Source organism: Brevinematales bacterium, from assembly GCA_026415355.1.
Lineage (GTDB): Bacteria > Spirochaetota > Brevinematia > DTOW01 > DTOW01 > SKYB106.
This window is the reverse complement of the sequence record JAOAHF010000003.1, coordinates 1-115,343: the sequence shown is the minus strand read 5'-3', so window position 1 is coordinate 115,343 and position 115,343 is coordinate 1. Positions and strand designations below refer to the sequence as shown.

Here is a 115,343-nt window from a genome sequence, read left to right as displayed (position 1 = left end):
CAGGACGCAAGAAAAAGTAAAGATTTAATCTTTATTATGGCGAGCTTTCTAATTTTATTAGATTCAATTTAGAGAATTGTTTATGTTTTTTCAATAACTTAAGTAATAGATTATTCTCCTATTAATTGAATTATCACTTTTCTGCTTCTGGCCCTTATGTCAAACTCAATTAGTACAACTTGTTGCCAAGTACCTCTAAGGAGATTTCCGTTGACTATTGGAAATACATAGAATGGTTTGAAAATACTACTTAGTATGTGTGAGCTACCGTTGTCGTCTCCCCAAGTTTCGTTATGGTAGTAATACGTTTCTCTAGGAGCTACCTTGTCAAACAGAATATTTAAGTCCTTTTTTAGCCCAGGTTCATATTCCATAGTAGTTATTCCAACCGTCGATCCGGGTGAGAATATGTTGACAATACCGCTTTTTATATTATTTCTCTTGACAAAACTTTCAACAATTGTGGTTAAGTCTACTATGTCACCTCTACCTTTTGTGTTTATTGAAATTTCCTCAAACAATATCTTCATGATAACACCTCCGGATGAATAATGTATTTTTATTGATCGTTTTAATGAAGTTTAAATATTTGATTTTAAGAATTTCATATCTTAGTTTTGTTAAAAGTGGGCTAGTTTGAAAAATATTTTTAACTTATTTCATCATAGTTCGATGAGAAAGGTTTTGCTAATAGCTGTATTTGTCTTAATTATTTTGTTTAATTCTTTTCCTTATGAATTCAAGTTAGGTATAGTTAAGTACAGAGGTGGAGATTGGTATAATAATATAGAAGGAGTTAAAAACTTATTAAGTGAGGTCTCAAAACGTACTACTATGAAAATTAGATTGGATCCAGGAATTGTTGATTTATCTTCTAGGGAAATATTTGAGTATGACTTTTTGTATATTAGTGGTCATACTCCTATATATTTCAGTGACAGAGAGATTAAGAATTTAAGGGAATATATACTCTTGAACAATGGTTTTGTGTTTGTAAATGATGATTATGGGATGGATGAAAGCTTTCGAAAGGAGATAAAGAGAGTTTTTCCTGAAAATGAACTTCAGTTAGTGCCTTATGATCATCCTATATATAGGGGTTTCTACAAGTTTTCTAATGGACTTCCAAAAATTCATGAACATGATGGAGGATCTCCTGAAGGTTGGGGTATATTCATAAATGGTGAATTGAGACTTTTCTATGCCTATAATACTGATATAGGAGATGGTTGGGATAAACCAGAGGTCCATAATAATCCTCCAGAGGTTATAGAGAGTGCTATTAGGATGGGTATAAACATCATTGTTTATTCAATTACAAGGAGTGTTGTGTATTAACGGGACGAGAATAGAGTTTTCAAAAAATTTGATAGTAGAAAAGAATTTTATTAAAATTCTTCCTATAATTTTTATAGGAGGTGAGAAGAAGAGATGGAAAAAGTAAATTCTCTTGGTAGGCATTTGCTGGTTGAGTATTACGATTGCGATGTTGATGTTCTTGACAGTGTTGAAGAAATAAGAAATGCCATGGTTAGAGCGGCAGAACTATCTGGAGCAACGATTATTAACGATACTTTCCATCACTTCAGTCCACACGGTGTAAGTGGAGTTGTAGTAATAGCAGAATCGCATCTCGCTATTCACACCTGGCCTGAACACAAATTTGCGGCTGTCGATCTTTTTACTTGTGGAGACGATGTTGATCCTTGGATAGGTTTTAACTACCTTAAGGATGTTCTTAAGTCAAAATACTTTACAGTTATGGAGATGAGAAGAGGCCTTATTGATACCAAGGATGGTAAATTGCTGTTTAAACCAGTATCATCAGAAACAGCATATTCCAACAAGATATGACTGAGTAGCAAGTTCTTTAAAAAACAAAGGCTAAACCTTAATTAAAGGGGCTAGGTGTGCTAATATGATATCTATAACTTTGTCAATAGCCCCTCCTTCAACTTCGTTTTTTATTAAGTTTAATTTATTTATAATTTCCTTTCTTAGAGTGTTATTAGTTAGAAGCTCTTCTATCTTTTTAGATATAGTTATAGGGTTGACATCACTTTGTAGTAACTCTGGATAAACTTGGTCACTGAGTATTATGTTAGGTAAAGATACAAATCTGACTTTTACAAGTCTTTTGGCTACTTCAAATGTTATTTTTGAAACCTTATATACTACGATAGTAGGTTTCCCTAGTATTGCTAATTCTAGAGTAGTAGTGCCGGAGGATGCTATTGCCAGATCGGATATGTCGTATAGTGCATAATCTCTTATGTTTTCAAATATTTTGATATTGTCAACTAAATCCAGTTTTGCGATGGTTTTGCTAACTTTACTAGCAAAACTCGGATGCGATAGAACCGTATAGAATTCAATTTCTGAAGGATTAATGTTAGTTTTTCCCGATGTTACCAGTTTAACAGCCTCAAGTATAGGTTCTGTTAGTGTATTTATTTCTTGATGTCTACTTCCGAAAAGTAGTAGTACTTTTTTAGTATTATTTTTGAAAAATCTCAAGTACTTTTCCTTTGATGAGTAATTTTTTGATATTCTATCAACTAAAGGAGAACCAACGTAAAATACGTTATTAGAAACTTGTTTGTATATTTCAAAGTCTTTCTTGTAAGTACAAATTATCTTGTCACAATATTTAGCAATTTTATACTTTACATTCTCATCCCATACTGAGACCATAGGAGGGAAGTAATAAAAAACATCAATGCCTAGTTTTTTACAAACTTTCGCTAAAGGTATGTTAAATCCCTGGTTATCGACGAGAATAACCAAATCTGGTTTATTGTTTTTTAGGAAACGTTTGATTTTTACAAGTAAACTTAGTTTAGGCAATATATATCTAAGAGATTCTGTAATGCCAACGGAACTTTTCAAGCTTTCATCGGTTTTGGTTATATTTACCATTCCTGACTGTTCCATTCTTTTACCACCTACTCCTATACACTCAATGTCCATCTTTGTTAACTTTTCTATTATTTCACTAGCACTTATATCGCCAGATATCTCGCCAGCAGAAAAGAATACTTTTGCTTTGCTCATATATTCTGATTTTCTATGATGGCGATACTTTTTTTCTATTTTAAACGTTTACAAAAATTTGATTAGTTTTAATGAGAAAATTTTTAAATTTCCCACAATTATCAGAATACTAATACTCTGAAATTTTTGGGTTTTATTGTGTTAAATTGAAATTTATTTGAAATAATATAACTGTATTATACAAAATATAATTATACCTAATGGTTTGGGGTTGTAGCTCAGCCTGGTCAGAGCGCCGGTCTGTCACACCGGAGGTCGCGGGTTCAAGTCCCGTCAACCCCGCTTTTTTTATTTTTTCATCTTCCGAAAATTTACCTTATGAACAAAGATCTCTTATCTTCAAAGGACATAGAAAGAGATGAAATCCTAAATCTCTTTGCTCTATCAACTAAGTTAAAAAAAAACAGATACCTTTATAGAAATTATCTAAAAGGAAAAAATATTTTAATGATATTTGATAAACCTTCAACAAGGACAAAAATTTCATTTTTTGTTGGTATATCTGAGTTAGGAGGTATACCGCTTACTATAAATTCTTCGGAATTACAACTTGGAAGAGGTGAAACCATAGAAGATACTGCAAGAACATTATCTAGATATTCACATGGAATAGTGATAAGAACTTATGAACAATCAAAAGTTGAGATGCTAGCAAAATATTTTGATTATCCTGTGATAAACGCTTTAACAAACTACGAACATCCTTGTCAGGCACTAGCTGATACTTTTACTATTTATGAACGGTTTAGAAGTTTTGATTTGAAAGTTGTCTATTTAGGTGATTTTAACAATGTAGCAAGATCATTGTTTATTACCTTGTCAAAATTGGGAACAAGAGAATTGGTTTTTTCAGGTCCTGCTGAGTTTTTCGATAGCAAAATACAAGAGGATGTATATAAGTATTCTGGTAGTAAGACTAAATTTTACTTTGAGCTAGATCCAAAAAAAGCGGTTTTGAATGCGGATGTCGTCTATACTGATGTGTGGGTTAGTATGGGATTTGAAAATGAAAAGGAGAGTAGAGAGAGAGTAATGTTACCTTACCAAGTTAATAGTGAAATTATGTCTTTAACAGGTAAAAATGCAATATTTATGCATTGCCTTCCTGCTAAAAGGGGTAAAGAGGTTACTGATGAAGTTATTGATTCGTCATACTCAGTTGTTTTTGATCAAGCAGAGAATAGACTTCATACTCAGAAAGCCCTTCTTGTTATGCTTTACGAAAAGTTCTAAAACTTTAAGTAATCATCGTTGAATTCTTCGAAATCATTTTTGAATGTATCCTTTTCTTCTTTGGTTTTAGTAAATTCGAATATTTCGTCTTTGTGCTTAGAATATTCTTTGGTGTGTATATCGCATTTTTCAGTTGGTTCTGTTCCTGTAATAAAATATTCGTATCTGGTTTTCTGGCATAGAGGAGTCGGTAGTTTTCCAGAATCTTCACATATTTCAATTGACACTATGCCTGATGTATAGGGTATGTCTATGTTTGGTAGGTACTTGTTTTTATAAACATCTCTCATGTATTCTCCAAAAGCGGGAGCTGCTAGTCTTCCTCCAACCATTCCTCTTCCCATAGAAATTGTAGATTTATCGAATCCATACCATATTGAGGTTACAAGTCCATCTCCTGTAAATCCGACAAACCAAGCATCTCTCCAGTAAGAAGTAGTACCTGTCTTCCCAGCAACATCCCCATAGAATCCCACACTTCTTATTGAAGCACCTGTACCCTTATTAACTGCATCTCTCATCATAGAGGTTACGATGAAAGCTGTTTGAGGAGATATAACTTGTATATTGTTAACCTTAGTATCTTTTGACATATCCTTTATTATTCTGCCGTATTTATCTTCTATTCGTAGTATCATTACAGGTTCAACTCTTGTTCCACCTCTAGGAAACACTGTAGTAGCAACTGCTAAATCAAGTGGTGATACTTCAATTATACCTAACGCTGAAGCCATACTACTAACGAATTTTGTTGTTTCTTCATCTGATAGATTAAAAAATTTTTTTGTATAATTTCTTAGTATTCCAAGTCCTATTTTGTCTAGAACTTTTACACTGACTATATTAAGAGATAGTCTCAATGCATCTCTGAGTGTGACTTGTCCCATATAATTACCTTCGTAATTTTTTGGAGACCAAACTCTACCCGCAAATCTATATTCTATAGGTTCATCAACGAAGGTTGTTGCGGAAGTTATTAGCCTTGCATCTATTCCTGAGGCATATAGAAATGGTTTAAAAGTTGATCCTAATTGTCTTTTAGCTTGTATTGCTCTGTTGAATCTATTAAGTGGTGAGAATTCACTACCACCGACCATTGCTTCAACATATCCATTTTTGGAGTTTATACTTACAAGAGCACATTCTATTCTATTTTCTTTTACCTTTGTTTCTGAGATACCAAGGAATAACTCGTAAGAGTTTGCTCTTATTTTCTCTGCTCCTATTGCTTCTGATACCAAGACTGTGAGATAATAGAGATCCTTTAGGTTTTTCTTTGTTTCTATTAATCTACTTGATGTCTTTACTTTGAGTATAGGTATAATTTCTGAAATGCTCCACAACAGATCGACAAATCCTTGGTTTGCTTTTATTGCTTGTGAAGTTATCTCTTCATACGTTTTTTGAGCTATTTCTCTGTATTTTAGTACATACTTTTCTGCTATTACTTGTTTATCTATATCTAAGGTTGTGTAGACTCTATAACCGGATTTGTATACTGCTTCATCTCCAAACATTCCTGCTACTACCTGTCTAACATATTCTGTAAAAAATGGTGCAATTTGTCTGTTATCTGCTACTCTTGATTTTAGTTTTTCTACCTTTGGTAGATAATTACTCCAAAATTCTGTATAAATTTTATCTACGCTATTTTCGGATATGAATCCCAGTGAAGCCATTCTTTTGAGGACTAAGTACTGTCTCTTTTGAGCATTTGCTATATTTACGAATGGAGAATATATATGTGGGCCTTTTGGAATTGCAGCTAATAACGCTGCTTCTCCTACATTCAACTCTTTTGAAGTTTTGTCAAAGTAGATTCTAGATGCCATTTCAACCCCGTACGCTCCGTATCCGAAGTATATCTGGTTTAAGTATATTTCCATTATTTCTTGTTTTGAGTATTCTTTTTCTATTTGGAGTGCATACCACATTTCTATTATCTTTCTAAATATGTTTCTTTCTCCTGATGTATAGATTCTTTTTGCAAGTTGCTGTGTTATAGTACTTGCTCCTTCTCTTATCCTACCTGACATAATATTCTTTATCAGGGCTTTTATTATTCTTTGAATACTTATTCCTTTATGATAAAAAAAGTCTTCATCTTCTACTGCAACAAAAGAGTTTATAATATTTTTTGAAATTTGATTATATGAGACTGGTATTCTTCTTTCGACGAAAAGCTCTGATACTAATTTCCCATTCTGATCGTAAATTTTCATCGGTTCTGGTATAGCCAAATATTTTAAGTTCTTAATATTGGTGGGATCATATAATGATACTATAAGTATTGCGAAAAAAACTGAAGAGAATATACTAAAAAGCACAAATGACAAAATAGCAAATCTTATGAAGCTTTTTAGGGTTATGTTAGGTAAGAATAGCCTAACAATTCTTCTTATCATAGAACTCTTATCCTCTTCTCAGAAGTATAAAATATTTGTGTATTTTAACACAAAATCCAGGTAATGGAAATTACTGGTAGAGTTTTATTGATTGTAGCATCTTTGCTCTTATCTTATTTAAGAGAGATTTTGGAAGTATCGTTTCAAATACATTTGACTATTAGGTATGTATTTTTTATCTTAATTACTCATAGAGTAATTTAGGGGGTTAAGTTATGTATTTTAGTGATGAGCAGGTGATGAGGTATGCAAGACATATAATATTGAATGAAATAGGTGCTGAAGGTCAGAAAAAGATACTTAATTCGAAAGTTTTGGTTGTAGGCGCAGGTGGATTAGGATCTGCGCTAATTTATTATCTTTCTGCTGCTGGAGTTGGTAGATTGGGAATAGTTGAGAATGATGTTGTTGATATTTCAAATCTTCAAAGACAAATTTTGCACGATTCTACTCGCTTAGGAATGCATAAAGGAGAATCCGCAAAAGATAGAGTTCAAAAACTCAATCCTGATGTAGAAGTTGTGTTATACAAAACATTTATAGATAAAACGAATGCTATGGATATAATAAAAGATTATGATATGGTTGTTGATGGAAGTGATAATTTTCAGACTAGATTTTTAATAAACGATGCTTGTTATCTTTTGGGAAAACCTTTAGTTCACGGTGCAGTTTTAAGGTTTGAAGGACAAGTTACTGCTTTTGTTCCAGGTGATTCAAATCCTTGTTATAGATGTATATACGAGGAGGCTCCGCCGCCAGGATTTGCTCCTAGCTGTAAAGAAGTAGGAGTTTTGGGATCCGTAGTAGGAGTAATAGGTACCATCCAAGCAACTGAGACAATAAAGCTAATAACTGGCATAGGAGAGCCCCTTATTGGTAAATTATTAGTTTACGATGCATTATTCGCAGAATTCAGCAAGTTTTCTATCAACAAAAATCCCAAATGCCCATTATGTGGGTATGATAAAAAAATCAAAGATTTAAATACAGTAGATTATACTTACTCTTGCAGTATATAGAGTTACCACAAGTCAACCATATCATCAACTTCTCTGAACTTCTCAACAAACAAGTCTGTTTCTGCGGTCAGGTAGTCGAAGTAGATATAGAAAGGTCTTCCAGGTACTATATCTGTCATGTCACATACTATTTTTATACCTGTTAAAGCTAATCCCCTCTCTTCTGAAACTTTATAGTTTTCTTGCTCAATAAAATCGGGAATGTTGACTTCTAATAATTTCCATCCAGAGAAATTTAGTTTACCTATGGTTATTTCTTTTTCTCTTTCTAGATAGTCTTTAACTACAATCTTTAATGTGTGAGTGTAATTTCTACCTACTACCCATAACTTTATTTTTTTGGTTATTCCAGGAATTTTTATCTGTCTTACGGGTTTTACAAGTATTTCAGCAGGTCCTCTTTTGAAGAAGTTAACTTTTACTCCTAAAACCTTACTGTTTTTATCTTTCATGTCTGCAAGAGCTTTTGGAAATCCATCTCTTGTCATGAATGATACTACTCCATAATCTCTTGACATTTTGACTTCCCAGTCACCAGGCACTTCAAAATCTTCGACTAACACGGGTTGTATCATCTGTTTCGCGGTGTCTTTTATTTCTGCTTCTGTAGGTTCGCCAAGTATCCTAAAGCCTTTTAAGTATTCAGATGTTTCTTGATTTTGAGTATTTTGCGGTTGGTTTGTCTGAGCTTGCTGAGCTACTGCTACACCAACTGACAATATTGCCAACACAAACACTATAAAGTATATATTTTTCATAATATCACCCCTCTAAATAATCGGAAAAATTATTGTTTTACCAAGCAATTTTACCAAGATCATCTCCATCAAATCTCTCCATATATACGTCTGTTTGCAGTTGTAGATAATCGAAATAGACATAAAATTTATCTGCTCTTTCTGTTGGTGCTGATGTAAGTCTAATTTTTATTAGTTTCAGTGGTCTTGAGAATGGAACGTAAGGTTCGTACTGAGGTATATATACGGGTATAGTTACTAAGAAATTTTTCCAACCTATGTGTTTTATACTTCCGGCCTCTATTCTATAAGTGTATCCTTTGTAGTCTTTTACGTATATATCCATTACCCAATTGTAGTTTCCACCCCAAACCCAGAAATCAATGGTTTTTGCAACTCCTACAAAATCTATGGGTTTGTTAGGAGTTACCTCTATCCAGTTAAATCCTTTCCTTAAATATGCTGCTTTTATGCCAAAGACATTTGTTTGTTTAGCCATTATTGACTCAAGTAATCCAGATGGATGACCTGGAAAATACTTAAAGTCACAATATGCTTTATCGATTACTTCTTCTCCAGTTTGAGGATCTTTTATTTTTGGAGCGAAATATGAATAGTTTGCAGACCATAATAGATCGTTTGCTTTGTCGTATTCATCCCCAAAATCTGATATAAGTATTGTTTGTAAATTTACAGTTCTTCTACCAACCTCGCTAAAACCGAAAGGATATATGTAACTAACTAAGAAAACAATAGATAGTACCACAAGAAGACTTCTTACCACTAGCATATAATGCCTCCAGGACTTATTTTAAGTTTCGGTTTCATATATTGGCAACTTGAAACTCATGATAAAATTATTTATCTAAGGATTTTTAAATTCAATACAATTTTGAAAAAGTTTTGTTGATAGTTTAGTACTGCTCAAACTTAATACAAACCCGAAGAATATTTGGAATCAATAAGATGAAAGTATTCTGGTTAATATTTTTCTATTAGATGATTAAAACAATATACTGTATAGGGTTAGTATGTGATTATATTACATCTAAGTTTGGAATGTTTTTTGTTCAATTGAATTAGGTATTTATGAGGATTGATTGTTTCGAGTTAATTTAAGTTTGTAATGTTAAATGTAATTATAGTGGTACCTAATAGTTTTTGATAATAATTAGTTTTTAAGTAATTGCATGAATATAAGTCTGAAAAAAATTTTTATGACTATAATATTGTTAGTTTGTTTTGTGTTTTAATTTTGATTATTTACTATGTATGTTTTGTTCAGTATGTTTCTTGTATCACAGAAACTTAAAATTAATTTATCTAGAATATATTGAATGATTGAAGCTAATCATTTGGTTTATTAACCTCTGTATTGTAAATATGGGTTGTGTGGTTAGGGATTTTCTATTAAGTTAAAGTCTATCGATGGTATTTGATCTTTGTAACATAATAGATTGTATTGAGATGCTTGTGGATGTAGTGATAGAATTTTTTGAAATAAGCATTTTACCTCGTGGTTATAAGTAATTTCATTAGAATATCATAACAGTTTAATAGATTTCTAACGTATATGTATTTTGAATTTGATTGAGATTTCATGGAATCTAGAATAATTTTTTTATTACAAATTTTAGTAGTTTATAAAGAAGTTTTATAGGTGCAAAAACTATTGATATGAACATTTTTTTTATTCTTCCGATATTGAAATCTTTTTGGAACTTTTCGAAATTTTCAATAGCTTCTTCTATTGGTATTAACGGGTTATTTGTATTCTCTTTTAGATAATGCCAGTGGTCCATTATCCATATATATATATCTTCTGGGGTTCTTTTAGGAAAGTATTTAGGTATTTTTTTCTTTTTTATTAGTTCTACTACTTTTAAGAATAGGTGTTCATACCAATCTTTAACTGCTTCTTCAATGCTTACGTTTCTTCCCAAACGTTCTCCAAGGAAGTATTTGTAAGTATTTATATGTTCTATCAGAGTTATGTAACCCCAAGGGTTTGTTAGTGATATAGTAATATTGGGAAATACTTTATCAAAATGAGTTTCTTCTAGAAACATATTATATGCATCTGCGAGTAGAAGTTCTTTTTCTGATAGTTCCTTTATTTTGAATTTTGTTACCATTTCTATTACTTCTGCGTCAATGTATTCAAGTCCCATAGCTTTTGCAACTGAGACTCTATGATTTCCATCTCTAACGATATAATTATCTCCTATTTTATAGACTACTATTGGGGGTATTTTAGGCTGTTTATCCAGAAAGTCCATCATATTTTCCCATTTAGTTCTAACTCCTTCGTGTTTAGGTAAAAATTCTCTATCAAAGTCTCTATATCTACCTTCACTTCCTTTTATTTTTGACAGAGGTATACTTTGTATTCCTTTATATCGATATGCATAAGATTTTGTTAGAAGTTTTACTTCATCTAGAGAAAATAGTTCACCACTTCCTACAGATATACTCATTATTATTTCATTTAGTTTTGCTCTTGCTTTAGCTTTTTCGAACTCAATTCTACTTTTAAGTGACATGTGCCCTCCTAAATTAAGTGTGTTATTCTTAAATGGGGCTTAATAAATTGTTTCATGTGAAACATATTTTTTTAGTACTGTGATGATGGTTTTTTGTTTACTATAATATCGTAGATTCTTTCTAAATCCTCTCTGGAATAATAGTTTATAATTATTTTCCCTTTTTCAAAGTTTCCTAGTACAGAAACTTTTGTACCTAAAGATTCGATTAAGTCTTCTTCTATGTTTTTTATTTCAGTACTTCTATTTAAAGAAGATTTTTTTGTTTCATGTGAAACTATTTGTGTTGTTTCTTTGTAGAGTTTTTCATTTTTGCGAAAACTAACAATTTCTTCAACTTCTCTTACTGATAGATTTTTCTCTATACATTCTTTTGCTAATTCTAGTATTTCTTTTTCGCTATCTAGCGATAATAAAGCTCTGCCATGCCCTTCTGATAGAATTCCTTGAACAATATATTCTTTAACTTTGTTAGGAAGTTTAAGTAATCTCAAAGTATTCGCAATTGCGGATCTGCTTTTTCCTACTATTTTTGATAATTCTTCTTGAGATAAATTATATTTTTCAATTAGTTCGTTGTATGCATTTGCTAAGTCAATAGGATTAAGGTCTTCTCTTTGAATATTTTCTATTAGTGCTAATTCTAGACTCTCAACATCGCTTATATCGTTCCTTATAACTATAGGTACCTCTGTAAGGCCTGCCATCTGTGCTGCTCTCCAACGTCTTTCTCCAGCAATTATCTCATAGTAATTGCCTTTTTCTCTAACTACTATTGGTTGTAAAATTCCTTTCTCTTTGATGGAATCAGCCAATTCTTTTAAAGTTGTCTCATTAAATACTTTTCTAGGTTGATTCGGGTTTGGTTTTAAACTTGTAATACTAACATTCTTGACGCCTGAGTTCTCTGTTAAATCAAAATCTTCAAGTAGAGATTTTAAACCTTTACCAAGTCCTCTCTCTTTCATGTTGTTCCTCCTAAGGTTTATATTTAATCAATATCTCTTCTGAAACTTTTTGATAAGCAATTGCACCTGGACAGGTTGGATCATAGTCAAATATGGACTTTCCATAGCTTGGTGCTTCTGAAAGCCTCACGTTTCTAGGTATAAAAGTGTTGTATACCTTATCTTTGAAATAATCTTTTGCTTGTTCTGCTACGTCCTTTGATAACTTTGTTCTTATGTCATACATTGTAAGTAGTACTCCTTCTATCTCTAAACTTGTATTTAGAGATTTTTGAATGGATTTTATTGTTTTCATAAGTTGTACTAATCCTTCCATTGCAAAGAATTCTGCTTGTAATGGTATCATTACACTGTCAGCAGCTACTAATCCATTTATAGTTAAGATACCAAGTGATGGAGGAGTATCAATGAAGATAAAATCAAAGTGATCCTTTACTTCAAGTATAAAGTTTTTTAGCCTATGTTCTTTATCATTAAGGTCGAGTAATTCAACTTGAGCTCCAGCAAGCTGCATATTTGCGGGTAATATGAATAGATTGTCATATTTTGAAGGTATGACTAAGTCATTAGGATCTTCTTGGTTTATTAGGGCTTCATATGTGCCTCTTCTAGTTTGAGATAACTCTATGCCAAGTCCTCTGCCTAAATTACCTTGCGGATCAATATCAATATCTAATACCTTGTATCCCCTACTTGCGATATAATGGGATATGTTTATAACGGTTGTAGTCTTGCCAACTCCACCTTTTTGATTAGCAACTGCTATACATTTACCCATACTTCCTCCCTAACTATATGATAAAACTATTAGTATCCCAAAAACAAAATCTGTAAAATAACGAGATTCAGTGCTAGTTAAATTTGAACGATGCCATTGTAGGTAATTTCATACTATGCTAGATTGTTAGATGTGTAGATTGAAAACATATTTTTCTTTATTCTAGAACTATAGTATTAGTATAATACTACCTGAATTTATGAGAGCGCATAGTATTTATTTGAGAGGTTGTGTATCGTGTGGAAGTGAGATAACTGATGATAGACTTATAAGCATAGGTGTTTGTGAAAGATGCTATAAAAATGGACTAGATGAAAATATTGAAAAAGTATTTAGACAGATAGGAGTTAGTGGTAATCTTAGTGAAATACTGTATGTTAAGGATATTCTTGAAAAATGGATAAATAATTTCAAAAAAGCCGTAAATTCAGAACCTTGGAATACTCAAATTAGTTGGATGAAAAGAGTTATTCTCAAAAGGAGTTTCTCTCTGATTGCTCCAACTGGTGTAGGTAAAACTACTTTTGGTATTATGACATCTCTTAATCTGTATTCCGAAGGTAAAAAATCTGTAATAATACTGCCAACAACTAGTTTAGTCAATCAGGTTTATGAAAAGTTACAGGGACTATCAAGTACTATAGGTGTAAGTCCTAGAATAGTTATGTATTCTTCAAAGATAACTCGAAAACAAAAAGAAAACTTCAAGAAAGCTATACAAAAGGAAGATTACGATATAGTAGTTATAACATCTAGTATGATAAAAAATTTATTTACTATTAGAGAAAACATTAAATTTGATTTCATATTTGCTGATGATGTTGATGCCTTGGTTAAAAAGTCGAAAAATGTGGAATATGTTATTATGTTGTCAGGTTTGTCAAAGGAAGATGTTGAGGTAACATTGGAAGTTATAAAGCTTAAGTTTTTACTAGCAGTTTCTAGAGGTAAGGAAAGATACGAGAATTATCTGGATAATTATAATAAGTTACAAGAAAGAGTATTGAGTATAAAGAATAAGGAAAAAGGTATAATTGTAGTATCTAGCGCGACTGCTAAGCCAAAAGGTGTGAGAATTAAGCTTTTCAAAGAATTGTTTGATTTTGAGATAGGGGGTAAGACTGAAATAACAAGGAATATAAACAATTACTATATCTTTTCTGAAAATTATGAACAAGATTTAATCAAAGTGTTAAGTATCATGGGAGATGGTGGAATAGTTTTTGTTACTACTGAAGATGGAGTTGAGTATGCTGAAAAAGTTTCTGAAATTATAAATTCAAAAACTAGCCTAAAAAGTGCTGTTATTTCTTCAAATAAAAGAGATGAAGTTTTGAAAAAATTCAGAAAAGGGGAAATAAATATACTAGTAGGAGTATCAACATATTACGGGACACTCGTTAGAGGTATAGATATACCCGATAGAATTATTTATGCCGTTTTTTTGGGAATACCAAGATTTAAGGTAGTTGTTGACGTTAATAACTTAAACTTATCGGGTTATACAGTGATGAAGATTCTTGCTGAATTGATTGATTATATCAAGGATGAAAAACAAAAGAAGAAAGTACAGAGTCTTATAACTAAGCTTAAAAACAACTCAAAATATGAGTTTATTGTAAATCAAGTGAATGAACTTCTTAGGGATTTGTTGTCAAAAGATGAATATATAGATATACTTAAAAACTCTCAAGATATTTTATTTCAGAGCTACAATGGTAGGAATTATATTGTAATTCCAGATATGAATACTTACCTTCAAGCGAGTGGTAGAACATCTAGACTTTATATAGGTGGTATGACTAAGGGGATATCTATTGTAATTGAAAAAGATAATAAACTTTTAGAGATAGTATCCAGAAAGTATAAATGGATTGAAGATAGTGAATGGGTTAAATTTGAAGAAAGTAGAGTTTTAGAGGACTTAAAGGTTGCGAAAGAAGATAGGGAGAAACTTAGTTTAGCGATTGAGGGTAACGTGCAGAGTAATATAAAACAATTGAATAAAACAGTTTTGATAATTGTTGAGTCTCCTACTAAAGCAAAAACAATTTCAAGATTACTAGGTAATCCAACAGAAAGAATCATAAAAGGATTGAGTTGTTATGAAACTACAACCGGAAGTGTAACTTTCATTATAACTGCGTCTAAAGGTCACATGTTTGAATTGACGATGGACAACGAAGATATATATGGTATAAGAATAAAGGAGGGGATTCCTTTACCTGTATATGATACTATAAAGAGATGTTCTAAATGTAGGAAAACGTTTGTAAGTAGTGAGAATAGATGTGTGTATTGTGGTAATGATAAGTTTAGTGACAGGATAGATGATGTTAGATCTTTAATAGAACTTGCTAAAGAAGTTGATGAGGTTTTGTTAGCTTCTGATCCTGACACTGAGGGTGAAAAGATAAGTTACGATATTTACTCTTTTTTAGTTCCCTATCTGAAATTCTTTAATGGTAAAGTTAGGAGAATGAGATTTAACGAAGTTACATACTATGCTATAAATAGAAGTATTCAAAATCCTGAAGAGATAAATATAAATTTGGTTGAGTCTCAACTATTGAGAAGAGTTCAAGATAGGATAATAGGTTTTGGGTTAAGTGGTATTCTTAAAGATGAGCTTAATCATGATAATATTTCAGCGGGTAGAGTTCAATCTCCAGTTTTGGGATGGATAATAGAGAGGTTTAAGCAGTATAATGATTCTAAAACCAATTTTGTTGAGATTACTTTGTCAACAGATTTATCTGAGAGTAACTCCAAAACTACAGAAGAAATAGTATTGAGTGTAGAAGGAAATAAAAAAACGTTAGATATAAAAGTTGGTGATGAAGTGAGTGTAAAGATTGACGAAGAAAAAGAGATAGAAATACTACCACTACCGCCGTTTACAACTGATGCTATACTCATACAAGCAAATAGGTTGTATAAGATGAGTTCTGATATGGTTATGAATATTTTGCAGGATTTGTTTGAAGAAGGTTTGATTACATACCACAGAACAGATTCTACGAAAGTTTCTTTGGTAGGTCAACAGGTTGCAAAAGAATACCTATCCATAAAAAATATTAAAAATCTAAATGTACCAAGAAGTTGGGAAGAAGAAGGAACTCATGAGTGTATTAGGCCTACTAAATCAATTGATGCTCAGACTTTGTATCAGTTAACAACGGAAGGTGCTATATCAACTTCAACTATAAAAAGACATCATGTACTGATATATGACTTAATTTTCAAGAGGTTTATATCATCCCAGATGAAAGCTGTTGTTGTAAAAAATGTAACATATTCTATATTAGTAAGTGATATTGAACTAAAAGTTAATAGGAATGTTGAGGTAGTGGATAATGGGTGGAATATGATGGGGTATTTTCAGATAGATGAGCCATTGCCTAATTCATTGAAAATAAAGAATGTTAAATCTGTTAAGAAACCAAAGGTAAGTTTATTTTCGGAAGGTGATATAATTCAGATGATGAAAGATAAGGGTATAGGTAGGCCTTCTACATATTCAAAGATAATATCAACGCTACTTAAGAGAGGTTATATTATCTCGAAGAACAACAGACTTATACCTATGAGTAAGGGTTTTAAAGTTTATGAAGTACTTAAAAGCAGATACAGTGATTTTATCTCTGAAGATAGGACAAGAAGTTTAGAAGCGATAATGGATAAAGTAGAAAAGGGCCAAAAAGATTATTTTGCAGCATTAGATGAGATAATTAGAGAAGCAAAAGATATTATTCCAGAAGATATTAATTGAGTAGATAGAAATTTCTTGTAATTTATTTTACATAATTCAGTTCCTTGAAGATGGTATTGGAATATGTTAAAATTTGGACAATGGGAGGTTTGATTATGCGTATTTTCGTAATTATTTGGATTCTAGTACTTTTTTCTAGCTTGTATGCGAGTGCTGATTTATTTAAGGACATAAAGAGTGAAAGTGATGCTAAAAAAGCTTATGAACATTACAAAGACCTCTTTACGAAAAACAAGAATAACTATGAAATTGCTTGGAAATTTTGTGCTTATGCTAGGTTTTATGGATTCTATTTTTTGAAAGACAAAAAAGAAAGAGAAATGGTATTTGAGGAAGCTAAAGATGCTGGAGAGATTGCAGTTAAACTAAATCCAGAGAGTATTGAAGCTAACTATTTTTTAGGAGTTGCTTACGGATCTTATGCTCAGGAAAAGGGTGTTATGAATAGTTTGTTTCTAGCGGGGCCAATAGTTGATCTTATGACTAAGGTTATAAAGAAAAATCCTTCTTACCGAGATGGTTCGGCATATATGGTTAGAGCAAATGTTTATTCAAAAGCACCAGGTTGGCCTATGAGCATAGGTGATGTAAATAAAGCAATAAGTGACTTTGAAAATGCAATAAAATATGAAAATAAATCAGCATATAGAAACTATGCCGAGTTTTTGATAAACAGAGGTGATAAATCGAAAGCAAGACAAATTATTGAAAAAGCTCTTTCTCTACCCTTAGGCAACGAGCTTGTAATTGAAGAGTATGAAATGAAGATGCTTAAAAATCTATTAGAAAAGATAAAATAGTATTTTTACATTAGGAAGAACTCAATAATTTTGCCACCTAGAATATCCTAACTGTTAGGGTATAAAGTTAACAACTCTAAGAAACAAAGTAACTAACTTGGAAAGCTAAATCAAGGAGAAGCTCAAAAACACTTGAATTGCTTATGCTCCCCGGGAGGGACTCGAACCCCCGACCCGGTGGTTAACAGCCACCTGCTCTGCCGACTGAGCTACCGGGGAACAACTTATATACTTATTATAAGTATTGCGAATTTGTCTAGTCAAGTTAAAAATTAGCTTTGTGATGGATAATAATATGTAGTAGCATTCTGAAGATTCAAGATTTTCATGTCCCTAGATTAAAATGTTATTTATTTTCTGTTTGGTACAATAAAGATATTAAAGGTTAAAATATTTTTTTGATAGATATCGGTTTTGTTGTTTTATAAATTGTCTTACTTGACTGTTTTTAGGTAAATTTGAAGCTACTCAGATAATATTCTGATTTAAAATGCTATACGAAAAATAAGTTTTCTTAAAAAGATATTTTGACATATCTCTTTGAAAAGTAATATAATATTACTAAATTGGTAGCCTATACTCTTTTAAGATAGGTTTAGTGTTATGATAAAAGAAGAATATGGAGTAATAGTTGTTGGTGGTGGGCATGCTGGTATAGAAGCATCCTTAGCAAGTGCAAGGATGGGTGTGCCTACATTGCTTCTGACTCTAAATATAGATACAATAGGACAGATGTCTTGTAACCCTTCTATAGGTGGAACTGCTAAGGGACACTTAGTTAGGGAGATTGATGCTCTAGGTGGTGAGATGGGAAAAGCTTCCGACCAGACAGGAATTCAGTTTAGGATACTTAATGACTCAAGAGGTCCTGCTGTTAAAGCATCCCGTGCACAGATCGATAAGTACCAGTATAGAGATTATATGAGACGTGTTGTGTTTTCTCAGTCTAACTTAGTTGTAAAACAAGGTAGTGTCAAAAGACTCTTAGTAGAAGGTAGAAAGGTAGTAGGTATAGAAACTATATTCGGTGAACGTATATATGCTAAAGCAGTTGTAATTACGCCTGGGACTTTTATGAGAGGAATACTTTTTGTGGGTAAAGCTACAACTCCTGGTGGTAGAATGGGTGAAAATCCTGTTAGCGAATTATCCGAACAGTTTATATCTCTAGGCTTTAACGTCGGTAGATTTAAAACAGGTACTCCACCTAGATTGGATGGTAAGACAATAGATTTTTCAGTTATGGAAGTTCAAAAAACTGACTATAATTTTAAACCGTTCTCCATATGGACTGATAGAAGAAGATTTCCAATACAACCACAGAGAGAAGTATATATAACATATACAAATGAGACAACTCATAACATTATATTAAGTAATCTTCATACATCACCGCTATACAGTGGCATGATAAAGGGTACAGGAGTAAGATATTGTCCTTCCATAGAGGATAAAATAGTTAAGTTTTCCCAGAGGGATAGGCACCATGTCTTTATAGAACCAGAAAGCTTGATGTTTGATGAATGGTATCCAAATGGTATATCAACTAGTTTGTCTTACGAAACTCAACTTAGCTTTGTGAGAAGTATAAGAGGACTCGAGAATGTTAGAATAACTAGATATGGTTATGCTGTTGAGCATGATTATGTAGATCCAACTCAGTTATACCCAACTCTTGAAACTAAATTAGTTGAGAATTTGTTTTTAGCAGGACAAATAAATGGTACAACAGGTTACGAAGAAGCAGCATCACAAGGTATAGTTGCAGGTATAAATTCGGCACTCAAAGTTATGGGAAAGTCTCCAATAGTCTTGAGTAGAACAGAAAGTTATATAGGTGTACTTATTGATGACCTTACTACTAAAGGTACGAATGAACCATACAGGATGTTTACATCAAGAGCAGAGTATAGACTTCTTCTAAGAGAAGATAATGCTGTTTTTAGGCTTTCAAGAATAGGATATCAAGTTGGATTATTACCAAGATTTATGTGGGAGAATATTGAGTATAAGTATAACATGATAAGATCAGTTTTACATGTGCTTTCAACTGAACATATAACACCTTCTAAGGAAAATAACCAAAAACTTGTAGAGTTAGGTCTTCAACCTATTACTAAACCTACAACTCTAGAAGAAATGTTGCTTAAAAATGGATTTAAGTGGGAGTATTTGTACGAGTTTTCTGATAATGTACCATATAATCTTCCAGATGATATCATAGAGTATATACAGATAGAAGTTAAATACAAAGGTTACATTCAGAGGGAAATTAGATCTGTGAGAAAGTTGTCGAAGTTAGAAAATGTCAGAATACCTGAAGATTTCGATTACAGTAAGGTAAAGTCTCTTTCGAGAGAAGTTATAGAGAAGTTGTCAAAGTTTAGACCTTATAATCTCTACCAAGCTTCTAGAATTTCTGGTATAACACCTGCTGCAGTAATAGCTATAATGAACTATCTCGATAAACACTATTATAAAGAATCAATAAAAAGTTAAGCTAAATTTTAGGTTTAGGAATATTATAGAGAAGATTTATTTTCAAAGAGATCAAGATACTCCACGTCTGCCTTATCTAATCACTTAAACCCTCAAGACAACTCAATTCCCTCTCATTCACAATAAGCTCGCTTCCTATATCCTCACAAGAGTATCTTTGGCAATGTTAAAATACCGCAAACACTAAGGCTCTTTCTTTATACCCAGTAGTGAAGTGTATATATATCCATCTAGATGCCTACTATCATCATCAAAACACTTAACAACAACCCTTTATATGATCTTAACATCCAATACCTCTAACAAATCCCTCACAAACTCATACCTTTCCCTTCCTGCTGTTGAAAAATACACTTAGATATCATCAAATTCCTATAAAGACGATTGAAAGAAGAAATTCTGTTATCTTCTTCCAGATCTTATGTGAAAAGTTAAATAGGAAGTTTTTGATAAAGTGATTTATAGTTTTTCTATTACTCATATTTCTCTCCTTTTGCCTTCCTTTTACCTAGTAAAAGGAAGTTTTCCCACTTTAATTCTTACCAAACTCTACTACAAACTTCAGTTGTTTCAATCTTGATACTTAAATAGAAGATTTTTAAAATCTCATGTGTTAAGGAGGTTAGGTATGAGTATAAGTAATGTTGAGCCGGATATAAAATTTTTAAATGCTAGAGAATTTGTTGATTACATATCTGAAAGGTATCAAGATAAAAGAGCTCTTGGTATGCCAGTTTCTGAAGATAACCTTGAGGAATATATATGGTATACGTATTCGGATATAAAACTTTATGCAAAGGCTATATCTTACTATTTGACAAATGTTCTTAAATTGAAGAAGGGTGATAAAGTTGCTCTAATATCTGAAAATAGAGCGGAATGGGGATTATGTGCTTTAGGAGTTGTGTATAACGGTTTTGTTTTGGTACCTGTTGATGTTAGGATGTCTCCTAACGAAATAAAGATGATATTAGAACATTCGGAAAGTAAAGTGTTGATTGTATCTCAAAAAATGTATTCTTATGTTGAAGAAGAAGTTAATCTTGAAGATTATGAAGTCATACTTATAGATGGTACTCCAAAAAGGAAGAAAATTATTTCATTAGGTAGTATAGTAGAAGAATACGGAGATAAGGAGATTAAAAAATATAATGAAGTTTCACCAGATGATCTTTTTGAAATAGTTTATACATCTGGTACTACTGGGTTATCCAAAGGTGTTATGTTGACACATAGAAACATAATGTTCGAGGTTAGTGTTATGCCTCCTTTGGCTAGAATTAGCCCAAAAGATAAACTACTTTCGATACTACCGCTTAATCATACTTATGAGTCAACAGCAGGACTTTATACGGCTCTGCACGGAGGAGTTTCAATAGTTTATTCTCCTTCCCTTAATCCTAGGATTGTTCTAGATATAGTATCGAGACAAAAAATAAACAAAATGTTAGTTGTACCCCTTTTCCTTGAGAAGATAGCTGATGGTATATTGAGAAAAATAGATAAATCGGGATTGGTTTTGAAGACTTTTGTTAAAACTTTGTTTTTCTTTGCTACTGTTTCAAAGACTGTAACAAATAGTAATAAGATAAGTAAAAGGTTGCTTTCAATAGTTAGGAAGAAAGCAGGTTTATCATCGATAGAGTTGTTTATATCGGGTGCTGCACCATTACCAGAAAGAGTAGCAAACCTTATGGAGTTAATGGGATTTAATATATTACAAGGATATGGACTTACAGAATGTGCTCCCGTTGCTACGCTTAATCCTTATGAGAAACCTAAAAATAAGTCAGTAGGTAAACCCTTACCGGGGGTTGAAATAGTTATTGATTCACCAAATCAAGATGGTAATGGAGAAATCCTTATAAAAGGACCTAATGTAATGGCAGGTTATTACAAGAATCCTGAAGCAACTAAAGAAACACTTGTAAACGGGTATTTAAGGACAGGAGATTTAGGATACATAGATGAAGAAGGGTATGTATATATAACTGGTAGAATAAAGAATGTTATAGTAACACATGGCGGTAAGAATGTATATCCGGAAGAAATAGAAGAAAAACTTAATGAATCTCCGTATATACTTGAAAGTTTGGTTGTTGGAAAGAAGATAAATAAAGATGAGGCAATAGGAGAGGAGGTATTCGCTTATATAGTTCCGGATTTCAACTATATAGAATTTGTGAGAGAAACACCTGTTAGTAAGATATCCTATGAAGAAATCGAAAAAATAATAGATAATATAGTAAAAGATGTTAACTCAAGCCTTCCAGACTACAAAAAGATAAAATCGTATAAAATACTAACGGAGGAATTACCGAAAACATCTACAAGAAAAATCAAGAGATATCTATTCCAGCAGCAAGATAGCCTTTAAGGTAGTACGTAAATGTACAGACATACTCGATTATTTAAGTATATTTGTAATTGTTAAGAAGTCCGGGTAAGTCTGTTGTCTTTAGATTTCCTTCTGGAATAACTGAAGTTTGTAAGGTACTATAGAAATTAGTTAGAGAAAAAATTAGATAAGCTGATGGGAGAGTTTGTGAAAGCATTGGATATGTTTGAAGTTGGAATTTTGAGTAGTACTATGATAAAGTCATTTGATGGAGAGACTCTTAGAGAAGGTGTACTAGTTATTAGAATGGAAAGTAATAGAAAATATCAAAAATACGTTGGTGTGTTAAGAAATAAGAGATGGATATATGTTTCAGACTTTAGTAATATGTACAAGAAAGATATGTAATAGTATTCCAATGTTAACATGATGCTGTTAAGTGGTTGTGAAATAAGGTAGGAGTTTATTGTATTGTAAGAAATTGAGTTATCTTTTGGGGTATTTAAGATGTTGAGTATGATTGGAGAGAAGTTCTAATAGGAGCTAATATAAGTAATGTTGGTGTAGAGAGATGGAAAGCAATCTGAATAAGCAGATATTTAATGTTAGGTATAGAGATTGGAATATTGAAGGGATTTATCGTATGAGAATTTTTAGAAAAGTATAGTAGTATGTAGAGGAGATAAGTTATCTACAAATCATAGTCATAGCTAATAATGCAGTGTCGGTTGAGTAGGTAGTAGAGATTTTAAGAAAGTTTTTTATAGGTGTTCAGAGTATTATTTTGCAAAAAATACAAAGCTTTTGATAAAGCTTCAGTTTTTTGTTGATAGAGTATAACATTGTGTTTTACACTGATACCATGTCAAAAATAATTCCAGTGAACAAAACTGGTTTATTCTATAACGAATTTCTTGAAAAACACTTAGAAAACATATCACATATTGAATCTCCGGATAGAACTAGAAAAACTTATCTTAAATTGAGAAACTTATTGGCAGGTAGAGTGCAATTTATAACTTCTGATGATATGATTTCTGAAGAAGTACTCGAACTAGTTCATAAGAAAGAGTATGTTAATTTTATCCTAAGATATAAAAATATAAGTTCTGAAGTGTTTTTGGATCCAGACACAGTCTTGGGTAGGAACAGTGTAGATGTAGCCATACTTTCGGTAAGTTTAGGAATTAAGGCAGTAATGGAGGTTGTTGAAGGTAGATTAAATAACGCTTTCGTTTTATCTAGACCTCCAGGACACCATGCAACACGAGATAAAGCTATGGGTTTCTGTATATTCAATAATGCGAGTATATGTGCAGAATTTCTAATAAAAAACTACAATCTTTCGAGAGTTGCTATAGTTGATTTTGATGTTCATCATGGTAATGGAACTCAAGACATATTTTACGAATCCGACAAAGTTTTATACATTTCAACTCATCGATATCCCTTCTATCCAGGAACAGGCTTTTATAACCAAATAGGTAAAAGCGAGGGTATAGGATTTACTGTGAATATACCACTTCCTGAGGGAACTGGTGATAACGATTATGCGTACATCTATACAAACATAATATCTAGGATACTAAATAAATTTGAACCTGAGTTTATTATAGTTTCTGCGGGATTTGATGCACATTATTCAGATCCTCTTGGTGGTATGACGTTAACAGAAACTGGTTTTAGACATATTTCAAATGTACTAGTCAAATCTTCTAGTAATGGTAGGATAGTGTTTATACTTGAAGGTGGATATAATACAGATACTTTGCCCTCAGTAATTTATAACGTGATCGAAGAGTTAATATGTACATCAGAAGAAAATATAATTAAACCAAACATATCTACTGTAGTTGAAACAGTGTTTTATAACTTCTATAGATATATAAATAACTACTGGAGTATAATATAAACTTCTAGCTAAAAGTTATTAGGTCTTAACGTTGTAGGAAATCTACTAACATCTAGCTAAGATATATTGTTATTGTTAGAAATTTGATTTTCACACTTCTTATGTCAAAAAGTTTGAAAACAATTCTAAAATTCAGACTTTTGGTGAGTTTAAACGATTTATGAATAGCTTGAATATTACGGTAGCAACATATATAAAAACTAAAGTTAGTGTTATAGTTACCCCTGTTGGGGTATCTAATTCAAAGCTTAAGTAGATACCTAAAAATTGAGATATTGTAGTTATAACTATTGAAATTGGTATTATTTCTTTCATACGTTTTGTAATTAAATTAGCAGTAGCTGATGGAAGTGCTATTAATGCTATTGATAAAATTGTACCGACCATTTTTATCATAAGAACTACCACGATTGATACTAATACTATGATAAGTGTTAAAAATAAATTAGGATTGACACCCCTGATCATAGAAAAGTCTCTATCAAAACTTACGATCAAAAGCTGATGATAAAATATCATCGCAACTAGTGTTGTGATAAAAGAAAATATTGCAATACTTGTAATGTCACTAGTTGATATAAGTAATATATTACCAAAAAGATAACTGTTCAAATCTGAATATCTTGGAGTAAAGTAGGCAAACATAATTCCAAGTGACATACCAGCTACCCATACAATGCTAATAGCAGTATCGATTCTTTCCCTGTTCCAGACGTAGAAGAAGCTTATAATAAGTCCCGAAATAATTGCAAAAACCCAAATACCAATAGATGGAGTTAAAAATTCAATACCAAAAACAGTTGCAAGATATAAAGCAATTCCAACTCCACCTATAACAGAATGACTTATAGCACCTGCTATATAAGTCATTCTATTTGCGACTACAAAAGCACCCACTACTCCTATAGGAAAACTTGAAATCAATGAAACCAAAATTGCGTTTCTTAAGAAAGAAATATCTGAAGAAAATAAAGTATTAAAAAAATTCATCAACCCTCCTTTATACGGTGTTTTTATGTACTACCATTTTATCTTCTTTCCTATGTCCAAACATGGTAGCTAATGCTTCTTCAGGAGAAATATGATGTTCAACTACTCTACCGTTATTCACGCATAGTGTTTTATCTGTAAGATTGTTGACAAAACCAGTATCATGGGTTATTACAATTATGGTTTTTGTGCCTTTTAGTTTTTTCAGTGTTTCTCCTATAATTTCTTCACCCTCATGATCAATATTAGACGAAGGTTCATCGAGTATAAGTATGGAAGGAGAAGATACCAAAGCTCTAGCTAGGAGGACTCTCTGCTGTTGTCCTCCTGATAGCGAAAACAAGTGTTCATTTCTGTATTCTAATATTCCCAATGTATCGAGTAATTCATAGACTTTATTTATATCTTTGTTTGATACAAAGCCGAATGGTTTTACTAGTCCACCTAGCACTGTTTCTTCAACTGTGATCGGAAACTGTATATCAAAGTTGCTGGCTTGTGGTACATAACCAAATATTCCATTCAATTCTTTTGGTTTCTTTCCATACACCCTTATGGTTCCAAGATTAGGTTTTAGTATACCTATGAGTAGCTTTATAAGTGTGGTTTTACCAGATCCATTAGGTCCAACTACGGTTACGAATTCTCCCTCTTTTATCCTAAAACTCACATTAGACAAAATAAAGTTAGAATTATATCCAAAGAAGACATTTTCAAAAACTAATGCATCTATCATATTCTGAAATCTAATTATAACTTCCCCTTATGAGGTTAGCAATTTTTCGCATGTTATTCAAGTAATCATAATCAACGTGATCTATCTCGATAACTTTTCCGCCTATTTGACTAGCAACTGTAATAGCACTCTTTTGAGAAAATCCCGACTGTACAAAAACTACGTTTATTTTGTGTTTTTTTGCTTCGTTGACTATTTTGGTTAATTCTCTCGGGGATATTTCCTTGCCTTCTGTTTCGATTGACATTTCTACAACACCGTAATCTCTCTCAAAATATTTAAAGACAGAATGAAAAACTAGAAATCTCTTACCCCTAAAAGGTTTTAGGGTTACTGTTAGATATTCATCTAGTTTATCTAAATCTCTGATTAACTTTTCATAGTTTAACCTATAAAATTCTATGTTATCTGGATCCATCTTTGATAATCTTTCAAAGACATTCTTTGCCATAATCTTCATATTTTTTGGCGAGAGCCACATATGAGGATCAATGCCAATTTGATTCTTTTGACATGCTTTATCATGACTGTGATGATGCTTGACCATTATTTTGTTTATACCTTCAGATATATCTATATCTTCTAAACTAGGATTTGAATTTTTTATAAGCATAATTAAACCCTTTTCAGAGTCTCCCAGACCAATCGAAAAATAAGCTCTAGCTTTGCTTAACTTTGCAACTAAGGAGGGTTGAATTTCAATCGTATGATAATCTTTACCTTTACTAACAACAGAAATAACTTCAAATTTATCTACAACTATTCTGTCAATTAACCACTTAATAGGTTGTATTGTTGTTATCAAAATATCCGTTTTGGAGGAAAACCCAAATGGACAAAATAGCAGTACTAAAGCAACAGTAGTTACCTTTTTTGTCATATAATGCCCCCTATATCTACATCCTATGGAAGGGTATGTAATATAATATACAAATACTTACATGTTTCAATCAAGTGTCTTAAGTGCTGATGAAGTTCGAAATAGATGGAATATTCCAAACTATCACAAGAGACGGGATTTAAGTTTTAAACTCGTCTATTTATTAGATTTATAGTTATGAATACTCATACACTTGCGATAATATAAATAATGCGATTGAGAATATTTTTTGTAATAGTATTAATCTTCTTTAGTGCATTTGATCTCTATCCCAAAAAGCTAACCATAAATGGAATAGAGGTAGAAGAGAAAGATATAAATAAATACGATGAATATTTAACGTACAGAGCAATAGCAGACATGGTATTCGAAAATTCAAAAGTAGCATCGCTTAAATATTATGAAAGAGTTTTGAATGCTTTCCCTAGTGACTTTGTATCCCTTTCAAGAATGTCTCTAATATATGCTTTAAGAGGCATTCATTCATTGTCGTTGAACTATGGAACAAATGCTCTAACAGTGCACAAAAATATGGACAAGAAGAAGGTATATACTCTAAATTACATTGAACTTATGGTTGCACTGTCAATTTCATATGCTTTAGTAAATGATGAAGCTAATTCATTTCTATATCTTGATGAGGCTAGAAGGAGCTTGTCGAAAATAAGTCTTTTCAAAACAGATTTCAAAAAGGCATCTGAGTTAGTAAATTTGGCGAATTCAACATATAGAAAAACATTTTACAATATATTATCTGTTACGGATACTAATATCATAAACAGACCGTAGAGCTTTATTACTTTCGGTACTGAAGGACGAATCGGATAGCTATATTTAAACAACGCTATATTTGAAATCAATCTAACTTTACAGTGAAGGTTGAAATTAGCAAAATTTATAAATTATAGGATATATTTGAGATAATTCCTTTCAGAGATTTTTATTTTACCATCTTTTGCTACTAATTCTCTAGGTAATTTCCTCAGATTATAATGTGAAGCCATAGCAAATCCGTAAGCTCCAGCGTCAAATATACCTATTATGTCACCATATTCAGCTTTAGGAAGTTTTATAGAAACCATTCCTTTTTCATTTCTGGTAAATACATCTCCACTTTCGCACACATTACCTGCTATTACTTGCTCTTCGTAGGTATCCGAGTGAAGTTTGGAAAGATTTATTATCTCGTGATAGCTACCATACATAACAGGTCTAACTAAATGATTAAATCCTGTATCTACAATTACAAATTTATAGTCGGGCGTGTATTTTATTTCAACAACTTTTGTTAACAAGACCCCACTCTCTGCTACTAAATAACGTCCAGGTTCCAGAAGTAGCTTCACATTTCTTTTTTCCTTGTTTGAAAAGGAATACATAAGTTCAGATATTCTTTCACCGAAACTTTTAAGGTTAAAAGGTTTTTGGTTTGGTTTGTAAGGAATACCTATACCGCCGCCTATGTCAATGAATTCAACATTTTCAAACGTAAGAGATATATCAAGTGCTTTTTGTATTGCTTTTATATAAACTTTGTAATCCAAAGCGCCTGATCCTATGTGAAAATGTATACCTGATATTGTTAACTTGTATTTTTTTGATATACTCTTTACATCTTCAAGGTAAGATTCATGTATACCAAACTTACTTTGGGTTCCACCTGTTATGACATGATGATGGTGTCCAGCTCCATAATCTGGATTTATTCTTATGCTTATCTTACTTCCTGGGAATCTGCTACCTATTCTTTCAAGTAGATCTGTTGAACCAACATTTGGAATTATGCCGTTGTTTATACAAAACTCAATTTCCTCATTAGATATACCTATTCCTGTAAATAGGATGTCTTCTCTATTAAAGCCGATATCTAAAGCATACTGTATCTCTCCTGTTGATATTGTGTCAACACCTAATCCCAAATCTTTCATCAGGATTAGTATATCGTAGTTGAAGTTAGACTTCATAGCGAACAGTATTTTCTTATTTTCATACGGTATAGAACTAACAAGGCTATTGTAATTCTGGATTATCTTGTTGAGATTGTATAGGTAAATTGGAGTTTGGTAATTTTTTGCTAGTGAAACTAAATCTATGCCATTGAAGTTGTCTAATTTGCTTACGTTCACATTAACCTCCATATGACGCAGTATCAAATTACTATATTGAGAATATTTCGATTAATCTATGGGTTTCATAATCAAAATCTTTTTTCTTCTCAAATGCCTCTTCAAGAGGTATAGAAACTAGTTCATTAGATACTATTCCAACCATTTTATCTGTTTCTCCTTTTAGTAAAAGTTCTACAGCATAAGCTCCCATTCTTGAAGCATAAATTCTATCAAGAGCGGTTGGGGATCCTCCTCTTTGTAGGTGTCCTAGAATTGTAACTCTTGTTTCAAAACCTGTTTTGCCTTCGATGTACCCTGCTAGTTGTAATATGTTCATAGAACCTCTAAAACCTTCGGACATTACTATAATACTACTAGTTTTACCTCTCTTCCTACCGGTTATTATTCTGTCAATTGTGTCCTCTATGTTCTTCTTAACCTCTGGTACGAGAACATCTTCTGCTCCTGAGGCAAGTCCAACCGCACTTGCTATGTATCCAGCATCTCTCCCCATAACTTCAACTATAAATAATCTCTCATGAGATGTAGCAGTATCTCTTATTTTATCAAGTGCTTCCATGGCAACATTTATTGCTGTATCGTAGCCTATTGTATAATCAGTACCTTTAATATCGTTGTCAATGGTTCCAGGTACTCCTATTACTCTTACACCAAAGTCTTTGTAAAGTTCATGTGCACCTCTAAATGATCCATCTCCTCCTATCACAACAAGTGCATCTATACCAAACTTTCCAAGATTTTCAACTGCTTTCTTTCTTACCTCAATATTCTTGAATTCAGGAAGTCTAGCAGTATAAAGTATTGTACCTCCTCTGTTTATTATACCACCGACAGAGGATACATCCATTTCAAATATTTCTCCATTAACGAGACCTTTGTATCCTCTATATATTCCATAAACCTTAAGATTATTGTATATGGCATATCTTACAACTGCTCTTATACAAGGATTCATACCAGCTGAATCTCCACCACTGGTTAAAACGCCAATGCTTTTCATAAAGCCTCCTTTAACCTTATTTGTAAAGGTATATGAACTAAATTCTATTAATAAATCATATCTTTCTACAACTCCAGAATTAAATATTGTATGGTTAAGAATCTATTTTGGTATACACGCTATATCCTGAAAATTTTGGTTTTGTATCTATCTCCGAGATTTGTAATAGAGTTTACTACGAATTAATGAGTAAGAAGCTATTATTTCCTTGTAAAATAGAGTAAGAAGATGACAAAGGGAAAATATACATCGCTTTATCAAAAAACCTTCTGCTTGGCCTCTCACACAAGATTATAAAGGAAGTAGAGAAGTAGTTATTTCAATCGTTTTTCTAGGAGTTTTAGGATGTCTAAGCTCTCTCAAGGGTGGAGAAGAAAGTAAGACCAGGAGTGGAGTATGGATTTGTGAGAGTATTTTTGGATAGGGTAGGTGTTGCAAATCAGATTGTGGTATGGAATGTGAGAGTAGAAGATTAGATGAGAAGAAAGGTTATACAAGGTGATGTGATGTTAATTTAGTTATCTACAAGGGGGATGATATATATAACTGGTAGTTTCTACTGCTGATTTACAGCTTATGAAGTGCTGGAAGTATGGAGGAGTAGGGTAAAGTTTCGGAGATGTATGGAGGGGTTTAGGAATGAAGAGTATGATGGTAAAAGACTTTAGGAAAGTTGTGAAGTTAATTTTGTTTTTAGCATGGTGGTGAATTTTGGGGTGATAGTAGGAGAGAGTTTAAGATGGCAGTTGAAGGATGAGGTATTCTGGACATTTTATATTCTTCTACGTTATAGATAGGTTGGATATTGCTAAGGTTAGGGGAGGAAAATTTTAGGGTTATTTCGATGAATTGTGAATATGAAGTATTCGAAATACTATTCAACAAGAAAATACCAAGCTTAAGAAATGTATTTTTGAAAGGATTTTTATAATTTGTTAATAATTTGAATTGAGTATGTTAGGATAAGTAGGAATGAAAAAGAAGATTCCGAGTAAGATAAAGAAACTAGAGTTACTATCAAAGAGAGAATTACTAGAAGAGATTTCCAAGCGCAAAAAGCTTCCTTGGTTGGATGAAAGTTTGTTTGAAAAAAATCCTTTACTTGATATTTTGCTTACAATAAGGAAATACGATATTCACTATAGGTTTCCGAAATCAGTTATTAGAGAAGTCAGAAGAATGAAGTACAATATAACAAAAGAAGACTTGGAGGATAGGATTGATTTAAGAAATGAGTTTATTTTCACAATAGATGGAGATGATGCAAAAGATTTTGATGATGCTGTTTCAATTGATGTTAATGATAAACATTACATACTTGGAGTTCACATAGCTGATGTATCGCACTATGTAAAGCCAGGTACTAGTCTCGACGAAGAAGCTCTCAAAAGAGGTAATTCTACTTATCTTATTGATGTGGTTTTCCCGATGTTACCATTTGAGTTGTCAAATGGTATATGTAGTCTTAACCCAAATGAAGATAGACTCACAATGTCAGTAGTTATGTGGATAAATAAACAAAGTGTGGAAGTTGATAAATTTGAAATATTCAAATCAGTGATAAAAAGTAAGTATAGATTAACGTATAGTTACGTTGAGAAAGTTTTAAATAACCCAAGTTTGGAGAATGATAAGAAGTTAGCTACTACACTATTGCTTATGTGGGAACTTGCTGAGAAACTACACAGTAAAAGAATATCAAAAGGGGGTATAGATTTTAATTTTAAAGAAACTAAAATATACCTTGACGAAAATGGAAATCCTCTGAAATTTGAAGTATATCCTAGGATGAAATCTGAAAGACTTATAGAAGAGTTTATGCTCATAGCAAATAAAACAGTTGCTAAATTTTTGGCTGATAAAGGTCCCTCCATCTTTAGGATACATGAAGAACCAGATCATGAAAGTATTGAAAATATATCCAGAATAGTGTCACTTTTTGGCTTTAAACTACCACCAGTTGAAGACATAAGATCATCACATTTACAAAACATCATAATGAATGTGTCACAAAAAGAATACGAAGAATTCGTAAACTATATTATACTTAGGTCTATGAAACAGGCGAAATATGACACTAACAACATAGGTCATTATGGACTTGATTTCGAGTACTATACACACTTCACTTCACCTATAAGAAGATATCCTGATTTGATAATTCATAGACTTGTTAAGTTTGCATTATCCCCAAAAAGAAAAAGACCAAATTCGTTGTCTATTCAAAAACTAAAGAAGATAGCAGAACATTGTTCTGAAACAGAAAGGAATTCTGTATCAGCAGAGAGATTTATTGCTAAACTTAAAGGAATAAGATTTATAAAAAATTATTCTAGCGAGTATTTTGATGCAATAGTTTCTGGTCTCAAAGAAGATGGTATATTCGTTCAAATAGTTCAAAATGGTATAGAAGGATTTGTATCCTTAAAGGACTTAGGTGAAGATTTTGAGTATAACAAAGAAAATAATATGTTGGTATCTAAAAAAACAGGTTCTAGTATAACCATAGGAAATAAGTTGAAAGTAAAGCTAAAAAATTACTCCTTAATAAAAGGATTTCTCGATTTCGAAGTATATAATGAAACACAATAAAGCATTTTCGCTAGTTGAAATAATGATAGTAGTTACTCTATCTTCAGTTATCTTTTTGGTTGTTTATAACCTAATAGCAATTGGAGTTAGATTCTTTGAAACTTTTTCAAAGAGACTCGATTTTTCCGTAAATCTATTTTTGAAAGATGTTGAACTAGAGGTAATAAATTCACAGACATTTAACGTTAACAGGGAAACTATAGAAGTTTTGAAACCCAATTCAACTATTACATATCGTTTAGGAAAGTATGATAGCAATACCTCTTCTTTGAAGATAAAGAAAGAAATTGCATTTCAAAATTCTAGGTATGTAAAAAGCTTCGTGTTGAAGGATATTTTTGAAGTAAAGGCTGAGAAGAAAAGTATATTTCTGAGAGAAAAAATATTTCTGACAATTGTAGATGTTAAAGGGAACACAGTTTTTGAAGGTTACATACCCTAAAACTTACATTAACCGTGATACCTTCCAGAAATCAGTTTGGATTTACTAATCCAATCTTGGTTTAAGCTTTTGTGTCTAAAATTGAAAAAAGTTAACGGTTATATTTACCTTATAAAATATGAAAATATGTAGGTACAGTTTTGAAAAAAAACACGGATGGGGGGTTTTTGACACAGACAATTCTATAATTATACCTATAAAAGGCAACATATTTGAGGATTTTGAGTTAGAGGAAAAAAGTATACCTTCTAAAGAAGTTAGATTGCTACCACCTGTTATACCAAACAAAATTATATGTATTGGTTTAAATTATCGTGATCACGCAGAAGAACTAGGAATGCCGATACCCGAAGAACCAGTACTTTTTTTGAAACCACCAACAACTATAATAGGTCATGGTGATACTATAGTAGCACCTAGTTTTACTAAAAGAGTAGATTATGAAGCAGAATTAGGAGTTGTTATTTCGAAAATTTCTAAGAATGTTTCCATTGAAGAGGCAAAAGAATGTATATTAGGTTATACTTGTGTAAATGACGTTACTGAAAGGTATTTTCAGAATAAGGACGGCCAGTGGACAAGAGCAAAATCCTTTGATACATTCTTTCCTATTGGTCCTTGGATAGAAACAGACATTGATTGGAAAGGATTAGGTATTAAAGCATACCTTAATGGAGAACTCAAACAGAACTCTACAACTTCAAACATGATTTTTAGCGTTGAGGAGATAATAAGTTTTGTATCTAAAATTATGACACTCTTTCCTGGAGATATTATTGCTACGGGAACTCCACCAGGTGTAGGGGAGATGAAGGATGGTGATGAAATTGTTATACAAATTGACGGTATAGGAGCTTTGAAGAATTATTTTGTCAAGGAGAAATAGATGAAAGTTGATGAATTTACTCTCATAGAGTACATAAAAGAGATAACAGACTCTTATGGCATTCCAAAAGACGTCATAGTGCCCAATGGAGATGATTGTTTTGGTTTTGTGAATAAAGAGGGTATTTCAATAATGACGACGGACACAGTAATTGACGGAATACACTTCTTAAAAGAGAAGTTTTCACCATACGATATAGGTATCAAAAGTGCTATCGCGAATATAAGTGATATAGCTTCTATGGGAGGAATACCAAAATATGCGTTAGTGTCGCTTATCATACCTCAATACTTTGATCTTGATTTCATACTTGATTTGTATAGAGGTATGGTTCAGGTATTCATTGGTCAGAGTGTCTATATAGGAGGAGGAAATATATCAAAAGGTAGAGATCTTACAATATCAATAACAATCTTTGGTGAGGTTGATAAAAAACCCTTAACAAGAAGTAATGCAAAACCTGGAGATAGAATATTTGTAAGTGGTTTTGTTGGGGATTCTTCTTTAGGATTAGAAATACTGCTAAAACAAGGTAAAGGACCACAACTGTCAGAGATAGAAAGTTATTTAGTTTCAAGACATGTGCTTCCACCAATTAGGGTAGAACTCGGACTTCGTATAAGAAACATTGCTACATCTTGTATAGACATAAGTGATGGCCTTATACAAGATATATCACACATAATGAAAGCATCAAAAGTAGGTGCAAAGATATCATTAGAGAAAATACCTACAAGTGAACAGTATAGCATTTACATATCAAGAGAAAAACGTTATAATTCTCTTGTTGACTTTTTTAAATATCCCTTATCAGGTGGTGAAGATTATGAACTAATATTTACGGTACCGCCTAATAAGGTAGAGGAAATAGGTAAAATATCTTCTGAACTTTCTATACCCTTGTCAGAAATAGGAGAAATAACTGAATCGAACGAATTAGAATTATTCTACTTCAATGAGAAGATTGATAAAGTAAGATATCAAGGATGGAAACATTTTTAGGATACTTCTACTATAACTTTATCAGCTTCTTCTTTTCTAAGAGCAATTTTAGCAGACTTTACATTTATAACTATAGGAGATCCCATAGGTGATACATTTTCAACTGAGAAATTTTCACCTTCTAGTATACCCATAACTAGAAGCTTCTTCTTGAAATCCTTTGCACCATCTATTTTTAGGATTTTACCTATGCTGCCTTGAGATGTATTGCTTAGTTTCAAAGTCATACTTCTATAATATAAGAATAAATAAAGATTTTTCAACAAGTTGATAATGGAGGAGATTGTGAAAGATAGGAAAAACTCAGTAGAAAGACAGGAATTAACTTATATAAAATTTGGTTTATGAGAATTTTCAAAGTGGTTATTGTATCTGTTTTTATATTATTGACAGCGGCATCAATATTATCAGCACAAACACCACTACCTAGGTTTACAATAGGTGTAGATGAGGCAAGAACACCACAGGAAGTGTCGGTATCACTACAAATATTGCTTCTCCTTACCATACTTTCTCTAGCACCATCAATACTCATTATGCTAACATCTTTTATTAGGGTTTATATAGTACTAGCATTTATACCTAGAGCATTGACAACTCAAAACATACCACCCAATCAAGTATTGATTGGGCTAGCGTTATTCATAACTTTATATATTATGTGGCCGATTTTTACGAAGTCCTACAATGAAGGAATAAAACCGTACATAGACGGCAAAATGAACATAGAAAAAGCATTCGAAAACACAATGAAACCTATAAGGGAGTTTATGTTTAAACAAACCAATGAAAAATACATTTATCAGTTTATAAAAATAGCAAATTTACCACGACCAGCAACAAGGGATGATGTACCAACTTATGTGTTAATACCAGCTTTCATTGTAAATGAATTAACAGTATCATTCTATATGGGAGCGATATTACTAATACCGTTTCTCATAATAGACATAGTAGTTTCTAGTATACTTATATCTATGGGTATGTTCTTTTTACCACCTGTTGTCATATCTTTTCCATTGAAGATAATATTTTTCTTTTTGATAGATGGTTGGGCTTTGACAATCAATAAATTAGTTTTAAGTTTTTTCTAGTATGAAAGGTGTAGATAGGTGCATTCTAAAGGAAATAGTTGATGTGGCTAGAATCATGTATGAAAAAGGGTACATAACCTCAAAGGAAGGAAATCTAAGCTACAGAGTTGAAGACAAGATTGTTATAACACCTTCAGGGATACCAAAATTCAAACTTTCGGAAGAAGAGATAGTTGTTGTGAGAATCGAAGAACTTAGAAAAGGTATAAGAGGTAATGCATCAAGTGAAGTATTTACTCATCTAGCCTGTTATGATACTGATACCACCATTAAATGTATCTTACATGCACATCCTGAAAATACTATAGCTTTAAACCTTATAGGACATAACTACAAAACTAAATTCTTAGCAGAAGCGGACTATTTCCTAGGAGATATATTCATAACTGAATATGCAACTCCTGGGACACCAGAAGGAGCTAATGTTGTGAAAGATGTAGAAAACGATGTTATAATCCTAGATAAGCACGGAGTTATTATAAAAAGTAGAGAGAATCTATGGGATGCCTTCTATAAACTAGAGGTACTAGAAAAATACTCATCAATAGTATATAAATATTTACTTTTCAACCAACGGTAGTACATATTAGTCTTCAAAGCATAAAAATTTTCTTATCAAATCCTAAATGCTAGATAGATTTTAGTATCTCTTATTAGTAGTTGCTAAATAAGTTGAGGATATACTTACGTGTTCCTTATAACATCTGTATATTATTCCTATTGCTGAAAGAGAAGTTATTATGTTTGCTCCACCATAGCTTATAAGGGGTAAATTTGTGCCTGTTGGAGGTAGTAAACCAGTTATCACTAGTATATTAACAATCCCCCATACAGATATTAAGGAAGCTAAACCAACTATTAAAGGAGTTTTATAAGTGTCCTTAATTCCTATAGCCAGTTTTAGAGAATAATAGAAAAAAAGTGTTATCAGAAGTAAAACTATTGAAGTACCTATTATACCAGTTTCTTCACCTATTACGGCAAATATTGAATCTGTGTGAGATTCCGGAAGAGACTTTTCTTTTATTATTCCATTACCCAAACCAACTCCAAATATTCCATTTTGAAAAGACTTTATCATACTTATGTAATGATATCCCTTACCAAAAGGATCAGACCACGGATCTAGAAATGCTATTATTCTATTCTGAAGATAAGGGAAATTACTGCTAATCAAAAATATAAAAATTGAAGATGTCAGTATAGTCAAAAATATCTGTATAACTGGTATTCCACCAACATACATAACTATTATGCCGCTTAAAAGTATCAAAAAAGCCATCGATATATCAAGTTGAAGAGAAATTATCATGAAAAATATTGTTACAACTAAAAAAATAGGTAGGAATACGTTAAAAAAGTTTTTAGTGTCTTTCTTTCTAGACATTACAACAGATATATATATTATAAGTACCATCTTTATGACTTCAGATGACGATATGTTAATAAAACCTAAGTTAATCCACCTAAAAGCATCACCCTTTGCCTTACCTATCCCAGGAATGAATGGTAAAATTCCAACCACTATACCTATAAGTAAAATTAGTTTAACATATCTTTTGTAGAATGAAGTGTCTATTTTAGATAACAAAATCATAGAAACAATACCTATTAGGATCCATAAAAGTTGCTTAAGGAATAAAACAAAGGGGTTACCGTATTTCTGAAGTGAGCTTAAATAAGTAGAAGAAAGTATGAAAGTAAGTCCTACTATTATAAGTGAGATTGAAGTTATGAAAATCATCTGGATATACAATAACAAATTGTCTCTACTATCGATTTTATCTATCCTGTATCCTAAAGAAAAATCTTTTTCAGCTATTCCTCTAATAGAATCCATAAGAAAATCTTCGGATTATATTGTTATTCTTAAACTACTAGAGGTTTTTCTTTAAGGTAATATAGTATGGTATAGAAGTGTTAAATGTAACTAGAGTGATTTTGTTATCTACAGCTGCAAGGTATATCTTCTCTAAAAACGAAGAAAACTTTTCTAAGTATCCTTTACTTACTTCACTCAAATGTACAAGTTTTTTGGTATTACCTTCAGGTTCAATAAACTCAACAAATTCCCCTTTCAGGAAGTTTATCTCTTCTTCTGATAAAACTTGAAATATCACAATATCCTTCTTAGGAAACAACTTTCTCAGTAATGAAATCTCCTGAGGTTTTATAAATATCAAGTCAGAAATTATCAGTACATTAGATTTATTATTTATATATTTTGAAGCAATCTTAAGTGCATTGGAAAAGCTAGTCTTACCTAGAGGCAGAGTATTTAGTAGTACATTACTTAACCTACCAAATTTTTTGAGCGTAACAGATAAAACACTATTAACTGTCTCATTAAATGTTGCAAACTTTATAGAGTAACCTTCATTTACTAGCTTGTATGCCACTATACTTACCAGAAATTTTGAATACTCAAGTTTACTTATCCTTGTTCCTGCAGTCATTGATTTGGATACATCCAACATTATGAGTACATCTTTGGTTACATCAGTTGAGAAAACTTTCGAGTATAATCTTTCTGTTCTTGCATATATTTTCCAATTTATGTTTTTAAGGTCATCAGAATATTGGTACTCGCGATGTTCAAGAAATTCATTGTTATTTCCTTTGACATTAATACTCTTATTAGTGTTTTCAGATACAAAATATCGTTTAAATATTCTGTCGATACTAATATTTTTGAGATAATCTATTGCTACTTTTTCAAGGTACATTTTCAGTAGAATATTCCAAGAGCTTGTTTACCTTCATCTGAAATCATATCTATCGACCAAGGTGGATCAAAAACTACATTAACTTTTACATTTTCAAACTTCGCTTTGAGTATTTCTTCAACCATATTTATAATAGTTGGTCCTATAGGACAACCTACTGATGTTAGTGTCATGTCAAGTTCTATGCTTTTAGCATCTTCACTTATATCTATTCTGTATATCAATCCTAAATTAACTATGTCAAGACCTATTTCGGGATCATATATTGCTTTAAGAAGATCTAAAACCTCTTCTTTTGTCATATCTCGAATCCTCCGGTTTAGAATAAGTTAATAAACAAGAATAATTGTGTCAATAGAAAGCAATTTGAAACTTGATTATCAATTAACTGTTTGGCCGAGAACTACTCTAGGCTTAGTTTGATAGGGAAAGATTTTATTAAATATACTATCAATTAGATTATGAGACTAATCTCAAAATTTTTGATACATTTTGTAATGATAATTATGATTTTATCTTTTAGTTTGGAGTATAGTATGGCAAAAGATATTTCCGATATACAGTCAATAGTAGAATCAAATAGAATAGACTTCAGATTACCAAATGGACTTGAAGTAGTACTTCTTAATGTAGAAGGAGCAAGAAGTGTGAATATAACATTAGGATTCAACGCAGGAAGTTTGTATGAAGATAAACCTGGTGTTGCATATGTAACGGGGCAATCCATATTGTTTAAGAACAAAAACTATAGAATGCTTGAAATATCAGAAATAATAGAGAGCCTGGGTGGTAGTATAAATGTAAGCGTAAATCATGACAGCTCTGTTATATCAGTAAAATGTTTATATGAGGATATTGAAACGGTAGTGCCAAAACTAGTAGACCTTGTGAAAGGATTTGAAGTTGATAACCAAGTTTTGGATATACTTAAACCCAGCATAATTTCAGGCATTAGAGCAAAAGAAGATGATCCTTGGGACTATACAAGAAAAGTGTTTCTGAAAGAAATATATGGCAACCATCCCTATGGAAGAGAACCTGAAGCTGATGAAGAAAGTATAATGTCAGTGACAGTTAATGATGTGAAAAGTTTTTACCATAATTTGTATACTCCTGATAATGCTATACTTGTCTTTGTTGGAAAAGTAGAAAAAGAAAAAGTTAGAAACCTAGTAGAAAAGATGTTTGGAGATTGGAGCAGCAAAAGAAAGTTGCCTAAAATTCCGACAGTACCACAGATCTCAGCGAGGAAGGAGATTAAGATAAACAAAAAACTAAAACAATCAACAATCAGAATAGGACATATCTCAACAAGTGTAACTGATAAAAACAGAACAGAGCTAAAGATACTCAATTTTATTCTTGGTGGGGGAGGATTTGGTTCTAGACTTATGGAGAAAGTAAGAGAAAAAGAAGGACTTGCTTATGGTATATTTAGTAACTTCTATATAGATAGAAAGTTAAATGGGTACTTTTTTATAGGAACACAGACAGAAAGCAAGAATGTTTTGAGAACGATACAAATAATAACAAACGAAGTAGAGAAAATAATCAAAGAAGGTATAGAAGATAAAGAGTTAGAGGATACAAAAAATTTTGCTAGAGGATCACTATTGCTAGGGATGGAGAGTTTCTCGGTGATTGCCTCGTTTCTGATTTCAGAGAAAATGTTTGGATTAGATAGAAACTATTTCCTTAAAGAAATAGAAAAAATTTCCGTAATAAGAAAAGAGGATATACACAAAGTAGCAAGAGAATATATCAAGCCTGAAAATTTCACAATAGTGATAGTGGGAGGTGAATGATATGGAAAAAAAAGAACTTCAACTAGAGCTTCCGGAGAATCAGGATATAACGCATTATTCAAACTTAGTAATAATATCATTTAATGAAGACGAATTTATACTGGATTTTGCTAGAGTTATGCCAGGAAATCGTAACCCTAGAATAGTATCAAGAGTAGTATTAAACCCAAGGAATGCTAAGAGACTTGCAGGTTTGCTATCAAATAACATAGTTGAATATGAGAATAAATTTGGCTCCATAATACTTCCGGAGTTTGGTAAAGATGCCCATTGAGAAAGTTTTTGAGGATAAAATAGTATTCATAACAGGGGCAACAGGTACTATAGGTGGAGGATTTCTAAAGTACTTAGTGAATAATTTTTATGATTCTATAAGAGAAATAAGAATACTAAGTAGAGATGAATACAAACTATCGAAGTTGATGGAAGAATACAGAAGTTTCGGTAAAATATCTCCTAAGTTAGGAGATATACGGGACTTGGAAATAATGAAAAAGTACACAGTAGGAGTTGATATTCTCATACACTCAGCAGCACTCAAAAGAGTAGAATTTGGTGAGTATTACCCTTATGAGCTAGTCAAGACAAACATACAAGGCACATATAACATAGTTGAAGCAAGTATTGCTAATAAATTAGAAAAAGTAATACTTGTTAGTACAGATAAAGCAGTAGAACCTTCAAGTACTTATGGTGCTACAAAACTCGTAGCCGAAAGGATAATATTATCAGCAAACGTTGACGAAAGGAATAACTTTGGAACATTGTTTTCCGTGGTTAGACTAGGCAATGTCATAAATAGTAGGGGTAGTATTTTTGAAATTGTGAATGAAAAAAAGAAAAAAAGAGAGCCTGTACATATTACAAATAAAGAGATGACTAGATTTTGGATAACTATTGAGGAATCGTCAAGATTCATAGTTAAATCGCTCTCAATTATGATAGGTGGTGAAATATTCATTCCTAAAATGCCCTCGACGAAAGTTGTTGATGTTGTAAAACTTATGTATCCTGAAGCGGAAATACTAGAGACTGTTCCAAGACCTGGAGAAAAAATAAACGAGAAACTAGTATCTGAGTACGAGAAAAGAATATGCTTTGAAAGTGAAGATTGTTTTGTAGTGTACCCGGAAATAATAAATGAAAGAAAACCAATAGAAGCAACCTATCTTAAAGAATGGAAACAGGTACCTATAGCAAAGTCACTATCAAGTGATAATCTAATTTCTGAAGTACTGAACATAGATAATGCCTAAATTTTCAGGTAGACCTAGGGTGACTTTATCCTAACAATGCACCAAGCACCGTAACTGTGTAATTTTTCATACAATGTACTAAACCTATTTGTATTACTACATTTTGTAATGTAATATTGAACATTTTCCAAATCACTATCTTTGTAAATTTCTACAATTTTGTAGCCGCTAATTTTTGACAAAAAATAGTAAGACTGTGTTATGTTACCTTCTATTCCAACTATTGCTCCTTCAGGAATTTTACCAGAATACATGATCTTTTGTAATTCTGTTTCTGTAACAAAATCTTTGAGATTACCTTGCTTGTATTGAATTACCCTTAAACTTGGATTAAGTGTCTGAGCTAATATTGCAGTTTCGGCAATTACAAAAAATGTGATTAATACAACATTAAACAACTTAGTAAAACCTTCAGACATGAACTCTTTGCTTCTAGAAGGTATAAGATATAAAAACTTTGCTATAAAAATTGATAATGCTGGAAATACTGGCATTACATACCATTCTGTTTTAGTCTTAACTAAGAATGCTGGTACTAAAACTGAAATTGCATAGACCACTAAAGCCCAATCCCGTGATTTTACTAAGCTTATAATACCTGTTAGTCCATCTTTGTAATAAACTTTACTCAAAACAAAAAATCCATAAATTGATGCAATTACAAAAAACAATGACCAAGGTAGAAACTTTAGAAATATGGGTTCAAGATAAAAAAATATAGATGAAGAATGTCCTTCTATTGCTTTGGTACTTCTTTCCACTAAATCGTAAAGAAACATTTTCTGAAAAAAGACACTACCATCAAATGTGTATCTACCGTATACCCATACACTTACAGGTATTATAGCAGTAATAGGTAAAAGGACGTAATCGTACCAATTCAACTTTTTATACGATCTATTCATAAAGAAAAATGATGCAATTAGAAGTCCGACAATTATACTAGCAAAGCTTTTAAGTAAGAATGACATAGAAAATATAAACATAGATGCATAAATGTAATACTTGTTAGTATTTGATAATTCAGAGAGTATGAAAGCAACTAAGACCAAGAGGGTAAATATAGCATCAAAATCACCTGTTCTTGCTCCGTGAACATGTATGAATGAAAAGCAAGTTGAAAGAATGATTCCTGAAAGTACGGAGGTTACCTCATCATACTTACTCTTAGCATAAAGCATAATCAGTAAAATAGAAAGAAAAGCAGACAGTCCTGAAAAAAATCTGAGGCCGAATGGATTAATACCAAATATTGAAAAAGATAAAGAAATAAGCCAACTTCCTAAAGGAGGTTTAAGATTCCAAAAATCAGGTTTACCATCATAATGGTTAGCAAACCAAATTCCGTTTTTGAGCATTTCATAAGCATTTACTCCATGACGAGCCTCATCCCACTCTTGTATAGGTAATTCCCAAAGATTAAAAAATATATTAAACAAACTTAGTCCAACTACGAATACAAAGAAATACCAATAGTACTGTCTAATGAGATCCATAGTAGTTTAAGTATTTAGATTTAAATACTCTCAATTCAAGATTGAAAACACGAGGATCTACATAATAATATGTAGATCCAAAAATTGAAAAATTTCTGCAATTTTATTATATTGTAAAGCATTATGAGCGATATATACTTGGAGCACATACTTGATCATTATAAAAATCCTAGAAACTATGGTAAAATTGAGAATCCTGATGCATACTTTGAGGGTGGTAATCCTACATGTGGAGATATGGTAAGGATGTATGTCAAGTTGGATGACGATAGAAAAGTTATAAAGGATGTAAAGTTTGAGGGCAAAGGATGTGCTATTAGTCAAGCTTCAGCTTCTCTACTTACAGAGTTAGTTAAAGGAAAGGATATAGAATTTGTCAAGAATCTAACAAGAGATGACATAATAAATGAACTAGGGATAGAAATAAGTCCTACTAGAATGAAATGTGCTATACTATCCCTAGAAACACTGAGAATTGCTCTTTTTGGCGAGAAGTTTAAAGTTGTGTAGAAATATCACCCTTGTTTTGTTTTTCGAGATATGAAACCAAATTACCTATATCCATAACATATCCAACCTTACCATTACCAAGGATAGTGGCTGAAACTACCCCAGGTGGAGATACTAATGAATGGTCAATAGGTCTAAGGAATATATCCTCCTCTTTAAGGAACTTATCAATAACTAAAGCATATTTCTTACCTAGATAGGAAACTATTATTACATCAACGTCATCGCTAAAACTCATATCTCCAAAATATATGTCTCTTAATGAATATACTTTGATGACTTCCTCTCTTATTTTAATAACTGACTTACCTTCAAAAGTTGTTATTTCGTCTTTCTTTATCGTTACTGCTTCCTCAATTGAATTAACAGGTATTGCAAATATAACTCCTTTTATTTCAAAAAGCAGTACTTTCATTATTGCAATAGTAAGCGGAAGTTTTATTGTAAAAACTGTACCCTTATCTTTCGAAGTTGCTATCATTAAGTTACCTCTAAGCTTTTCTATCTTTGATTTAACTATATCCATTCCTACACCTCTACCTGAAAGCGAGGAAACTTCCTGTTTAGTAGAGAAACCTGGAAGGAATATTAAAGACAGTAAGTATTCCTTATCGTAATCAACTCCTTCTTTTAGAAATCCTTTTTCTATACCTTTCTGTTTTATCTTCTCGAAATCTATTCCCCTTCCATCATCTTTTACTCGTATTATAACACTACTGCCTTCATTGAAGGCCTCTATTATTATATTACCCTTAGGTGGCTTACCCTTGGATATCCTTTCTTCTCTACTTTCAATACCATGGTCTATACAATTTCTTATAATATGAACTATTGGATCGAATAGTTCATCGATAACCGACTTATCAAGATTTGTATCTTCACCTCTTACTATAAGGTTTATGTCTTTACCAAGCTGAGATGAAACTTCCCTAACAAATAATGGTATCCTTGAAAAAAGATATTTAATAGGTATCATTCTCAAATCCGTTACCCTTTCTTGTATCTCTATAGAGATGTTATTGAATAACTTTATGCCGCTTGAAAGATTATCATATCTCTTCTTAAGTTCCATCATTTTGGTATTTATCTGACCAACTATTGAATTAACGTTTGAAATTATATTTAGATAATTCTGTAGTTTTTCTACTATTTCCTCTGAAGCCTCTTTTACGTCAACCGCAATTTGAGAAGATAAACTCCTTATACTCTTCATAACATCGTAATAGTAATTTGATATTTCACTCATCATTTCACCTAGATAAAACATACTTTCATTTATATTTGATCTGTTTACAACAAGCTCTCCAACTATATTCATCAGTTTATCCACTTTTATGCTTTCTATTCTTAATATGGAGGTCTTAACTTCAGAGCTATCGGATGATTTGACACCTTTGTTTTCTTTTTTCTTTTGATAAGCTACTTCATAATAAACTACGCTTTCAACAATATCAGATATACTTATCCTACTAATATTTTTTTGTATATTGTTTGATGCTACTATAAAATTAACTTTCTTGTAGAATTTAGAGTAAATCTCTTCAAGAGATGGATTTGAGTCTAATATCTGAGCCGAATCTTTAATTATTGACACAATTTGTAATATTCCAACTTCTTTGATAGGAGAATCTTCTCTGAAATTAACTTCTAATAAATAAACCTTTTGATTTGAATACTCTAACTCCTCGATCTGTTTTATCACTTCGTTTGATGTACTGATTTCTTCTACACTAATTTTACCACCGTAATTAAGTAAAGCTGATGTAGTGTTGTTTGTAGTCTCAGATAACACTTGTTCCTTGCTATGCAAAATATTACTCACTTTTTCTAAAACATTCTCAAGCAGACTTTGATCAGTCTCTGAAGATGATAGAATAGCATTTAAAGTGATTCTGAGTGCTTTAGCACCATCCAGTAATATATTTATAACATCTTTATTTAATTCAACCTTCTTTGATCTAATCTCATCAAGAAGATCCTCAATACTGTGTGATATTTTCTCCAGACTTGTATAACCCATTGAGGCAGCTCCACCTTTAAGTGTATGAACTGATCTAAATGCAGAATTGATTGCTTTTTCGTTTGATGGATCCTGCTCTATCTGTAGAACACTATCTTCAAACATTTGAACCATTTCATTCGCTTCATCTATGAAAACTTTCTCAAGTTCACTAACTTCACTCATAAATATATACCCATTAAACACTATGATATTAAAAATAATCCTTTGTAGTCAAATTATTCAAAGCTAACTCGATAAAATCCAAAAACTATAAATATCTCCATTGATATCATAGGTATACTACTAAAAAGTTTTACCTAAATAGTTTGACTCAAAATATTTTCAGAGTAATTTATGGTAGATCAACTACTCAAAGGTTACAGAATTTCAAAAGTCCAATAATTACTCAAATAAAATTCATACTATGAATATAGCACTCTTTGGCTCAACAGGATCAATAGGAAAAAAAGTTTTAGATATCGTTAGACTCTTTCCAGATGAGTTTAAAATTAAAATGCTAGGTGTAAGAAAAAATGTTCAAGAGCTAAATAACCAGATAAAAGAATTCTCACCTAAATTTATTTATGTAAGTGAACTAAACAATGTAGATAGGAATATACTAGGTACTAACAATATATTAACTGGCTATGAAGGAATAGTTGAAATATGCAACAGTAGTGAAGTAGATACAATAATAGTAGCTGTTGATGGTTACTACGGAGTATTTCCAACAATTGAAGGCATAAAAGCCAAAAAGAAGATTCTAACTGCCAATAAAGAAAGCATATTCATCTGGGGTTACGAAATAATGTTATTAGCAGAAAAGGAAGGTGTAGAAGTAATACCTCTTGACAGTGAGCATAATACAATATTCAATTTGATTTCAAAGATAGGAAAAAATAACGTCTCGAAATATATTATAACCGCCTCTGGAGGTCCATTCCTTAACAAATCCATAGAAGAGATTAAAAATATGAAATTCGATGATGCAATGAAACATCCGAACTGGAAGATGGGAAAGAACGTAACTATAAACAGTGCAACAATGTTTAATAAGTTTCTAGAAGTTTTCGAGGCACATATATTTTTCAATATCCCTATTAGTAGTATAGAGGTTGTAATACACCCTGAATCAAGGATACACAGCATGGTTTTGCTACAGGATGGTACCATTTGGATGACTTACTATCCTCCAGACATGCTATTTCCAATAGCGAATGCTATGTTCTACCCTCATGTACCTAACTTAGTAAGTAGAAATATTGAAATAGATTCTATAACCAGTAAGACTCTTAGATTTTTACCACTAGATAAAGAAAAGTTTCCAATAACATCTCTTATTGATAAGCTTGAAAGTACGAGTAGTTTGGAAAGAGCAATTTTGAATACTGCTAACGAAATATGTATATCTCTTTTTGAAGAGGGTAATATTGAATTTAGCGATATATCGGAAATAGTCATAGAGTGTTATACTAAATTCAAAACGAACAAAAATTTAGAAGTATCAAAGAAACTTAATGAAGAAATGAAAGATTTAGAAACAGAACTGAGATACTTTATAACTCGGTTAGTTGATTAGTACTAACATTGAAATTCTATACTGTAGGAGTCAAAGCTAAAATGGCTCGTATCTACTCTTTCCATGCTTTAGCAAGAGACTTTCTACATAAGCAACAAGACGTTTTTTATTCTCATTTGACAATTCGTCGTATTCAACGCCAACTTCATTACCACTACTATTCCTAACTATACACCAAGCTTCTATAGTATAAGGTTTCTGATCGTATAATATCGAAAAAACCACTTTGATCATATCTCCGGGAACTAGTATCTGTTTAACTTCTAATCTCATACCAGTTTCTGAAATATCCACTATGTTACATTTGTCTCTAGTACCTCTAAATTCATAGATTGCTTCTATACTTACGGGAATTCTGGTAGATCTTAATCTTCCTTGCTTTTCTTCCATACTACCTCCTAACCTCAAATATATCCTTACTAAGTTGTTTTGTTTTTTGTTTGTAAATACCTGAAAAACAAGCATTACAGAAACTATTACTTTCCTTAACCAAAGACATCATATCTTCTACCTCTAAGTACTTAATACTATCAACATTTAAGTAGTCTCTTATCTCATTAATTGTTTTTTGGTTTGCTATTAATTCACTTTGTGACGGAAAATCAATACCGAAATAGCATGGGTATTTAACAGGAGGAGATGCTATTCTGAGATGTATTTCTTTCACGCCGTTTTTTCTAAGTAACTCAACTATTCTCTTCATAGTAGTGCCTCTAACTATTGAATCGTCTATCAGAACTAATCTTTTACCTTCTACTATTTCAGTAGGAACGAAAAACTTTGCCTTGACTACATCGTCTCTCATATCTTGATTTGGTTGTATGAAAGATCTTCCAATGAAATGGCTTCTTATGAGCCCCATAACTATGGGTATACCTTTTTTATCAGAATATCCAAGGCCAGCTATCATTCCAGAATCTGGTATTGGTATTATGCCATCAAAGTATTCCCCTTCGTCATATTCTGCTAATTTTACTCCACATCTATATCTGAATTTGTACACACTTTCTCCAAAGACGTTGCTGGAAGGTTTTGAAAAATAGACAAGTTCAAAAATACAATGTGAAAGCTTTTCATTATTCGTAACCTTTTTTCTTCTCATACCTTTGCTATTTACTAATACTACTTCACCTGGTAAAACTTCTTCGTATTGAAATACATCCAAACTTTTAAGAGCACTGTCCTCCGAAGCAAAAAATACAATACCATCCTTCAATCCGAACACTAGAGGTCTAAAACCATATTTGTCCCTAAATGCTATAATACTATCCCCGAACAGCATGATTATTGAAAAAGCTCCTTCAAATTCTCTTATAGCACTTTCAACAGAGTGCAAAATATTAATTGTCCTGTTGTATTCTTTGACTATGTGATGTAACATTACTTCACTATCTGTTGTAGTAGAAAAGGTATGTCCTTCTTTCATAAGCTTATTCCTTATTTCCAAAGCATTAGTTATGTTACCATTATGAGCAAGAGAAATAGTTTTCCCATCAATTGTCTTTGATATAAACGGTTGAATATTTGAGATATCATCGAAACCTGTTGTTGAATATCTAATGTGTCCTATTACACTGGTAGCGAATTCTAATTGCTTTATCTCCTTAGCAGAAAATAAGTCTTTTACCAATCCTTGAACTACAATTCTCTGTGTGTTGTTATCAACATTAAATACAATTCCTGCTCCCTCTTGCCCTCTATGCTGTAAAGCATTCATTATTTTAAATAATTTGTCGGATATGCCATCGATTTTACCATATATACCTACTATACCGCACTTTTCTCCAGAACCATCAAACATAGTAATATATTATATGAAGAGACCTTAATTAATTCAAATAAATCCTGAAACCTGGAAGTTTCTACTTACTATAGAGTTATAGTAGTTGAATAACTCTTAAAGGATTAATCAAACTTTAAGTTATGTTGAAAACGAGTCTAAATTCTATTTTAAAATATATATCACTTTACATATTTAGGCTACCTATGCCAAATGATTGTGTATTCTGCAAAATAGTAAACAAAGAAATAAAATCAAAAATTGTTTACGAAGATGAAACTACTCTTTGTTTTGAAGATATAAATCCTAAAGCACCAGTTCATGTGCTAGTAGTTCCCAAAAAACACATATCAACGATCATGGAGCTTGAGGACAATGATATTATGATTGACATATTTAAAGCAATTCAAAAGGTTGCTCAAGTTAAAAATATAGACAAGGATGGTTTTAGAGTTGTTGTTAACCATCTACAAAATGGTGGTCAGACTGTCTTTCACTTACATTTTCATATCTTAGGTGGAAGACAGATGATGTGGCCCCCAGGATAAAAACGTTATGGAGGTGATAAATTTATGGCCCTTATGGTTGAAATAAAAGATGGTGATAATATTGAGTTTGCTCTTAAGAAGTTTAAGAAGTTTGTAGAGATGGAGGGAATTTTATCGGAGTATAAGGCGCATCTTAGATACAAGAAACCAAGTGAAGAAAGAAAAGAAAAACTCTCAGCTCTGAAAAAGAAGTTAAGAAAGCTTCAGAATACGAAAGAGAAGAAGAAATAATTGCGGGATCGTCTAATTGGCAGGACGGCTGACTCTGGATCAGCTAGTGGGGGTTCGAGTCCTCCTCCCGCAGTGTTGTCTTGCCCCCATCGTCTAGCCTGGTCTAGGACATCACCCTCTCAAGGTGGAAACACGGGTTCAAATCCCGTTGGGGGCGAATGTATCTGATTGTGATCCTTTTATTGTCATTATTACCTACTATCTACTCATTCCCCCAACAAAGTGATCAAAACTTAACTAACCAACTAACAAATACTCTTGTTTATGTAAAAAAGACAGAAATACAGATAAACTCGAGAATCGAATTTTTTAATAAAAAATCCGTAACAGGTAAAATAGTATTTTCAACAACAAACGTGACTTTAGACCATATTGACAAAGACACAAAAATAAAGCTTGTAACTCCATACACGAACATAGAATACATTCACCCTATAACTTGGTTTCCAGAGTTTTCGAAAATCGAAAATGATGGTAAATTAGCTTACTATTTTTATCCAATAGAATATATTGTCAAACTAAAAGATGGAAAATATCTGAGAGTTGTCGGAAGAGTACCTTCGTTTGAAGTTATGAATTTTATTCATAAATATGGCAGTTCTAAAATATATACATACTATGTTGACTATTTAATATCAGATAAAAAAGGTGAAACAAAGTGGAAAAACATGGGCACTTATGAATTAAGCAAGAACTTCAAAAAACCTCACCCAAACGTAGCATATTATATATATTTTGATTAATCCTCATAATTTTATGTTAACTACATTTCCTACATGGTCAACTTTTATTTTTTCGTATTCAGGATATGTAGTAGCGAGATCAGAAAGATCATTTAGAAATTCCTCGGTTCCTCCTGCATAGACAACATCAAAAACAGCTAGATCTCCAGATACAGATTTTCTCTTAAGTTCTTGAATTCCAGGCAAGGTATTTAGAAAAGTTGAGAAATCTTTGACTGCTTTCAAATTCTTAAGACCTATAACTTTTACTTCTATCTTTTCACCTTTCACGAGATATTTCTCAATTTTAGGTAATAAGTCTTTGAGAGTACTTTTTGCTATATATGACATTACAATCTTTCTTGCTTTTATCTCATCGGCAGCATTATTTACAACTCTCTTACCGGACTGAGAAGATCCTAACCCTCTAGCGGTAGATGAATCATATGCTTTCATGCTAGAAATTCCATCAACTAAAACCCAACCTTTTATATTAGGATAGGGTTCGACTTTTATGTCAATATCGACTTCAATATAAACAGGGGCTTTTATCTCATTAGCTAACATCTGAGCTAAAGACATAGACTGTCCTTTCTTTTCTTCATAAATAGCAATAAATTTCTTACTCATCTCTAAACTTCTATTGTAGTCAACATACTCGATGCCTAGTTCGGCAAGATAAGAGTTTATGGTATCAACCAAGAACTTCAAATCATCATCCTTCTGCATTGTCTTGTATTCAGAAGCAGAGGGGAAAACAAGTATAGTTTTACCCCTAATAGGAGAATCTTTAGATAACTCTATTTTTATCTCTTCATCTTTAACTGCTTGATGCGAATAAACTAGGGTACCAAAAGCAAAAAACAATACCAAATAAAAAAATCTTTTCATAATTCAACAACCTCCTAAAATATAATAAACTCCAATCACACCAATTTCAATTTCAAATACCTCAAAATTTTGGTATAATAATACTAATTTATGTAATGATGCAAAATATCTTATAAGAAACTCTTAACTTATACTGGTACAGTGTAGAAATCTTTGATTGAAAGAATAAAGAGTCATATTCTATCATATCATACATGATGGTAGTAGTTTTATGTACTATACCAACCGGTAAAGGAGAAGAGCTAGCAGATAAAATAATAAATTCTAGACTAGCTGGTTGTGTAAATATAGTATCAGGAGTAAAAAGCATTTATCATTGGAAGGGTAACATTGAAAGAGATACTGAAGATTTATTGATTATAAAAACCAGAAAAGACTTCTTCGAAAAACTCAAAGATTTTATAAAAGCGAACCACCCTTATACAGTTCCCGAAATAGTTGCACTTGACGTTGAGAACGTAAATCAGGAATATCTTGAATGGTTAATATCATCAGTGTACTAATAAACAAATTTTTTAGGTCCTAACTCTGTAATTTAGATATATAGCATAGGATAAAAAAGTTACATTAGGTATCCATACGGCGATGACAGGTGGTAGTATTCTATTTTCTCCCAGCCAAACTCCACCTAGAAAAGTTATAAAATACAACACATACCTAATTACTGAATTAAACACCATATTAATGAAAGTTAAATTTCTTGATACCACTGAAACAAATCCTAGAGATATAAGAGCAGATATAAGTAATGAAAAAGAAATACTAGGCCTTGAAAGCATTTGAACCAGCCTTCGGTAATAATTACCACCTTCAAAAGCAAATTTTGCTCCAAGAGACTTATCTATCTCCTCTCTCATCTCGGACATCGTTAAAAACATAAAATCATACTTTTTTGGAAAAAAGAAACTAGGATTATCCAACCTAAATGGAGGTATATATTCTTTGATTCTTTGTCTAGAAATTACTTCTGTTCTCTTATCAAATTCTATTACCTCTACGTCGTATAGAACCCAATTAGATATTTCATTACTCCAAACTCCTAAGGATGCTGTAATGGTGTATTGTATAAGACCTCCTTCAAAGCTTCTTGTTGTGAAATCAATATTACCTAAATCGTCGTAAAATTTCTTTATCTTCACATCTTTCATTCTTCCATCTCTTGAGATAAACCCTATTTCAGTATAAGTAATCAGTTTATTTTGACTCTTTATTGGTTCCTTAAGGTTTTCTAGATATTCATTATCAAGAAAACTCATATCATTCCAAACATTTATTCTCTCAATTTTCCTAGACTCTTTACCTGCTAGTGTTACAACCTGATCAAGGAATATAAAATATAACAAAGATAGAAAAATTGTGACCAAGATAAAAGGTGCGAACAAATGTCTTAAACTAATACCCGAATTAACTATCGCAACGAGTTCAAAATTTCTTGACATTCTCGATACTACATAAGAAATACTTATAAGCATACACAATGGTGCCAAGTATGTGTAGAGATGAGGTCCTCTCAATACATAAACAAGTACTATGTAATTGAACTTAGTCCTCAAGACATCAGGATTTGCCAAAAACCAAGTTATATCCATGACTAAATTAAAAACAACAGCAAGAATAGTTAGTGAAAAAGAGGAAACTAAAAAAGTTATCAGAAATTGTCTTATAACGTATCTTTGTATTCTTCCAAAATTTATCGCACTTTTAAAGTATTCGATAATCAGGTCTACATACTCCTGTTTAAGGGTAAATGATTTTATTAGAGATACAATCCTATTTAATATAACTTTTAACATTTTGTCCGCAAAAATCCTAAATAAGGAACATCTCTTTTGGCAAGTTTAAAGTTATTAATCAGAAACAGTCTAACTGTTTGTAAACTACTGTAATGCTGAAAAATTTCGAATTCACAATAGTGGGAGAATTTAGAAAAACGGAAACTTTTTGTTTATAATATATTATCTACTCGGAGGTAAAATGCATGGATAAGAAATACATGAACGACAAAAACTGGAAAATGTTATTCTTTGGCATAGGAATACTTTTTTCTGGTTTAATAGCAGTAGCTTCTGTTGGGCCAAGCTATCATGGAATCCCTGCACTCATAGCATCTGCACTTTTGTTATTGGGAGTTGTGACTATATTTTGGAGTTTAGCTTCAAAATTTGAATAGCTATGTTAGTACAAAAACTTAAATCTAAAATACACAATGCTACTATTACAGAAACATTATTAGACTATGAAGGTAGTATAGGTATAGACGAAGAATTAATGGAAATAGTGGGGCTTTCAGAATTTGAAAAAGTACATGTGTGGAACATAACTAATGGAAAGAGATTTGAGACTTATATCATAAAAGAACCCAAGGGTAGTAGAAGAATAACACTAAATGGTGCTTCTGCTAGGTTAGCTTATAAAGGAGACAAAGTTATTATAGCGAGTTTTTGTCTTGTTAGCCCAGAAGAGAATGTATCACCGAAGATATTAATACTCGAAGAAGATAATCAACCTAAAAAACGACTATGATTTCACCAAGAGATCTTCTAGAATTCAAAAATAATGGTAAAAAAATCGTAATGTTGACTTGCTACGATTATAGTACTGCCAAAATTGTTAGCGAATCTGATATAGATGTAGTTCTAGTTGGGGATTCTCTTGGTATGGTAGTATATGGATACAGTTCTACTCTAAAAGTATCAATGAGACAAATGATAGAGCATACCGAAGCAGTTGCTAGAGGGTTAAATGGTAGAAAATTATTAGTTTCAGACATGCCGTTTCTATCGTATCAAGCCTCAACAAGAGAGGCCGTGATAAATGCTGGTAGATTAGTAAAAGCAGGGGCTAATATTGTTAAAGTAGAAGGTGGAAAAAGAGTAATTGATAAAATAAAGGCAATCATTGATGCAGATATTCCTGTTATGGGGCACTTAGGGCTTACTCCTCAAAGTCTAAATATAACAGGTGGGTATAAATTGCAGGCAAAAGATGAAATTTCTATTCAAAGATTGTTTGAAGATGCTTTTACACTACAAGAGCAAGGGTGTTTTGGAATAGTTTTAGAATTAGTACCTGAAGAAGTAGCAAAAGTCTTGTCACAAAATCTCAAGATACCGACGATAGGAATAGGAGCAGGTAGATATTGCGACGGACAAGTGCTCGTAATAAGTGATATGTTAGGTGTTATGCCAGATTTTAAACCTAAACATGCTATGTTTTATGCTAATCTTTATGAGACCATACTAAATTCCATAAACTCATTCTCAAGGGATGTCACGAATAATAACTTCCCAGGAGAAGAAAATGTATTCCATCTCAAAGATAACGAAATAGACTTGGAGAAAATTATAAAGCTAGTCAAGGATAAACTAAATATTCAAACTTAGCCAATATTTATAAAAGGCAAACAAATTTTTGATAAATTTGATTAAGTATTAAATTATTTTTTATAATACTCTCAATTATCTGAAAGAGGTGGATATGGTTAGGATAAGACTGATGAGATTTGGGGCTAAGCATAGGCCATATTATAGAATAGTTGCGGTTGATTCAAAAAAGAAGAGAGATGGTGCTTATATAGAGAGTTTAGGTTACTACTCTCCTATGGAGGGTAAAAAACTCTACATAAATGCAGAGAGATATAACTACTGGATTTCTGTCGGTGCAAAACCATCAGAAACTGTAGAAAGTTTGTTTAGGAAAATGTCATCGTCATTAAAATAGAAAACATTAAGAGAGGTGGTTTATGAAAGAGAAGGATCTTGTTGAGCAGATTGTAAAATCTTTAGTTGACTACCCTGAAGATATATCCCTCAAAGTAGTTGAGGGGGAAAAGTCTACTATTCTTGAGCTAAAAGTGAAGAGTGAAGATATTGGCAAAATAATAGGTAAGAAGGGTAGAATTGCTAAGGCCATAAGAACAATAGTAAGTGCTGTAGCTGTGAAAAACGGTAGAAGGGTAATACTTGAAATACTTGACTAAAATTTTCCCGGGTTTAACTCCCGGGACATCTTGAATGAAAAATTTAATAAAGGAAATTGCATTAGATGTAGGTTTCGATATCATATCTTTTTCTTCTAAGATTCCTCCTATAATAAAAAACGATGTTACCTGTAACTATTCAAATTGGATTGCCAATTCATTCAATGGAGATATGGAGTACCTCAAAAGATATGGTGAAAAAAGGTTTGATCCAGAACTTATTGAAGACTGGGTTAGAAGTATAATCTTGGTTGGAGCAAGTTATTTTAATTCGACTAAATTTGACTCTCCTTCTGAGGAGTACGGAAGAGTAAGTATGTATGCATGGGGAAAAGATTACCACTTCGTAATTAAATCTATGTTACAAGAACTTGTGGATCGTTTGAAAAAAGAAATTGGTGAAGACTTTAAATATAGAATTTTTTCTGACTCAACTCCAATATATGAAAAGGGTTTTGCCATTGCAAGCGGTTTAGGATTTCAGGGTAAAAATACCTGTGTAATAAATCTGCGCTTAGGTTCATTTTTCTTTATTGGTGAAGTTTTAACAAATCTTGAAATTGAACCTGATAGTGAAATTAAATTCAAAGGTTGTGGCAGTTGTACAAAATGTATAACTAGCTGTCCAACAAACGCACTCGGTGCTTACATACTAGATTCTAGGAAATGTATCTCTTATCTAACAATAGAATACAAAAATATTATACCTGAAGATCTAGCATTAAAGATGAGGGATTGGATCTTTGGGTGTGATATATGTCAAGAAGTTTGTCCTTTCAATAAGCAGCTTTATATCAAGAAATTTCTTACAAGAATCAGTCATTTTAAGGATAGCGTCATGTCATTTTTGAACTTAAAGGAGATTATGAAAATACCAAGTAACAACCAGTTCAGAAAATTTTTCAAAGGTAGACCTTTCATAAGAGCAGGTAGAAGAGGACTTATTAGAAATGCAATAATAGTAGCGGTAAATAATAATGCTCGCAGATTATGCGAAGAGATAGCTAAACTTAGACAAGATGATGATGAGATTATATCTAAAACAGCAAGATGGGCTATTGATAGAATGTCGGGATGACTGGATTTGAACCAGCGACCCCACCCACCCCAAGGGTGTGCGCTACCAGGCTGCGCTACATCCCGTCCTTTGGGCGGTAGAGGATTCGAACCTCTGGCCTCCACTGCGTCAAAGTGGCGCTCTAACCAACTGAGCTAACCGCCCTTAACAACATAGTTTATTATAAAAACTAAATCATTACAAATTCAAGAAACAAGCGAGTTATTATTAAATGTACAAACAATTTTAATCACTTGCCGTAAGGTTTAAGCATAGGTTTTACACCAAAAAGTTTCATTAAGATTTTAACAAAGATTGACAAAGATGTATAAATGGAGAAAAAAGTGTGAAACAGAATAAAGTGCAAATTTTTATGTCTTATCGATAACCTTATCCCATCAAGGAGAGGTAAAATAACACTGATAGAATATGGTATGAATAAATATTTTTTTAACCTTTCAAAGAAAGTAAGAGTTTTTTCTCTTTTAGCAAAACCAGCAGGTACGTAATTTGAATTTCCTTTCTCATTAAACAACAAGTTTATATTTATCTTCCACTGGATCTTTGATAAATATCTTTTAATACTGTCAGATGAATAATGAACTACAGGTTGATTTTTAGGTAGACATACCTCATAGCTAGTTTCTAGATACCTGTAGAAAACTTCAGAAAAGTTAGGTCTAGTATCAAGATTATTTATAATAGTAGTTAAAATATTTCTATCAATAGTTATTGAAGAGGCAAAATCTAGCAATAACGTCTTTTTCCTGAGTTTGGACTTATCTAGTACCATAAAGCTTTCATGTTCTACCCTGTTGTAAAACTTTCTTGACATTTCATAAAATTTCCCAAAACTCTTTTCATTCGAGTAAATAAAAAAAGCAAATGGATCCCCGACACTATTTACATAATAATTAATAGGATGAGAGTTATTCGGTGTTATATAACCAGAAAACAGAATAAGCTTAATGTAAGGATAATTCGAAATAATTTTATACCTTTCACTCAGAGTATTTAAATTACCTAAAACCTCATCAGAATCTAGGAAGATGATAAAATCCCCTCGAGCATTGGGTATTCCTATATTATATTTAGCGTATTCTGGTTGCACCATAGGATTATCTAAAACTAATGCTCCATAGTCTTTTGCTAATTCTATAGTCTTGTCTTTCGATCCACCATCTACAACAATTATTTCTATCTTGTCTTTGTCAAATGTCTGATTTACTATTGAACTTAAACATAATCTAAGAGTTTTTTCAGAGTTTAGCGTCGGTATTATAAAAGAGAATATCTTGCTCATGCGAGCCATATTTTACACCAAAACAGTATTGTGTATCAAACTACAGACAAATTTATCATAACAAGAATGGATACAAAACTTATTATTTTCCTGGGGTAGTACAAAAACCGAATATGTATGATGATCTAAGAGATTGTATCTCTATGTCATGCAAAATAAGATACATGTAAACTAAGTAAGATTTTCTAGTTTTCTTAGAAAGTTAACAACTATTTCTGATGGGTTCATCTCATCATCTATTGGTGGGTAAGAATAGTTCCTGTAATTGGTGATAAAGTCGCGAATTATCTGAAAATCTAGTTTGCTTAAAACAACATTCTTACCTAAACCTTCGATTCTTTCAGTTTCCTTCCTAAGAATAAGACAAGGCTTTCCAAGATAATAAGATTCTTCCTGATTACTACCCCCATCTGTGATTATGAATTCTGAATTTTTTAAGACATGATTAAAAGTTATATAAGGTATTCTCTCGAAAACATATACGTTCTTGGTATTTTCTATTTTATCCAAGAGTTTATGTTTTTTTAAGACTTCCATTGTTGAGGAATGAATAACAAAGACACAATTCATATAGCTAGCAAATTCTAAAGCGAGAGATACTAGTTGGGTGATTGTTTTTTTATTATATATGTTTTCCTGTCTATGGGTTATGAATATAAAGTAAGGTTTTGGAGGTAACTTGGAAATTATATCACTGTCGGGATTCTGTGTTAAAGCAAATTTACAACTTTCATAAAGTGTATTATTATACGTATTTATCTTTATTAGGCTTTCCCTCTTCAAGTTATTCATAGCCCATTGGTTAGGACACAAAGCTACATCAGCTAAAAATGACGTTAGAACTCTACATATTTCCTCAGGAAATGGACGAAAAAAATTATAGGATCTTAAACCTGCTTCTAGGTGAACTAACTTTAGGCTAAACATCTTAGTTATTATAGCACCTAACAAAGATGATAGAGTGTCTCCGTGAACTATAACTATATCACCTTTTTTGAAAACTCTACGCAATTTAATAATTCCTGTGATTAGTGAAGATACAAACCATATCATTAGACTTATTACATTTTGCTTTTTAGGTACTTTCGAAAGATAGATAGGGGAGAAATTACTCAAAAAATACTTCAACTCAGATTTACTAAGATCATTTTGACCTGAAGCCAGAATAACGTAATTAATATTACAATCTTCCATCCTTTTAAGAACTGGGAATACCTTTATAAATTCTGCCACAGTTCCTACAAAAAAGTACACCATTTCGATTAATTTTACAAAAGTAACTTTCTGGTTTTCACCTTAATTGGTGGTAGTAAACTAGCAAAGTCAAGAATTCATGTAAACATTAGTTTTGGTATACTTGCAAAAGTTTATAAGAACTAAAGGTAGCATTAAACTTTGAGTATAAGTTGTACCATTGTAGTAATTGTGATATCCAGTTCTAGGTACCATTAGAGTTTATGAAAAATATATACGAAGATTAAAAGATAGGTGAGTATTTTCTTTGGCATCGAGGGCTAAATTTGGATGTAAAGTGAAATCATAAAATTTCCCCTTAAAGGTGTTAAAAGCAAGTTAAAAAGAAATAAGGTTTTAGACATTGGCTGTGTAATAAGTCATTTCTTAATTTCATAAGTGAAGGTTTTGGGTATATTGCGTTTACATAGCTTCAAGAGTATAGATGTAGCGATGAGAAATTTTAATCTAAAAAACTTATTTCCTATGTCACTGAAAGATTTTACTTCATATGCTGTTGGGAATAATATTAGGTTTGACATGATTACTTTCTTTGAGGTTTTAGAACATCAAACGGATGTTCAAGAATTTTTCAATTGTATAAAAATGTTACATCATGAATATGGGATTATTTCAGGAACATTTTCCAACAGAAATAGAGTTTTGTGTTTCTTCATTACATTAGATAGAGATTTTTCTCTCCACCACTTTTTGTGGTTTTTGAAATCTTCTCTAGAAAATCTCTTTAAAAACAGAGGTTTTAAACCTCATATTGTGGTTACTATCATAAGTGAAGGACTGCCTCTAAATAGATAAATGAGTTTTTATATCAACGTACTAAAATAACTATAAAAACACACTAGTGTGTTTTACAAGATGTTTAGATTTATTTTTTGTGTAGCTTATTACCTTCTCGGGATTCTAAAACACATTCACAATCTACTAGGTTATCCATGCTTGTTTTTTATATGTAACTGTGAGAGAAGATAAAAGCATTTAAAGAGTATAGAAATAGATTCAACAATTTGCAATAGAATCCGATTAGATTCTATTATGCTAATCAAATTTAACTTGTTATATTTTAGCTTTATCTTACAAAATTAAGCGTACGGGAGAGGTAATATGGTTATAAGAGGTAAGGTTTGGAAATATGGTGATGATATAGATACAGATAAAATAATACCGGCAAGATATCTTAATACCACTGATCCTGAAGAGTTAGCGAAACACTGTTTGGAAGATGAGGATCCTACTTTTGCTTCTAAAGTAGGCAAAGGTGACATACTAGTAGCGGGTAAAAATTTTGGTTCTGGTTCTTCTAGAGAGCATGCGGTAATATCAATAAAAGCTGCAGGGGTAAGCGCAGTGGTGGCGAAGTCTTTTGCTAGAATATTTTTTAGGAACTCTATAAATAGGGCACTACCGATAGTTGAATCTCCAGAAGCAGTTGAAAATACAGATACTGGAGACGTACTTGAAATTGATCTTGAAAATGGTATTGTCAGAAATATAACGAAAAATAAGGAGTTTAAGATAAAACCATTTCCTAGAGTACTATTTGACATATTTCAACATGGTGGTATAATGAACTACGCTAAAGCAAGAATAGAAAAAGCTAAGAAAAAGGGCGGTTAGCTCAGGGGTTAGAGCGCTTGCCTTACAAGCAAGAGGTCAGAGGTTCGAATCCTCTACCGCCCATATAAAGATGACTTACTATCAGTTCGTGAAGCAGAGGTTTTTTTCTAACAAGTTGGGTGTTGCTGGTTTTTTTATTGTTTTATTTCTAATACTAATTGCAGTGTTTTCACCTCTGATAGCAAATGACAAACCAATCTTATGTGTTCTAGAAGGTAGATTATTATTCCCTATTTTCATGAATGAAAGAGAAAATGTTGATTTTACAAAAGTTAGTTTCAAAATCATGCCGTTAATACCACATAACCCCTATACTATAGATCTAAACAAAAAACTTAGTCCTCCGTCAAAGGAACACTTGCTAGGTACCGATGATTTAGGTAGAGATGTACTAGCTAGAATAATACATGGCACTACTATATCTATATCTGTCGGTGTAGTAGCAGTAGGGACAGCATTTCTAATAGGTACAGCTTTGGGACTATTAGCCGGTTATTTTAGGGGTATTGTAGATGCTATAATAATGAGAATAATAGAGATATTTATGACGTTTCCTACCCTTTTTCTAATATTGACAATATTAGCATTTCTACCCCCTAGCATATATAATATTATGTTTGTTATTGGGCTTACAGGATGGACTGGAGTTGCTAGACTTGTGCGAGGTGAAACTCTTAAGATTACAAACATGGACTTCGTGAAAATTTCTAAAATAACAGGAAGTAATAACATGTACATACTTATAAAACATGTATTACCAAATGCTATAAATCCTGCTATAGTAGCTTTAGTTTTCGGAATTGCTGGAGCTGTTTTAGTGGAATCTTCATTGAGCTTCCTTGGACTTGGTGTTCAACCTCCTACACCAAGTTGGGGTAATATATTACTTCTAGGTAATCAATATATTGACTATGCTTGGTGGTTAGCAGTGTTCCCAGGTATTGCAATATTCATTACAGTAACAGGATTGAACCTTCTTGGGGAAGCACTCAGAGATGCTATGGACCCAAGGGTTTACATGGAGTAGCTTATGGTTTTAGGTAAAGAGAATTTTTTAATTCTAGGATTTACAAACAGAACCGGTTTTTATACTTCAAAATTTCTGTTGAGTCAAGAATGTAATGTCTACATATCAGATAGAGTAAATGATGAAGAAAAACAGAAATTAATTGCAGAACTAGAAAATGTATCTAAAGGAAAGGTTATAAACCTACTGGGAAAAGAAGATATAGATTTGGAAAAAGTAGAAATGGTGATTTCTAGTCCTGGAGTACCTCTGACTAACCCAATAATACAAAAAGCTCTATCAAAAGGTATAGAAGTTATAGGTGATATCGAGTTGTTCTACAGGCTAAAACCACAAATCAACTATGTAGCAATAACGGGAACTGATGGTAAGACTACAACGACAAGTCTAACGTACAAATTACTCTCATCCTTCCTTCCAAAAGTCCATATGGGAGGTAATGTCGGAATACCTGTATTTTCACTAATAAATGAAGAAATAAATATACTCGTCCTTGAAATAAGCAGTTTTCAAATAGATACAACAAAATTATTCAAACCACATATAGGAGTAATCACAAATATAGCCAAAGATCATCTAGATAGGTATCCAACCTTTAACGATTATGTAAACTCGAAGTTTTCTCTGTTCAAAAACTCGGATGAAAACGATTTTAGTATAATAAATAAATCTATCACAAAATTTGATCAAGCATCTGGATTAAAAACCAAAAGAATATACTTCTCTGCTTATCAACCTAAAGAGAACTTTAATAATATTCCTCAAGTATATCTAGAAAATAATTATGTCTATTTTGAAGACGAAAAAGTATTAGATGTATCAAAAGTAAAACTTATAGGTAAGCATAATATTGAAAATATAATGGTAGCAGTTTCTGTTGGGGTATTACATAACTTACCTATAGAAGTTATACAAGAATCAATATATTCTTTTGAGCCACTCCCTCACAGAATGGAATTAGTTGGTGAGATAGATGGAGTAAAGTATATAAACGATTCAAAGTCTACTACCATAAACGCAATGATAAGTGCAATAAGAAGTCTAGATGATGAGATAATTTTAATCGTAGGAGGGCTTGATAAGGGAATGGATTTCGAAGAAGCTGTACCAATAATAAAACATAAAGTAAAATATTTGGTAGCGATAGGAAGTACTAAAGAAAATATATCTAAAAAACTAAAAGAAAGCGGCTACTACAATTATTACTTAGCTGAAACATTAGAAGATGCTGTAAAAAAAGCAAAAGAAGTATCCGAAAAAGGAGATGTCATTTTATTTTCACCAGGTTATGCTAGCTTTGATATGTTCAGAAACTACGAAGATAGGGGCAATAAGTTTAAGGAAATCATCTATCGCGTGTGAGGTTATAATCTATGAATTCGAAAAGATGATCTTTATATTCTCTAGATACGGGTAGATAAGATATCTTTTCCCTAGCAATTTCTGAGTATTTTTCTAATAATCTATTTACATCATCAAATATATTGTATTTGTAGCATAAATCAATTACTGTATTAATATCGTTATCGCTTATATCAGGATTACCAAAAATTCCTATAAGCTTTTTTTTATCTTCATCATTGGATTTATTCATGAGTTTTACATAGAATATTGTCTTCTTATTTTCTTTTATATCTGATCCTCTAGGTTTGCCAGTTACTTTGGAATCCTCAACTAATCCTATTTTGTCATCTTGTATCTGGAATATTACTCCGAGATATTCACCTATTTCTTCTATCATTTTGATTGTATCACTGTTAACTTCTGATATAATTGCTCCTAGGGAAAACGGTAAAGAAAATGAATATCGTGCTGTTTTGTATTTATATATTGACAGAACTTCTTCTTCTGTTGGTACTCTTTTGACTCCAGATGTTATAACATCTTTCATCTGACCTATTCCAACTATTGCCATTTCTTCACCAAACTTGAGTATCAATTTATTCATCACGTTTTTTTTGGATATATTGGCAAGAGACAGAAATGCTAAAGAAAACGCAAAATTGCCAGCACATATTCCCATAGACTCTCCTATATGGTGACTGTTTGAAGCACTTTCTTTATCCGCAAGTTTTTTGTACTGATAGAATATAGTATCTTTTCCTCTTCTTTGCGTATCTTCATCCATTATATCATCGTGTATGAGAAGACCCGATTGTAAAAGCTCAACTGTTATAGCACATCGCAAACCATCTTTTGAATAGTTTCCAGAAAACATTTTTTCAGAAAACAGTACCATAGCACCCCTTAGCATTTTACCTGATAGAACAAACTCATGAAGCCTATCTAGACTCTCATAAAACCAAAAGTCGTCTATCATGGGAACAGACCTAATATCTCTAAAGAAACTATTAATCTCTGAAACTATTTGATCTTTCAATCCTTTAAGTACTGATATCATAATTTACAGAATTATAAACACCTATTAAATTACCTTTCCAAGAAAAGAATCTTACAGAGGCTACATTAATCTAATCAAGCACTATGAAGTTTGGAGATTTTGTACTCCTGTGAACGGCTTGCAAAAACTTGCTATACTAGTAAAACCTTATGGATTCGATGCTTTCGACATGTTTCTTGAAATACTTGTTCCTAAAAATAGCCAGAAAATACTACCCAACGCAACGACATACAGAGTGTTATCTATTAAACCATGGGCTAGGAAAACCAAAATACTTACCAAGTATCCAACAATGAACTGATTGGAACTATGTTTGAGATTTTTAAATGATTTAGTAAGTGCTACTATCAAAAGTGCAAGAAAAGGTATTATACCGACAATACCTGTTTCAACTAATACACTAAGATAAAGATTGTGAATGTAACTCCCATAGTAATAAGGTACATATTCTTTGAAATTTATGAGTCCCACACCGAAATACCAGTTCCTCAAAAATATCTCAAATCCCATCTTGTAGGCGTCTATTCTATTTAGAAAGCTAGAGTGATCCGTATCATCAAATATACTTTTAATTCTGTCAAATGAACCAGAAAAACCTAATATCAGGCCGATCGCAATAAAAAAAACTAATACTGATATTCCAATTTCTCTATACTTTTTCATCAGTATTAAAGACAGAAAAACAGACATAGGTCCTAAAACAATTATACTCCTTGAATTCGAAGTAAAACTAGAAATACCAAACAGTATTATTGCTACAATAAGCAATATTACTTTCTTTAAAGTACTTTGATTATCATACAAACTAAATGTTCCTACAATAATTACAGGTAACATATACAAAACGGATGACGAAAAAATAACAGGATTCGGTGTTATAGATGGACTTCTTACTATCGAATCATAGGAAAAGTTACTAGCAGATGGTACTTCTATAAGATTCAGATTACCAACTTTTATGTTAAAACTTAGATTTGGTAGTAAGTAGAAAATCAGGCTAGATACAGAAAGCACTACTACACCAACAAATGAAGACAAAAATACTACTTTATTATCAAACCATAAATTTTTACCTACACTAAATATCATGTAATAAATCAGTAAAATCAAACATCCGCCTAGGGCAGAAGTCTTGTTCTTCGCAAAGAGAACAGAGAATAGACTGGCTAGTATAAAAGTAATAAAAAAAATATCTTCAATACTGAAATTATTCCTAAAGCTTTTTATGGAAATCAAAAACAAGTAGATGAATACCACAATCGGTATAAACAACAACTGTGATACCATAAGTAGAAATATTGAGATGGGGATTAAAAATACTGGTACTTTTTCCATTTAACAGTTATTTTAACTAAATGAATATTTTAAACTCTAGTTAATCATATTAAATTCTGCAAAACAATATAAGGTTATATCAACAATACCAATCACAACACAAGATTTTTTGAAAAAAGGTAAACTATTCTGTAAAATATCATTATGGTAGTTTGGAGTGTAATTGGAATAATAGTAGGTTTGATAATATTTCTTTTACTTATGAACCTGAAAAACTACAATGACGAAAAAAAACAGTATCAAAAGGATAAGAAAGAATATGATGAAGAAAAGAAATTAGGAACGAAACCAAGGTACTGTCCTGTTTGTCGATCAAGGCTTGGACCTAGAGATGTAATATATGCAGAAATTTTCCAGGGAGAACCTAGAGATAGGGTAATCATAAAGGGATGCAAATATTGCTACATACTAACTCCTGAAGAAGCAATGAGAATAAAACCATATACAAAGAAAATCAAACAAGACGATATAGGAGTGGGGAAATACGTATAGTTTATTCTGTTTTTATCTCTATCTCTGAAAGTCTAAATGCTTGGTGTAAAGCGTTTGCTGCTTCTTCTGCTTTTTCTCTTCTCACAACAACGGATATTTTTATCTCTGATGTTGATATCATCTCTATGTTTATTCCTTTGTTTGCCAAGACTTCAAAGACGGTAGCAGCTACTCCATAATGACTTCTCATACCAGTTCCAACAACTGACACTATAGCGATATTATCATCGTATATTATGTTAGAACAGTTTATTGAAGATTTTATTCTATCTTCGATTGATTTTAAGGTTTGAAGATCCTTCTTGGGTATTGTAAAATTGATTTCACTTAAGCCGTTTCTGCTAGTGCCTTGAACAATCATATTTACATTTATTTTTTCTTTAGCAACTTCAGAAAAGAGTTTTGCTGCTATTCCTGGAACATCAGGTACATCAAGAACAGTGATTTTTGCTTCATCTACTTTAACTGCAACTCCAGTGACAACTAATCCTTCCATATAATCCTCCACAAGTCTAGTACCAGGATCATCTTCGAAAGATGATCTAACTACTAAAGGAACATTGTATTTTTTAGAAAATATAACAGATCTAGGATGTAGTACCTGTGCACCTACACTTGCTAACTCCAGTACTTCATCTATGTTTATCACATCAAGTTTTCTAGCAGATCTTACAATTCTAGGGTCTGCTGTATATACTCCTTTTACATCCGTGTATATTTCACATAGATCTGCTTTTAATGCAGCTGCAAGAGCAACAGCTGTGGTATCCGAACCTCCTCTACCAAGAGTAGTTATATCTCCATCTTCTGTTACACCTTGGAATCCTGCAACAATTACAATCTTACCTTGTTCTAGCTCTTTTCTTATTCTAGTAGTTTTTATATCTAGTATCTTAGCTTCAGTATAGTCTGATGTGGTTATTATACCAACTTGTGGACCAGTAAACGCTATTGACTTGTATCCAAGCTCGTTGAGAGCCATAGAAAGAAGTGCTATTGAAATTTGCTCACCTGTAGAAAGCAATAAATCATACTCTCTCTTGGGTGGATTTTTAGAAATCTGTTCAGCAAGTGAAACTAGCTCATCAGTAGTGTCACCCATAGCAGAAACAACTACCACAACATCGTTACCTTTATCTTTTGTCATACCAACTCTTCTTGCTACGTTTTTTATCCTTTCCACATTACCTACAGAAGTGCCACCATACTTCTGAACTATTAGCATTGTTACTCCCTAAACCCGTAGAAATGGTAAATGTCAAAATGCATTCATTTCAACTTAGATATTTAATATCTTTATCCTAACGACTTTTTAACAAAATACAAAAATAAAAAAGTAGCTTTTACCTAAGTGATTGAGCTTTACAGTAGTTATGTTTTGATATTTCTTAATTCGACATATCAAAAAATTACCATATTTTACTTTAGTTCATTTTGGATTTGATTTTTGTTTATAATATAGTAATATGCCAAAAACAACTCTACCAAAATACTTATTTATCACATTAGTTGTGATCCTCGTAGTAATATTTTCGTTAATAGTGTATATTACACTTTTTGACAGTTCAGAAAAACCTTACAAGGAATACATTCTTGTTGTTGAAAAAGGAGATAACCTTCATATAGTAGCTGATAAATTGTACAATGAAGGTATAATAGACAACAAAGACACGTTTCTAATCATATCTAGGATACTTGGTGTTGACAGGAAACTTATTCCCTCAGCATATAAACTAAATTCAAGAATGAGTGTTTTTGATATAGCTGATATTATACTAAATGAGAAAATATACACAATAAAAGTAAGAATCCCAGAAGGGGCAACATCATTTGATATAGATAGAATTCTTTCGGAGACAGGTTTAACAAAAAGAGGAGACATAATTAAGGTGACCAGAGATCAAAATATTCTAAAAAAATACAACGTAAAATTTGACAGACTTGAAGGATTTCTATTTCCTTCAACATATTATATTCCTTTTTATTATAAGGATAAACCAGAAAGGATAGTTGAGATATTTGTAAATACATTCTTCAAGAAAATAGATAGAGATGAATATACTCGTCTTGCTAATAAAGTTGGACTTACATTTGAACAGGCAATTATACTTGCTTCAATAATAGAAAAAGAAGCTGGACGACCCAAGGAAGAAAAATACTTAGTTTCATCAGTGTTTCATAACAGAATGAAGAGAAACATAAGTCTTGGATCTTGTGCTACTGTAATATACGGTCTTATGGATCTTAATATGTGGAGAGATAACAACTTAAAGAAGTGGCATCTTTCACATGATACTCCATATAATACCTATACTAGAAGAGGTTTACCCAAAACGCCAATATCAAATCCTTCTTTAGAATCCATCAGGGCAGCAGTAATGCCTTATAACACAGATTATCTATACTTTGTATCAAGAAATGATGGAACACATATATTCTCGAAAACTTATCAAGAACATCAAAAGTATGTAAATATCTATCAGGTGGAGTACTGGAAATACAAAAGATAGTTACTATTAGATTGAATTAGTAGGAAATTTTACATCTCATCTTAGCCGATCTTATTAATTCTAGAGTTTGCTCATAAAGGTTAATAAATAACCTGTTAAAATAATTTTAGGTATGATATAAGTTTTGGATAAGCCATGTAAAACTTATTAAGATTGTGTATTGTTCATACACGTATAATTGATAAACCGATTTCACAGATATTGAATTAGGTTGATCCATTCAGCGTAAGTTGATAAAGTGATAATTGTTTGAATAGAATTATTAGTAGAATGTTGTTTGAAAGATTGAAGATAAAAGACGTAGAGGTAATAAGGTTTGGTAAATCTCTCACAATATTTGATTTTGATAACATTAATGATGATGAAATAAAAGTTAGCCCTGATGCAAAATCATTGATTATTGACTTATCAAACACTTCAGAGATAGATTCGTTTGGGGTAGGTATATTAGTAAGATTTATGTCTGCTTCGAGAAGTTGTAATAAGAAATTCTCAATAGTTGCTATAGACAACAAGGTTCTCTTCATACTGAAAATAGACAAACTAGATAAAATTGTACCAATATTTCCTACATTGGAAGATGCGATCAATCATCTAAAAGATTAGAGACAAATTCTGATATTCTAGTTATGCTACCCTTACCTTCTATCATTTTCATACCTATTTCTCCTCTCTTTTTTCTTTCTTGGTAGTTGTTGAAGAGGTAAATTATTTCTTGTGATATTTCAGAGATGTTATATCTTTCAAAAAGTTTTAAATTATCACCTAGCATTTTTTTCTGTCTCTCAAACCACTTTTTACTTAAACCAATATCCTTATCGTAAAACATTACATTTGGTTTACCATATCCTGCAGATTGTTCAGTAGCAGTTCCGGAACAACTCAAAACAACATCACTTTGCATTAGCATATCACCAAAAGCATCATAAGATGCTACTATTTCAAGAACATTCTTCTTCAGAACAAATCTACTTTCATATGAATAAATTTCCCATCCGTGTTTGGAAATAACATCCGACAATCGGCTAATCTTAATATTCCTACTAAGTGGACATAAGACGTTGAAAAAGCCAAATTTGTCAAATACACTTTCGACAATATAAAGGAGTTTTGGAATTATCTTGTATACAGATTCTCTACTACCTGGTAGTAGAAGAAGTGTTTTTAAATTAACATCTTTTCTATACTCGATTCCCCTTACGTCAACTGCATCAACCATTGGATTTCCAAAATAAATGGTTTTAACACCCATTTTTGAAAAATACTCGTTAGTAACTCTGTCTCTTGGAATAAAGTAATCGACAGTTTTCTTTATAAAATACCTCTCAAACCAAAAATGAGGTTCAGCAAGTTCAGTTTTGTATATTGAGTTAAATACTATTATAGGTTTGCCTCTTAGGGATATTTTAACAATCGATAGAAGAAATGGATCTCCTATTACTAGTGCTAATTTAATTTCTTTTTGTCTTCTGATTACGTTTATAAATTTAAATAACTCGGGTAGTACTCCATGTTTTAAATCATTTATTAGATTACTCATAGAATCAAAAGGTTTACCGCCGGAGCCAAGATTTTTAGAAGTAAATCCAATCTCTACTCCCTGTTTAACACTAACATCCCCTACAAGGGAAAATATAGCAACTTTTTTATTGTACTTTTCAAATATGGTATTTGCGAGTTTATTTGCAATTACCGTTTCTCCAAAACCATTAGCAAATATACCTATCATTATAAGACCTTAAAGACTATCATAGTTTCATCATCATGCTGTGGAGCACCTGCTACAAATTTGTTTACATCTTCTAAAACTTTTTCGGTTATTTCTTTAGCTGTTAGTTCATGGTTTTTATATACAACATCTTTAAGCCTTTCAAGACCATATAAATCATGGACATCGTTCATAGCTTCGGTAATACCATCTGTATACAATACACCTATATCTCCTTTATCAAGAATGACAAAATCTTGTCCATACTCTACTCCTGGCATTATACCCACGGGCATTCCTTCAGTATCAAGTAACTCAAACTCTTTAGACTTGTTTCTAAAGAGTAGTAATGGGCCATGTCCAGCATTTGAGAAATTAAGTATTTTTCTTTCGGCATCCAAAACACAATAGAATGCAGTAGCATATCTATCCTCAACTATATCTCCACTGAGGGAGTTATTGAGTTGTGATAATACAATATTAGCATCTTTGTCAAGTGAAGCAACTGTCCTAGTTATACTCCTTATCATAACCATTATAAGTGCTGCTGGAATTCCTTTACCAGAAACATCAGCTATTATCATTGCTACCTTATCTGGCCCAAACTTTATGTAATCAAAATAATCTCCACCTACTCCCTTGGCAGGTATTGAAAAACCAAACATGTCTAATTTCTGAGATGATACAAACTTTTTTGGTAGGAGATTCATTTGTATTTCACTTGCAATGTTTATATCTCTTTCAGCTTGTTTCTTTTCAACGATTTCCTTATACATTTCAAACTGTCTAATAGTAATAGCAGCCTGGTCTGCAAGTGTTTCTATAAGCGATAGGTCACTCTGGGTATGAGAAACACCAACTGATTTATTCAGTACTGCTAAAACTCCCATAATATTGTTCTGAACTTCAAGCGGAGTAACAATAACTGACTTTATGTCTATAATTCCTTTGGCAGTTTGTATTACTCTTGGATCCTCTTCAGCATCTTTTATAAATAGAGTTTCGCCTGTACTAGCAGGGAGACCTATGTATGTATCACCAACAGATATCTTAGTGGACTTAAATATCTCAACTATTTGACTTTCTTTTAAAACTACTGATTGGTCTACCTTTATAGGTTTGACAGGAGGGAAAAGCCCTTTAACATATCTAACACTTAGAGTATTACCCGTTGGATCTTTTAGCAAGATTGCTGCTGCCTTGGACGAAGTACCTTCTATGGCAGCATCTACTATCTTTGCCAAAATTTTATCCATTTCTAATTCAACTGATAATGTATCTCCTATCTCTCTCATAAGTTCTATGATTAAGGATTTTTCTTTCTCAAGATCTTGTATCCTAAAGTCCATGTCCATAATATCTGCTCTAAATATCTTATAACCTGTAGCAACAAGAAATATAAAACCTAGTAACTCTATAATGTTATAACCTATTCCTTTTGTTGCATGTATGAAAACAATGGATGAAAAAAGATATAAAACGCTGAATAGAGAAACAGAAATTATATAAGAAACTTTTGATACATAAATGTGTGGTAACATCTGAGCAGTAAAACCATACACTCTGGCAATTGGAACCGAAGCATATATTATAAGACCTATTTTCCAAAAACCAAATATCCACCAACTCCTTAGTATCTGATGTACAAAATCTTGAGTAAAAGCAACTTGGGTATCATTGTTTGATATGTTAAGTAGAACATTAATAGGATTTTTAGTAAACATAAAAACTACCGCTAAAACACCTATTATTGCAACTATATTTGCAACAAAAGTTACAAGATTGACAACATTGCCATTTTTTCTCAACGAACCTATCATGAATAGAAATGGATATGTTACTGAAAGAACGAATATAAGTTCAACCATGTGCCAAATGAAATATCTAATTTCAAAAAGGTTCTCATTGGCAAGTTGCTTTGTTATTTCACCTGTCATTGGATTTCTAAATGTAGAATAAAAAGAACCGTGTATGTTTATAATCAAGTATAGAATCTCTTTTACGAAAAAAATACCGAAAATTATACTAAGTACCATGAATTCCTTGTTTTTGTTTCTCTGAAACTCGAGTACCATAAAGAGCAATAACAACACTGAAATAAACAACTTAGACATCTGAAAGAAGTCTAAACTCATTTCTACCTCCTAAGACACAAATAAAATTATCGTTTAGTTTTAGCAAATATATTAAAAGATTCCAACATAAACCGATATAATTATTAAGTATATAAAATCTACTTTCAATTGTTTTTTCTAATTAAATTTTACGAATGTTTTGGATAAGTTCAAGATTAGGATTTTGTGGAGTAATTGTCTACCAAACAATAGTGATATCTGATAACCCAGAATCTGTTGGGAAAATGTTGAAATTTTGAAAAAATTGTCAAGGTAGTATTTTTTAGCTATAGAGCCGAATGTTTGATTTTATAGAGAGTTTGGAAGAAATAGAGTAAATGGAATTATGCAATTGAGATATTTAGATTCTCCTACTTTCTAGATAGTTTAGATATACTAGGGGTAGGGGAGAGAGATTTGATAATTGGTTGGATGAGTTATGAAAACGAGGTATTTAGAATATTTTTCAACAAAAAATACCAAACTCTTGACCAAACTTCAGAGGGATACATATTGAATTTATCTACATTAGTTTTTTATATTTTTGATATGAAGAAGTTTGTTACGTTTTCTGTTTATAACCAAAAGTATGCTGTTAGTATAGAATATACAGAAGAAGTTATGAGTATGTTGCCTTATCTTGAGATACCACATTCTTATGAGTTTATCGAAGGTATTGTTGATATAAGAGGTGAAATAATTCCTGTAATAAGTCTTAGGAAAAGATTTGGAGTTTCTGAAGAATATGAGAGAAGAAGCTATTTAGTGGTTATTGTAATTGATGGTAAGAAGTATGGTCTAAAAGTAGACTCTGTTGAAGGTGTTATTGATGCAGTTGATACTGAGATCTCATCTTCCCAAGAGTTGGGGGAGATAAGTAGTGAATTCATAACTTCAGTCATAAGGAAAAACACAGAACTTTTTATCGTTATTGATGTTAAAAAACTTGTTGAGATGAAGCAAGCAGCTTAATGTTGCTGATGAATAGGTTCAGTTAGAGGATATTGATATGACTAATAGAGAGAGAATTGAACTCATAAGAAAAGGAAATCAGTTATTTAATGAAGGTAAAATAGAAGATGCTGCTAAAATATTTCTGGTTACAGATTACAAAGATGGCCTCGTAAGAGTAGGAGATCATTACCTTTATCAGGAAAAGAGATTTTTCAAAGCATTTTTTTATTACAAAAAGGCTAATTATTCAAAGAGATTAAATGAGATATATAAAAAATGGGCTGAAATCATACATTTTCTATTAGAAGAAGACAAGAAAATGTCAAACCAAAGCGAAGGTGGTAATACTAATATTACAACCGATGATAATGGTATTGTAAAAAAATATGACTTTCCAAGACTTGATACTCGTTAAGGTTTGTCTAATTAGCAGATTGTTAATGTTGAACCTACGTTAGGTTTAGCTTAGAATAGATAGTTTAGAGTTTATGCGTAATTTTTATAGACTAATTTCTATAATCTTGTATATATCTGCTAATTTGAAACAATCTAAGTGTTACGTACAAAATAGTATAAAGTGGTTAGGCGACGTAGCTCAGCGGTAGAGCAGGGGTTTCATAAGCCCTGTGTCCTGGGTTCGAATCCCAGCGTCGCCAAAATGAAGCCTTCAGAACGATATAACTCTCTTTTAGAAGAAATTGAAAAACTCAAGTCTATTTATGGAATATCATATGATATAGAAGTCGTTGTTGTAACTAAGTATGCGACAGTTGAAGATATACAAGAGCTTCTTTGTAATGCGGCAGTGAAGCATGTAGGAGAAAATAGGGTGCAAGAAGCCGAAAAGAAATTCCAAATTCTTTCTAACAAAAATCTTATCGATGGTGTGAAGAAACATATGTTAGGACCTGTACAAACAAACAAACTTGCCAAGGTAACTAGAATTTTTGATGTTGTACAGTCTGTTGAGGATACAGAGATTCCTAAGGGACTTATCAAGAGGGGTTTTAAAGGTGAGATGTTACTTGAGATCAAGACTAGTTATGAAGAAACTAAACATGGAATTGAAGTTGAAGAAGCAGAAGAGCTATTTCAGAAGCTTTTAGATGAAGGTATATTAGTTTCCGGACTTATGACCATATCTCCTCTTACTGATGATAAGAAAACTATTTCAAAGTCATTCAAGACGCTCAGAGCTTTAAAAGAAAGGATCGAAAGTTCTTTCAAGGTTACTCTTAAATATCTGTCAATGGGGATGACTAATGACTATAAAATAGCAATAGAAGAAGGAAGCAACATGTTAAGAATAGGAAGCTTGATATTTAAATGAAATAACCCCGGGTGGTATTTCCACCTCGGGGCTTGAGGAATGGGAGGGGAATTCGTTGCCCAAAACCTCGGCTTTAAGTATTATCGGTAATGTAAAACTACTTCTAAAGTATGGATATATATTCTCCAAAAGGTATAATAGATATTCTAGAGAAAAACAAACTATACCTTTCATCTAGTAGAGGACAAAATTACTTATTTGATAAGAATGTTGTTAATAAAATAGTAAAGTCTATAAGAGAAAGAATATCAAAGGACAAAACTATCTTGGAAGTAGGTAGTGGAATAGGCTCAATAACAATACCTTTGGCTGCTAATTTCAGTAAAGTTATAACGGTCGAAATAGATAGAGGTATATCAAATGTATTGAAAAACATAGTTGTTTTTTACAATTTCCAAGAAAAAATTGAAATAATAAATGGTGACTTCTTGAAGCTATCTCCCCAAGATATTATTGGGGAGATTAAAGATGTAGTGTTTGTTTCAAACTTACCGTATAATGTTGGTGGTGAAATATTGAAAAAAGTATTCTATGAGTATCCTATAAAAGATATTTTTGTTATGGTTCAAAAAGAGTTTTTTGAAAGATTAACAGCAAAATCGAGTAATGAAAATTACTCTTTTTTGTCGGTAATTACTCAGTTGAACTCCGAAATTATTGAAAAGCTTTTTAGTGTAGGTAGAGGTAGTTTTTTCCCATCACCGTCTGTTGATTCTGTTTTGGTTTATATAAGAAAAAAGAACTTTTTATTAGCGCAGGATTCAGTAGATTTTATCAAGTTGCTTTTTGCTAATAGAAGGAAAAATATTCTCAACTCAATTCGGATTGCAACAAATTTGGAGAGAGATTTAATAGAAGAGATTCTCTCAAAATTTAGAATACCCAAATATATCAGAATAGAAGATTTATCTCCTAAAGATATATATGAGTTATCAAAAAGTTTGATAGATTTAAAAAGGGGGTATAATACCCCTTAAATTTAATATCCTAGCGATAACGAGAATATGTATCTAGTATCTGGATCTTGTCCTGCATATACGCCTAATTCTTCGGTGTATCCAGCAAACGTTAACTCAGCAAATAAAAGTTTTAGGCTAGTACTAAATGAAGGATATCCTTGATTTAGTCCTAATCCTAGTTTTAGCACTATTAAGTCACTGATATTTAATACTTCGCTATGGATTCCTATATGTATTCTCTTGAAGAAATCTTTGTCCCTTCTTACGAAGAAGATATCGTGAAAATCAAGTGCCACATAATTTTTTCTTAGAGAAATAGGACTAAGTAGTACATCAAACAAATCAAAGAAATAGGATATCCCAATATTCAAAGTAGTTGGAGTTAATAACTCTTGGTTTACTACTATTCCTCCTATATCCTTAATGGATAACCCTATGTTTACTCTTCCCTTATCACCTTTCTCTCCATCTGTTACTATCTTATATAAGAATCCTATATCAGAAGAGATTCTTGGTCTGAGTAAATTAGATAGTATAGTTTCTCCCGAAATATCTATGTCTTTATTTATAAAGTTTTCTATACCAAAATTCTTGATCAATCCTCCTGCTAAGTAGAGTTTGAAGTTGACTCCCACTGTTAGTTGTCTTAGGTATTTATCAATTTCATTATCACCTGTTGATATGCTTTTGAAAGAATATGCACTACCCAAGTATGCACTAAATACAGTAGTTGCTCTTAAGTCTAAAAATCCTGCTGTTGATAATGGGTTATGAAATTCCAAAAAAGGAGTAATGCTCAAATTTATTAATCCTATTCCTAGAGTAAGGTCGAATATTGGTATATTGAGTCCCACAAGTCCCAATCCTATACCAAAGTTGATTGGTTTTCCTACTTGATCTATAGCAAATGCTATTATTTTATTGTTGTCTGCTCCTAGTACATTACCTAAATCTCTTAGAACATTCAGCGAATGTGAATTTAACATGAGAGTAGTAGAAGCTACTTTTATACCGAACTTAGATTCAGCTAGTGAAGGATTGAATAAGAAAGAATCGATACCTAAATTATCTATAGAATTTACTGCTTTGCCTATACCGTAGGAATATGGAGAAACATAGTAATAGATATGCTCATAATTGTTTATAGCTGGAAATACATTTACCGATACTATGACTAGAAGTCCGAAAATAATTGATCTTTTTATCATATAAACCTCCCTATAAATTACTTATCATATTACTTAAGAATTGTACTACTAAATTGGAAACTTCGGTATCATCTATATTCCCATCGTTATTACTATCCAAAGAAGAGAATATATTAGAAACACTACTAAAATCTATATTCCCAACCATACCCGAAATTCCTACTAACAAGCTTGTTGTACCTGTACCTATAAGTTTTGATATAGAGTAGGTATTACCTGCTCTATCTGTTCCGACTATTCTATACAAGTTTGTTATATTATTAACAGGATTCAAAAGCCAATATAATAAAATACTAAGCTCATTCTCTGATATGCCATCTTGAGTGTTTATAGCATTAGTATTAGCGTAATCTGCTAATATCATTATACCTAACATTGCTTGTGCTAAACCTCCTAACAATAGAACGACTGATTTGGTAAATTCAGATATCCCTTCTTGTTTAAGTCTGGTAAGTCCCCAAGACAATTCGAGTACATAATTTATATCACCTTTATCAATCCAACCTAGTAATAGGCTTTGATTATTACCACTATTTCCACCTGCTATGTTGGTTAGAATCTTAAGATCGAACCCCATTGCACCTAATGCGGCTACCACATGATCTTGTGCAGGATATTTATCAGCATTACTTAAAAATTCAGCATATCTTCCTTGATCTATTAGATTCCTTGATTGATATAGATTTGCTTCCCCATAATCTTTAGAAGCAAGTGGGGAAAAGAAATTGATTCCGCATGATGAAACTAACAGAATTGTAAAAAACGCAGTGAGTACTATGTAAAATCTCATAAAATCCTCCTCGAAAATTTATAAGAATAATATAATTTACATGCCTTACAAATTCAAGATCCTCCGGTATTTTGTAAAGTGCATAGAATCACATCTTGTGCATACTAGTTTACCAAAGCATTTTTTGTGGATTTAAAACGAATAGACTTGATTCTATCTTAGAATGTGAAAAGATTGATTGAAATAAACCTCTTCGTAGATAATTAGAATGATATGAAGAGATTAGTTGTTGTGGTATTTTCTGTTAGTCTGGTTTTGTTTTCCTGTACTCCGCCAAAGAAGGAAGAAATTAGGTATATATATGACTATAAGGAAGGTTTTGTATATCGCTATTTGCTAACAATAGATGGTAATGGAGTATTGTCTTATTTTTTACTATCATTTTCAGGTAGGATAGTTTTGACTGCTAATGTTAATGTGTTCGTTCAGAAAGATGCTAGAGGTAAATTGTTTAACATGGTGATAGACAATATTGCTTTTAAATCTTCGTTTGGAATTGATAGGGATGTCAATAACATGATATCTCGAACAAACTTGGTTATAACATTTCGTATGGATGAGTATGGCCAGAAATCCACTCAAGATAGTAATCAACTTTTGGAAACTTTGCTAGATATTATTATACCTCTACTTCCCGAAGTAGATACTACTAACGAAATAAGTTATAAGGTTTTTAATTTTACGTTAGGAGACGTTGACGTTAGAAGTGAAATAAGCAATATAACTATTCTACGTCCTTTTACTAGTAAAGATTTTTATGTTGATAGCTATGTTTTGATAAATGCTCTTGAACTAAAGAATTCAGATATTGTAGTTGCTAAAATTAAGATAACAAATAATTCAAGGATTGAAAATAATATAGTAGTAGAAAATAACTCGCTAATTGACTCAAAAACTACAATACCCATATACACGGGTACTGCAACGAGAGTTGTAGGATTCAAGGGAGAACTTAATTTATTGCTAAAGCTAGACAAAGTTATGTAATTTCGGGGCGCCCGGACTTGAACCGGGGACCTCATGCTCCCAAGGCATGCGCTCTAACCATCTGAGCTACGCCCCGGAAAATCAATTGCTCATTACTTTCTTCAAGTCTACATGTTTTGATACAAAGTGATAAAGCCTAGACTTTAGTCTTGCGACCTTGTTTTTCTTGAAAACATTTTTAGTATAAGTTTTATCAACTAGAGATTGGTACTGTATAAGCATTTTCTTTAATTCAGAAGTATTTATCTTACCCGATAGTACATATTTTACTATTGATTTCTTTAACTTCTTTACGTTTTCTTTCCAAGCTTTATTTCTCAAATACCTTTTCTTACTTTGTCTAGCTCTTTTCTCATTTGACTTTATGTTTGCCATTACAAGAGTACCTCCAAACTTTGGAGGTAATTCTAAAAAAATTAATACTATCTTATCAAGTTAGATAGAAGATGTTCAAAAAATGTATGTAATGCTTATGAATAATTTTTTTAAAGTGTAATAAAAGCACCAAAAACAAAAAAAATTTTTACCTCTATCTTCCTCGAACATTACAAAATCTGGTATACCTATTACCTTTAAACTCCTAGTCATTTCCACATCCTTCACTTCTACCTATCTTACAAAGATTTTTTTGAAATTACCTACAACCTACTCAACTTAATATTGATACCTGTAATTCCTAAAATTCTTCTTAAACTCCTTCCTCAAAGAATACTTGATCTTGTTTTTTACACTATCTCTAACAGTATATACTATTCTCCTATACTCCTTAATAAACTTCAATAACTTAACACTCTTTTTATATAGACTATGACTACACACTCACTTATATCTACTCCTTTCCGGAACCTTCTCAACAAGATCACTACTATCCAAAATCATTTTCATCTCATTAGGTTATAATACCCTTGTCAAACGTCCTACAACCATCCTAATCTCTCTGTTTGAGTTCTTCCCCATCTAATCTTCTACTCTCACATTTCACATTATAACCTCATTTACAACACTTGTCTCATCTAACAGTACTCTTGCAAGTTCGTATCTCCATTCCTAGCTTTACCTTCCTTTGGGAGAGCTTAGGCATCTTCAAATTATTTTGCCTCCTTGATGATCTTGTGCGAAACACTAAGTAGAAGTACTTTTGGTAAAATTGATGTATATCTTTCCCGTTTGTTATTTTCTGCCTATATTTTACAAGGCAATAATAGCTTCTTAAACGTTAATTCTTAACAAACTCTAATATAAATTTTCAGTTAAGTTTGGTGGAAATATAAGTACTATTTCATTTACCATAATGAGAAAATTTTGGAGGTCAGAGATGTTTAAATCTTATGCCTATGGTTTTCCAAGGATAGGTAGAAATAGAGAATTCAAGAGATCCGTTGAAGCATATTGGGCTGGTAAAATAGACGACGAAACTCTTTCAAAGGAGTTAGATAATATCCAAAGTGATATGATATCAAACTACAAAACTGACTTTTATCCTGTGGGTGAAATAACTGGATATGATAACATACTTGATGCTTCCATAATGGTTGGAATTTATAAAAAGCATAGTTCTTGGAAAGAGTACTATGACCTTGTGAGGGGTAAGAATGCTCTTGAAATAACTAAATGGTTTAATACTAACTACCATTATGTAGTACCTTATATTGATGATAAGACTCAATTTTCTCTTGTTTGGAACAAACCTTTAGAAGAGTACAACAAAAATTCGTCCACTGGTGCTATACCATTTTTAGTAGGCCCTTTTACGTTGCTAAAACTATCAAAAGGTGCTAAAAACTTGTTGAGGTTCTATGACGGTGTTTTAAGTGCTTATGAAGCTATTATATCAGAACTTGCGGTCAAGAATGTTAGTTTTATACATATGGACGAACCAGCACTTGTATTAGAGTTGAATGATTTAGAGAAGGAGTTTGTGAAGAAATTTTATTCAAAAATTTCGAGTATACACAGAATTGTAGTTATTACCTACTACGATGATATTGAAGAGGAGACTCTAAAATGTCTTTTGGAGACATCTGTATATGGTATTGGTATTGATTTTACTAGTAATACTGACAGGAGTTTGAGAGCTTTGGGAAAACTCAAACAGAGTTTAAGGGATAAAGTTTTAATTGCTGGAGTTGTTAGTGGTAGGAATGTATGGAAAGAGAGTATTGAAAAAGTTTCTGAATTTATACAAAAAAGTGTATTGACTTTAGGTGCTAAGGAAGTATGGGTTTCTAATGGTGCTCCTCTTTACCATTTGCCATATACTGTTGAAGTTGAGAACAAATTACATCCTTCCATAAAGGAAAGGCTTGCATTTGCTAAGGAGAAAGTTGAAGAGATAAACTACATAAGGGATTATATTAATGGTAATAGAGAAGTTGTTAGATGGAACGAGTATAGATTTGATAATTCTTGGTGGTTTAATTCTGAAGTTCAAAGAAGAGTTAGAGATTTGAAAGAAGAGGATTTTAAAAGATCAAAGCCTTACAGAGAAAGAGTGAAAATTCAATCTAGTTGGCTTAAGTTGCCAAAGTTTCCAACAACTACAATAGGTAGCTTTCCTCAAACTGAAGAAGTTAGGCAGATGAGATTGAAATATAAGAAAGGAGAGATATCGAGACATGAATATGATGATTTTATAAAAAAGAAGATTGAAGAAGCTATCAAAATACAAGAGGATATAGGTCTTGATGTTTTAGTTCACGGTGAGTTTGAAAGAAGTGATATGGTTGAATATTTTGCTGAAAAGCTCAAAGGGATTACTACAACTGAAAATGGGTGGGTTTTGTCTTATGGTACTAGAGTTTATAGAGCGCCTATAATATATGGAGATGTCTACAGAGATGTAAATTTGGTTGTTGACGAAATTGTTTATGCTCAAAGTCTGACTAAAAAACCTGTCAAGGCTATAATAACAGGACCTGTTACTATACTTGCATGGAGTTATGGTAGGACTGACGTTCCAGAAAGTGAAGTTGCGTACCAGATAGCACTAGCTATACTGAATGAAGTTAAAGAGCTAGAAAACAACAATATAAAGATAATACAAATAGATGAACCAGCTTTTAGAGAGAAAGCACCAATAAAAAGGAGAGATTGGCAAAAGTATTTTGATTGGTCAATAAAAGCATTTAGATTAGCATCTAAGGCCTCACCCGAGGTTCAATTACATACTCATATGTGTTATTCAGAATTTGGTGAAATTATTGATAAGATTTATGAACTTGATGCCGATGTCATAAGTATTGAAGCGACTAGAAGTGGTGGAGATATACTAGAATCATTTGAAAAATTTAAATACGATCATCAAATAGGATTAGGTGTGTATGATGTTCATTCACCAGAGATACCTCAACCTGATGAGATGAGAAAAATTGTTGATAGATCACTTAAAGTCATCAATCCAAATAATTTCTGGATAAATCCTGATTGTGGACTCAAGACGAGAAAATGGGATGAAGTTATACCTTCTCTCAAGAATATGGTTAGACTAGCTAATGAAATGAGGGGAAAATAGAATAGTGTAGATACCGTATTTATGATACTCCAAAAGGTCTATATCAAAATTTAACTAACAATTACATACATCTAGAGAATATATTTTAGGTTCCTAGTGATTTCAGAAGCTAGAATATGCTCAGACGATATTTCTTACTAATTGGGAGTAGTGGAATTATTTGTTGATGAATCCCTTGAATTAGATTTAGTAGAGTTCGTTTTCATTAGGATAATCTCTTTCTTCTATTACTTTGAATTCATTATCTGTTAGAGATTTTGCTTCTGATTTATCTTGGTTTGATTTTACATAATCGTTATATATTTTAAAAAGGTCTTCTTTGTGAGGTCTTACTTTTGATAAAGGGCATTTGAGGTATTCTTTATAGTCTTCGTCGCAGTATCCTAGTCTGTATTCTCCACACTTGGGCTGAAGAAATTTACCGAGTTCAGGTATTGCTTTTATTACTTCACTACGCATTTTAGCAACAAGTTGTCTTATTTCCCACTGTGCTCTTGTACATAATCTTAGGTCTGCTATGTGCTGTAGTTCTCTAAAGTTTACTAGTATATGAAAATTAGTTGGTGTAGCATTAGGTAACACAAACCTAGCGTCTTCTGCTGGTATTCCTTTCTGAAGAGCATATTGGTAGAATTTGGTTATTTCTCTCATTACATCTTGATATTTTTCATAAATTTCTGGGTTTGACTTTATTGTTTTTGGAGTTATAAACTCTAGTTTATCTTCTTTGTATTTTACGTATCTCTGAGACTGTTGTTCGAAACTTATACCTATATGATGTCTTACGAGTTGGTGTGAACAGCTTCTTGATATTCCTGCGACAGCAAACCAAAAGACTATCTGTTCAAGTGGAGAAGAATGTCCCGTTTTTAATCTTTCTTCAATGAAAGAAACTATCTTCTCTTTAGGTATAGCACCAATTGTAATATCGTTCCAAATTTCTATAGGAGTTTTTTGAGAATAACAGGTTCTGAAAGAAGCATATAATTTCTCAAGTGGTAAAGCAGAGTAATCTATAAGTTTTACTTCCATTATATTCCTCCAATGTTGTTATGCGGATTTTGCCTTTTTTTGTTTTTCTTCATGGAATACGAGTTTTGGATGTTTAAGTTTGGCTACAACTTCTTTATCAATTATGCACTCTTTGACGCCTTCCATAGATGGTATTTCAAACATTACATTAAGCATTATGTCTTCTATTATACTTCTTAAACCTCTGGCACCGGTTTTTCTGACTTTTGCAAGTTTCACTATTTCTTCAAGAGCATCATCTGTGAAAATTAAATCGACTCCTTCATATTCGAAAAGTTTTTGATACTGTTTTATTATAGCATTTTTGGGTTCAACTAATATTCTTTTGAGTTCTTCATCTGTTAATTCGTTAAATATTGCTATAACTGGAGTTCTACCTATAAATTCAGGTATCATGCCAAACTTTATAAGATCCTCTGGAAGTACTTGGCTGAGTATATTATCGCTTTCTATCTCTTTTTTTCCTTCACCAATAAAGCCTATTTTGTGTTTTCCTAATCTTCTTCTTATTATGTCTTCAAGTCCTACAAAAGCTCCCCCAACTATGAAAAGTATATTTCTGGTGTCGATATATATTACTTTCTGGTTTGGATGTTTTCTGCCACCCTGGGGGGGTACTGATGCTATGGTTCCTTCCATTAATTTTAGTAACGCTTGTTGTACTCCTTCGCCTGAAACATCCCTTGTTATTGAAGGACTTTCGCTTTTTCTAGATATTTTGTCAATTTCATCGATATAGACTATACCCATTTGTGCTTTTTGAATTGCTTCATCTGTTATTTCACCATTTCCTGCGTTGAGTATTAGTCTCAGAAGTACATTCTCAACGTCATCTCCTACGTATCCAGCTTCAGTTAGTGTTGTAGCATCTGCTATAGCAAAAGGAACATCAAGTATTTTAGCTAGCGTTCTCGCCATATATGTTTTACCACTACCAGTAGGACCTATCATCATTATGTTACTTTTTTCTATTTCTACATCTCCTCCAAAGCCTATTTCTTCGGATATAAGCCTCTTATAGTGATTGTAGACGGCAACAGATAATATCTTCTTTGCATGATCTTGTCCTATTATATATTGGTCTAATATTTTCTTTATTTCAGCCGGTTTAATAGATCTTTTTATTATCTTCGTGGGTGTGACTGTTTTGTTTTCGTTTTCGAGTATAAAATTACATACTTTTACACATTCTTCACAAATGTTAGCATTTTCTCCCTTTATTATTCTGATATTTTCAGAAGCTTTACCACAAAATGAACAGGTTAGTATCTCATCATTTTTAGAACTTTTTGGCATTTTGACACTCCTTGTTTGATAAATTATAAGCAAAGATCTAATATAATTCAATTTAAGTAACTTACAAAGATCTGAAAATTGTGTTTTTAACATAATAAGCTACAGCAATTTTTAAGTATCTAAAACCTTTGTTTGGGGAATCTAGATTATTACTTTAGGTTGTACTTTTTCTTTTGTATAAGCTCCAAAATTTTAATTTGATGGGAAATTTGTTTTAAGTATAACATTTAAACATGATATTACTTTCGTTAAGCTTGTTAATGTCATTATTTTATGCCGGTATAGGGTTTTATATCCTGAAAACTTTTAGGTCGTTTAAAGGTATAACTAACAATATATTGTTATTCGTAAGATATTACTACTTACTATCGCTGGTTATCGTTGCTGTTTCCTATATTCCATTGGGTATTTCAAAATACTTTCTTATTGTATGGTTTGCTATTGTTACACTTATGGCAAATGTTTTACAAAGTGCAAACATACGAAAGTTTGATATTATATTAGTGTTAATTTTCATTATAGTTGGTTTGATTGATACTATATCTGGAATAAATATGTTGTTTTTCTTAGGTGCTATTTATATAGCTTTGTATACTATTTTTTATTCTGTAAGCTCCGAGTATAGAAACGAATTCAAGAGAATTGTAGTTACCTTGTCTATATTTAGTACGTTAGGTGTTTTACTGGTAAGTGTAGTTGATATAATGTCAGTTAGAGATATAACATCGATATATACGTTTATAGTCGTATTGATTTTAGTGTTTTCATCTATAATGTCATATATATTAATATTGTCGTTTTACTCTAAAGAAGTAGACAATATAAATAATGATATAACAAGAGTTTTGCTAGAAAAAGAGAATAAAATAAGTAAGATGGTAGAAAAGTTTGAAGTATTAAAAGAAAGATTTAACACGTGTAGTGCTGATCTAGAAATAAGTAGAGATAAGATTGAGAGAGCAAAATTGGATGATATTGTTAGAGATATTTCTATGTCAATAAATGAAATGGGGCCTTTGGTTGAGTTTACTCAGAAAGTAATATTGGATTATAAAGACAAGATAAACAGGTTATTCGAAAATGTGCCATCTCTTTCTAGAGAGTTTACTAATAACCTTTCTGAAATTAATAACATAAAACAATTGATTGGTGAGATAAACACTAACATAATGTCTCTAGTTAAATTGTCTCTTGATAGTGAGAGGTCTGTAATGGGGGTATCAAAGTCAATAAAGGAGCTAAGAGCAAGTGCAAAGAACCTTTCTGAAAATCTCAAAGTATTTAGCGACATATCAGATCAGTCCTCAATACTATCTATAAATATAAGTGTTGAGGCATCAAAACTTGGTAGTAAGGGAACGTCTTTTTCAAAACTTTCCCAGCAGGCTAAAAAGTTTTCCGATGTAATATCAACTAATGTTAATTCAATTAAGAATTTTATCAAAGAACTAGATAGTAAGGCAGAATTTAGCGAGTATATGATAAAAACATTAGTTATGTCTTTTATAGAAATAGAAACTAGCCTTAAAAATATATCGAAAACTACTACTACTATACTTGAAAGATTTGAGTTAATTTTAAACATAGCGGAAAATATGTCAAGGAGTTTAGAAGAAGTCAATAAAATGGTTTATATTATGCCTGAATTCTCAAGCGAGGTGAATAAAAGACTTGATGATATATACCTAAACTATAAGAAACTTAAGAAGTACTATGAAGACATAGTGATAGCAATATCATCAACTAGAAGTTCTATAAAAAACATAATTGAGAACGTCAGCAATACAATATCCTATATAACAAGTATCTATCAATGATTTTGTATAGATTATTTAAAGTTTATAGACTAATAATCTTAATTGATGTAATCTTTGGAGATGTTGATGAGTTTTGTCTTCTATGTGATTAGAAAGTGTTTAGAGTTGTTGAAATATTGTTTTTCAAGTAAAAAGTTCATTATAATTACGAAACTAAGGGAGGTATATCCATATGAAGGGGATATGGATCATAATTTTTTCTATCATAATAATATTAATAGGTACTCTTTCATTTGCAGCTTCGTTTGGAGCATATACTGAGGTCTCTGATGGAATATCTATAGGGCCCTCTTTTGATATTACTTTCAATACTCTTAGTGCTACAGTGGATTTTATGGGTGCTATAGGTGTATTAAAGGGAGTTGATTTCCAGTTTAGCTTTTCAAAAGTATTAATTCAAGAGAATCAATTAGAGTGGTTAGGGCTTTCGATGATGCCTAGATATGACTTAGGAGGACTAGAAATACTGAAGTATAATATTCTAAGTTTATTTTTGGGGTATAGCGGTGAATTCAATTTAGGTATTGGGTATCATACAGGATTGGGTTTACTTAGGGATGTACTTGATGTTGAAGTTAACTTAGGAGTGGATATTCTACCTTCACCAGGTATTAATGGAATAATTGCTCCTGTGTTATGGTTGCAGGAAATAGTACGATTACCCTTATCTTTGTATTTTGAAACTGATTTGTACTGTGATTTAAGTAACCTTTCTTATAATTTTATAGTGGGATTTTCGGTAGTGCCTATCGACAATCTGGAACTCAATTTAGGTTATGCATTGTCGGGGAGTATAGTGGGATACATTATGTTTAGTTTCTAAAAATAACTTTTATTGAAAAGGGTGTTTATAACACCCTTAAAAACTTTTACATGTTTTATTTCTTTGCTTTTTTCAGAGTCTTAAATGTAGTGATCTATATAGTTTTCAGTTGATACCAATGCCAGGAATATTTTTGTTTGAAATTCTTGAATTTGGAAGTAGTGTTTGATTATTATTTCTGTTTGTGGGGGAGCTATGGAAAGAGTTAAGATATGGAAACCCTCAGATGAAGAGATAAGAAGAGCTAGTGAGTGGCCAATATGGGAGAAGGGGCCTAGTACATTCGATTGGTTTTATGATGAAGATGAACAATTTTATCTAGTTGAAGGAGAAGTTGAAGTAGAATTATCTAACGGAGATAAAGTTAGGTTTTCGGCAGGTGATATGGTAAAGTTTAAGTCTGGTACTGAATGTAAATGGAACATAATTAAAAAAGTAAGAAAACACTACAAAATTGGCTAGAGTGAATGATAGATGTATTATCTTATAAGGATAAGCTTATGAATGAGTTGATATGCATAAATAAGTTTTTGTAACTATTGCGATTCGATATTTTGTTAGTTGAGAGTATGGTTTTGGATATTTTAATTGTGATATTTAGTAAAGATATGGGTACTTTGAGTTTCTAAGTAACGTGGTTTTTGAATAGGAGGTTGTATGATTATATCTGATTATGCTAGGGAAATAGGTATTAAGTCAAAAGAGGCTTTTAGAGTTATTTCTAAAGCTACCACCAAACAAAAAAACTATGTTCTTTCATTAATTTCGAAAAGTATCTCTGAGAATGAAGACTTTCTTATACAAGAAAATAAAAAAGATGTAGAGTTTACAAGAAGTAAAGGAAGACCTGAATCTCTTGTCGATAGAGTTGTGTTGAATGAAAAAAGAATAAACTCTATTGTAGAAGCAATAAATACTATAATACTACTTGACGATCCAGTTGGTAAAATTGTTTATAGCTCGAGGAGACCTAATGGGATGATAGTAAGTAAAGTTAGAGTACCTATAGGCACTATATTGATGATCTACGAAGCGAGACCTAATGTAACTGTTGATGCTGCGACTCTTATAATCAAAAGTGGTAATTCTGGTATATTGAGAGGTGGTAGTGAATCATATAATACAAATATTGCTCTTTCGAATTTGATATCATTTTCTCTTGAGAAGGCAGATTTACCTAAAGACGTTATACAGTATGTTGATAAAAGGGAGCATGAAGTTGTGGATGAATTTCTAAAATTGGATGAATATATAGATGTAGTAATACCTAGAGGTAGTGAAGGATTGATAAAGAGTGTTGTTGAAAAAGCTAAGATGCCCGTTTTGAGACAGGAAAAAGGTGTCTGTCACGTATATGTTGATAAAAGTGCTGACAAGGGAATGGCTGAAAGAATAGTTGTTAACTCCAAAGCGCAGAGGCCTTCGGTATGCAATGCGGCAGAAACATTGTTGATACATAAAGAGTATCCTTACAAAAGAGAGTTATTGGAAGCTCTTGTGAAAGCGAACGTTAAACTTAAAGGATGTGAAGAGTCTAGAAAAATTATGGATATGGATATTGCTACTGAAGATGATTATTATGTGGAATATCTAGATTATATTATGAATGTTAAAATAGTTGGGAATACTGAAGAAGCTATAAGGCATATAAGAAAGTATAGTTCTGGTCATACTGAAGCAATTGTAACTCGAGATTATTTTGAGGCTAATAAATTTGTATCAGAAGTAGATTCTTCTACTGTTATGGTAAATGCATCTACCAGGTTTACAGATGGTGGAGAGTTTGGTTTAGGTGCAGAGATAGGAATAAGTACTCACAAGTTTCATGCTAGAGGGCCTATGGGATTGCTTGAGTTGACAACTGATAAATGGATAGTTTACGGTGAAGGGCAGATAAGAGAATAGTTTAGTTTTCAGATATTTGTTTAAGTGCTCTTTCCCTAATATCTTTTATAAATTTCTGTAACTCTTCTACCAAAGGTTTAAGCTCATAAGACATTAGATCACTTACAGATACATAGTCTTTGTTTTGAATACTGTTTATTATCTCTTCTATAATCGATGTTATGTTTTCGAATCTAGAAAAGTTAAAGGTTTCTTTATTTTGAGAGAAAATTCTGCTGTTTGAGTTGGAAATAATGTATCTCAAGAATTCTATTAGCTCTAGAAAAGTTTCCGAAAATTCGTCTATATCTTGTAATGCTTCTACTTCCTTACCAAGCTGGAGTTTTAACGGAATGTCATCAAGAAGTCTTAACATATTTGATAGATCGTTGTCGATGCTAGTATCGAAAAATACATTACCTTCCTCAGATATTTTTTCAAGAACACCCATTATGTCTTTTAAAAGTATTTCTAGTTCGTTTATTTTGTTTTGGAATTCTTGTTTTCTAGCGGGATTTGAGAAGTCATTATATGTGAAAGACGATATAAACCTAACTATTTCATCTCTTTTGGTTATATACTCTGATTTTGGAGAAAATATGAAAAGTGTATTTATAGGCGTTGTTAGGACATCGCTTATCCAGGATTTAGCTTGATCAAATGTTGCGAAATCGAGATTATTTTTCTCAATAACATTTTTTAGCGATTTTATGTATAGTTGTAGTGAATATATAAGAGCACTTGAAATTTCAAAGTAAGAAGCGGTTTCTATTTCAAGATTATCTACATCATCAATTACTATTTCTTGTAAAGTAGGATCGTCTATGCTAAACACTTTACCATCGACTTTAATTTCTGTTATTGAATGCCCATAATTGTTGACTATTTCGAAGATACTGTCGATTATATCTTTTATTGTTTTTTCGTTTTCTATTTTATAGTCAACTTTGTTGCCCATTATGTATATGTCCATTAACTCTCCTCTCATAGTATATTATATCGTATTAGTATACATTTTTTTCAATTTTTTTTCTGTTATAGATGTACAATGTTTAATTGTTTAGTATTGTTGATTTTTATTTTTTTAGAGTTGTGTTATATGAATTTCCGACGTAATTTATTTGGATATTTGGATATCATTGGAAAAATTTTAGTTAGAGTTTTCCGTACATTTGGGGACGGTTTTATGTTGTAAGTAAAAGTATTTGTTTTTTATGATATAGCGATAATTGCCTTGTGTTTGAGTTTTTTCTCGTATAAGGAGTGCCTTTACGTATGGATAGAAGACCTATAGGTGTTTTTGATTCAGGTGTAGGTGGCTTAACAGTTCTAAATCAAATAAGAAGGCTTCTTCCTAGAGAGTCTATAATTTATCTAGGAGATACTAAGCATTTACCATATGGTGATAAATCAGAAGAAGCTATTATCAGATTTTCAATTCAAAATTCTAAGTTTCTAGTGAGTAAAAATGTTAAAGCAATAGTCATTGCTTGTAATTCAGCATCTTCAGTTGCTGTACCAGCTTTGAAGCAAATGTTTGATTTACCAATAATTGATGTTATAGAACCTACTGTTGAATTTGTAGCAAATAATCCACCAAGTAGTATCCTTATAATAGGTACAATTAGAACCGTAAAGTCAGGTGTTTTTGCGTCAAAAGTATCTTCTGTTGATAAAGGTATAAAGGTTTTTAGTAAAGCATGTCCTTTGTTTGTACCTTTGGTAGAAGAAGGTGCTTTTATCGATAAGAATTCTTATATTTACCTTTCTCTTGAGAATGCCATAAAACACTACCTGAGTGAATTTAAGGGTAAGATTGATAGCCTAATCATGGGATGTACTCATTATCCACTTATAGAAAGAGAGATAAATGAGTTTATGGGTAATATTAATATGATAGATCCTGGAAGATGTGCCGCTATGAAACTAAAGGGAGTTTTAGAAAGTATGAATTTGTTATCAGATGGAATTGGGAGGTTTGAAGAATTTTTTGTTACGGACTTGTCTGAAAGAACGAAACAGGTTTCAGAAATAATACTTGGCAACAATATAAATATTGAAGAAGTTCATATATCTGAGTTATAATCTATTTCTCGATTTCTTCAAGGGATGTATCTTCTATTTGTCTCTTTTCTGATTTTATTTCAAATCCGTTTTCAATACCTTTTATTAGTTCTTCGATATTGTCTGAGGTATCTTTAGATTTTGCTACTATTTCTGGGATTGCGTTAGTACCTGATGTTTTTAGTAGTTCTAATGCTTTTCGTATGTTATCAGATTCTTCACCATTTGGTGCTAACCTTAGGTAATCTTCCCATAGAGATATAGTAGTGTCAACATCTAGCAACATAATAGAGGACATTCCTCCAAACCAGTAGGTTTTTGGAAATTTAGGGTTCTTATCTCTGACTGAAATAAAGTGCTTAACGGAATTACTGAAATCCCCGCTTACGTAGTATAGATAAGCTAAGTTAAACTCAAAGATCCAGTCTCTAGAACTAAACATCGTTCCTGTTTTGAATATCTCAAGAGCCTTTTTATAGTCTTTAGTTGCTAAATAAGAGTTTCCAAGCATTAGTATTATTTCGTCGTTTGTTATTGATTTGTAAGCACGTTCTAAGAATACTTTGGCCATCTCAAAATTACCTGAGTAATAATGGTTTCTTCCTTTATCTAAAAGTTCATTACTAAATGCATTTAAACTCAGGTATACCAATAATAAGATGAATATTACTCTCATACATTAATTATACGGAACAAATCAAATTTTTTCAAAACAAACCACAGATGGTTAGGTGGTAATAGGTATTGTTAAAACTGTATAGTATTCAAAAAGTGCTTTTACTCGATTTTTATAACTTATTAGTATTTTAAAAAGTATTATTCATAAACATCTTAATATTTAAGATGTAAGAAACAACCGTAATTAGAAAAGTGTTTTTTTGAAACGTCATCTTTTTTTCATTGAATATAATTATTACGTATGTTAAAGCTAAAAGTATTGTTTTTAGAAATTGTTATGATAATCTTAAGCACTTATGCTTTTTCTTATTTGGAAAGAAAATATGAAATTTTGTTATCAGTATCGACAAACAGATATTTATATACTGATTTAAAGTATAAGAGTGAAACAATATATTCAGATATTTTTTATAAACACAATGAAGTTTTTTCATTTGGTTTAGAGTTTGTAGGAACTTTTGGCATTCCAGTATACACCTATACTGGTTATATACAGGAGTATATTTCTTCAGGAAAGATTTTGCTATATTCAAACTTGCTTAACTATAGGCTTCTGGATCTTGCTAGGATAGGAATTATGACTAAGTTGTCTTTTAACTATATTCTAGATTATAAGGATGTGATATTTTTATTGGAACCATACTCGGTTGGAGATATTCTAAAGGATGTGAGGTATATAATTTCTCTTAAAGACATTGGTTTTGGAGTGTATTCAACTGATTTTATTCCTTTTAGATTCACTATGAATACTTTTACTATTTTGGGCGGATTATTGATTTACTGGGGTAATTTTATTTTTTACCCTATTACATTTCTAGATGTTGATGTTAATAGTTTTTGGTTTGTGCCGTACTTGAGTTTTTTGGTTTCTTATAGAGTAGACAAAAATTTTGAAATGGGGATTGGTAACACTTTTAGGGTTGGTAACTATCTTAACTTAAGATTTTTTTCGAAGATTGATTTCGAAAAGATTATGTTTGATGGATATGCTGAATTTGGAATCGTTAATGGCGTTAGTGTGGGAATTAGATTAATTTCTGAAATGTAAATTAGATTTTCAAAATTTCTATAACGTTAGTTGGTAGTTCATCGATAAATCTAGATGGTGAAGAAATCAAACTTCTTGATCCGCTTAACCTTGTATTTATGTTAGATGTTATTATGAGTATGTTTTTGGCTCTTGTTATTCCTACATAGAAAAGCCTTCTTTCTTCATCAAGGAGTGATTGGTTGTGTATGTTTTTTAAGTGAGGTATTATACCATCTACAGCACCAAATATAAATACTATTGGAAATTCGAGTCCTTTAGATACGTGTAATGTCATGAGTGATACATAGTTTTTGGTTTCATCAACTTCATCTGTGTTAGTCATAAGTGTTACTTTCTCCAAAAACTCTTCAAAAGTTTTACCACCTTCATTTTCAAAACTTTGTATTGCTCTTATGAGTTCTTCAATATTATCTATCCTTTCTTCATGGTTTTGATAGGTTTGCTCTAGATAAGCGTAGTATTTAATATGTTTTAAAAGCTTTCGTACTCTTTCATATAGTTTCTCATCTTCGCCTAAAATTTTCATACATTCGGTAAAATCTGATATTTCCTGGGTAATTAGTAATTTTTCTTTTAGTTCTATGAGACTTTGCAGTAAATCTTTACCATTTTGGAGAGAATATTCTAGTATTTTTTCTATAGTTGCTTTTCCTATTCCTCTTTTGGGTATGTTTATTATTCTTGAGAAGCTTACAAAGTCGTTTTTGTTGATATAAAACCTTAGATATGCAAGTATATCTTTAACCTCTGCCCTTTCATAAAATGCTACACCAGAGTATATTTTGTATGGAATTTTTTTCTTGATTAGCTCTTCTTCTATCAATCTTGATAGGTAGTTAACTCTGTACAATACTGCAATATCTTTTGGTTTGTATCCTCTCTTAATGAAAGATTCTATAAGATCAACTACTATTTTTGCTTCTTTGCGTTGTTCATAGGTTTCGATAAACATTGGTATTTTATCTCGTTTTCCAGTTCCTCTTATTACTTTTTCGTCTCTTCTAAAGAGCATGTTTGATGCAATAATATTCGAGAGTTTTATTATTTCGTCTGTTGATCTATAATTTGTTTTGAGTATTACCACTTTACAGTCTTGAAAGTCTTTGTCAAAGTTTCTAATATTTTCGACTTTGGCTCCTCGCCAACTATATATGGATTGATCATCATCACCTACGACACAAATATTTCTTTCTTCGTTTAGTAGTAATTTAATTAATTCATACTGTATAGGGTCAGTGTCTTGAAATTCATCAACCATAATGTATTTCCATCGTCTTTTGTACGAGTTTCTCAGATTTTCGTTTTCTTTGAGAAGTTTATATGGAAGAATTATTAAATCTGTGAAATCAACAGCATTATTCAACCTTAAAGTTTTTTCGTACTCAATAACTATCTCCTTGATTGTGTCTCCAAATGTTTCATAGGTATCATATCCATATCTTATGTTATTAATGATATCAGATACTCTTTCAGGAGATAATTCTCCGAATAGTGTTTTTCCCATTATTGCTTTTACTACTCTTTTTTGATCTTCAGAATCATATACTACAAATCCTTTTTTTAATCCTAGTTCTTCGTAGTTTTCTTTTATTATGGACAAACCCAAAGAATGAAAGGTCTTTATCCACCAGTTTGTTTCATCTAGTGAAACCCCTGTTAATTTTGATATTCGATTTTTCATTTCGTTAGCTGCTTTGTTTGTAAAAGTTACACATAGTATCTGTTGAGGTGAAGCTTTGCCAGATAGGACTATGTACGCAAATCTATATGTTATGACTCTTGTTTTACCTGATCCAGGACCTGCTATAACAAGAAGAGGTTTTTCTGTGGTGGTTACAGCATCCTTTTGATCATCATCAAGTTCCTTAAGAATACTATCTAAACCTGATAATTGCATATTACCTACAATTATTTAGGTTATTTGGCTATCCTTTCAAAAATGTACTTTTTTAAGAATGTAAGCTCAAAATTTCTTCAACAGCAGCAATAGTTATTTATGGTAGAGTTTTAGTTAATTTCAAATGCTTTAATTTATCAGTTGAAATATTAAAATCAAGGATTGTATTCTTATCACTGTAAATTATACAAGTTAGGTATTGTTTTTTTATGTTAATTTAAGTTGTTTGTTAGACATATAAAATTAAGTGTGAAAATAAGGAGGTAGTCTGTGACGCTTGAAGATTTAAGGGAGATATCTCAAAAACAAGCAGAAGCTTTAAGTAAGTATGAATATAAAGTTCTTATATGTGGGGGTGCGAGTTGTCATTCTTTAGGTAGTGTATCTTTTAAAAAAGCTATTGAGGATACTTTGAATAAGTTAGGTCTTAAAGATAAGGTTGCCGTAATAAATGTTGGATGTTTAGGTTTATGTGGTAAAGGTCCTTTAGTTAGAGTGGAACCTGATGGTATTGTTTATACTAATGTATCTGCAGACAAGGTTTGTGAGATTATTGAGAAACATTTCGTTAAAGGTAGTCCTAGAGCAGAATATATATCTGCAGACGATGCTTTCTACAGGAAGCAATTTTATATTGTTTTGAAGAATTTCAGTGAAATCGATCCTACAGATATCAATCAGTATATATCAGTTGGTGGTTATTCTGCTTTAGGAAAAGCGCTTTTTGAGATGAGTAGGCAAGATGTGATAGAAGAAATCAAGAAGAGTGGACTTAGAGGTAGAGGGGGAGCTGGATTTCCAACAGGTATAAAGTGGGAAACTGTTGCTAAGCAGAATTCTGATACTAAGTTTGTAGTTTGTAATGGTGATGAAGGAGATCCTGGTGCGTTTATGGATAGGAGTGTTATGGAGAGTATGCCATATAGACTACTTGAGGGAATGACTATTGCTGCTTATGCTGTAGGGGCATCTCAAGGGTTTATATATGTAAGAGCAGAATATCCATTGGCTATTGAAAGGTTATCAAAAGCTATAAGAGAAGCTAGAAAAATGGGACTTTTGGGATCTAATATAATGGATACTAACTTTAAGTTTGATATAAACATAAGAGTTGGAGCGGGTGCCTTTGTATGTGGAGAGGAGACAGCTTTGCTTGCTTCTATTGAAGGTAAAAGAGGGATGCCAAGACAGAGACCACCATTCCCTGCTGAAAGAGGTCTTTGGGGATATCCTACATTAATAAATAATGTTGAGACTTTTGCTAACATATACGCAATAATAAACAATGGAGCGGACTGGTTTGCTAACATCGGAACTCAAAAAAGTAAAGGTACTAAAGTATTTGCTTTAGCTGGTAAGATAAACAATACGGGACTTGTTGAAGTACCTATGGGTATAACAATAAGGGAGATGATATATGAGATTGGTGGTGGAATACAGGATGGTAAGAAATTTAAAGCAGTTCAGACGGGTGGGCCATCTGGTGGATGTATACCAGAGAAGTTTCTAGATTTGCCAATAGATTATGACAGTCTGAGAGAAGTTGGTTCTATTATGGGATCTGGAGGATTCATAGTTATGGATGAGGATACCTGTATGGTTGATGTTGCTAAATTCTTTATGGAGTTCTGCGCTGATGAGTCTTGCGGTAAGTGTATTCCTTGTAGAGTTGGTACTATAGAGATGAGAAATATCCTTCAGAAGATAACTGAAGGTAGGGCTAGTATGAAAGATTATCAGAACCTTAAAGATTTAGCATATATGGTTAGGGAGATGAGTCTTTGTGGTTTAGGGCAGACTGCTCCTAATCCAGTTTTGAGCTCTATCATGTACTTCGAAGATGAATACATTGCTCATATTGTTGATAAGAGATGCACTGCTGGAATTTGCCAAATAAAAACATTTGATGTTGTTGATGTATATGTGTAGGAGGATTTTATGAGTGTTTTAACTTTAACTATAAACGGTATTGAGTGTACTGGTAAAGAAGGACAGACAATATTGGATGTTATAAGAGAGAATAAAATAGATCTGCCTGTGTTATGTGATTTAAAAGGGCTTACGCCTGTTGCGGCTTGTAGATTGTGTTTGGTTGAAGTGAAGGGGTTACCTAAGCTTGTCCCAGCTTGTACTACGAAAATACAGGAAGGTATGGTTGTTGAAACTAATTCTGAAAAACTTAGAGCATATCGCAAAATTATAGTTGAACTCCTATTTGCTGAAGGTAATCATATATGCGCATCTTGTGTAGTGAATGGATACTGTGAATTACAAGAGTTGGGATATATGGTTGGAATGGATAGTGTTAGGTTTGATTATTTGTGGCAAACGTTTCAGATAGATGCTTCTCATCCAAGATATGTAATGGATCAAAGTAAATGTGTCAAATGTACAAGATGTATAAGGGTGTGTGATGAGGTAGAAGGAGCACACGTTTGGGATCTTAAAGGCAGAGGTATAAGTGTAAGGGTAATATCAGGGTTGAATGAGCCTTGGGGTCAGGTAAAAGAGTGTACTCAGTGTGGTAAGTGTGTACAAGTTTGCCCTGTTGGAGCGCTATTTGATAAAACAGCAACTTCTTCTGAAATGATTAAAGATAGATCTTTCTTAGAGAGAATACTTGAAGGTAGGGAGGCAAAAATATGGGTAAGGTAAGAATAGGTACAGTTTGGTTAGGTGGTTGTTCAGGGTGTCATATGTCCTTTTTGGACTTAGACGAGAGGCTTCTAGAGTTGGCACAGGTTGCTGAGATAATGTCTTCTCCTATTACTGATTGGAAGTTACATACGCCTATAAAGGAGTATCAGGACTATCCTGAGGTTGATGTATCTCTTGTTGAAGGAGCTGTTGTGAATACTGATAATGTTGAAGTTTTGAAGCTTGTCAGAGAAAGAAGTAAGATACTTATAGCGTTTGGTGATTGCGCTGTTACTGGGAATGTACCATCTTATAGAAACCTTTTTAAAGTTAATGATGTTTTGAATGCGGTTTATCTTGAAAAAGCATCTTACAATCAACAAATACCATCAGATTCAGTTGTTATACCTAAACTCTTAAGTAGAGTAGTTCCTATTTCTCATGTTGTTAAAGTTGATTATTTTTTACCAGGTTGTCCTCCTTCAGCAGATTCTATATGGTATACTATAAAAACATTACTTGAAGGTAAGCAACCTGAGTTCTCTAAAGAAAATTATAAATACGGCTAGGAGGTTAAGTATGACTAAGAGAATAATAATTGACCCTGTGACTAGGATAGAAGGACATGCGAAGATAAGTGTGTATCTTGATGATAAAGGTAATGTTGAAGATGTACAATTTCATGTTACCGAAGTTAGGGGATTTGAAAAATTCTGTGAAGGTAGGTTATATACAGAAATGCCAGGTATAACTCAAAGAATATGTGGTATATGTCCTGTAAGCCACCTTCTAGCATCCGCTAGAGCAGGTGATGATATAATGGGGGTTGAGATACCTGAAGCTGCAAAGCTTCTAAGATATCTTATGAATTCGGCTCAGTTTACTCAATCTCATGCTTTGAGTTTTTTCCATCTTTCTTCTCCTGATTTCTTGTTAGGTTTTGATTCTGATCCGGCAAAAAGAAATATATTTGGTGTTATAGAAAAGTATCCGGATCTAGCTAAAAGAGGAATAAGACTTAGAAAGTTTGGACAGGATATTATAGAGATGCTAGGAGGAAAGAAAATACATCCTGCTTGGGCTGTTCCAGGTGGTGTTAGAGAACCATTATCAGAGGATAAAAAACAAATAATACTTGACTGGATACCCGAAGTCAAAGAAACTACTAAGATGGGCTTGGATTTCTTCAAAAGCTTTATAGATAAAAACAAAGATCTTGTTGAGAATTTTGGAAATTTCTCAAGTTATTTTATGGGTCTTGTTAATGAAGATGGGTCTTATAATCACCATGATGGGTATTTGAGAATAATCGATTCAAATGGTAATATCGTAGTTGATAAAGTAGATCCTAGAAAGTATTATGACTATATAGGAGAGGCAAGTTCAAACCACTCATACCTTAAGTTTCCATATCTCAAGTCCGTAGGTTATCCTGACGGAATGTATAGGGTTGGCCCTCTTGCTAGATTGAATATAGCAAGTAAAATGGGAACTCCATTGGCAGATAAAGAGCTAAAAGAATTCAAATCTCTATCTCCTAATGGTGTTGTATTAAGTTCATTTATGTATCATTATGCTAGATTGATAGAAATAATGCATTGTATAGAAAAGATAGAAGAAATTGTACAAAATCCGATAATATATAAAGGAAAACATAGAGTACATGGAGGAGTTAATAAAGAAATGGGAGTAGGTGTATCTGAAGCACCTAGGGGTACATTGTTCCATCAGTATTGGGTAGATGAAAATGGTATACTTCAAAAAGTTAATCTCATAATAGCGACAGGGCAAAATAATCTGGCGATGAATAAAACAGTTTCTCAAATTGCCAAAGCATATATAAAAAATGGTGATATAAAGGAAGGAATGCTTAATAGAATAGAAGCAGGTATAAGATGTTTTGATCCATGCTTGTCATGTTCCACTCATGCTATAGGAAAAATGCCGTTAAAGGTTGAGATTATTGATGCGAACGGTAATTTGATCAATACTATAATTAGAGATTAAATTCAAGGGTAGTGTAATACTACCCTATTATTAATTTACTATATCCATATATTACGTACATATTTGTGATTTAGTTTTTTTCGAATGGTTTGGATTTTGGGTTCTTGTAAGTATTTTGGTTTTTAAGGGAGATAAATCAGTTTCAGAAATATTAGGTAATAGATACATCTTTGATATTTGCTGATTAGTTTTATTTCTTATTTGAAGTCTTGAGTGAAATTGAAGTTGTGTTTGTAGTTTATTAATAATTCGAGAAGCAGGGGGTACAATGTATGCTTCAGAGAGAAATGGAAGATGCTTTGAATAGACAAATAAACGAAGAATTATATTCGTCATATCTTTATTTAGCTATGAGTGCATATTTTGAAAGTTTAGGTTTTTCGGGTTTTGCTTATTGGTTTAGACTACAGAGTAAGGAAGAACTTAAACATGCTATGAAAATATATGATTATATTATATCTCAGAACGGAGTAGTTAAGTTACTTGCTATAAAAGAACCTCCTCATAGTTGGGATTCTATGCTTCATTCAGTTGAGTCTGCTTATGAGCATGAGAGATACATAACTAGTAAAATAAACGAACTTGTTAACCTGGCGCAGAAAATAGATGATAAGGCTACTGAGAATTTTTTGCAATGGTTTGTTGAAGAGCAAGTTGAAGAGGAAAAAAATACATATGATTTGCTAAGAAAAATCAGAATGGTAGAAAAACATATAGGTGCTTTACTACAACTTGATAATCTTCTTCTACAAAGAGAAGAGGATGATGATTAAATTTTGAGTATAACGACAAATTCTCCTCTTGTGTCAAGAGATATGTTACAAGGGGCTGAATATATAATTTCTTCGTTTACCTTAGTTAACTCTTTAAAGATGGATATCTGGGAATTGGGGTACTCTTCACACAATATCTTGATGAAATCATTTATGTTGGTTGATGAGACTAGGAATACGATAGGTAGTTCCAAGTTTTTGAAGTTTTGTAGTATATTTCTTATTTTCATTCTACCTTTAGGTAGAAATCCATAAAACACAAATTTTGAGACAGGTATGGGTGATACTGATAAACTTGCTGTCAGTGATGAAGGGCCTGGTATAGGTATGCATTTTACTCCTCGTTTGTACATTTCTCTTACTATAAATCCTCCTGGATCTGATACATTAGGTGTGCCTGCATCTGAGACTAAAGCAATACTTTTACCCTTATCTAGAAGCTTGATTATTCCGTTTATGCTATTTTCTTCGTTTGAGGAATTGATCTTGATAAGTTTTTTACCTTTTATACCGTAGTGGTTTAGGAGTTTGATATGGTGTTTAGGGTTTTCGCAGAGTATTACATCTGCACTTTTGAGTATATTTAACGCCCTTATGGTTATATCTTCTAAGTTTCCTATAGGTGTTGATACTACGTATATTTTTTTCATTTTTTCTTCCTTAAGTGTGCCGGTGGTATTCCAATACTTTCTCTGTATTTTGTTACTGTTCTTCTTGCGATTTTTATACCTTTATTCGCAAGTATAGATGATATCTTTTCGTCTGAAAGTGGTTTATTTCCCTCGTTTTTTATTAGGTTTTCTATCATTTTTTTTACCTTATCAACGGATATCTCTTCACCAATTATACTTTTACCTGATCTTGAAAAGAAGTATTTTATGGGTAATAGTCCAACAGGAGTAAGTATATACTTGTCTTTTATCCCTCTGCTGATAGTCGAAACTGTAACTTCTAGTTCTCTAGCTAGATCCTCAATTAGCAAGGGATTTAGGAATTCTTGTTTTCCTAGAAGGAAGGGTTTTTGATGTTCTACTATTTTCTGAATTATGCTTTTTACAATATTTTTTCTGTATTCTACTGATACTATGAGATTTTTTGCTTTCACTATTTTTTCTTTTAGCTCTTTGGACTTCGATTTTTTTATGGCTTCTATGTAATCTTTCCTTATCTTTAACTTTGGTATGTAGGTATCATTAAATTCTATTTCAAGATCGTTATCCTCTGTTTTTCTTATTATTGCTTCTGGAATTATAAAATCTTGTGACTTTGAGAAATTTGCTCCTGGTGTTGGATTGAGAAACTTTATTATTTCCATAAGCTTTTGAAGATCTTCTTTTGGAATGTTGTACTTTGATATTATTTCTTTAGGGTTAGATGCTAGGAGCTCTAGGTCGTTATTTATTATCTCCTTGTAAACATTCAAGTAGGGTATTTTAGGGTAGTATTTCTCGATTTGTATTGAAAGTGCTTCTTCTACAGTTCTGCTTCCACATCCTATAGGATCATATTCCTTTATTCTCTGTCTAACTCTCTCTATCTCTTCATCTGTGAATTCATAACCTTCAATTTTTCTAAAATCTTCAATATTTCCTTTAAAGTATCCCTTATCATCAATTTCATAAATTATATATGTTGCTAGTGTGAATAGTCTTTCATCTGCTATGTCTAATCTTGCTTGAAATATTAGATGTTCTTGAAGTGTTTCATTTTGTGATAATACACTTTCAAATATAGGTACATTTTCGCTTTTTCTTTCATAGGACTCAAATTCTTTTACCCTTGAGAGTTCAAATGTATCACTTATTTCGCTAGTTATGTTATCAAACTCATCTACTTTTTCAAGTCTTGTTGTTTGATATATAATATCTATTTCTGGTCTTTCTTGTTGGGTTTGTCGTTCTAGGATTGTTCCTTCATCTACCTCAATTACAGGATTTTCTTCAAGTTCTTTTTTTATTTCTCGTTCAAGTTCAGCGATAGGTAAACCCAAAACTTGTATAGTTTGAGATAGGATAGTGGTAGGTATTTGTTTTATGTTCATTCTAAGAGATTGTTCTATTTTGGTTACTTTCCTATTCATATTCATAATTTAAATTATAAATCAATAATTTAAAACTCCTAAAGTTAAATCTTTGTAACTTGAAAAAGTAGTAAAAAGTACAACATTTTGGTACCATACTCAAAAAGCGTATAACTTTATGCTTAGTACTAATAAACACCATGAAAGTATCGAAGATACTTTATCATAGCATTCAGGTGCTAAAACTTTTAGTTTAGGAACTAGAAGATTAGATTATTTAACTGTTACTATTTTACTATGTTTAGGAGATGAATGTTATGAAAAAGATTTTGGTTGTTAATGGACCAAATCTTAATATGCTTGGTGTTAGAGAACCTGACAAATATGGAATTAAAAATTTGGAGAGTATTATTGATAAAATTAAAGGTATTGCTAATAGTTATGGTTATGAAATTTTACACTTCCAGTCAAATTCTGAGGGTGAAATAATAAGTTTTATTCAAAAGGAAGGTATTTCAGCGTCTGGTATGATAATAAATGCTGGTGCTTATACTCATACATCTATAGCTATTAGGGATGCCATTCTTTCTGTTAATATACCGTTTGTCGAAGTACATCTATCTAATGTATACAAGCGAGAAAAATTTAGAAATAGATCTTACCTTTCTGATATTGCAATAGGTGTTGTTACTGGTTTTATGGAAAATAGTTACTACGCGGGTCTTTTGTTGCTCCTGGCTTATCTAGGGGAGAATGTTTTCTAGGTTTATTTATATAAATCGTTATCTAGAAAAATAGTCTATTAAACTGTAAAAATATCTAGAAATTTTTCAGGAGACAAATTTATGGACAGTACAGTTTTGGGGCTTTTGAGTTTGGTGCCCTTTATACTTCTTGCGATAGGTATTTTGAAAACAAAAATTAAAATGTATTGGGTTACTTCTATTGTTCTAATTGTTACAGTGTTGTTATCATTTTTATGGAATACCAAGTATGAAGTTTTGATAGTGTCACTTGTAGATGGTTTTGTTCTGGCTATAATTCCTATAATGTGGGTTATATTTTCGGCAGTCTTTACATATTTCATTGGTATAAAAACTGGAGTTATTGAGAAAATAAAAATTTTTTTGAATAATATTACTGAAGATAAAAATGTTCAAGCAATACTAATAGCTTTCTGTTTTGGTGGATTTCTTGAAAGTGTTGCTGGATTTGGTACTGCTGTAGCAATACCTACGGGAATGCTAGTTTCGTTAGGATTTAATCCTGTAAAAGCAGCTGTGATATCTCTGATAGCAAATTCTGTTCCTGTTGCTTTCGGAGCCCTGGGTTTACCTGTTATAGTGCTTAGTAATTTAACTAAAGAACCACTTAGTTTAATAACAAAATATGTTGCGTTACAGTTGTTGCCTTTTTCTATATTTATACCTGTTTTAATAGCAATTATATCTAACAATGGATTTAAGGGAATTTCAAAATCAGTAAATGATGCTATATTAATTGGTCTAGTTTTTGCGGTTACACAAACTTTGGTAGCGTTTTTCATAGGACCTGAACTAGTAGCAGTTTTAGGTAGTTCTGTAGCACTGTTATCAGTCATAATAACAAAACACGTTAAAAAACCTAACCCTTTACTTAAGGATATGTTTGTGCCAATAATTAATTATGTTATACTTCTAGTGTTAATAATTGTAACTAGAGTTATACTAGTTGATCCTTTGAGTAAGTATCCTTTTGTAATTACATTTGCATTTTTTGAGAAAACGATTAAGATAGAGTATCTAACTACGCCGGGTACATTGCTTTTTGTATCTTCTGTGTTGGGTGCTTTTATACAAGGGGCGAAAATAAAAGATATTACATCTACTATCTTGGAAACGCTTGATAAGATAAAATGGAGTGCTTTAACGATAGTAAGCATCGTTATATTGGCTAAAGTTATGGGTAATACTGGTATGATAATTAGTACAGCACTTTTGATTTCTGGTGTTTCTGGTAACTTTTATCCTTTATTTTCACCACTTGTAGGTGCTATAGGTACGTTCCTTACGGGTAGTGATACAAGTTCTAATATACTTTTTGGTATTTTGCAGAAGGAAACCGCTAAAAACTTGGGGTTTGATGTACAATGGATTGTATCTTCAAATACCTCAGGAGCAACAGCAGGTAAGATGATATCACCTCAGAGTATAGCAGTAGCAACATCTGCTATAGGCATGTACGGATATGAAAAACAGATTATTTCGTCAACATTACCTGTGTGTTTGATTTATTCTTTGATGCTTGGTGTTTATGTGTTTATAGTTAGCGTTCTATGAATACTTATATTATGTAGCAAAACTAAGATTCTATCTTACTTTCAGAAAAATGTGGATTGAGTTGAATTTTGGATAAGAGGATTTTTACTTGAGTGGAATAAGTGTTTAATAAACTTTTTTCTTTTGTTGGTTATATAATTAGTCTAATAGTTGAAACTACGTGGATTTAGGTTTAAATTATAACGTATGGATAGGTTAACAAAAATTCTTGTTATAGGTGGTATACTATTTTTTGTTATTGTTTATACAATTAAGAGTATAATAAGGATTATATCGCCCTAGTAGCATCTATATATGTTTTTTTCGGTTATAATAGCTGATAATGGAACATCGTGGTTTTCTTTGGTTATATTTTCTGCTTTTTGGCACTCGTATGCTAGGCCTACTTTGTATTTGATTCTGTGATAGTTTGTAGCCAAAAATCTATCATAAAATCCACCACCATATCCTATTCTAAAACAGTTTTGATTGAACCCTACTAAAGGTATTATTGCTAGATCTATGTATCCTTCAAATGGTTTACCTTCGATAGGTTCAAGAATTCCTTTGTATCCACTTTTAATCTTAAAATTTCTATTTACTTCTATGGTGATGAGATTGTTTTCATAAACTTTTGGTAAGATTAAAATCTTATTGCTTTCAATAATTTTGGTCATGATGTGTAGTGTCATAACTTCTGAGTTAATTGATAGATATATCATAACACACTTAGATATTATCCATTCTTCTAAGGAAATAAGTTTTTTGGATATTTCGATTGATAGTTTAATTTGGTTATGTATTGACAAACTATTTCTTTTTGAAATTAATTCCCTTCTTAGATCTTTTTTATTCACTGTTTATTCCTATATACTGGGATAATGATAAATTTTGGGTTAGTTCTGCTTCTTCTTTTCTTGTTGCGTATGGCGGTTTAGGGAATTGTACTACTAGTGGTACACTAATGTCTGGTTGGTGTATTATCATGGTTCCACTACTTATATTTTTGGATTTTTCTTTATACTCTCTTGGTAAATAGTTATAGAACTTGTTTTCGGCCTCTCCTGGATCAAGTCTACCGTTTATCTTTATACTTGAGTTTACTATGATTCTTGGATCGACTTGACTTAACATTTGTTGTGCTCCTATAAGAATTATTCCTAAGCTTCTACCTCTTTCTGATATGTCAAGTAGGATTTCTTTGATAGGACTGTAACCTGTTGATGGGGCATACTTGTTTAATTCGTCAATCATAATAAAAACGGTGTAGGGAGTTTCTTGTTTTTTGTAATATATTTCTGATAAAAGACTACCTACAACAAATCTTTGTGCTCTGAAACTTAGGAATTTGTCAGATATACTTACGACTGATACTTTTTTTTCTTGCCATTCTATTCGCTTTGTTTGATTCCTAGTTATCAAGGAGTTAATCTCTTTTGCACTTACTAAAAATCTTCTAATAAATTTGTTAACACTTTGTTGGGGTGCTTTTTCTGGTATAAAGATTCTATATAATTCTCTTAATCCTTCTTCTATATTATGATATGATACTACAAACTCCAAAAGGGCTGATAGTGACGTTTTAATATCTTTTTTCTCGAGATCTTGTAGAGTTATTTTTTGGTTACTATATAATGAGTCTATTTCAAAAGTGAGATTATTTGATCTTATTTCGAAATAGCTTTTTGAAGAGTTACCTATTCTGGCATGTTCTCTTAGGTTTCTGGAGAAGTGATTCAAGATGAAGATAAAATTATCATCTTCTCTATCCTCTGGATCAAACATATACTTTACTAATTCTTCTTTCAAGAAATCTTCTATTGACCAGCAATATATTTTTGTATTACTGTTTTCAGATTGATAGTTATCTATTCTTTCGTGCGTGTAGGGTTTAAATTCATTTGTTTTTTCGTTATATTCTTTGAGAGGTAGGTAAAAGTTGGTATCTTCTTCCTTGAATGGTGTTAATTCAATTTCCATTATTCTATAATAGTTTTCTAGATTTCTTTCTGCAGAGAATTCTGTATTTCTTTTGTCTATATGCAACAAATCTTCACCTTTTACACTAAAGACTATAAAGCGTAGATTATGCTTGTTTACTTTTAGTTTTTGGGAATACAGTATGGAGTGTATTAAGAACAAAGCATAAGATGTTTTAGTGGCAATTCCAGAAATACCAGATATTGATATATGAGCTCCATTTTTACCACTTATAAAATCCCAGTTTATGTATGCTATACTACCGTTTCTTAGTATTCCTGCTGGTACCAAATTCTGTTTTTTGTCCATATTAGTGGCTATATTTGTTTCTTCTTGATTTGTGATCAGAGTAACTTCACTTCCGGGATCTGGAGGTATATCATAGTTATCTGGTATAATTCTGGTTATCTTTACGTGTGCTAGATGGTAAAGTACGTAGGGTATTACTCCTTCAGCTGTCTTAGAATTCCAACTATGGAATTCTACTCCTTCAAATCCTTTTATTATGTTTACAACTATTCCGTAAAATTTAATAGTAATAGTTTGATTTCCTTCTTCTTTTTTATTTTCAACGATCACTATATCGTCAACTTTTACAATTTCCCTGTCATGTACTTGAAACCAAAATTCAAAAGGAGTTGCTTCTTTAGTTCCTATGACAATTCCTACTCCTCTATTGCTCATATAGTACTTTGCAGTAAATATAAATATTCTACTTTGTAAATATCAAGTGACATTATCACAATGTAATTTTGTAACCTATTTGTCTTTTTAGTATCATATGAAAAATGGATGAAAAAGAATTTTTTGAAGAGATCTTTGAGGAAGTTAAAGGTATGACTATAGGATACTTTTTGTCGAATGGTGTAAAATATAATGATGTTGAAGAACTTGTAAATAAAACTTTTCTACTTGCATGGCAATATAGGTACTCTCTGAGAGATAAGAATAAGGTTAGAAACTGGATATTTAGTATAGCTAGAAATGTGTTGAGATCTTATATGAATAATATTAAAAAGCAGAAAAGACTTTTTGTCGAGCTTGATGGAGATATTCCGTACCAAGAATCTCTGTGTGAAGATAAAGATTTAGAATTTGCTTTGGAAGTGGTAAATAAACTACCAAAAAGATATAGAGATGTTTTTACGATGTTTTATATTGATAGAAGAAGTTTGAAAGAGATTTCTGAGATACTAGGTATTTCTGAAAATAATTGTAAGATTAGACTTTTTAGGGCAAGAGACAAGATCAGAAAAATAATAGGAGAAATTGATGAAACATAAAGTGATTCACGAGAAAATATTTTTGAATTTACTTGATGGTACTGAGCTTGATGGGGAGATATTAGAGCATGTAGTAAATTGTAAATATTGTGATATTTATTTACACAGAGTTAGTAGATTTTTAAAAGGTATAAAGAGTATACAAGATCAAAAATACAAATTATTGACGGAAGTTAAGTTGCCTAATCGAGGAATTTCTTTTGAGAACGTTAGATTGAGGTTTAGTTTTAAACTAATTTGTAGGGGATTTGGGTTACTATCATTCGTTGTGTTTTCTATAGTTGTTGTGATTTTTGGATGTTTAGTTTATAGTTGGTTCTTTCAAAATTTATTTCCCACGGTATCTGGGACTGATAAGTTAAATTTGTACATTTTCGATGTTTATGAGCACCTAAGTAGTTATTATAAGGATACTTTTCAAATCAGAAATTCTTATGAAAATATATATTCAATAGTGTACGATGATTGGAACAACCAAATAGAAGAGTATGATATCGAAATATTTTACTATGGTAATTTTTTGAAAGAGTAGTTTTAGGTATCTTTTTAATAGAGATATTTTATTTTTAATGCAATGGTGAATATGATTGTATGTCTTTGATACTCTTTATTAGGGATTTGTAAGAATACTTTTGTGTGTATCGGGATTATTAATAGCTTTTGATTTTATTGGTTTTCAAGACTTATATTGGAATTGTATAATGTATATAATTTAACATTTTTAGAGAAGTGGAGGTGTTTATGTTTAAGGGATCAATGGTTGCTCTTATAACACCATTCAAGAAAGGAAATGAAGTAGATTGGGAGACTCTTGAATACCTTGTTGAATTTCACATAGAGAATAAAACTGACGTAATAGTTGCTTGTGGAACTACAGGAGAATCTCCGACATTAAGTTACGATGAACATGTAAAGGTTATAGAGTTTGTTGTTAAAAAAGCTAATGGTAGGATACCTATTGTTGCTGGGACTGGGACTAACTCAACAAATGAAACTATTTACTTTACTAATGAAGCAAAGAAGGCTAAAGCAGATGCTGCACTTGTTATAGCACCATATTACAATAAACCGACTCAAAGAGGACTTGTTGAGCATTTTACGGAAGTGTCAAAAAAGACAGGAGGTTTTCCAATAATAGCCTATAATGTACCTAGTAGAACTGTAATAAACATTGAGCCTCAAACGTTAGCTGAAATAGTTAAGAAAAATCCTAATGTGATAGGGGTAAAAGAAGCATCAGGTAATATAAAACAATGTATGGACATTCTTGAGTTTGTTGGTAAGCCAGATTTCGCTCTTATATCAGGAGATGATAGTATAAATTTGCCTATACTCAAGATAGGTGGAGTAGGTGCGATATCGGTTACCGCAAACTTAGTACCAAGAGATGTTTCAGATATGATAAATTCGTATTTAAAAGGGGATGTAAAAAAAGCAGAAGAAATTGACAGAAAACTACAAATACTAAATCGAGTACTGTTCTTAGAGACGAATCCTATACCCATTAAGAAAGCTATGGAGTTAGTAGGTATCATAAAAGATGGTAGTTTAAGATTACCTCTTACTGAATTATCTGAATCTAATGTCCAGAAATTGAAAGAAGCAATGATAAAATATGGACTTAAAGTTAGCTAGTTGATTCCCTTTAGAGTTTGGTAGTATTCAGTAAACCATATTTATTTGTGGGTTGCAATAAAATTTAAAGTAAGTTTTGTCTTTCGTTAATACTACTGTAAGTTTTTAAAGTTGAATGATGTAGTTTAATTTGAGATTAACTGGAGTACTGTGGATACTATTGTTTCTGTGGTTTTTGGTGGAAACAGTTTTTTTACATTTGTTTTGAATATGTCGTAGTTTTTGAAAACTAATTCTAAGGCTTCGATAAGTTTTTGGTATGTTAATTCTCTTTCTTCTATTACTATGCCAGCTCCCCTTGATTCGAAGAATAATCCATTGTAGTATTGATGGTTGTTAGCAGCATATGGAAAAGGAATTATTATAGGAGGAACTCCAAAGAATGCAATTTCGGAAAGAGTACTTGCTCCACCTCTTGTTATTACGACATCAACTGCGCTGAAAAATATGTTTACATCTGTCATAAATGGGAATAACTTTAGATTTGGTATAGAACTGAATTTGCTTGATATATCTTCATAGTAATCATTCCCAGTTATCCATATAACTTTATACATCTCTGTAAGTTTCTTAATGTTTTCTGATATTATTTCATTTACTCTTTTTGCTCCTTGGCTTCCTAATATTATTCCTACTACTTTGTCTTCTCCATTGAAACCAAAGGTATTCTTGGCGTAATTCTTGAATATTATATCTTCTTCGGAGTATCTTATAGGGTTTCCTATCCTTTCGAAGTTTTTTCTGTATTTTTTAACTTTGTTAAGAGGGAATGTTAGTATAACTTTTTTTGCGAATATTGATAATATTTTGTTTGTTATGCCCATTACTGAGTTTTGCTCAAATACAATTATAGGTTTTCCAGTAATAATACCTGCTATTCCTACAGGACCTGAAACATATCCACCTGTAAGTAAAATAAGATCAGTTTTGGTAGATATTATGACTTTTATGGCCTCAAAAAGAGATATTATGAATTCCCAGAATACAACAAGATTTCTTATAAGATTTTTTGATAAACCTTTGGATATTGATATTGTAATAATATCATTTTTATTTACATTTTTTCCAACTATAGGAAATTTAAGAGCATGAGAGTTTGTTATGAAAATAACATTATGTCCCTTTTGCTTTAATGAGTTATATAGAGATATACCTGGAGATATATGTCCTCCAGTACCACCTGATACTATAATTATGTTCATTTTTTCTCTAAAAGCTTATCAACTTTTGAATTTATCTCCATAATCACTTTTTCAAGATTGTTTACCTTTGAGTTTATGTAATGGAAACCTTCAAGTACACCTTCCTTTATCTTCAGAAGTTCATGTTCAGAGCTTACTACTATGTCCTTTAGTCTTTGAACTTGGTTTTCAAGTATTTGAGTTTCATTGATGATATTTCTTAATCTATCCATTATTTCAGGAATCATAGGATCCATACATTACCTCCTTACTCGGTAAATTATGTAAGGTTATAAATTTTTTATTCAACTACAAGGAGCTTAAAACTATAAAGTTTAGATCTAAAGAGAAAATTTTTTAGATATGTTAGTACGGTTACTATATTTTTTGGTAATGATTGTATAGGATGTTACACATGTTTGGTAGGAAATAGATTTCACCAAACTTGAATTTTTGTTCTCTGGATGTGAAGAGAGAATAGCAGAAAGTGAATGGTGTAATTTTTAGTTAGGTAATGGATTTAGTTGTTGAGGGGGATAAGCATCCCCCTTATAGAAAACTATTGTTTTCTGTAGATTAGTACGCCGTATTCTGGTATTTTTATATTCACGTTACCACTACCTGAATAGTTAACTGGATTTGTTAGATATACATCTGCCCAAGGGTCGCCATATGCACCACTTGGATGCGCAAATATTAGGTTCCAAGTTCCAGCACTTGGGAACGGTATTCCATAACTGGAGTAGCTTTGTTTATTATAGTTAATTATGACATATATATCTCCACTTCCTGTACCGTAACCTCTTCTAAATGCTATAACTTTATCAGTGTTGTTGATATGTAGTACTCCTATTTGATCAAATCTTACAGCCGCGTTATTTCTTCTTATCCAGTTGAGATCTCTAACTGCTCTCATTGTGTTAGTTGCTCGTATATTATTAAGATTTGCCCATGTTATTGGTACATCGTCTCTAAACCATTTTTGGTTGTTTGGCCAATAACCTTCTAAAAATTCTTCCCCAAAGAATAACATTGGTATTCCTCTGGCCATTACTGCTGTTGCTACTGCTGTTATCATTTGACCTTGGGCGTCATATTCACTGTTACCCCAACTACCTCTGTTGACCAAATCTGCAGATGGCCTTTGTTTACCATTTGCTGCTTCATCGTGCGATACATGATATTGTATTGCGAATAATCCGTTTGGACTTTGGTTATCAAGACCGTTATTTAGGTAATCCGCAACAATGTAATTTGCTATCGAATTAATATCTACTGTACTAGGACCACTTGTAAATAGTTTCTTGAGCTCATGTGAAAGGTTTACATTCCACTGAGAATCGAAACCAGCACCACCTGCTGCTTTTTTCCTTGTAACCCAAGCATCATTTGGAAGATGTTCTGCTATGAGTAATACTCTTGAATCTATTGCTCTTAAACTGTCGGTAACAAATTGCATAAAGTCCCAGTTGTTTATGTAAGCAGTTGCATCGAATCTGAAACCATCAACTCTAAAAAACTCCATAAAGTATCTTGCACTGTCAACCAAGAACTTTCTTACCATTGGATTTGAATAGTTAAACCTTGGTCCCCAAGGTGTAGAACCTGAGTACCAATACGTGTCTGGGTTGTTCCAGTCTGCTGCGGGATCAAAAATTGCTATTGGATCATCACTTGCTCCCTGATGGTTGAATACCAAGTCAAGTATAACTGCTAATCCTCTCTTATGTGCTTCGTTTACAAAGTTTTTGAGAGATATTATGTTTGTTCCTGCGCTGCTTGTTCCTCCTCCCGCATAAGAAGTTTCAGGAGCGTAATGAAACACGTAGTTGTAACCCCAAGATAGATCTCCTGCAAACTCTTGTATTGGTAGAGGTTCAACAGCAGTTATGCCTAAATTAGTGATGTAGTTAAACATATTTATGGCAGTGTTGAATGTACCCCATCCACTGTAATCTGAACCATTTGTAAAGAAAGTTCTTATGTGGATTTGGTAGATGTTATAGTAGTCATGAGTAGGTCTTGTCCAAGTGGCCCATGTATATGCTTGAGATACAATTACGGAGTTTCCAGTAGAATGTACTTGTTTTCTGGCGGCAGGATCAGAGACCCAAACAAGAGTTCTATCATGCCTTTCAACAACAAATTTGTACTGTTGTCCTGGGGATGTGTTATTAACAGCAGCCCACCATATTTCTCTGTTTCTAGAGAGTCTCATAGGAGTATTTGTTGGGTTCCAAGAATTGAAGTCTCCAGCAACATATACTTTTCTAGCATTAGGAGCATAAAATGAAAAATGAGTTGTATAGTATGTACCTCCAGAGTATGTTGCACCAAAATAGTTTGTTACTGCGGAAGCAGTAGGATTCTCATATAATGAAATTTCATTTGGTAACCACCAAGCATAGGTTTCCCACCAATTTACTGGTGAATGTACATAAATATGAGCAGTGTTTGAAACACTGTAGATAGATGGTAAACTTACAATTCTATCGTAGCCATTTTTTATTGGTTCTTGTCTGGTCCAATTAGCATCACTTCTTAACTTTAATCCAATTCTATTTGTTAGATTTGGTATGTTTGTTATTACAAACACATACCACTGTTGGTAATTGGAGATTCTGTTCACAAATCCACTGGTGGTTGTGTTAGGAAACCAATAATAGAGTTGTATACTTGGCCAACTAGCAAGGTTGCTGTTGGTGTATACATATACTATTAGTGTTTTATTTGCGCTACTTACGCCCACAAACGCAAGTAGCACAACGAGCGCTAATAACGTTACCTTTAAGAGCGACTTCATATTTTACCTCCTTATTATGCGAAATTATGCAAAAAATGTGCCATAAAATAAGAAACTCACTAAGTCTTTATAATAAAGGGGATAATTATAAATTATACCAAAATATTTTGGATTTAGAAAAGCACTAATTTGCACAATTAGTTAATAGAATTGTGCAACAGATCTAACCAGTTTTATCAAGATCTATGAATGAATCAATTTTTAGTATGTCTTCAAAATCTTTAAGAGTACCTTTATCGTATAGGCATGAGAGTATTTTTTTGCCTGTAGGATCTAGTTCGGGTGAGCTGTAATAGTGTTGAGTTTCTTTTACGAAGAATTCATATAGTTGTTTATATCCTTCATCGTAAGCATCTTCCCCTACGTAATGTTGTAGTTCTGTTCTTACAAATCCTATGTCTATTTCTTGTCCTTCAAATATGAATTCTTTTAAAGAATATCCCAGTAATACTCCTCTTGAAGGTACTAATTCTTCTTTTGAGAACCTAACTCCTCCCCTTCTAGCAAGGTATTCTCTTGTAATCCATTCTGCGAAAAAGCCAACTTTCCATGCCCCTATATGTTGGTTTGGGGTGATTATATATTTTACTCTTGGAGTGTTTATTATCTGTTTCAGTAATAGATTTGCGTGAGTGACTTTCTTGCCAGTTGCGAAAGGCCAATAAGATCCTACTCCTTCTGCCTCTATTCCCATACCTTGTCCTACTATACTTGGATTTGCATGCCCTCTCGGAGCGACAAGCCTCCATATCCAAGCTATCGCAGGTGGTAAAATATGAAAAGTTCCAACTATCCCGTAAGTTGGTTTATCTTTAGTACAAGGTGGTGTTCTTATACCAAAGCTTCTGACATGAATATAGGTTGGTTTAGTTATGATACCATTTATTAGTTCTCTTCCTACAACGAATCTGGGGTTAGGGCACGGTTTACCTGGTTCATCTTCTATGTGTTCCCATAGTAATGCTGTCGAAAATGGTTTGGCGTCTATGTTTAGAAAGAGTAAAGGTCTTTGAGGGTATATTGATAATTTTTCTATGTCTGGATCGGTGCCATATTTTGTTATGTGATCTACTCTTATGAACCATCCATTTTCTCCATCGACTATTACTAATCCTCCATCATTATTTTGTATTGATGGATGAGACATAGTCATATCATCTGATATTGGTCTTAATTTACAAGATATCGGTAGGGATAGTTTTATTCTCTCTCCTGTGATAGTATGATATGCGAATGGTATTGTTCCATCTTCACTTCTATGTATGTTTTCATTCATTTCACTTTTACCTCCACCACTTGCCCCTTCGTGTAGAAATCCAACTCTGTTACCATACGGAGTTATTACCAGTACACTTGATGCATGTAAAGTAAGCCATTCTTCTTTTTCTCCTATATCTAGTAATGCTGAATATACACCTTTCTTAGCACTTGGACCTGGATAGAGATTATAGCTGAAAATTTCATGTAAATCTTCACTTCTGTAATGTACTACTCTTTGTTTTCCACCGAAGATAGTGTGTCTAAATGGTGGAGATACGTACAGAGCTATTCTTATCTTTTTTCTAACACTGAATTTACTAACATCCTCAATCCTCTGTAAGGTGCCTAATGCAAGACCAAAGAAACCTGCGTTTGAGGGAGCTATAACTATTCCATATATTCCAAGATCAAGTTGTCCTACTCCAAATACAAATGTTGCTAAATCTTGTTTCTTTAACCATTCGAAAGTTTCTTTTCTTAGTACAGAAAAGTCATAACCTATAACATCTCTAAATCTAGGTTTGTCGGTTGGAAGTTCATCTCCTATTAGCATACTATTAGGGTCTCTTCTTCTCATATAAGGTTCGATATAGTTTACTGTTATACCATTCTTTACCTTTATTACCACTGCTTCGTCAATGATTCCTTTCCCATCTACTTCATATGATACCTTTTTACTGCCATTTACCATTCCTTCTGTTGTTAAATCGTATAAATCTTGAAGTGTTAGTGCTACTTTTGTGCTTTTAGCGTTAGTAAGTATATCCTCAATCCATTCAGGAACTTCTACTTTTGACAAAAAATCTTTTATGTCTATCATAAAATACCTTCCTTTGGTTTATTTTAATGTATTAACGTTAGAAAATCCAAGTAATTGAAGTTATTTTAAAATGAATTTTGGAATTATAGTTATAGAACTCAGATCAGTTTATTATAACTCAGGATACAGATACTGAGATCTCAAGGAAGGGTATAATACTCCGAAATTTTTAATAGGAGGGGTACGAGATGGGTATTGAGAGGGATGTATACAA

108 protein-coding genes and 9 tRNA genes (1 of these 117 running past the window's edge) are annotated in these 115,343 nt (G+C 32.1%); 67 read left to right on the top strand and 50 right to left on the bottom strand.

Translation table 11 applies throughout. From position 1 onward, the window contains the following. Positions 1-20: the 3' end of a hypothetical protein gene (locus tag N2712_01950; protein ID MCX8028736.1), read on the top strand. Its footprint begins 1,429 nt before the window's first position; 20 of the gene's 1,449 nt are visible here — the last part of the coding sequence; the start codon falls outside the window, past its left edge; its stop codon occupies positions 18-20. Between the two features lie 90 nt (positions 21-110). On the opposite strand, the gene N2712_01945 is transcribed toward N2712_01950, so the two are convergent. Beyond that, a complete protein-coding gene (locus N2712_01945; protein MCX8028735.1) occupies positions 111-530 on the bottom strand; it encodes a secondary thiamine-phosphate synthase enzyme YjbQ in 420 nt (139 codons plus the stop codon). Positions 531-672: 142 nt separating this feature from the next. Here N2712_01945 and N2712_01940 point away from each other — a divergent pair, with 142 nt between their 5' ends. Together N2712_01940 and speD are read left to right on the top strand one after the other, a co-directional pair. Continuing rightward, positions 673-1,338, top strand: a complete 666-nt coding sequence (locus tag N2712_01940; GenBank protein MCX8028734.1) for a DUF4159 domain-containing protein — start codon at positions 673-675, stop codon at positions 1,336-1,338. Positions 1,339-1,431: 93 nt separating this feature from the next. After that, on the top strand, positions 1,432-1,854 hold the full coding sequence (gene speD / locus N2712_01935) for an adenosylmethionine decarboxylase (GenBank protein ID MCX8028733.1): 423 nt from the start codon (positions 1,432-1,434) through the stop codon (positions 1,852-1,854). A gap of 30 nt (positions 1,855-1,884) precedes the next feature. On the opposite strand, the gene lpxB is transcribed toward speD, so the two are convergent. Then, on the bottom strand, positions 1,885-3,054 hold the full coding sequence (gene lpxB, locus N2712_01930; protein ID MCX8028732.1) for a lipid-A-disaccharide synthase: 1,170 nt from the start codon (positions 3,052-3,054) through the stop codon (positions 1,885-1,887). Between the two features lie 207 nt (positions 3,055-3,261). Here lpxB and N2712_01925 point away from each other — a divergent pair. Together N2712_01925 and argF are read left to right on the top strand one after the other, a co-directional pair. Continuing rightward, positions 3,262-3,336: transfer RNA gene (locus N2712_01925), tRNA-Asp, on the top strand. A 36-nt stretch (positions 3,337-3,372) separates the two neighbouring features. Then, positions 3,373-4,287 carry an ornithine carbamoyltransferase gene (gene argF / locus N2712_01920; GenBank protein MCX8028731.1) on the top strand — a complete coding sequence of 305 codons (915 nt, stop codon included), beginning with the start codon at positions 3,373-3,375 and terminating at the stop codon, positions 4,285-4,287. Here the strand turns inward: argF and N2712_01915 are convergent. After that, positions 4,284-6,692, bottom strand: coding sequence for a PBP1A family penicillin-binding protein (locus tag N2712_01915; protein MCX8028730.1), 2,409 nt, complete (start codon positions 6,690-6,692; stop codon positions 4,284-4,286). The genes argF and N2712_01915 overlap by 4 nt on opposite strands. Positions 6,693-6,907: 215 nt before the next feature. Here N2712_01915 and moeB point away from each other — a divergent pair, with 215 nt between their 5' ends. Then, on the top strand, positions 6,908-7,714 hold the full coding sequence (gene moeB / locus N2712_01910; protein ID MCX8028729.1) for a molybdopterin-synthase adenylyltransferase MoeB: 807 nt from the start codon (positions 6,908-6,910) through the stop codon (positions 7,712-7,714). A 2-nt stretch (positions 7,715-7,716) separates the two neighbouring features. Here moeB and N2712_01905 read toward each other — a convergent pair whose 3' ends face one another. The 5 genes from N2712_01905 to N2712_01885 all read right to left on the bottom strand — a co-directional run bounded on the left by N2712_01905 (position 7,717) and on the right by N2712_01885 (position 12,740). Then, positions 7,717-8,472 (bottom strand): flagellar filament outer layer protein FlaA, encoded by a 756-nt coding sequence (locus N2712_01905; GenBank protein ID MCX8028728.1) that lies wholly within the window; start codon positions 8,470-8,472, stop codon positions 7,717-7,719. Between the two features lie 37 nt (positions 8,473-8,509). After that, positions 8,510-9,241, bottom strand: coding sequence for a flagellar filament outer layer protein FlaA (locus N2712_01900; GenBank protein MCX8028727.1), 732 nt, complete (start codon positions 9,239-9,241; stop codon positions 8,510-8,512). A gap of 817 nt (positions 9,242-10,058) precedes the next feature. Next, positions 10,059-10,994 carry a hypothetical protein gene (locus N2712_01895; protein ID MCX8028726.1) on the bottom strand — a complete coding sequence of 312 codons (936 nt, stop codon included), beginning with the start codon at positions 10,992-10,994 and terminating at the stop codon, positions 10,059-10,061. Positions 10,995-11,065: 71 nt separating this feature from the next. Beyond that, a complete protein-coding gene (locus N2712_01890; protein MCX8028725.1) occupies positions 11,066-11,962 on the bottom strand; it encodes a ParB/RepB/Spo0J family partition protein in 897 nt (298 codons plus the stop codon). Between the two features lie 10 nt (positions 11,963-11,972). Beyond that, positions 11,973-12,740 (bottom strand): AAA family ATPase, encoded by a 768-nt coding sequence (locus N2712_01885; protein ID MCX8028724.1) that lies wholly within the window; start codon positions 12,738-12,740, stop codon positions 11,973-11,975. Positions 12,741-12,939: 199 nt separating this feature from the next. Here N2712_01885 and rgy point away from each other — a divergent pair, with 199 nt between their 5' ends. Then, positions 12,940-16,512: a reverse gyrase gene (gene rgy, locus N2712_01880; protein ID MCX8028723.1), complete on the top strand. Its 3,573-nt coding sequence runs from the start codon at positions 12,940-12,942 to the stop codon at positions 16,510-16,512. Positions 16,513-16,607: 95 nt separating this feature from the next. Next, positions 16,608-17,312 carry a TRAP transporter TatT component family protein gene (locus N2712_01875; GenBank protein ID MCX8028722.1) on the top strand — a complete coding sequence of 235 codons (705 nt, stop codon included), beginning with the start codon at positions 16,608-16,610 and terminating at the stop codon, positions 17,310-17,312. A gap of 146 nt (positions 17,313-17,458) precedes the next feature. On the opposite strand, the gene N2712_01870 is transcribed toward N2712_01875, so the two are convergent. Further along, positions 17,459-17,531 (bottom strand) — tRNA-Asn (locus tag N2712_01870). Between the two features lie 384 nt (positions 17,532-17,915). Here N2712_01870 and mnmG point away from each other — a divergent pair. From mnmG to N2712_01850, 4 genes are all read left to right on the top strand, one after another. Next, positions 17,916-19,811 carry a tRNA uridine-5-carboxymethylaminomethyl(34) synthesis enzyme MnmG gene (gene mnmG, locus N2712_01865; GenBank protein MCX8028721.1) on the top strand — a complete coding sequence of 632 codons (1,896 nt, stop codon included), beginning with the start codon at positions 17,916-17,918 and terminating at the stop codon, positions 19,809-19,811. 628 nt (positions 19,812-20,439) lie between these two features. Beyond that, entirely contained in the window at positions 20,440-22,188 is a 1,749-nt protein-coding gene (locus N2712_01860) for an AMP-binding protein (GenBank protein ID MCX8028720.1), read from the top strand. A 156-nt stretch (positions 22,189-22,344) separates the two neighbouring features. Then, positions 22,345-22,557 carry a hypothetical protein gene (locus N2712_01855; GenBank protein ID MCX8028719.1) on the top strand — a complete coding sequence of 71 codons (213 nt, stop codon included), beginning with the start codon at positions 22,345-22,347 and terminating at the stop codon, positions 22,555-22,557. A 454-nt stretch (positions 22,558-23,011) separates the two neighbouring features. Next, complete coding sequence (locus N2712_01850; GenBank protein ID MCX8028718.1) at positions 23,012-24,061, top strand: histone deacetylase; 1,050 nt, start codon at positions 23,012-23,014, stop codon at positions 24,059-24,061. 132 nt (positions 24,062-24,193) lie between these two features. On the opposite strand, the gene N2712_01845 is transcribed toward N2712_01850, so the two are convergent. The 3 genes from N2712_01845 to N2712_01835 are packed head-to-tail and all read right to left on the bottom strand — an operon-like array spanning position 24,194 to position 26,667. After that, a complete protein-coding gene (locus N2712_01845) occupies positions 24,194-25,051 on the bottom strand; it encodes a metal ABC transporter permease (protein MCX8028717.1) in 858 nt (285 codons plus the stop codon). Between the two features lie 10 nt (positions 25,052-25,061). Next, the gene (locus N2712_01840; GenBank protein MCX8028716.1) at positions 25,062-25,787 is read right to left on the bottom strand and encodes an ABC transporter ATP-binding protein; all 726 of its coding nucleotides are present in this window, start codon (positions 25,785-25,787) and stop codon (positions 25,062-25,064) included. Positions 25,788-25,797: 10 nt separating this feature from the next. After that, positions 25,798-26,667: a zinc ABC transporter substrate-binding protein gene (locus tag N2712_01835; GenBank protein ID MCX8028715.1), complete on the bottom strand. Its 870-nt coding sequence runs from the start codon at positions 26,665-26,667 to the stop codon at positions 25,798-25,800. A 210-nt stretch (positions 26,668-26,877) separates the two neighbouring features. On the opposite strand from N2712_01835, the gene N2712_01830 reads away from it, so the two are divergent. Next, positions 26,878-27,456 (top strand): hypothetical protein, encoded by a 579-nt coding sequence (locus tag N2712_01830; GenBank protein ID MCX8028714.1) that lies wholly within the window; start codon positions 26,878-26,880, stop codon positions 27,454-27,456. Between the two features lie 113 nt (positions 27,457-27,569). Here the strand turns inward: N2712_01830 and lysA are convergent, their stop codons facing one another. Both lysA and pfkA read right to left on the bottom strand, forming a co-directional pair. Beyond that, a complete protein-coding gene (lysA, locus tag N2712_01825) occupies positions 27,570-28,793 on the bottom strand; it encodes a diaminopimelate decarboxylase (GenBank protein ID MCX8028713.1) in 1,224 nt (407 codons plus the stop codon). Between the two features lie 31 nt (positions 28,794-28,824). After that, positions 28,825-29,796 (bottom strand): 6-phosphofructokinase, encoded by a 972-nt coding sequence (gene pfkA / locus N2712_01820; GenBank protein MCX8028712.1) that lies wholly within the window; start codon positions 29,794-29,796, stop codon positions 28,825-28,827. A gap of 972 nt (positions 29,797-30,768) precedes the next feature. Between pfkA and N2712_01815 the strand changes: the two genes are divergently transcribed. From N2712_01815 to thiL, 4 genes are all read left to right on the top strand, one after another. Next, entirely contained in the window at positions 30,769-32,388 is a 1,620-nt protein-coding gene (locus N2712_01815) for a VacB/RNase II family 3'-5' exoribonuclease (GenBank protein MCX8028711.1), read from the top strand. Then, on the top strand, positions 32,375-32,830 hold the full coding sequence (locus tag N2712_01810) for a prepilin-type N-terminal cleavage/methylation domain-containing protein (GenBank protein MCX8028710.1): 456 nt from the start codon (positions 32,375-32,377) through the stop codon (positions 32,828-32,830). Before N2712_01815 ends, N2712_01810 begins: the two co-directional genes overlap by 14 nt. A gap of 118 nt (positions 32,831-32,948) precedes the next feature. Then, positions 32,949-33,716: a fumarylacetoacetate hydrolase family protein gene (locus N2712_01805; GenBank protein ID MCX8028709.1), complete on the top strand. Its 768-nt coding sequence runs from the start codon at positions 32,949-32,951 to the stop codon at positions 33,714-33,716. Beyond that, the gene (gene thiL, locus N2712_01800; GenBank protein MCX8028708.1) at positions 33,717-34,718 is read left to right on the top strand and encodes a thiamine-phosphate kinase; all 1,002 of its coding nucleotides are present in this window, start codon (positions 33,717-33,719) and stop codon (positions 34,716-34,718) included. Here the strand turns inward: thiL and N2712_01795 are convergent. Next, positions 34,715-34,945: a ferrous iron transport protein A gene (locus N2712_01795; protein MCX8028707.1), complete on the bottom strand. Its 231-nt coding sequence runs from the start codon at positions 34,943-34,945 to the stop codon at positions 34,715-34,717. The two genes, thiL and N2712_01795, sit on opposite strands and share 4 nt — an antisense overlap. A gap of 117 nt (positions 34,946-35,062) precedes the next feature. On the opposite strand from N2712_01795, the gene fliP reads away from it, so the two are divergent. Both fliP and N2712_01785 read left to right on the top strand, forming a co-directional pair. Beyond that, positions 35,063-35,812, top strand: a complete 750-nt coding sequence (gene fliP, locus N2712_01790) for a flagellar type III secretion system pore protein FliP (GenBank protein MCX8028706.1) — start codon at positions 35,063-35,065, stop codon at positions 35,810-35,812. A 1-nt stretch (position 35,813) separates the two neighbouring features. Further along, entirely contained in the window at positions 35,814-36,392 is a 579-nt protein-coding gene (locus tag N2712_01785) for a class II aldolase/adducin family protein (protein MCX8028705.1), read from the top strand. A 60-nt stretch (positions 36,393-36,452) separates the two neighbouring features. Here N2712_01785 and N2712_01780 read toward each other — a convergent pair whose 3' ends face one another. Genes N2712_01780 through N2712_01770 form a run of 3 tightly spaced genes read right to left on the bottom strand, consistent with a single transcriptional unit; the run spans position 36,453 to position 38,840 of the window. Beyond that, entirely contained in the window at positions 36,453-37,652 is a 1,200-nt protein-coding gene (locus N2712_01780; GenBank protein MCX8028704.1) for a putative lipid II flippase FtsW, read from the bottom strand. Positions 37,653-37,689: 37 nt separating this feature from the next. Further along, complete coding sequence (locus tag N2712_01775; protein MCX8028703.1) at positions 37,690-38,538, bottom strand: DUF58 domain-containing protein; 849 nt, start codon at positions 38,536-38,538, stop codon at positions 37,690-37,692. A gap of 2 nt (positions 38,539-38,540) precedes the next feature. After that, a complete protein-coding gene (locus tag N2712_01770; GenBank protein MCX8028702.1) occupies positions 38,541-38,840 on the bottom strand; it encodes a metal-sulfur cluster assembly factor in 300 nt (99 codons plus the stop codon). 234 nt (positions 38,841-39,074) lie between these two features. Between N2712_01770 and N2712_01765 the strand changes: the two genes are divergently transcribed. From N2712_01765 to N2712_01755, 3 genes are read left to right on the top strand one after another with little or no spacing between them, the layout of a single operon-like run. Beyond that, positions 39,075-40,343 carry an insulinase family protein gene (locus N2712_01765; protein ID MCX8028701.1) on the top strand — a complete coding sequence of 423 codons (1,269 nt, stop codon included), beginning with the start codon at positions 39,075-39,077 and terminating at the stop codon, positions 40,341-40,343. Position 40,344: 1 nt separating this feature from the next. Further along, positions 40,345-40,617 (top strand): DUF3467 domain-containing protein, encoded by a 273-nt coding sequence (locus tag N2712_01760; protein MCX8028700.1) that lies wholly within the window; start codon positions 40,345-40,347, stop codon positions 40,615-40,617. Then, positions 40,607-41,599, top strand: coding sequence for a polysaccharide biosynthesis protein (locus N2712_01755; GenBank protein ID MCX8028699.1), 993 nt, complete (start codon positions 40,607-40,609; stop codon positions 41,597-41,599). Before N2712_01760 ends, N2712_01755 begins: the two co-directional genes overlap by 11 nt. A 14-nt stretch (positions 41,600-41,613) precedes the next feature. On the opposite strand, the gene N2712_01750 is transcribed toward N2712_01755, so the two are convergent. Continuing rightward, positions 41,614-43,095, bottom strand: a complete 1,482-nt coding sequence (locus N2712_01750) for a glycosyltransferase family 39 protein (protein MCX8028698.1) — start codon at positions 43,093-43,095, stop codon at positions 41,614-41,616. Positions 43,096-43,218: 123 nt separating this feature from the next. On the opposite strand from N2712_01750, the gene N2712_01745 reads away from it, so the two are divergent. After that, on the top strand, positions 43,219-43,605 hold the full coding sequence (locus N2712_01745; GenBank protein ID MCX8028697.1) for an SUF system NifU family Fe-S cluster assembly protein: 387 nt from the start codon (positions 43,219-43,221) through the stop codon (positions 43,603-43,605). Here the strand turns inward: N2712_01745 and N2712_01740 are convergent. Continuing rightward, positions 43,592-45,790 (bottom strand): chemotaxis protein CheA, encoded by a 2,199-nt coding sequence (locus N2712_01740; protein MCX8028696.1) that lies wholly within the window; start codon positions 45,788-45,790, stop codon positions 43,592-43,594. The genes N2712_01745 and N2712_01740 overlap by 14 nt on opposite strands. Before the next feature lie 241 nt (positions 45,791-46,031). On the opposite strand from N2712_01740, the gene dxr reads away from it, so the two are divergent. Beyond that, positions 46,032-47,186, top strand: coding sequence for a 1-deoxy-D-xylulose-5-phosphate reductoisomerase (gene dxr / locus N2712_01735; GenBank protein MCX8028695.1), 1,155 nt, complete (start codon positions 46,032-46,034; stop codon positions 47,184-47,186). 36 nt (positions 47,187-47,222) lie between these two features. On the opposite strand, the gene N2712_01730 is transcribed toward dxr, so the two are convergent. After that, a complete protein-coding gene (locus N2712_01730) occupies positions 47,223-47,576 on the bottom strand; it encodes a PilZ domain-containing protein (protein ID MCX8028694.1) in 354 nt (117 codons plus the stop codon). A gap of 1 nt (position 47,577) precedes the next feature. Continuing rightward, positions 47,578-48,987 (bottom strand): amidophosphoribosyltransferase, encoded by a 1,410-nt coding sequence (gene purF, locus N2712_01725; GenBank protein ID MCX8028693.1) that lies wholly within the window; start codon positions 48,985-48,987, stop codon positions 47,578-47,580. Positions 48,988-49,109: 122 nt separating this feature from the next. Between purF and N2712_01720 the strand changes: the two genes are divergently transcribed. The 5 genes from N2712_01720 (at position 49,110) to N2712_01700 (ending at position 50,488) form a co-directional block, all read left to right on the top strand. After that, entirely contained in the window at positions 49,110-49,514 is a 405-nt protein-coding gene (locus N2712_01720; GenBank protein MCX8028692.1) for a histidine triad nucleotide-binding protein, read from the top strand. Positions 49,515-49,538: 24 nt separating this feature from the next. Beyond that, a complete protein-coding gene (rpsU, locus tag N2712_01715; protein ID MCX8028691.1) occupies positions 49,539-49,745 on the top strand; it encodes a 30S ribosomal protein S21 in 207 nt (68 codons plus the stop codon). 1 nt (position 49,746) lies between these two features. Beyond that, positions 49,747-49,818: transfer RNA gene (locus N2712_01710), tRNA-Gln, on the top strand. 9 nt (positions 49,819-49,827) lie between these two features. Beyond that, a tRNA-Glu gene (locus N2712_01705) sits at positions 49,828-49,902 on the top strand. A 1-nt stretch (position 49,903) separates the two neighbouring features. Then, positions 49,904-50,488 (top strand): hypothetical protein, encoded by a 585-nt coding sequence (locus tag N2712_01700; protein MCX8028690.1) that lies wholly within the window; start codon positions 49,904-49,906, stop codon positions 50,486-50,488. 3 nt (positions 50,489-50,491) lie between these two features. Here N2712_01700 and N2712_01695 read toward each other — a convergent pair whose 3' ends face one another. Then, positions 50,492-51,358, bottom strand: a complete 867-nt coding sequence (locus tag N2712_01695; GenBank protein ID MCX8028689.1) for a DUF6175 family protein — start codon at positions 51,356-51,358, stop codon at positions 50,492-50,494. A 194-nt stretch (positions 51,359-51,552) separates the two neighbouring features. On the opposite strand from N2712_01695, the gene N2712_01690 reads away from it, so the two are divergent. Further along, on the top strand, positions 51,553-51,861 hold the full coding sequence (locus tag N2712_01690) for a divalent-cation tolerance protein CutA (GenBank protein ID MCX8028688.1): 309 nt from the start codon (positions 51,553-51,555) through the stop codon (positions 51,859-51,861). Between the two features lie 12 nt (positions 51,862-51,873). Here N2712_01690 and N2712_01685 read toward each other — a convergent pair whose 3' ends face one another. Continuing rightward, positions 51,874-53,151 carry an LptF/LptG family permease gene (locus N2712_01685; protein MCX8028687.1) on the bottom strand — a complete coding sequence of 426 codons (1,278 nt, stop codon included), beginning with the start codon at positions 53,149-53,151 and terminating at the stop codon, positions 51,874-51,876. A 185-nt stretch (positions 53,152-53,336) separates the two neighbouring features. Between N2712_01685 and N2712_01680 the strand changes: the two genes are divergently transcribed. The 6 genes from N2712_01680 (at position 53,337) to queG (ending at position 56,415) form a co-directional block, all read left to right on the top strand. Then, a complete protein-coding gene (locus tag N2712_01680) occupies positions 53,337-53,528 on the top strand; it encodes a hypothetical protein (protein MCX8028686.1) in 192 nt (63 codons plus the stop codon). A 2-nt stretch (positions 53,529-53,530) separates the two neighbouring features. Continuing rightward, the gene (locus N2712_01675; protein MCX8028685.1) at positions 53,531-53,881 is read left to right on the top strand and encodes an aspartate 1-decarboxylase; all 351 of its coding nucleotides are present in this window, start codon (positions 53,531-53,533) and stop codon (positions 53,879-53,881) included. Further along, on the top strand, positions 53,878-54,741 hold the full coding sequence (gene panB / locus N2712_01670; GenBank protein MCX8028684.1) for a 3-methyl-2-oxobutanoate hydroxymethyltransferase: 864 nt from the start codon (positions 53,878-53,880) through the stop codon (positions 54,739-54,741). The genes N2712_01675 and panB overlap by 4 nt, the downstream gene beginning before the upstream one ends. 94 nt (positions 54,742-54,835) lie before the next feature. Further along, complete coding sequence (rpsP, locus tag N2712_01665) at positions 54,836-55,078, top strand: 30S ribosomal protein S16 (GenBank protein ID MCX8028683.1); 243 nt, start codon at positions 54,836-54,838, stop codon at positions 55,076-55,078. Between the two features lie 22 nt (positions 55,079-55,100). Next, positions 55,101-55,337 carry a KH domain-containing protein gene (locus tag N2712_01660; GenBank protein ID MCX8028682.1) on the top strand — a complete coding sequence of 79 codons (237 nt, stop codon included), beginning with the start codon at positions 55,101-55,103 and terminating at the stop codon, positions 55,335-55,337. 34 nt (positions 55,338-55,371) lie between these two features. Next, entirely contained in the window at positions 55,372-56,415 is a 1,044-nt protein-coding gene (gene queG, locus N2712_01655; GenBank protein MCX8028681.1) for a tRNA epoxyqueuosine(34) reductase QueG, read from the top strand. Here the strand turns inward: queG and N2712_01650 are convergent. The 4 genes from N2712_01650 to N2712_01635 all read right to left on the bottom strand — a co-directional run bounded on the left by N2712_01650 (position 56,407) and on the right by N2712_01635 (position 58,954). Beyond that, positions 56,407-56,480: transfer RNA gene (locus N2712_01650), tRNA-Pro, on the bottom strand. The two genes, queG and N2712_01650, sit on opposite strands and share 9 nt — an antisense overlap. Before the next feature lie 5 nt (positions 56,481-56,485). Then, a tRNA-Val gene (locus tag N2712_01645) sits at positions 56,486-56,559 on the bottom strand. 85 nt (positions 56,560-56,644) lie between these two features. After that, entirely contained in the window at positions 56,645-57,706 is a 1,062-nt protein-coding gene (locus N2712_01640; GenBank protein MCX8028680.1) for a glycosyltransferase, read from the bottom strand. 162 nt (positions 57,707-57,868) lie between these two features. Further along, positions 57,869-58,954: a UDP-N-acetylglucosamine 2-epimerase gene (locus N2712_01635; protein ID MCX8028679.1), complete on the bottom strand. Its 1,086-nt coding sequence runs from the start codon at positions 58,952-58,954 to the stop codon at positions 57,869-57,871. Between the two features lie 429 nt (positions 58,955-59,383). Between N2712_01635 and N2712_01630 the strand changes: the two genes are divergently transcribed. From N2712_01630 to murD, 5 genes are all read left to right on the top strand, one after another. Next, a complete protein-coding gene (locus N2712_01630) occupies positions 59,384-59,746 on the top strand; it encodes a hypothetical protein (GenBank protein ID MCX8028678.1) in 363 nt (120 codons plus the stop codon). Positions 59,747-60,052: 306 nt separating this feature from the next. After that, positions 60,053-60,565, top strand: a complete 513-nt coding sequence (gene leuD / locus N2712_01625) for a 3-isopropylmalate dehydratase small subunit (protein ID MCX8028677.1) — start codon at positions 60,053-60,055, stop codon at positions 60,563-60,565. Next, positions 60,556-60,628, top strand: a tRNA-Val gene (locus tag N2712_01620). The genes leuD and N2712_01620 overlap by 10 nt, the downstream gene beginning before the upstream one ends. Before the next feature lie 7 nt (positions 60,629-60,635). Continuing rightward, positions 60,636-61,592 (top strand): ABC transporter permease, encoded by a 957-nt coding sequence (locus tag N2712_01615; protein ID MCX8028676.1) that lies wholly within the window; start codon positions 60,636-60,638, stop codon positions 61,590-61,592. Between the two features lie 3 nt (positions 61,593-61,595). Beyond that, positions 61,596-62,954: a UDP-N-acetylmuramoyl-L-alanine--D-glutamate ligase gene (gene murD / locus N2712_01610; GenBank protein MCX8028675.1), complete on the top strand. Its 1,359-nt coding sequence runs from the start codon at positions 61,596-61,598 to the stop codon at positions 62,952-62,954. On the opposite strand, the gene N2712_01605 is transcribed toward murD, so the two are convergent. Both N2712_01605 and N2712_01600 read right to left on the bottom strand, forming a co-directional pair. Then, the gene (locus N2712_01605; protein ID MCX8028674.1) at positions 62,938-63,993 is read right to left on the bottom strand and encodes a polyprenyl synthetase family protein; all 1,056 of its coding nucleotides are present in this window, start codon (positions 63,991-63,993) and stop codon (positions 62,938-62,940) included. The genes murD and N2712_01605 overlap by 17 nt on opposite strands. A gap of 147 nt (positions 63,994-64,140) precedes the next feature. Continuing rightward, entirely contained in the window at positions 64,141-65,328 is a 1,188-nt protein-coding gene (locus N2712_01600) for an O-antigen ligase family protein (protein MCX8028673.1), read from the bottom strand. A gap of 144 nt (positions 65,329-65,472) precedes the next feature. On the opposite strand from N2712_01600, the gene N2712_01595 reads away from it, so the two are divergent. Beyond that, entirely contained in the window at positions 65,473-65,820 is a 348-nt protein-coding gene (locus N2712_01595) for a hypothetical protein (protein MCX8028672.1), read from the top strand. 1 nt (position 65,821) lies between these two features. Here the strand turns inward: N2712_01595 and N2712_01590 are convergent, their stop codons facing one another. Further along, positions 65,822-67,045, bottom strand: a complete 1,224-nt coding sequence (locus N2712_01590) for an aspartate kinase (protein ID MCX8028671.1) — start codon at positions 67,043-67,045, stop codon at positions 65,822-65,824. A 241-nt stretch (positions 67,046-67,286) separates the two neighbouring features. On the opposite strand from N2712_01590, the gene mltG reads away from it, so the two are divergent. After that, entirely contained in the window at positions 67,287-68,330 is a 1,044-nt protein-coding gene (mltG, locus tag N2712_01585; protein ID MCX8028670.1) for an endolytic transglycosylase MltG, read from the top strand. A 270-nt stretch (positions 68,331-68,600) separates the two neighbouring features. Beyond that, positions 68,601-68,936, top strand: coding sequence for an STAS domain-containing protein (locus tag N2712_01580; GenBank protein ID MCX8028669.1), 336 nt, complete (start codon positions 68,601-68,603; stop codon positions 68,934-68,936). On the opposite strand, the gene N2712_01575 is transcribed toward N2712_01580, so the two are convergent. Both N2712_01575 and N2712_01570 read right to left on the bottom strand, forming a co-directional pair. Beyond that, a complete protein-coding gene (locus N2712_01575) occupies positions 68,917-70,059 on the bottom strand; it encodes a hypothetical protein (GenBank protein ID MCX8028668.1) in 1,143 nt (380 codons plus the stop codon). The two genes, N2712_01580 and N2712_01575, sit on opposite strands and share 20 nt — an antisense overlap. Beyond that, positions 70,059-72,173: a SpoIIE family protein phosphatase gene (locus tag N2712_01570; protein MCX8028667.1), complete on the bottom strand. Its 2,115-nt coding sequence runs from the start codon at positions 72,171-72,173 to the stop codon at positions 70,059-70,061. The genes N2712_01575 and N2712_01570 overlap by 1 nt, the downstream gene beginning before the upstream one ends. Positions 72,174-72,701: 528 nt before the next feature. Here N2712_01570 and N2712_01565 point away from each other — a divergent pair. The 5 genes from N2712_01565 to rsmA all read left to right on the top strand — a co-directional run bounded on the left by N2712_01565 (position 72,702) and on the right by rsmA (position 75,413). Continuing rightward, complete coding sequence (locus tag N2712_01565) at positions 72,702-73,124, top strand: chemotaxis protein CheW (GenBank protein ID MCX8028666.1); 423 nt, start codon at positions 72,702-72,704, stop codon at positions 73,122-73,124. 37 nt (positions 73,125-73,161) lie between these two features. Next, positions 73,162-73,521, top strand: coding sequence for a hypothetical protein (locus tag N2712_01560; GenBank protein MCX8028665.1), 360 nt, complete (start codon positions 73,162-73,164; stop codon positions 73,519-73,521). A 169-nt stretch (positions 73,522-73,690) separates the two neighbouring features. Then, positions 73,691-73,762: transfer RNA gene (locus N2712_01555), tRNA-Met, on the top strand. A 2-nt stretch (positions 73,763-73,764) separates the two neighbouring features. After that, complete coding sequence (locus N2712_01550) at positions 73,765-74,436, top strand: YggS family pyridoxal phosphate-dependent enzyme (protein ID MCX8028664.1); 672 nt, start codon at positions 73,765-73,767, stop codon at positions 74,434-74,436. 110 nt (positions 74,437-74,546) lie between these two features. Beyond that, entirely contained in the window at positions 74,547-75,413 is an 867-nt protein-coding gene (gene rsmA, locus N2712_01545) for a 16S rRNA (adenine(1518)-N(6)/adenine(1519)-N(6))-dimethyltransferase RsmA (GenBank protein MCX8028663.1), read from the top strand. Positions 75,414-75,415: 2 nt separating this feature from the next. On the opposite strand, the gene N2712_01540 is transcribed toward rsmA, so the two are convergent. Then, entirely contained in the window at positions 75,416-76,603 is a 1,188-nt protein-coding gene (locus tag N2712_01540) for a DUF3570 domain-containing protein (protein ID MCX8028662.1), read from the bottom strand. A gap of 10 nt (positions 76,604-76,613) precedes the next feature. Further along, on the bottom strand, positions 76,614-77,393 hold the full coding sequence (locus N2712_01535) for a hypothetical protein (GenBank protein ID MCX8028661.1): 780 nt from the start codon (positions 77,391-77,393) through the stop codon (positions 76,614-76,616). A 213-nt stretch (positions 77,394-77,606) separates the two neighbouring features. Between N2712_01535 and N2712_01530 the strand changes: the two genes are divergently transcribed. After that, on the top strand, positions 77,607-78,380 hold the full coding sequence (locus N2712_01530; protein MCX8028660.1) for a hypothetical protein: 774 nt from the start codon (positions 77,607-77,609) through the stop codon (positions 78,378-78,380). Between the two features lie 2 nt (positions 78,381-78,382). Here N2712_01530 and N2712_01525 read toward each other — a convergent pair. Continuing rightward, a tRNA-Pro gene (locus N2712_01525) sits at positions 78,383-78,456 on the bottom strand. Positions 78,457-78,461: 5 nt separating this feature from the next. Beyond that, positions 78,462-78,755 carry a 30S ribosomal protein S20 gene (gene rpsT, locus N2712_01520; protein MCX8028659.1) on the bottom strand — a complete coding sequence of 98 codons (294 nt, stop codon included), beginning with the start codon at positions 78,753-78,755 and terminating at the stop codon, positions 78,462-78,464. Positions 78,756-79,695: 940 nt separating this feature from the next. Between rpsT and metE the strand changes: the two genes are divergently transcribed. Further along, complete coding sequence (gene metE / locus N2712_01515) at positions 79,696-81,891, top strand: 5-methyltetrahydropteroyltriglutamate--homocysteine S-methyltransferase (GenBank protein MCX8028658.1); 2,196 nt, start codon at positions 79,696-79,698, stop codon at positions 81,889-81,891. Between the two features lie 186 nt (positions 81,892-82,077). On the opposite strand, the gene thyX is transcribed toward metE, so the two are convergent. Next, positions 82,078-82,923 carry an FAD-dependent thymidylate synthase gene (gene thyX / locus N2712_01510; GenBank protein MCX8028657.1) on the bottom strand — a complete coding sequence of 282 codons (846 nt, stop codon included), beginning with the start codon at positions 82,921-82,923 and terminating at the stop codon, positions 82,078-82,080. An 18-nt stretch (positions 82,924-82,941) separates the two neighbouring features. Continuing rightward, positions 82,942-84,219 (bottom strand): ATP-dependent Clp protease ATP-binding subunit ClpX, encoded by a 1,278-nt coding sequence (gene clpX / locus N2712_01505; protein ID MCX8028656.1) that lies wholly within the window; start codon positions 84,217-84,219, stop codon positions 82,942-82,944. A 233-nt stretch (positions 84,220-84,452) separates the two neighbouring features. Between clpX and N2712_01500 the strand changes: the two genes are divergently transcribed. The 4 genes from N2712_01500 to N2712_01485 all read left to right on the top strand — a co-directional run bounded on the left by N2712_01500 (position 84,453) and on the right by N2712_01485 (position 88,764). Continuing rightward, positions 84,453-86,036: a methyl-accepting chemotaxis protein gene (locus N2712_01500; protein ID MCX8028655.1), complete on the top strand. Its 1,584-nt coding sequence runs from the start codon at positions 84,453-84,455 to the stop codon at positions 86,034-86,036. Positions 86,037-86,208: 172 nt separating this feature from the next. After that, on the top strand, positions 86,209-86,859 hold the full coding sequence (locus tag N2712_01495) for a hypothetical protein (protein ID MCX8028654.1): 651 nt from the start codon (positions 86,209-86,211) through the stop codon (positions 86,857-86,859). 195 nt (positions 86,860-87,054) lie between these two features. Further along, positions 87,055-87,321 (top strand): cupin domain-containing protein, encoded by a 267-nt coding sequence (locus tag N2712_01490; protein ID MCX8028653.1) that lies wholly within the window; start codon positions 87,055-87,057, stop codon positions 87,319-87,321. A 195-nt stretch (positions 87,322-87,516) separates the two neighbouring features. Then, complete coding sequence (locus N2712_01485; protein ID MCX8028652.1) at positions 87,517-88,764, top strand: glutamate-5-semialdehyde dehydrogenase; 1,248 nt, start codon at positions 87,517-87,519, stop codon at positions 88,762-88,764. 1 nt (position 88,765) lies between these two features. Here N2712_01485 and N2712_01480 read toward each other — a convergent pair whose 3' ends face one another. Continuing rightward, positions 88,766-89,731 carry a hypothetical protein gene (locus N2712_01480; protein MCX8028651.1) on the bottom strand — a complete coding sequence of 322 codons (966 nt, stop codon included), beginning with the start codon at positions 89,729-89,731 and terminating at the stop codon, positions 88,766-88,768. A gap of 287 nt (positions 89,732-90,018) precedes the next feature. On the opposite strand from N2712_01480, the gene murI reads away from it, so the two are divergent. Beyond that, complete coding sequence (gene murI, locus N2712_01475) at positions 90,019-90,828, top strand: glutamate racemase (protein MCX8028650.1); 810 nt, start codon at positions 90,019-90,021, stop codon at positions 90,826-90,828. Between the two features lies 1 nt (position 90,829). On the opposite strand, the gene N2712_01470 is transcribed toward murI, so the two are convergent. Next, positions 90,830-91,483: a hypothetical protein gene (locus N2712_01470; GenBank protein MCX8028649.1), complete on the bottom strand. Its 654-nt coding sequence runs from the start codon at positions 91,481-91,483 to the stop codon at positions 90,830-90,832. 243 nt (positions 91,484-91,726) lie between these two features. Between N2712_01470 and N2712_01465 the strand changes: the two genes are divergently transcribed. Then, entirely contained in the window at positions 91,727-92,533 is an 807-nt protein-coding gene (locus tag N2712_01465; GenBank protein ID MCX8028648.1) for a hypothetical protein, read from the top strand. Between the two features lies 1 nt (position 92,534). On the opposite strand, the gene N2712_01460 is transcribed toward N2712_01465, so the two are convergent. Beyond that, positions 92,535-94,433 (bottom strand): UvrD-helicase domain-containing protein, encoded by a 1,899-nt coding sequence (locus N2712_01460; protein ID MCX8028647.1) that lies wholly within the window; start codon positions 94,431-94,433, stop codon positions 92,535-92,537. A 270-nt stretch (positions 94,434-94,703) separates the two neighbouring features. Here N2712_01460 and nuoF point away from each other — a divergent pair, with 270 nt between their 5' ends. The 5 genes from nuoF to N2712_01435 all read left to right on the top strand — a co-directional run bounded on the left by nuoF (position 94,704) and on the right by N2712_01435 (position 99,850). After that, positions 94,704-96,362 carry an NADH-quinone oxidoreductase subunit NuoF gene (nuoF, locus tag N2712_01455; GenBank protein MCX8028646.1) on the top strand — a complete coding sequence of 553 codons (1,659 nt, stop codon included), beginning with the start codon at positions 94,704-94,706 and terminating at the stop codon, positions 96,360-96,362. A 9-nt stretch (positions 96,363-96,371) separates the two neighbouring features. Continuing rightward, positions 96,372-97,088, top strand: a complete 717-nt coding sequence (gene hoxU, locus N2712_01450; GenBank protein MCX8028645.1) for a bidirectional hydrogenase complex protein HoxU — start codon at positions 96,372-96,374, stop codon at positions 97,086-97,088. After that, entirely contained in the window at positions 97,076-97,639 is a 564-nt protein-coding gene (locus N2712_01445) for a hypothetical protein (protein ID MCX8028644.1), read from the top strand. The genes hoxU and N2712_01445 overlap by 13 nt, the downstream gene beginning before the upstream one ends. Before the next feature lie 10 nt (positions 97,640-97,649). Continuing rightward, positions 97,650-99,077: a Ni/Fe hydrogenase subunit alpha gene (locus N2712_01440; protein ID MCX8028643.1), complete on the top strand. Its 1,428-nt coding sequence runs from the start codon at positions 97,650-97,652 to the stop codon at positions 99,075-99,077. Positions 99,078-99,349: 272 nt separating this feature from the next. Next, on the top strand, positions 99,350-99,850 hold the full coding sequence (locus N2712_01435; GenBank protein MCX8028642.1) for a ferritin: 501 nt from the start codon (positions 99,350-99,352) through the stop codon (positions 99,848-99,850). On the opposite strand, the gene rsmI is transcribed toward N2712_01435, so the two are convergent. Next, positions 99,847-100,500, bottom strand: coding sequence for a 16S rRNA (cytidine(1402)-2'-O)-methyltransferase (gene rsmI, locus N2712_01430; GenBank protein ID MCX8028641.1), 654 nt, complete (start codon positions 100,498-100,500; stop codon positions 99,847-99,849). The two genes, N2712_01435 and rsmI, sit on opposite strands and share 4 nt — an antisense overlap. Beyond that, entirely contained in the window at positions 100,497-101,930 is a 1,434-nt protein-coding gene (rpoN, locus tag N2712_01425) for an RNA polymerase factor sigma-54 (protein ID MCX8028640.1), read from the bottom strand. Before rpoN ends, rsmI begins: the two co-directional genes overlap by 4 nt. Positions 101,931-102,187: 257 nt before the next feature. Here rpoN and aroQ point away from each other — a divergent pair, with 257 nt between their 5' ends. Both aroQ and N2712_01415 read left to right on the top strand, forming a co-directional pair. Further along, entirely contained in the window at positions 102,188-102,634 is a 447-nt protein-coding gene (gene aroQ, locus N2712_01420) for a type II 3-dehydroquinate dehydratase (protein MCX8028639.1), read from the top strand. A gap of 81 nt (positions 102,635-102,715) precedes the next feature. Beyond that, positions 102,716-104,188, top strand: coding sequence for an L-lactate permease (locus N2712_01415; GenBank protein ID MCX8028638.1), 1,473 nt, complete (start codon positions 102,716-102,718; stop codon positions 104,186-104,188). Positions 104,189-104,466: 278 nt separating this feature from the next. Here N2712_01415 and N2712_01410 read toward each other — a convergent pair whose 3' ends face one another. Beyond that, positions 104,467-105,024: a 5-formyltetrahydrofolate cyclo-ligase gene (locus N2712_01410; GenBank protein ID MCX8028637.1), complete on the bottom strand. Its 558-nt coding sequence runs from the start codon at positions 105,022-105,024 to the stop codon at positions 104,467-104,469. Then, positions 105,017-106,831 carry an ATP-binding protein gene (locus tag N2712_01405; protein ID MCX8028636.1) on the bottom strand — a complete coding sequence of 605 codons (1,815 nt, stop codon included), beginning with the start codon at positions 106,829-106,831 and terminating at the stop codon, positions 105,017-105,019. The genes N2712_01410 and N2712_01405 overlap by 8 nt, the downstream gene beginning before the upstream one ends. 104 nt (positions 106,832-106,935) lie before the next feature. Here N2712_01405 and N2712_01400 point away from each other — a divergent pair, with 104 nt between their 5' ends. The 3 genes from N2712_01400 to dapA all read left to right on the top strand — a co-directional run bounded on the left by N2712_01400 (position 106,936) and on the right by dapA (position 109,065). Beyond that, positions 106,936-107,430 carry an RNA polymerase sigma factor gene (locus N2712_01400; protein ID MCX8028635.1) on the top strand — a complete coding sequence of 165 codons (495 nt, stop codon included), beginning with the start codon at positions 106,936-106,938 and terminating at the stop codon, positions 107,428-107,430. Then, entirely contained in the window at positions 107,420-107,962 is a 543-nt protein-coding gene (locus N2712_01395) for a hypothetical protein (protein ID MCX8028634.1), read from the top strand. Before N2712_01400 ends, N2712_01395 begins: the two co-directional genes overlap by 11 nt. A gap of 209 nt (positions 107,963-108,171) precedes the next feature. Continuing rightward, entirely contained in the window at positions 108,172-109,065 is an 894-nt protein-coding gene (gene dapA, locus N2712_01390) for a 4-hydroxy-tetrahydrodipicolinate synthase (GenBank protein ID MCX8028633.1), read from the top strand. A gap of 125 nt (positions 109,066-109,190) precedes the next feature. On the opposite strand, the gene N2712_01385 is transcribed toward dapA, so the two are convergent. The 4 genes from N2712_01385 to N2712_01370 all read right to left on the bottom strand — a co-directional run bounded on the left by N2712_01385 (position 109,191) and on the right by N2712_01370 (position 115,129). Then, on the bottom strand, positions 109,191-110,267 hold the full coding sequence (locus N2712_01385; protein MCX8028632.1) for a UDP-N-acetylglucosamine--N-acetylmuramyl-(pentapeptide) pyrophosphoryl-undecaprenol N-acetylglucosamine transferase: 1,077 nt from the start codon (positions 110,265-110,267) through the stop codon (positions 109,191-109,193). Further along, on the bottom strand, positions 110,264-110,503 hold the full coding sequence (locus N2712_01380) for a hypothetical protein (protein MCX8028631.1): 240 nt from the start codon (positions 110,501-110,503) through the stop codon (positions 110,264-110,266). The genes N2712_01385 and N2712_01380 overlap by 4 nt, the downstream gene beginning before the upstream one ends. Positions 110,504-110,805: 302 nt before the next feature. Continuing rightward, positions 110,806-113,049 carry an alpha-amylase family glycosyl hydrolase gene (locus tag N2712_01375; protein MCX8028630.1) on the bottom strand — a complete coding sequence of 748 codons (2,244 nt, stop codon included), beginning with the start codon at positions 113,047-113,049 and terminating at the stop codon, positions 110,806-110,808. Between the two features lie 163 nt (positions 113,050-113,212). Next, a complete protein-coding gene (locus N2712_01370) occupies positions 113,213-115,129 on the bottom strand; it encodes a DUF4914 family protein (GenBank protein MCX8028629.1) in 1,917 nt (638 codons plus the stop codon). Positions 115,130-115,343: the final 214 nt, after the last annotated feature.

What these genes read in the sequence shown, in the direction of transcription:
- N2712_01395 (MCX8028634.1), top strand. Translation starts at nt 107,420, where the DNA reads ATGAAACATAAAGTGATTCACGAGAAAATATTTTTGAATTTACTTGAT.
- N2712_01795 (MCX8028707.1), bottom strand. Translation starts at nt 34,945, where the DNA reads ATGACTTTGAAACTAAGCAATACATCTCAAGGCAGCATAGGTAAAATC.
- murI (MCX8028650.1), top strand. Translation starts at nt 90,019, where the DNA reads ATGGATAGAAGACCTATAGGTGTTTTTGATTCAGGTGTAGGTGGCTTA.
- aroQ (MCX8028639.1), top strand. Translation starts at nt 102,188, where the DNA reads ATGAAAAAGATTTTGGTTGTTAATGGACCAAATCTTAATATGCTTGGT.
- N2712_01780 (MCX8028704.1), bottom strand. Translation starts at nt 37,652, where the DNA reads ATGGATTCTATTAGAGGAATAGCTGAAAAAGATTTTTCTTTAGGATAC.
- rsmI (MCX8028641.1), bottom strand. Translation starts at nt 100,500, where the DNA reads ATGAAAAAAATATACGTAGTATCAACACCTATAGGAAACTTAGAAGAT.
- lpxB (MCX8028732.1), bottom strand. Translation starts at nt 3,054, where the DNA reads ATGAGCAAAGCAAAAGTATTCTTTTCTGCTGGCGAGATATCTGGCGAT.
- N2712_01785 (MCX8028705.1), top strand. Translation starts at nt 35,814, where the DNA reads ATGAAAGGTGTAGATAGGTGCATTCTAAAGGAAATAGTTGATGTGGCT.
- N2712_01765 (MCX8028701.1), top strand. Translation starts at nt 39,075, where the DNA reads ATGGCAAAAGATATTTCCGATATACAGTCAATAGTAGAATCAAATAGA.
- N2712_01915 (MCX8028730.1), bottom strand. Translation starts at nt 6,692, where the DNA reads ATGATAAGAAGAATTGTTAGGCTATTCTTACCTAACATAACCCTAAAA.
- N2712_01415 (MCX8028638.1), top strand. Translation starts at nt 102,716, where the DNA reads ATGGACAGTACAGTTTTGGGGCTTTTGAGTTTGGTGCCCTTTATACTT.
- N2712_01635 (MCX8028679.1), bottom strand. Translation starts at nt 58,954, where the DNA reads ATGGTGTACTTTTTTGTAGGAACTGTGGCAGAATTTATAAAGGTATTC.
- N2712_01860 (MCX8028720.1), top strand. Translation starts at nt 20,440, where the DNA reads ATGAGTATAAGTAATGTTGAGCCGGATATAAAATTTTTAAATGCTAGA.
- N2712_01495 (MCX8028654.1), top strand. Translation starts at nt 86,209, where the DNA reads ATGAAGGGGATATGGATCATAATTTTTTCTATCATAATAATATTAATA.
- clpX (MCX8028656.1), bottom strand. Translation starts at nt 84,219, where the DNA reads ATGCCAAAAAGTTCTAAAAATGATGAGATACTAACCTGTTCATTTTGT.
- thiL (MCX8028708.1), top strand. Translation starts at nt 33,717, where the DNA reads ATGAAAGTTGATGAATTTACTCTCATAGAGTACATAAAAGAGATAACA.
- N2712_01460 (MCX8028647.1), bottom strand. Translation starts at nt 94,433, where the DNA reads ATGCAATTATCAGGTTTAGATAGTATTCTTAAGGAACTTGATGATGAT.
- N2712_01375 (MCX8028630.1), bottom strand. Translation starts at nt 113,049, where the DNA reads ATGAAGTCGCTCTTAAAGGTAACGTTATTAGCGCTCGTTGTGCTACTT.
- N2712_01890 (MCX8028725.1), bottom strand. Translation starts at nt 11,962, where the DNA reads ATGAAAGAGAGAGGACTTGGTAAAGGTTTAAAATCTCTACTTGAAGAT.
- N2712_01755 (MCX8028699.1), top strand. Translation starts at nt 40,607, where the DNA reads ATGCCCATTGAGAAAGTTTTTGAGGATAAAATAGTATTCATAACAGGG.
- N2712_01435 (MCX8028642.1), top strand. Translation starts at nt 99,350, where the DNA reads ATGCTTCAGAGAGAAATGGAAGATGCTTTGAATAGACAAATAAACGAA.
- moeB (MCX8028729.1), top strand. Translation starts at nt 6,908, where the DNA reads ATGTATTTTAGTGATGAGCAGGTGATGAGGTATGCAAGACATATAATA.
- mltG (MCX8028670.1), top strand. Translation starts at nt 67,287, where the DNA reads ATGCCAAAAACAACTCTACCAAAATACTTATTTATCACATTAGTTGTG.
- rsmA (MCX8028663.1), top strand. Translation starts at nt 74,547, where the DNA reads ATGGATATATATTCTCCAAAAGGTATAATAGATATTCTAGAGAAAAAC.
- N2712_01565 (MCX8028666.1), top strand. Translation starts at nt 72,702, where the DNA reads ATGAAGAAGTTTGTTACGTTTTCTGTTTATAACCAAAAGTATGCTGTT.
- N2712_01660 (MCX8028682.1), top strand. Translation starts at nt 55,101, where the DNA reads ATGAAAGAGAAGGATCTTGTTGAGCAGATTGTAAAATCTTTAGTTGAC.
- N2712_01695 (MCX8028689.1), bottom strand. Translation starts at nt 51,358, where the DNA reads ATGAAAAGATTTTTTTATTTGGTATTGTTTTTTGCTTTTGGTACCCTA.
- N2712_01445 (MCX8028644.1), top strand. Translation starts at nt 97,076, where the DNA reads ATGGGTAAGGTAAGAATAGGTACAGTTTGGTTAGGTGGTTGTTCAGGG.
- N2712_01405 (MCX8028636.1), bottom strand. Translation starts at nt 106,831, where the DNA reads ATGAGCAATAGAGGAGTAGGAATTGTCATAGGAACTAAAGAAGCAACT.
- N2712_01775 (MCX8028703.1), bottom strand. Translation starts at nt 38,538, where the DNA reads ATGTACCTTGAAAAAGTAGCAATAGATTATCTCAAAAATATTAGTATC.
- N2712_01700 (MCX8028690.1), top strand. Translation starts at nt 49,904, where the DNA reads ATGTATCTGATTGTGATCCTTTTATTGTCATTATTACCTACTATCTAC.
- thyX (MCX8028657.1), bottom strand. Translation starts at nt 82,923, where the DNA reads ATGGAAGTAAAACTTATAGATTACTCTGCTTTACCACTTGAGAAATTA.
- N2712_01400 (MCX8028635.1), top strand. Translation starts at nt 106,936, where the DNA reads ATGGATGAAAAAGAATTTTTTGAAGAGATCTTTGAGGAAGTTAAAGGT.
- N2712_01595 (MCX8028672.1), top strand. Translation starts at nt 65,473, where the DNA reads ATGGTAGTTTGGAGTGTAATTGGAATAATAGTAGGTTTGATAATATTT.
- dxr (MCX8028695.1), top strand. Translation starts at nt 46,032, where the DNA reads ATGAATATAGCACTCTTTGGCTCAACAGGATCAATAGGAAAAAAAGTT.
- hoxU (MCX8028645.1), top strand. Translation starts at nt 96,372, where the DNA reads ATGAGTGTTTTAACTTTAACTATAAACGGTATTGAGTGTACTGGTAAA.
- N2712_01630 (MCX8028678.1), top strand. Translation starts at nt 59,384, where the DNA reads ATGAGAAATTTTAATCTAAAAAACTTATTTCCTATGTCACTGAAAGAT.
- N2712_01900 (MCX8028727.1), bottom strand. Translation starts at nt 9,241, where the DNA reads ATGCTAGTGGTAAGAAGTCTTCTTGTGGTACTATCTATTGTTTTCTTA.
- rpsT (MCX8028659.1), bottom strand. Translation starts at nt 78,755, where the DNA reads ATGGCAAACATAAAGTCAAATGAGAAAAGAGCTAGACAAAGTAAGAAA.
- N2712_01490 (MCX8028653.1), top strand. Translation starts at nt 87,055, where the DNA reads ATGGAAAGAGTTAAGATATGGAAACCCTCAGATGAAGAGATAAGAAGA.
- N2712_01815 (MCX8028711.1), top strand. Translation starts at nt 30,769, where the DNA reads ATGAAAAAGAAGATTCCGAGTAAGATAAAGAAACTAGAGTTACTATCA.
- N2712_01750 (MCX8028698.1), bottom strand. Translation starts at nt 43,095, where the DNA reads ATGGATCTCATTAGACAGTACTATTGGTATTTCTTTGTATTCGTAGTT.
- N2712_01845 (MCX8028717.1), bottom strand. Translation starts at nt 25,051, where the DNA reads ATGAATTTTTTTAATACTTTATTTTCTTCAGATATTTCTTTCTTAAGA.
- N2712_01875 (MCX8028722.1), top strand. Translation starts at nt 16,608, where the DNA reads ATGCGTATTTTCGTAATTATTTGGATTCTAGTACTTTTTTCTAGCTTG.
- N2712_01675 (MCX8028685.1), top strand. Translation starts at nt 53,531, where the DNA reads ATGTTAGTACAAAAACTTAAATCTAAAATACACAATGCTACTATTACA.
- fliP (MCX8028706.1), top strand. Translation starts at nt 35,063, where the DNA reads ATGAGAATTTTCAAAGTGGTTATTGTATCTGTTTTTATATTATTGACA.
- N2712_01385 (MCX8028632.1), bottom strand. Translation starts at nt 110,267, where the DNA reads ATGAACATAATTATAGTATCAGGTGGTACTGGAGGACATATATCTCCA.
- murD (MCX8028675.1), top strand. Translation starts at nt 61,596, where the DNA reads ATGGTTTTAGGTAAAGAGAATTTTTTAATTCTAGGATTTACAAACAGA.
- N2712_01840 (MCX8028716.1), bottom strand. Translation starts at nt 25,787, where the DNA reads ATGATAGATGCATTAGTTTTTGAAAATGTCTTCTTTGGATATAATTCT.
- N2712_01575 (MCX8028668.1), bottom strand. Translation starts at nt 70,059, where the DNA reads ATGATAGGTATATTTGCTAATGGTTTTGGAGAAACGGTAATTGCAAAT.
- N2712_01640 (MCX8028680.1), bottom strand. Translation starts at nt 57,706, where the DNA reads ATGGCTCGCATGAGCAAGATATTCTCTTTTATAATACCGACGCTAAAC.
- N2712_01905 (MCX8028728.1), bottom strand. Translation starts at nt 8,472, where the DNA reads ATGAAAAATATATACTTTATAGTGTTTGTGTTGGCAATATTGTCAGTT.
- N2712_01810 (MCX8028710.1), top strand. Translation starts at nt 32,375, where the DNA reads ATGAAACACAATAAAGCATTTTCGCTAGTTGAAATAATGATAGTAGTT.
- N2712_01485 (MCX8028652.1), top strand. Translation starts at nt 87,517, where the DNA reads ATGATTATATCTGATTATGCTAGGGAAATAGGTATTAAGTCAAAAGAG.
- N2712_01535 (MCX8028661.1), bottom strand. Translation starts at nt 77,393, where the DNA reads ATGAGATTTTACATAGTACTCACTGCGTTTTTTACAATTCTGTTAGTT.
- N2712_01835 (MCX8028715.1), bottom strand. Translation starts at nt 26,667, where the DNA reads ATGACAAAAAAGGTAACTACTGTTGCTTTAGTACTGCTATTTTGTCCA.
- N2712_01370 (MCX8028629.1), bottom strand. Translation starts at nt 115,129, where the DNA reads ATGATAGACATAAAAGATTTTTTGTCAAAAGTAGAAGTTCCTGAATGG.
- N2712_01760 (MCX8028700.1), top strand. Translation starts at nt 40,345, where the DNA reads ATGGAAAAAAAAGAACTTCAACTAGAGCTTCCGGAGAATCAGGATATA.
- N2712_01605 (MCX8028674.1), bottom strand. Translation starts at nt 63,993, where the DNA reads ATGATATCAGTACTTAAAGGATTGAAAGATCAAATAGTTTCAGAGATT.
- N2712_01380 (MCX8028631.1), bottom strand. Translation starts at nt 110,503, where the DNA reads ATGGATCCTATGATTCCTGAAATAATGGATAGATTAAGAAATATCATC.
- N2712_01685 (MCX8028687.1), bottom strand. Translation starts at nt 53,151, where the DNA reads ATGTTAAAAGTTATATTAAATAGGATTGTATCTCTAATAAAATCATTT.
- mnmG (MCX8028721.1), top strand. Translation starts at nt 17,916, where the DNA reads ATGATAAAAGAAGAATATGGAGTAATAGTTGTTGGTGGTGGGCATGCT.
- argF (MCX8028731.1), top strand. Translation starts at nt 3,373, where the DNA reads ATGAACAAAGATCTCTTATCTTCAAAGGACATAGAAAGAGATGAAATC.
- N2712_01770 (MCX8028702.1), bottom strand. Translation starts at nt 38,840, where the DNA reads ATGACAAAAGAAGAGGTTTTAGATCTTCTTAAAGCAATATATGATCCC.
- N2712_01600 (MCX8028673.1), bottom strand. Translation starts at nt 65,328, where the DNA reads ATGGAAAAAGTACCAGTATTTTTAATCCCCATCTCAATATTTCTACTT.
- N2712_01855 (MCX8028719.1), top strand. Translation starts at nt 22,345, where the DNA reads ATGGGAGAGTTTGTGAAAGCATTGGATATGTTTGAAGTTGGAATTTTG.
- N2712_01885 (MCX8028724.1), bottom strand. Translation starts at nt 12,740, where the DNA reads ATGGGTAAATGTATAGCAGTTGCTAATCAAAAAGGTGGAGTTGGCAAG.
- N2712_01850 (MCX8028718.1), top strand. Translation starts at nt 23,012, where the DNA reads ATGTCAAAAATAATTCCAGTGAACAAAACTGGTTTATTCTATAACGAA.
- N2712_01570 (MCX8028667.1), bottom strand. Translation starts at nt 72,173, where the DNA reads ATGAGTTTAGACTTCTTTCAGATGTCTAAGTTGTTTATTTCAGTGTTG.
- N2712_01530 (MCX8028660.1), top strand. Translation starts at nt 77,607, where the DNA reads ATGAAGAGATTAGTTGTTGTGGTATTTTCTGTTAGTCTGGTTTTGTTT.
- N2712_01440 (MCX8028643.1), top strand. Translation starts at nt 97,650, where the DNA reads ATGACTAAGAGAATAATAATTGACCCTGTGACTAGGATAGAAGGACAT.
- N2712_01480 (MCX8028651.1), bottom strand. Translation starts at nt 89,731, where the DNA reads ATGAGAGGAGAGTTAATGGACATATACATAATGGGCAACAAAGTTGAC.
- N2712_01830 (MCX8028714.1), top strand. Translation starts at nt 26,878, where the DNA reads ATGCGATTGAGAATATTTTTTGTAATAGTATTAATCTTCTTTAGTGCA.
- speD (MCX8028733.1), top strand. Translation starts at nt 1,432, where the DNA reads ATGGAAAAAGTAAATTCTCTTGGTAGGCATTTGCTGGTTGAGTATTAC.
- rpsU (MCX8028691.1), top strand. Translation starts at nt 49,539, where the DNA reads ATGGCCCTTATGGTTGAAATAAAAGATGGTGATAATATTGAGTTTGCT.
- N2712_01470 (MCX8028649.1), bottom strand. Translation starts at nt 91,483, where the DNA reads ATGAGAGTAATATTCATCTTATTATTGGTATACCTGAGTTTAAATGCA.
- N2712_01465 (MCX8028648.1), top strand. Translation starts at nt 91,727, where the DNA reads ATGTTAAAGCTAAAAGTATTGTTTTTAGAAATTGTTATGATAATCTTA.
- N2712_01680 (MCX8028686.1), top strand. Translation starts at nt 53,337, where the DNA reads ATGGATAAGAAATACATGAACGACAAAAACTGGAAAATGTTATTCTTT.
- N2712_01550 (MCX8028664.1), top strand. Translation starts at nt 73,765, where the DNA reads ATGAAGCCTTCAGAACGATATAACTCTCTTTTAGAAGAAATTGAAAAA.
- N2712_01690 (MCX8028688.1), top strand. Translation starts at nt 51,553, where the DNA reads ATGATGGTAGTAGTTTTATGTACTATACCAACCGGTAAAGGAGAAGAG.
- metE (MCX8028658.1), top strand. Translation starts at nt 79,696, where the DNA reads ATGTTTAAATCTTATGCCTATGGTTTTCCAAGGATAGGTAGAAATAGA.
- N2712_01745 (MCX8028697.1), top strand. Translation starts at nt 43,219, where the DNA reads ATGAGCGATATATACTTGGAGCACATACTTGATCATTATAAAAATCCT.
- pfkA (MCX8028712.1), bottom strand. Translation starts at nt 29,796, where the DNA reads ATGAAAAGCATTGGCGTTTTAACCAGTGGTGGAGATTCAGCTGGTATG.
- N2712_01590 (MCX8028671.1), bottom strand. Translation starts at nt 67,045, where the DNA reads ATGCTAATAGTTCAGAAGTATGGTGGCACTTCTGTAGGTAATGTGGAA.
- rgy (MCX8028723.1), top strand. Translation starts at nt 12,940, where the DNA reads ATGAGAGCGCATAGTATTTATTTGAGAGGTTGTGTATCGTGTGGAAGT.
- N2712_01615 (MCX8028676.1), top strand. Translation starts at nt 60,636, where the DNA reads ATGACTTACTATCAGTTCGTGAAGCAGAGGTTTTTTTCTAACAAGTTG.
- dapA (MCX8028633.1), top strand. Translation starts at nt 108,172, where the DNA reads ATGTTTAAGGGATCAATGGTTGCTCTTATAACACCATTCAAGAAAGGA.
- N2712_01805 (MCX8028709.1), top strand. Translation starts at nt 32,949, where the DNA reads ATGAAAATATGTAGGTACAGTTTTGAAAAAAAACACGGATGGGGGGTT.
- leuD (MCX8028677.1), top strand. Translation starts at nt 60,053, where the DNA reads ATGGTTATAAGAGGTAAGGTTTGGAAATATGGTGATGATATAGATACA.
- rpsP (MCX8028683.1), top strand. Translation starts at nt 54,836, where the DNA reads ATGGTTAGGATAAGACTGATGAGATTTGGGGCTAAGCATAGGCCATAT.
- N2712_01560 (MCX8028665.1), top strand. Translation starts at nt 73,162, where the DNA reads ATGACTAATAGAGAGAGAATTGAACTCATAAGAAAAGGAAATCAGTTA.
- N2712_01720 (MCX8028692.1), top strand. Translation starts at nt 49,110, where the DNA reads ATGTTGAAAACGAGTCTAAATTCTATTTTAAAATATATATCACTTTAC.
- N2712_01580 (MCX8028669.1), top strand. Translation starts at nt 68,601, where the DNA reads ATGTTGTTTGAAAGATTGAAGATAAAAGACGTAGAGGTAATAAGGTTT.
- N2712_01730 (MCX8028694.1), bottom strand. Translation starts at nt 47,576, where the DNA reads ATGGAAGAAAAGCAAGGAAGATTAAGATCTACCAGAATTCCCGTAAGT.
- N2712_01945 (MCX8028735.1), bottom strand. Translation starts at nt 530, where the DNA reads ATGAAGATATTGTTTGAGGAAATTTCAATAAACACAAAAGGTAGAGGT.
- panB (MCX8028684.1), top strand. Translation starts at nt 53,878, where the DNA reads ATGATTTCACCAAGAGATCTTCTAGAATTCAAAAATAATGGTAAAAAA.
- N2712_01740 (MCX8028696.1), bottom strand. Translation starts at nt 45,790, where the DNA reads ATGAGTGAAGTTAGTGAACTTGAGAAAGTTTTCATAGATGAAGCGAAT.
- rpoN (MCX8028640.1), bottom strand. Translation starts at nt 101,930, where the DNA reads ATGAATAGGAAAGTAACCAAAATAGAACAATCTCTTAGAATGAACATA.
- N2712_01500 (MCX8028655.1), top strand. Translation starts at nt 84,453, where the DNA reads ATGATATTACTTTCGTTAAGCTTGTTAATGTCATTATTTTATGCCGGT.
- N2712_01540 (MCX8028662.1), bottom strand. Translation starts at nt 76,603, where the DNA reads ATGATAAAAAGATCAATTATTTTCGGACTTCTAGTCATAGTATCGGTA.
- purF (MCX8028693.1), bottom strand. Translation starts at nt 48,987, where the DNA reads ATGTTTGATGGTTCTGGAGAAAAGTGCGGTATAGTAGGTATATATGGT.
- queG (MCX8028681.1), top strand. Translation starts at nt 55,372, where the DNA reads ATGAAAAATTTAATAAAGGAAATTGCATTAGATGTAGGTTTCGATATC.
- N2712_01940 (MCX8028734.1), top strand. Translation starts at nt 673, where the DNA reads ATGAGAAAGGTTTTGCTAATAGCTGTATTTGTCTTAATTATTTTGTTT.
- N2712_01895 (MCX8028726.1), bottom strand. Translation starts at nt 10,994, where the DNA reads ATGTCACTTAAAAGTAGAATTGAGTTCGAAAAAGCTAAAGCAAGAGCA.